100 protein-coding genes, 2 tRNA genes, 1 pseudogene and 1 CRISPR repeat array (1 of these 104 running past the window's edge) are annotated in these 115,343 nt (G+C 38.9%); of the genes and pseudogenes, 57 read left to right on the top strand and 46 right to left on the bottom strand.

What is annotated here, in order from left to right; all coding sequences use genetic code 11:
• From gyrA to IMO47_RS13320, 4 genes are all read left to right on the top strand, one after another.
• A protein-coding gene (gene gyrA / locus IMO47_RS13335) for a DNA gyrase subunit A (protein ID WP_196075874.1) crosses the window boundary here: on the top strand, positions 1 to 225 show its 3' end. 2,793 nt of this gene lie to the left of the window's left edge; the window shows 225 of its 3,018 coding nt (coding positions 2,794-3,018); its start codon lies off the left edge, out of view; its stop codon occupies positions 223 to 225.
• A gap of 83 nt (positions 226 to 308) precedes the next feature.
• Positions 309 to 794: a hypothetical protein gene (locus IMO47_RS13330; protein ID WP_196075875.1), complete on the top strand. Its 486-nt coding sequence runs from the start codon at positions 309 to 311 to the stop codon at positions 792 to 794.
• Between the two features lie 79 nt (positions 795 to 873).
• On the top strand, positions 874 to 2,178 hold the full coding sequence (locus tag IMO47_RS13325; protein ID WP_227552149.1) for a hypothetical protein: 1,305 nt from the start codon (positions 874 to 876) through the stop codon (positions 2,176 to 2,178).
• Between the two features lie 51 nt (positions 2,179 to 2,229).
• Positions 2,230 to 2,547 carry an NGG1p interacting factor NIF3 gene (locus tag IMO47_RS13320; protein ID WP_196075876.1) on the top strand — a complete coding sequence of 106 codons (318 nt, stop codon included), beginning with the start codon at positions 2,230 to 2,232 and terminating at the stop codon, positions 2,545 to 2,547.
• A gap of 48 nt (positions 2,548 to 2,595) precedes the next feature.
• On the opposite strand, the gene IMO47_RS13315 is transcribed toward IMO47_RS13320, so the two are convergent.
• A complete protein-coding gene (locus IMO47_RS13315) occupies positions 2,596 to 3,357 on the bottom strand; it encodes a nitroreductase family protein (protein ID WP_196075877.1) in 762 nt (253 codons plus the stop codon).
• Between the two features lie 98 nt (positions 3,358 to 3,455).
• A complete protein-coding gene (locus IMO47_RS13310; RefSeq protein WP_196075878.1) occupies positions 3,456 to 4,256 on the bottom strand; it encodes an enoyl-CoA hydratase in 801 nt (266 codons plus the stop codon).
• A 94-nt stretch (positions 4,257 to 4,350) separates the two neighbouring features.
• Here IMO47_RS13310 and IMO47_RS13305 point away from each other — a divergent pair.
• Both IMO47_RS13305 and IMO47_RS13300 read left to right on the top strand, forming a co-directional pair.
• A pseudogene (locus IMO47_RS13305) lies at positions 4,351 to 4,924 on the top strand (nicotinate-nicotinamide nucleotide adenylyltransferase).
• Positions 4,925 to 4,994: 70 nt separating this feature from the next.
• The gene (locus tag IMO47_RS13300) at positions 4,995 to 5,561 is read left to right on the top strand and encodes a YceI family protein (protein WP_196075880.1); all 567 of its coding nucleotides are present in this window, start codon (positions 4,995 to 4,997) and stop codon (positions 5,559 to 5,561) included.
• Positions 5,562 to 5,906: 345 nt separating this feature from the next.
• Here IMO47_RS13300 and IMO47_RS13295 read toward each other — a convergent pair whose 3' ends face one another.
• Positions 5,907 to 6,797 (bottom strand): LysR family transcriptional regulator ArgP, encoded by an 891-nt coding sequence (locus tag IMO47_RS13295; RefSeq protein ID WP_196075881.1) that lies wholly within the window; start codon positions 6,795 to 6,797, stop codon positions 5,907 to 5,909.
• Positions 6,798 to 6,974: 177 nt separating this feature from the next.
• On the opposite strand from IMO47_RS13295, the gene IMO47_RS13290 reads away from it, so the two are divergent.
• Entirely contained in the window at positions 6,975 to 7,574 is a 600-nt protein-coding gene (locus tag IMO47_RS13290) for a LysE/ArgO family amino acid transporter (protein WP_196075882.1), read from the top strand.
• 136 nt (positions 7,575 to 7,710) lie between these two features.
• Here the strand turns inward: IMO47_RS13290 and IMO47_RS13285 are convergent, their stop codons facing one another.
• The 6 genes from IMO47_RS13285 to dapD form a co-directional block, all read right to left on the bottom strand.
• Positions 7,711 to 8,172 carry a peroxiredoxin gene (locus IMO47_RS13285; protein ID WP_196075883.1) on the bottom strand — a complete coding sequence of 154 codons (462 nt, stop codon included), beginning with the start codon at positions 8,170 to 8,172 and terminating at the stop codon, positions 7,711 to 7,713.
• A complete protein-coding gene (locus tag IMO47_RS13280) occupies positions 8,169 to 8,876 on the bottom strand; it encodes a diphthine--ammonia ligase (RefSeq protein WP_196075884.1) in 708 nt (235 codons plus the stop codon). Before IMO47_RS13280 ends, IMO47_RS13285 begins: the two co-directional genes overlap by 4 nt.
• 61 nt (positions 8,877 to 8,937) lie before the next feature.
• Complete coding sequence (locus IMO47_RS13275; RefSeq protein ID WP_004829333.1) at positions 8,938 to 9,348, bottom strand: hypothetical protein; 411 nt, start codon at positions 9,346 to 9,348, stop codon at positions 8,938 to 8,940.
• Positions 9,349 to 9,361: 13 nt separating this feature from the next.
• On the bottom strand, positions 9,362 to 10,033 hold the full coding sequence (queC, locus tag IMO47_RS13270) for a 7-cyano-7-deazaguanine synthase QueC (protein ID WP_009584190.1): 672 nt from the start codon (positions 10,031 to 10,033) through the stop codon (positions 9,362 to 9,364).
• 35 nt (positions 10,034 to 10,068) lie between these two features.
• Positions 10,069 to 10,779: a 7-carboxy-7-deazaguanine synthase QueE gene (gene queE, locus IMO47_RS13265; RefSeq protein ID WP_196075885.1), complete on the bottom strand. Its 711-nt coding sequence runs from the start codon at positions 10,777 to 10,779 to the stop codon at positions 10,069 to 10,071.
• 132 nt (positions 10,780 to 10,911) lie between these two features.
• Positions 10,912 to 11,733, bottom strand: a complete 822-nt coding sequence (gene dapD / locus IMO47_RS13260) for a 2,3,4,5-tetrahydropyridine-2,6-dicarboxylate N-succinyltransferase (RefSeq protein ID WP_196075886.1) — start codon at positions 11,731 to 11,733, stop codon at positions 10,912 to 10,914.
• Between the two features lie 303 nt (positions 11,734 to 12,036).
• On the opposite strand from dapD, the gene carO reads away from it, so the two are divergent.
• Positions 12,037 to 12,786, top strand: a complete 750-nt coding sequence (carO, locus tag IMO47_RS13255) for an ornithine uptake porin CarO (RefSeq protein ID WP_196075887.1) — start codon at positions 12,037 to 12,039, stop codon at positions 12,784 to 12,786.
• A gap of 70 nt (positions 12,787 to 12,856) precedes the next feature.
• Here carO and IMO47_RS13250 read toward each other — a convergent pair whose 3' ends face one another.
• The 7 genes from IMO47_RS13250 to IMO47_RS13220 form a co-directional block, all read right to left on the bottom strand.
• Complete coding sequence (locus IMO47_RS13250) at positions 12,857 to 14,074, bottom strand: outer membrane protein transport protein (RefSeq protein WP_196075888.1); 1,218 nt, start codon at positions 14,072 to 14,074, stop codon at positions 12,857 to 12,859.
• A 197-nt stretch (positions 14,075 to 14,271) separates the two neighbouring features.
• Positions 14,272 to 15,201 (bottom strand): CysB family HTH-type transcriptional regulator, encoded by a 930-nt coding sequence (locus tag IMO47_RS13245; protein WP_196075889.1) that lies wholly within the window; start codon positions 15,199 to 15,201, stop codon positions 14,272 to 14,274.
• 55 nt (positions 15,202 to 15,256) lie between these two features.
• Positions 15,257 to 16,318, bottom strand: a complete 1,062-nt coding sequence (locus IMO47_RS13240) for a sulfate ABC transporter ATP-binding protein (RefSeq protein WP_196075890.1) — start codon at positions 16,316 to 16,318, stop codon at positions 15,257 to 15,259.
• Positions 16,319 to 16,328: 10 nt separating this feature from the next.
• Entirely contained in the window at positions 16,329 to 17,225 is an 897-nt protein-coding gene (gene cysW / locus IMO47_RS13235) for a sulfate ABC transporter permease subunit CysW (RefSeq protein ID WP_196075891.1), read from the bottom strand.
• A complete protein-coding gene (gene cysT / locus IMO47_RS13230) occupies positions 17,222 to 18,055 on the bottom strand; it encodes a sulfate ABC transporter permease subunit CysT (RefSeq protein ID WP_004829315.1) in 834 nt (277 codons plus the stop codon). Before cysT ends, cysW begins: the two co-directional genes overlap by 4 nt.
• Before the next feature lie 81 nt (positions 18,056 to 18,136).
• A complete protein-coding gene (locus IMO47_RS13225; protein WP_196075892.1) occupies positions 18,137 to 18,742 on the bottom strand; it encodes an alpha/beta hydrolase in 606 nt (201 codons plus the stop codon).
• A 40-nt stretch (positions 18,743 to 18,782) separates the two neighbouring features.
• Positions 18,783 to 19,793, bottom strand: coding sequence for a sulfate ABC transporter substrate-binding protein (locus IMO47_RS13220; protein WP_196075893.1), 1,011 nt, complete (start codon positions 19,791 to 19,793; stop codon positions 18,783 to 18,785).
• A 162-nt stretch (positions 19,794 to 19,955) separates the two neighbouring features.
• Between IMO47_RS13220 and pabC the strand changes: the two genes are divergently transcribed.
• The 8 genes from pabC to IMO47_RS13180 all read left to right on the top strand — a co-directional run bounded on the left by pabC (position 19,956) and on the right by IMO47_RS13180 (position 26,267).
• Positions 19,956 to 20,777: an aminodeoxychorismate lyase gene (gene pabC, locus IMO47_RS13215; RefSeq protein ID WP_196075894.1), complete on the top strand. Its 822-nt coding sequence runs from the start codon at positions 19,956 to 19,958 to the stop codon at positions 20,775 to 20,777.
• Positions 20,770 to 21,837 carry an endolytic transglycosylase MltG gene (mltG, locus tag IMO47_RS13210; RefSeq protein WP_196075895.1) on the top strand — a complete coding sequence of 356 codons (1,068 nt, stop codon included), beginning with the start codon at positions 20,770 to 20,772 and terminating at the stop codon, positions 21,835 to 21,837. Before pabC ends, mltG begins: the two co-directional genes overlap by 8 nt.
• 2 nt (positions 21,838 to 21,839) lie before the next feature.
• Entirely contained in the window at positions 21,840 to 22,445 is a 606-nt protein-coding gene (tmk, locus tag IMO47_RS13205) for a dTMP kinase (protein ID WP_196075896.1), read from the top strand.
• 77 nt (positions 22,446 to 22,522) lie between these two features.
• Positions 22,523 to 22,939 (top strand): PaaI family thioesterase, encoded by a 417-nt coding sequence (locus tag IMO47_RS13200; RefSeq protein WP_196075897.1) that lies wholly within the window; start codon positions 22,523 to 22,525, stop codon positions 22,937 to 22,939.
• A 176-nt stretch (positions 22,940 to 23,115) separates the two neighbouring features.
• Positions 23,116 to 24,105 (top strand): hypothetical protein, encoded by a 990-nt coding sequence (locus tag IMO47_RS13195; RefSeq protein ID WP_196075898.1) that lies wholly within the window; start codon positions 23,116 to 23,118, stop codon positions 24,103 to 24,105.
• 4 nt (positions 24,106 to 24,109) lie between these two features.
• Positions 24,110 to 24,991, top strand: a complete 882-nt coding sequence (locus tag IMO47_RS13190) for a histone deacetylase (protein ID WP_196075899.1) — start codon at positions 24,110 to 24,112, stop codon at positions 24,989 to 24,991.
• A 107-nt stretch (positions 24,992 to 25,098) separates the two neighbouring features.
• Positions 25,099 to 25,491: a hypothetical protein gene (locus IMO47_RS13185; protein ID WP_196075900.1), complete on the top strand. Its 393-nt coding sequence runs from the start codon at positions 25,099 to 25,101 to the stop codon at positions 25,489 to 25,491.
• Positions 25,491 to 26,267 carry an AraC family transcriptional regulator gene (locus tag IMO47_RS13180; protein ID WP_227552150.1) on the top strand — a complete coding sequence of 259 codons (777 nt, stop codon included), beginning with the start codon at positions 25,491 to 25,493 and terminating at the stop codon, positions 26,265 to 26,267. The genes IMO47_RS13185 and IMO47_RS13180 overlap by 1 nt, the downstream gene beginning before the upstream one ends.
• A gap of 82 nt (positions 26,268 to 26,349) precedes the next feature.
• Here the strand turns inward: IMO47_RS13180 and nadB are convergent, their stop codons facing one another.
• The gene (nadB, locus tag IMO47_RS13175) at positions 26,350 to 27,993 is read right to left on the bottom strand and encodes an L-aspartate oxidase (RefSeq protein ID WP_196075901.1); all 1,644 of its coding nucleotides are present in this window, start codon (positions 27,991 to 27,993) and stop codon (positions 26,350 to 26,352) included.
• A 225-nt stretch (positions 27,994 to 28,218) separates the two neighbouring features.
• Between nadB and IMO47_RS13170 the strand changes: the two genes are divergently transcribed.
• Together IMO47_RS13170 and IMO47_RS13165 are read left to right on the top strand one after the other, a co-directional pair.
• Complete coding sequence (locus tag IMO47_RS13170; protein ID WP_196076986.1) at positions 28,219 to 29,619, top strand: Do family serine endopeptidase; 1,401 nt, start codon at positions 28,219 to 28,221, stop codon at positions 29,617 to 29,619.
• Positions 29,620 to 29,713: 94 nt separating this feature from the next.
• Positions 29,714 to 30,166: a thioesterase family protein gene (locus IMO47_RS13165; RefSeq protein ID WP_196076985.1), complete on the top strand. Its 453-nt coding sequence runs from the start codon at positions 29,714 to 29,716 to the stop codon at positions 30,164 to 30,166.
• Between the two features lie 135 nt (positions 30,167 to 30,301).
• Here IMO47_RS13165 and IMO47_RS13160 read toward each other — a convergent pair whose 3' ends face one another.
• The 3 genes from IMO47_RS13160 to IMO47_RS13150 all read right to left on the bottom strand — a co-directional run bounded on the left by IMO47_RS13160 (position 30,302) and on the right by IMO47_RS13150 (position 33,806).
• Positions 30,302 to 31,051 carry a phosphatase PAP2 family protein gene (locus IMO47_RS13160; RefSeq protein ID WP_242052668.1) on the bottom strand — a complete coding sequence of 250 codons (750 nt, stop codon included), beginning with the start codon at positions 31,049 to 31,051 and terminating at the stop codon, positions 30,302 to 30,304.
• A 101-nt stretch (positions 31,052 to 31,152) separates the two neighbouring features.
• Positions 31,153 to 32,778, bottom strand: a complete 1,626-nt coding sequence (locus tag IMO47_RS13155; RefSeq protein WP_196076984.1) for a glycosyltransferase family 39 protein — start codon at positions 32,776 to 32,778, stop codon at positions 31,153 to 31,155.
• Positions 32,775 to 33,806 carry a glycosyltransferase family 2 protein gene (locus IMO47_RS13150; RefSeq protein WP_196076983.1) on the bottom strand — a complete coding sequence of 344 codons (1,032 nt, stop codon included), beginning with the start codon at positions 33,804 to 33,806 and terminating at the stop codon, positions 32,775 to 32,777. The genes IMO47_RS13155 and IMO47_RS13150 overlap by 4 nt, the downstream gene beginning before the upstream one ends.
• A 106-nt stretch (positions 33,807 to 33,912) precedes the next feature.
• On the opposite strand from IMO47_RS13150, the gene IMO47_RS13145 reads away from it, so the two are divergent.
• The 10 genes from IMO47_RS13145 (at position 33,913) to IMO47_RS13100 (ending at position 42,573) form a co-directional block, all read left to right on the top strand.
• A complete protein-coding gene (locus IMO47_RS13145; protein ID WP_242052666.1) occupies positions 33,913 to 34,926 on the top strand; it encodes a lysylphosphatidylglycerol synthase domain-containing protein in 1,014 nt (337 codons plus the stop codon).
• Positions 34,927 to 35,097: 171 nt separating this feature from the next.
• Positions 35,098 to 36,915 carry a translation elongation factor 4 gene (lepA, locus tag IMO47_RS13140; RefSeq protein WP_196076982.1) on the top strand — a complete coding sequence of 606 codons (1,818 nt, stop codon included), beginning with the start codon at positions 35,098 to 35,100 and terminating at the stop codon, positions 36,913 to 36,915.
• Between the two features lie 21 nt (positions 36,916 to 36,936).
• Entirely contained in the window at positions 36,937 to 37,791 is an 855-nt protein-coding gene (lepB, locus tag IMO47_RS13135) for a signal peptidase I (RefSeq protein ID WP_196076981.1), read from the top strand.
• A gap of 317 nt (positions 37,792 to 38,108) precedes the next feature.
• The gene (locus IMO47_RS13130) at positions 38,109 to 38,483 is read left to right on the top strand and encodes a DUF4845 domain-containing protein (RefSeq protein WP_004829270.1); all 375 of its coding nucleotides are present in this window, start codon (positions 38,109 to 38,111) and stop codon (positions 38,481 to 38,483) included.
• Positions 38,455 to 39,147, top strand: a complete 693-nt coding sequence (gene rnc / locus IMO47_RS13125; protein ID WP_196076980.1) for a ribonuclease III — start codon at positions 38,455 to 38,457, stop codon at positions 39,145 to 39,147. Before IMO47_RS13130 ends, rnc begins: the two co-directional genes overlap by 29 nt.
• A gap of 5 nt (positions 39,148 to 39,152) precedes the next feature.
• Entirely contained in the window at positions 39,153 to 40,181 is a 1,029-nt protein-coding gene (gene era, locus IMO47_RS13120) for a GTPase Era (protein ID WP_196076979.1), read from the top strand.
• Positions 40,182 to 40,201: 20 nt separating this feature from the next.
• On the top strand, positions 40,202 to 40,393 hold the full coding sequence (locus IMO47_RS13115) for an NF038104 family lipoprotein (RefSeq protein WP_196076978.1): 192 nt from the start codon (positions 40,202 to 40,204) through the stop codon (positions 40,391 to 40,393).
• An 11-nt stretch (positions 40,394 to 40,404) separates the two neighbouring features.
• Positions 40,405 to 41,124 (top strand): DNA repair protein RecO, encoded by a 720-nt coding sequence (gene recO / locus IMO47_RS13110; RefSeq protein WP_196076977.1) that lies wholly within the window; start codon positions 40,405 to 40,407, stop codon positions 41,122 to 41,124.
• Positions 41,125 to 41,155: 31 nt separating this feature from the next.
• Complete coding sequence (gene pdxJ, locus IMO47_RS13105) at positions 41,156 to 41,881, top strand: pyridoxine 5'-phosphate synthase (protein WP_196076976.1); 726 nt, start codon at positions 41,156 to 41,158, stop codon at positions 41,879 to 41,881.
• Between the two features lie 35 nt (positions 41,882 to 41,916).
• Positions 41,917 to 42,573 carry a tRNA-(ms[2]io[6]A)-hydroxylase gene (locus IMO47_RS13100; RefSeq protein WP_196076975.1) on the top strand — a complete coding sequence of 219 codons (657 nt, stop codon included), beginning with the start codon at positions 41,917 to 41,919 and terminating at the stop codon, positions 42,571 to 42,573.
• Between the two features lie 403 nt (positions 42,574 to 42,976).
• Positions 42,977 to 44,084: a CRISPR direct-repeat array (repeat unit 28 nt; unit sequence GTTCACTACCGCATAGGTAGCTTAGAAA).
• A gap of 106 nt (positions 44,085 to 44,190) precedes the next feature.
• On the opposite strand, the gene IMO47_RS13095 is transcribed toward IMO47_RS13100, so the two are convergent.
• Positions 44,191 to 44,266: transfer RNA gene (locus tag IMO47_RS13095), tRNA-Asn, on the bottom strand.
• Positions 44,267 to 44,511: 245 nt separating this feature from the next.
• Here IMO47_RS13095 and IMO47_RS13090 point away from each other — a divergent pair.
• Positions 44,512 to 44,994, top strand: coding sequence for a hypothetical protein (locus tag IMO47_RS13090; RefSeq protein ID WP_196076711.1), 483 nt, complete (start codon positions 44,512 to 44,514; stop codon positions 44,992 to 44,994).
• A gap of 33 nt (positions 44,995 to 45,027) precedes the next feature.
• Here IMO47_RS13090 and IMO47_RS13085 read toward each other — a convergent pair whose 3' ends face one another.
• The 4 genes from IMO47_RS13085 to IMO47_RS13070 form a co-directional block, all read right to left on the bottom strand.
• Positions 45,028 to 46,458, bottom strand: coding sequence for a deoxyribodipyrimidine photo-lyase (locus tag IMO47_RS13085; RefSeq protein ID WP_196076710.1), 1,431 nt, complete (start codon positions 46,456 to 46,458; stop codon positions 45,028 to 45,030).
• A gap of 109 nt (positions 46,459 to 46,567) precedes the next feature.
• Positions 46,568 to 47,050, bottom strand: a complete 483-nt coding sequence (locus IMO47_RS13080) for a peptidylprolyl isomerase (RefSeq protein ID WP_004829245.1) — start codon at positions 47,048 to 47,050, stop codon at positions 46,568 to 46,570.
• 143 nt (positions 47,051 to 47,193) lie between these two features.
• Positions 47,194 to 48,480: an NAD(P)/FAD-dependent oxidoreductase gene (locus IMO47_RS13075; protein WP_196076709.1), complete on the bottom strand. Its 1,287-nt coding sequence runs from the start codon at positions 48,478 to 48,480 to the stop codon at positions 47,194 to 47,196.
• Positions 48,481 to 48,947: 467 nt separating this feature from the next.
• On the bottom strand, positions 48,948 to 50,216 hold the full coding sequence (locus IMO47_RS13070) for a D-alanyl-D-alanine carboxypeptidase PBP6B (protein WP_196076708.1): 1,269 nt from the start codon (positions 50,214 to 50,216) through the stop codon (positions 48,948 to 48,950).
• Positions 50,217 to 50,394: 178 nt separating this feature from the next.
• Between IMO47_RS13070 and IMO47_RS13065 the strand changes: the two genes are divergently transcribed.
• Entirely contained in the window at positions 50,395 to 52,098 is a 1,704-nt protein-coding gene (locus IMO47_RS13065; RefSeq protein WP_196076707.1) for a M61 family metallopeptidase, read from the top strand.
• Positions 52,099 to 52,177: 79 nt separating this feature from the next.
• Here the strand turns inward: IMO47_RS13065 and uraH are convergent, their stop codons facing one another.
• Positions 52,178 to 52,576, bottom strand: coding sequence for a hydroxyisourate hydrolase (gene uraH / locus IMO47_RS13060; RefSeq protein ID WP_196076712.1), 399 nt, complete (start codon positions 52,574 to 52,576; stop codon positions 52,178 to 52,180).
• 444 nt (positions 52,577 to 53,020) lie between these two features.
• Here uraH and IMO47_RS13055 point away from each other — a divergent pair, with 444 nt between their 5' ends.
• Positions 53,021 to 53,524 carry a hypothetical protein gene (locus tag IMO47_RS13055; protein WP_196076706.1) on the top strand — a complete coding sequence of 168 codons (504 nt, stop codon included), beginning with the start codon at positions 53,021 to 53,023 and terminating at the stop codon, positions 53,522 to 53,524.
• Positions 53,525 to 53,754: 230 nt separating this feature from the next.
• Entirely contained in the window at positions 53,755 to 54,174 is a 420-nt protein-coding gene (locus IMO47_RS13050; RefSeq protein WP_196076705.1) for a hypothetical protein, read from the top strand.
• Between the two features lie 66 nt (positions 54,175 to 54,240).
• Here IMO47_RS13050 and lipA read toward each other — a convergent pair whose 3' ends face one another.
• A complete protein-coding gene (gene lipA, locus IMO47_RS13045; RefSeq protein ID WP_196076704.1) occupies positions 54,241 to 55,254 on the bottom strand; it encodes a lipoyl synthase in 1,014 nt (337 codons plus the stop codon).
• A 200-nt stretch (positions 55,255 to 55,454) separates the two neighbouring features.
• Here lipA and sthA point away from each other — a divergent pair, with 200 nt between their 5' ends.
• Positions 55,455 to 56,870: a Si-specific NAD(P)(+) transhydrogenase gene (gene sthA / locus IMO47_RS13040; protein WP_196076703.1), complete on the top strand. Its 1,416-nt coding sequence runs from the start codon at positions 55,455 to 55,457 to the stop codon at positions 56,868 to 56,870.
• A 102-nt stretch (positions 56,871 to 56,972) separates the two neighbouring features.
• Here the strand turns inward: sthA and mgtA are convergent, their stop codons facing one another.
• Positions 56,973 to 59,729, bottom strand: a complete 2,757-nt coding sequence (gene mgtA, locus IMO47_RS13035; RefSeq protein WP_196076702.1) for a magnesium-translocating P-type ATPase — start codon at positions 59,727 to 59,729, stop codon at positions 56,973 to 56,975.
• Positions 59,730 to 59,823: 94 nt separating this feature from the next.
• Positions 59,824 to 60,519: a hypothetical protein gene (locus IMO47_RS13030; protein WP_196076701.1), complete on the bottom strand. Its 696-nt coding sequence runs from the start codon at positions 60,517 to 60,519 to the stop codon at positions 59,824 to 59,826.
• Positions 60,520 to 61,072: 553 nt separating this feature from the next.
• Between IMO47_RS13030 and IMO47_RS13025 the strand changes: the two genes are divergently transcribed.
• Both IMO47_RS13025 and epmA read left to right on the top strand, forming a co-directional pair.
• A complete protein-coding gene (locus IMO47_RS13025; protein ID WP_196076562.1) occupies positions 61,073 to 62,140 on the top strand; it encodes a 4-phosphoerythronate dehydrogenase in 1,068 nt (355 codons plus the stop codon).
• Positions 62,137 to 63,111, top strand: a complete 975-nt coding sequence (gene epmA, locus IMO47_RS13020; RefSeq protein WP_196076563.1) for an EF-P lysine aminoacylase EpmA — start codon at positions 62,137 to 62,139, stop codon at positions 63,109 to 63,111. The genes IMO47_RS13025 and epmA overlap by 4 nt, the downstream gene beginning before the upstream one ends.
• A gap of 147 nt (positions 63,112 to 63,258) precedes the next feature.
• Here the strand turns inward: epmA and IMO47_RS13015 are convergent, their stop codons facing one another.
• The 6 genes from IMO47_RS13015 to ahcY form a co-directional block, all read right to left on the bottom strand.
• Positions 63,259 to 64,500 (bottom strand): multifunctional CCA addition/repair protein, encoded by a 1,242-nt coding sequence (locus IMO47_RS13015; RefSeq protein ID WP_196076564.1) that lies wholly within the window; start codon positions 64,498 to 64,500, stop codon positions 63,259 to 63,261.
• A 108-nt stretch (positions 64,501 to 64,608) separates the two neighbouring features.
• Entirely contained in the window at positions 64,609 to 66,879 is a 2,271-nt protein-coding gene (locus IMO47_RS13010) for an NADP-dependent malic enzyme (RefSeq protein WP_196076565.1), read from the bottom strand.
• Positions 66,880 to 67,016: 137 nt separating this feature from the next.
• Positions 67,017 to 69,875, bottom strand: coding sequence for an EAL domain-containing protein (locus IMO47_RS13005; RefSeq protein ID WP_196076566.1), 2,859 nt, complete (start codon positions 69,873 to 69,875; stop codon positions 67,017 to 67,019).
• Between the two features lie 136 nt (positions 69,876 to 70,011).
• Positions 70,012 to 70,731 carry a 16S rRNA (uracil(1498)-N(3))-methyltransferase gene (locus tag IMO47_RS13000; RefSeq protein WP_196076567.1) on the bottom strand — a complete coding sequence of 240 codons (720 nt, stop codon included), beginning with the start codon at positions 70,729 to 70,731 and terminating at the stop codon, positions 70,012 to 70,014.
• 38 nt (positions 70,732 to 70,769) lie between these two features.
• Positions 70,770 to 71,606 carry a methylenetetrahydrofolate reductase [NAD(P)H] gene (metF, locus tag IMO47_RS12995; RefSeq protein WP_196076568.1) on the bottom strand — a complete coding sequence of 279 codons (837 nt, stop codon included), beginning with the start codon at positions 71,604 to 71,606 and terminating at the stop codon, positions 70,770 to 70,772.
• A 123-nt stretch (positions 71,607 to 71,729) separates the two neighbouring features.
• Positions 71,730 to 73,112, bottom strand: coding sequence for an adenosylhomocysteinase (gene ahcY / locus IMO47_RS12990; protein ID WP_196076569.1), 1,383 nt, complete (start codon positions 73,110 to 73,112; stop codon positions 71,730 to 71,732).
• 287 nt (positions 73,113 to 73,399) lie between these two features.
• Between ahcY and IMO47_RS12985 the strand changes: the two genes are divergently transcribed.
• The 4 genes from IMO47_RS12985 to IMO47_RS12970 all read left to right on the top strand — a co-directional run bounded on the left by IMO47_RS12985 (position 73,400) and on the right by IMO47_RS12970 (position 76,938).
• Complete coding sequence (locus tag IMO47_RS12985) at positions 73,400 to 74,242, top strand: hypothetical protein (RefSeq protein WP_196076570.1); 843 nt, start codon at positions 73,400 to 73,402, stop codon at positions 74,240 to 74,242.
• 2 nt (positions 74,243 to 74,244) lie between these two features.
• Positions 74,245 to 74,805, top strand: coding sequence for a hypothetical protein (locus tag IMO47_RS12980; protein ID WP_196076571.1), 561 nt, complete (start codon positions 74,245 to 74,247; stop codon positions 74,803 to 74,805).
• A gap of 542 nt (positions 74,806 to 75,347) precedes the next feature.
• Complete coding sequence (locus IMO47_RS12975; protein ID WP_196077487.1) at positions 75,348 to 75,530, top strand: hypothetical protein; 183 nt, start codon at positions 75,348 to 75,350, stop codon at positions 75,528 to 75,530.
• The gene (locus IMO47_RS12970; RefSeq protein WP_196077488.1) at positions 75,520 to 76,938 is read left to right on the top strand and encodes an amidase; all 1,419 of its coding nucleotides are present in this window, start codon (positions 75,520 to 75,522) and stop codon (positions 76,936 to 76,938) included. Before IMO47_RS12975 ends, IMO47_RS12970 begins: the two co-directional genes overlap by 11 nt.
• Positions 76,939 to 77,254: 316 nt before the next feature.
• Here the strand turns inward: IMO47_RS12970 and IMO47_RS12965 are convergent, their stop codons facing one another.
• The 4 genes from IMO47_RS12965 to IMO47_RS12950 all read right to left on the bottom strand — a co-directional run bounded on the left by IMO47_RS12965 (position 77,255) and on the right by IMO47_RS12950 (position 80,289).
• Positions 77,255 to 77,779 (bottom strand): tetratricopeptide repeat protein, encoded by a 525-nt coding sequence (locus IMO47_RS12965; protein ID WP_196077489.1) that lies wholly within the window; start codon positions 77,777 to 77,779, stop codon positions 77,255 to 77,257.
• An 89-nt stretch (positions 77,780 to 77,868) separates the two neighbouring features.
• The gene (locus IMO47_RS12960) at positions 77,869 to 78,207 is read right to left on the bottom strand and encodes a DUF3325 domain-containing protein (protein WP_196077490.1); all 339 of its coding nucleotides are present in this window, start codon (positions 78,205 to 78,207) and stop codon (positions 77,869 to 77,871) included.
• Complete coding sequence (locus IMO47_RS12955) at positions 78,204 to 79,934, bottom strand: PepSY-associated TM helix domain-containing protein (protein WP_196077491.1); 1,731 nt, start codon at positions 79,932 to 79,934, stop codon at positions 78,204 to 78,206. Before IMO47_RS12955 ends, IMO47_RS12960 begins: the two co-directional genes overlap by 4 nt.
• Position 79,935: 1 nt before the next feature.
• Entirely contained in the window at positions 79,936 to 80,289 is a 354-nt protein-coding gene (locus IMO47_RS12950; protein WP_196077492.1) for a hypothetical protein, read from the bottom strand.
• A 293-nt stretch (positions 80,290 to 80,582) separates the two neighbouring features.
• Here IMO47_RS12950 and IMO47_RS12945 point away from each other — a divergent pair, with 293 nt between their 5' ends.
• Positions 80,583 to 80,837, top strand: a complete 255-nt coding sequence (locus IMO47_RS12945; RefSeq protein WP_196077493.1) for a hypothetical protein — start codon at positions 80,583 to 80,585, stop codon at positions 80,835 to 80,837.
• Between the two features lie 55 nt (positions 80,838 to 80,892).
• Here IMO47_RS12945 and IMO47_RS12940 read toward each other — a convergent pair whose 3' ends face one another.
• Together IMO47_RS12940 and IMO47_RS12935 are read right to left on the bottom strand one after the other, a co-directional pair.
• A complete protein-coding gene (locus IMO47_RS12940; RefSeq protein WP_196077494.1) occupies positions 80,893 to 81,282 on the bottom strand; it encodes a carboxymuconolactone decarboxylase family protein in 390 nt (129 codons plus the stop codon).
• Positions 81,283 to 81,433: 151 nt separating this feature from the next.
• Positions 81,434 to 83,890 carry an acyl-CoA dehydrogenase gene (locus IMO47_RS12935; RefSeq protein WP_196077495.1) on the bottom strand — a complete coding sequence of 819 codons (2,457 nt, stop codon included), beginning with the start codon at positions 83,888 to 83,890 and terminating at the stop codon, positions 81,434 to 81,436.
• Between the two features lie 579 nt (positions 83,891 to 84,469).
• Between IMO47_RS12935 and IMO47_RS12930 the strand changes: the two genes are divergently transcribed.
• A complete protein-coding gene (locus tag IMO47_RS12930; protein WP_196077496.1) occupies positions 84,470 to 86,701 on the top strand; it encodes an NADP-dependent isocitrate dehydrogenase in 2,232 nt (743 codons plus the stop codon).
• Positions 86,702 to 86,888: 187 nt separating this feature from the next.
• Here IMO47_RS12930 and IMO47_RS12925 read toward each other — a convergent pair whose 3' ends face one another.
• Positions 86,889 to 87,677, bottom strand: coding sequence for an rRNA large subunit pseudouridine synthase E (locus IMO47_RS12925; protein WP_196077497.1), 789 nt, complete (start codon positions 87,675 to 87,677; stop codon positions 86,889 to 86,891).
• Between the two features lie 581 nt (positions 87,678 to 88,258).
• On the opposite strand from IMO47_RS12925, the gene icd reads away from it, so the two are divergent.
• The 4 genes from icd to IMO47_RS12905 all read left to right on the top strand — a co-directional run bounded on the left by icd (position 88,259) and on the right by IMO47_RS12905 (position 91,358).
• On the top strand, positions 88,259 to 89,515 hold the full coding sequence (gene icd / locus IMO47_RS12920) for an NADP-dependent isocitrate dehydrogenase (RefSeq protein ID WP_196074386.1): 1,257 nt from the start codon (positions 88,259 to 88,261) through the stop codon (positions 89,513 to 89,515).
• A gap of 415 nt (positions 89,516 to 89,930) precedes the next feature.
• Positions 89,931 to 90,416, top strand: coding sequence for a DUF2867 domain-containing protein (locus IMO47_RS12915; RefSeq protein WP_196074387.1), 486 nt, complete (start codon positions 89,931 to 89,933; stop codon positions 90,414 to 90,416).
• Between the two features lie 172 nt (positions 90,417 to 90,588).
• Entirely contained in the window at positions 90,589 to 90,945 is a 357-nt protein-coding gene (locus tag IMO47_RS12910; protein WP_196074388.1) for a DUF4124 domain-containing protein, read from the top strand.
• 173 nt (positions 90,946 to 91,118) lie between these two features.
• Positions 91,119 to 91,358, top strand: coding sequence for a hypothetical protein (locus IMO47_RS12905; protein ID WP_196074389.1), 240 nt, complete (start codon positions 91,119 to 91,121; stop codon positions 91,356 to 91,358).
• A 67-nt stretch (positions 91,359 to 91,425) separates the two neighbouring features.
• On the opposite strand, the gene argG is transcribed toward IMO47_RS12905, so the two are convergent.
• Positions 91,426 to 92,769 (bottom strand): argininosuccinate synthase, encoded by a 1,344-nt coding sequence (gene argG, locus IMO47_RS12900; RefSeq protein WP_196074390.1) that lies wholly within the window; start codon positions 92,767 to 92,769, stop codon positions 91,426 to 91,428.
• 242 nt (positions 92,770 to 93,011) lie between these two features.
• Here argG and IMO47_RS12895 point away from each other — a divergent pair, with 242 nt between their 5' ends.
• A complete protein-coding gene (locus tag IMO47_RS12895; protein WP_196074391.1) occupies positions 93,012 to 93,365 on the top strand; it encodes a hypothetical protein in 354 nt (117 codons plus the stop codon).
• A gap of 66 nt (positions 93,366 to 93,431) precedes the next feature.
• Here the strand turns inward: IMO47_RS12895 and IMO47_RS12890 are convergent, their stop codons facing one another.
• On the bottom strand, positions 93,432 to 94,283 hold the full coding sequence (locus tag IMO47_RS12890; protein ID WP_196074392.1) for a LysR family transcriptional regulator: 852 nt from the start codon (positions 94,281 to 94,283) through the stop codon (positions 93,432 to 93,434).
• Between the two features lie 149 nt (positions 94,284 to 94,432).
• On the opposite strand from IMO47_RS12890, the gene IMO47_RS12885 reads away from it, so the two are divergent.
• The 5 genes from IMO47_RS12885 (at position 94,433) to dld (ending at position 101,784) form a co-directional block, all read left to right on the top strand.
• Positions 94,433 to 95,350 (top strand): DMT family transporter, encoded by a 918-nt coding sequence (locus IMO47_RS12885; RefSeq protein WP_196074393.1) that lies wholly within the window; start codon positions 94,433 to 94,435, stop codon positions 95,348 to 95,350.
• Positions 95,351 to 96,186: 836 nt separating this feature from the next.
• Entirely contained in the window at positions 96,187 to 97,857 is a 1,671-nt protein-coding gene (gene lldP / locus IMO47_RS12880; RefSeq protein WP_196076664.1) for an L-lactate permease, read from the top strand.
• Positions 97,858 to 97,898: 41 nt separating this feature from the next.
• Complete coding sequence (gene lldR / locus IMO47_RS12875; RefSeq protein ID WP_196076665.1) at positions 97,899 to 98,642, top strand: transcriptional regulator LldR; 744 nt, start codon at positions 97,899 to 97,901, stop codon at positions 98,640 to 98,642.
• A 2-nt stretch (positions 98,643 to 98,644) separates the two neighbouring features.
• Complete coding sequence (gene lldD, locus IMO47_RS12870) at positions 98,645 to 99,799, top strand: FMN-dependent L-lactate dehydrogenase LldD (RefSeq protein WP_196076666.1); 1,155 nt, start codon at positions 98,645 to 98,647, stop codon at positions 99,797 to 99,799.
• Positions 99,800 to 100,086: 287 nt separating this feature from the next.
• Complete coding sequence (dld, locus tag IMO47_RS12865) at positions 100,087 to 101,784, top strand: D-lactate dehydrogenase (RefSeq protein WP_196076667.1); 1,698 nt, start codon at positions 100,087 to 100,089, stop codon at positions 101,782 to 101,784.
• A gap of 109 nt (positions 101,785 to 101,893) precedes the next feature.
• Here dld and IMO47_RS12860 read toward each other — a convergent pair whose 3' ends face one another.
• Complete coding sequence (locus IMO47_RS12860) at positions 101,894 to 102,712, bottom strand: hypothetical protein (RefSeq protein ID WP_196076668.1); 819 nt, start codon at positions 102,710 to 102,712, stop codon at positions 101,894 to 101,896.
• A gap of 259 nt (positions 102,713 to 102,971) precedes the next feature.
• Here IMO47_RS12860 and IMO47_RS12855 point away from each other — a divergent pair, with 259 nt between their 5' ends.
• Positions 102,972 to 105,005: an NADPH-dependent 2,4-dienoyl-CoA reductase gene (locus IMO47_RS12855; protein ID WP_196076669.1), complete on the top strand. Its 2,034-nt coding sequence runs from the start codon at positions 102,972 to 102,974 to the stop codon at positions 105,003 to 105,005.
• A gap of 98 nt (positions 105,006 to 105,103) precedes the next feature.
• Positions 105,104 to 105,193 (top strand) — tRNA-Ser (locus IMO47_RS12850).
• 275 nt (positions 105,194 to 105,468) lie between these two features.
• Here the strand turns inward: IMO47_RS12850 and IMO47_RS12845 are convergent.
• Positions 105,469 to 107,709 carry a TonB-dependent receptor gene (locus IMO47_RS12845; protein WP_196077298.1) on the bottom strand — a complete coding sequence of 747 codons (2,241 nt, stop codon included), beginning with the start codon at positions 107,707 to 107,709 and terminating at the stop codon, positions 105,469 to 105,471.
• A gap of 941 nt (positions 107,710 to 108,650) precedes the next feature.
• On the opposite strand from IMO47_RS12845, the gene IMO47_RS12840 reads away from it, so the two are divergent.
• The 4 genes from IMO47_RS12840 to IMO47_RS12825 all read left to right on the top strand — a co-directional run.
• Positions 108,651 to 109,013 (top strand): hypothetical protein, encoded by a 363-nt coding sequence (locus IMO47_RS12840; protein ID WP_196075687.1) that lies wholly within the window; start codon positions 108,651 to 108,653, stop codon positions 109,011 to 109,013.
• Positions 109,014 to 109,080: 67 nt separating this feature from the next.
• Positions 109,081 to 109,752, top strand: coding sequence for a hypothetical protein (locus tag IMO47_RS12835; protein WP_196075688.1), 672 nt, complete (start codon positions 109,081 to 109,083; stop codon positions 109,750 to 109,752).
• 372 nt (positions 109,753 to 110,124) lie between these two features.
• On the top strand, positions 110,125 to 111,870 hold the full coding sequence (locus IMO47_RS12830) for a ShlB/FhaC/HecB family hemolysin secretion/activation protein (protein ID WP_196076744.1): 1,746 nt from the start codon (positions 110,125 to 110,127) through the stop codon (positions 111,868 to 111,870).
• Between the two features lie 69 nt (positions 111,871 to 111,939).
• Positions 111,940 to 115,343, top strand: a 3,404-nt coding sequence (locus tag IMO47_RS12825) for a filamentous hemagglutinin N-terminal domain-containing protein (RefSeq protein WP_196077892.1), incomplete at its 3' end; no start/stop codon positions are given.

Genomic DNA, 115,343 nt, shown 5'->3' with positions numbered 1-115,343 from the left:
CAAGGCGTACGTTTGATTCGTTTAGGTAATGAAGAAGTCTTGGTCGGTGTGGTTGCTGTCGAAGCTGTCGAAGCCGATGATGAAATTGTCGGGCAATTGGACGCGATCGAGGGTGACGCCGTTTTAGAGTCGGTGGATTTAATTGATTCTGAAAAATTAGTCGATGATGAAACCATCATGGATGAGGGTGAAACTGCATCTGATGAAGGCTCTTCTGAAGAATAATTATGTGTGTAAATAAAAGGGCGCTTAGGCGTCCTTTTTATCAGATAAAAATTAAGAAAAGTTATTGTTGAGTACATTGAATAATGAAAAATCTATATAAACTTCTTTTGATGAGCATTGTTGTGCTGTTGGGTGCGTGTGATCAAATTAAAAAACTTGGTGATGAAAAAAAGCAGGAATTTGTAGAGAAGCTTGAACAGCAAATGCAAGAAAAAACACGCGATTTAACCGAGCAAGAAGAACTGAATGCTGAGGCGCTTTATATTGCGATTCGGGACAAAGACTTGGCGATAATAGAAAAATTACTCGAACCTAAAGCTTATCAAGAGATGCAGAATGATGAAACAGCGCTTTTAGAGTTATCCAGTTATATTCCTTACTATGATCCTTTATTGAAAAAAGAGCGGATTTCATTTGGCAATCAGTATTATGTCGGAGAAGGGCATTTTGTTATAGCCACTTATCTCTATGATTATGGTAAATCTCAAAATCGCTATACGGTTACGTTTAGAGCAGATCAGACCCAACAGAATATTGCTGGTATCAATATACATAAGACTTTTTATTGATTCAGAATTAAATTCAAATGGTTAGTTTAATGATATTTTCAATCAAATTTATAGAAATTTAACAATAAAGGTCACAGGTTTGGAAAAGTTAGCGATGCGTTGTGTCGAAGGAACGGTAGAGACAACGTCATATGATAAAAATACTCAACAATTACGCTTGGTAATTGACCAAATTAATTATACATTCCCATTAAAAAGTGATTTCTATTTTAAGGTAGGTGATCATGTCAGAATTATTTTTCATGGAAAACATGATGAAATAGACGCAGTGCTTAAATTAGATAATGGGTTGCTGTATTTGAATCATGCAATCTATCAGGTTAATTCTAAAAAACTATCAAATCAGTTGTATAAAATATGGTTTTCTACGTTTTGGATCATCTTAATTTTTGTTTTGGAATTGGGGATTTATCAATTGGTGATGGACAGTACAATCTATTATTTTGATATTTTCCAATACGTTTTCGGTATTTGTTGCTTATCTATACTGCTGACTTGCTTTTATATTGTTCATCGTCTAATTAATCCTCCATATCAATATGCAGATCAAGTATTTAAATTGCTGCAATTACCTCGTTTAGAACAACAACAACTCCAATATTTCAGGATGACAAACTCATATTTTGAAGTTATTCCAGATCTTTATTTTATGGAATTTGTACTGAATATTTCTAAAAAGCATAATTTAATTCAATCCCAAGCATTGCTGGAAAGAATGTGCAATGAGCGAAACAGTGAAAATTTGACAGAATTTCAAGTGCTCAGGTTTAAATTACAAGCTCAAAAAGGCACGATTGGAAATATTCAATCCCAAAAAATTCCTCTGTCAGCAAAAGATACTGATCCATTTTTTGAGGTTAGGGCAACATTAAATGGCTTGCCGATTTATGGTTATTTTGATGAGTTTTATGTCAAGAATGGGCAAAATGTTGATGTGGTTTTAACAGAATTTCCAGATGAAAAAGGCTATTATATTTGGTATTTATATGACCAAAAGCGGTATTTATACTTAGATGAAGATCAACCTACAACCCTCAGTCAACATCATGGATGGACTGAATGTGTGATCATGATCATTGTGATGGCTGCAGTCTTATTTTTTATCTGGTTGTTTTTTGCTTTGATTGTTGACTTTGTCTTTTTTAGCTATCTATATTTTGCAATCATGCTGTTGGTCATCCTGTATCAAGTAGCCTTAGTTTTTTATAAACGCAAATTTGATACTGAGGCTAAAGTGGAGTTTTATATTTATAATCAGATCACAGCATTGATCAAGCCTCCCAAAAATATTTATCTATCGGACTTAATTTTATACAAAATTGATCGAGATGAAGCGTTCGAAACCAAGAGTAGAACCGGATATGACCTTACCCTTAAACCATAGTCTCATGGTCTATTAAAAACAAACAAATCAGTTTTGATATGGAGTGTGCCTATGCTTAAACTTATATATTATGTTCCAGAATCCCATTTGGAGATCACCAAGCAAGCAATTTTTGATGCGGGTGCAGGAGGGATCGGAGACTATGAACATTGCGCATGGCAAGTTTTAGGCATGGGACAATTTAAACCGGTAAAGGGTGCAACGCCATTTATAGGTGAGTTAGATCATTTAGAGCAACTGCCTGAATGGCGTGTAGAAACCATCGTTCCAGAACTAAAAGCAAGATCTGTGGCAAAAGCTTTGAAAGCCAGTCATCCTTATGAAGAACCTGCTTTTGAATTTATCCAAATGATTGATATTGAAATATAAGCAAAATGCATCCGCTCTTTGAAAAAGCGGATAATTAGACATTTAAAATCAAACTTTTCGAATGAATAAATCACGATCGAAACGGTATTGCGGGAAAAACACACCATCTTCAGCGCGTTCGCCCGCACTGATGACCATGATTGGAAATTCTTTATGACCTAAGTTGAGAATTTTACGGACTAAAGGCTCATCAAAGCCTTCCATCATACAACTATCAAAACCATAAGCGCGTAAAGCAAGTACCAGATTTTCACATGCCAAAGCTGTGGTTTTACTCGCCCAAAGTTGTGCATCCGCAGGGTTGAATGCTGTGACAGGAAGCTGTTTATCTAAAGTTCGTGCAACTTTAAAAGCCACTTTTTTAAAGTTGCCGAGTGCATTGAGATAACCTGTTTTATAGTTATAGGCGATAAACTTATAATATTGCTTTACTGCTCTTGGCGCTTCTGGGAACGGGAAATCGCTTAGATTTTTTTTCGCCATTTCATCAATACGGTCTATTCGAGCTACACAGACGATTAATTCAGCCGCAGTTTTAGCTGACAATTGATTCAGGCATGCTTTAACCAGCTGTTTCTTTTTTGATTCAGATTGAACCACATAGAAAGTCCAAGGCTGTAAGTTAGATGAATTTGGTGCAAGAAGTGCCAAATCTAAACATGCATCTAAAACTTCCGCGGGGATCTGCTTTTCAGTGAATTTACGAACCGAACGACGGCTTTCGATGACTTTACGAAAATTTTCAATATCGATATCTTGTGGAGCAGGTTCGTAATAACGTTTTTTGGGGGTTGAAGAATCTTGAGACATAATATTTTTACTTCGTGTTGAATGGCACAATTTTAGTGAATCAGAAATAAAAAAAACCACTGAATATTTGTAATGCAGTGGTTTTTGAACGAAATTAATTAGTTGAACTGTGAAAAGTTTGGCTTCCGCTTTTGCATAAATGCGGCAACAGCTTCCGCCATTTCTGGTGATTTTACACGTTGCATAAAGATGACAGCCTCATCATCTACACATTGAATAATTTCTTCAAGATTGTGTTTCATTAATGCTTTGGTCTGTTTGATTGAAGCTAATGGAAGTGCGGCAAGCGTTTGAGCTTGATGCAATGCATGACCATAAACATCGTCTTCAATACTGTTGATCAGCCCAGCATTTAAAGCTTTTTCACTGTTAAATTTTTGTGCAGTTAACAAGAGTTCAGCTGCCTTGTGGTAGCCTGCTTGCTGAATTAAAAGTTTGCTGGAAGCACCTTCAGGTGATAGCCCTAAGCTAACAAACGGAATCTGGAACAAAGCAGTATTGTCTGCATAAACCAAATCTGCATGTAAAAGAATCGTTACGCCGATCCCGATTGCAACACCGCGTACTGCACAAATTAAGGGTTTGGATAAGCGCGCAGCGGATTTAAGTAAAATAAAAGGGGGACCATCTCCTTCTTTACCTTCTAGGGGTTGTTGAATGAAAGCCATAAAGTCTTTCATGTCATTGCCTGCACTAAAGTCAGCATCGGCACCACGTAAAATGACCACACGTACATCGCTGTCTTGATCTGCTTCATCGAGTGCTTTGGCAATCCACAGATAGAGTTCGCCATACAGGGCATTTTTAGCTTCAGGTCGATTAATTGCTAAAGTCAGTACACCATTTTCTAAATTTGCGTTTAAATGTTGATGCGGTTGTTGAATACAACTGAGTGTCATCGTACTATCCTTGCTTTAAAATTTAATTGGATTTTATGCTCTCATTATGTCGCATATTTGAATTTATGTTGCAACTGATGAGTTCATAAAAAATTTGCTTTATGACTTATAAATTTGATTATCTGGTTTATATTGGACGTTTTCAGCCTTTTCATTTAGCGCACATGCAAACCATTAAAATTGCATTACAACAAAGTCACTTCGTGATTTTGGCGTTGGGATCGGCACAAAATGAGCGGAACACCAAAAATCCTTTTCTGGCTTCAGAGAGGGAACAGATGATTTTGTCAAATTTCTCGGCTGCAGATCAAAAGCGAATTAAATTTGTTCATGTGATTGATGTTTATAATGATACCAAGTGGGTTGAGTTGGTTAAGACATTGGTCAATGGCGTGGTCTTAGAGCATGATAAAATTGGTCTGATCGGGCATTTTAAAGATGATTCTTCTTACTATTTAAAGCTCTTTCCAGAATGGGAAATGGTCGAGTTGGACAGCTTGGTGGGCTCTATTTCCGCAACGCCGCTACGTGAGGCGTATTACCGTGGTGAAATTTATCAAGCTGAATTTCCACTAGGCACGGCAGAGTTTTTAGAAAAATTTCAAAAAACCGAAATTTACCAACAATTAAAATACAAATACCAAACCGAAGACAAATCTAATCTTTAATCTATTTTGATGCGCCTGCAATACACTGTAGAACAGAATCAAAATCGCAAAATAGGATTTGGAACGGTATATGAATTTTAAATCAGCAGCAATAAAGAGTATTGCTTTGTGTAGTGGTTCGATATTTGCACTATCCACATCTGCAACAACTTGGTCTTTGAGTGCAAATAGTCAGGTCGGTTTTCATATTGACTCATTGGGTGTCAATATTGTTAAAGGACAATTTCAAAAGTTTCAGTCGCAATTGGATTTTGATGTTGACCGCCCACAAGTTGCATCGACCCAATTTGTGATGGATGTTAACAGCCTAAGCATCAGTAAATCATCTTTAAAAAATATGATGATGGGACAAGATTTGTTCTATGCAGAAAAATATCCCACCGCGGGTTTTAAAAGTACTTCTTTTAAACCCCTAGCCAATCATCAGTATTTAATTTTAGGTCAGTTAACACTGCGCAATGTAACCAAACCAGTGACATTTAACGCGACGATCAAGCCTCATTCCAATGACCCAAAATTATTGGACTTTAACGCTTCAACGGTCATCAAACGAAGTGATTTTGGTATGAAAAAGGCACTTGGTGGAGTAGGAGAGAAAGTCAATATTCAGGTTGCAGGACAATGGAAAGCAAAATAAAAATGTAAAGCTGGACATGGAACTCATTGGGTATCTGTACGGGAAAATAAATATCAAATACATATTGATCGTGCCATCTGCCTGAAATATCCGAGGTTATGTCTTTTGTGTTTAAGTGTTTTGTTGATGCGACAATAACTAGATCAGCATTTGCTAAATGACGCAGTATAAGTTTTTGATTCACCGATATTTTAAACATTGTAATGAATTTTCTGTCCACAATAATATTTAGGACCAATATTCAAAAAGTAAAGAATTGAATATTAGCGAGGATAGAATTAAGGATAAAAGTTATTATTATTTTTATCGGAATCTATCTTGATGATTTCCAAGTTAAAATAAATATTAAACCAAAATAGATTGTGTATGGGAAATCAATGTGGAGGTTAACTGATCCAATTGCGTGGATTGCTGTTTCCAATGATGCCAATAGAGATGTAAATCTGTTCTGGCTTTAGGCAAAATTTCCACCAATTTTCCCGCGGATAATTCTTTATGTATCTGCATTTCAGGTACCATACCATAACCGAGATCAAGTAAAATGGCATCAACAAATGAATTGGTTGAGGGAATAAAATGGCAGGGATAACTGTTGGGCATTAAGCCAAAAAGCTGTTGTAACACCTCACCATGGACATGATCTTTATCATTAAAAATAACCGCCGGCGTGTGTCTGAGCACTTCTCGATGTAAACCTTGACTTAGATACTTTTGAACAAATGAGGGTGTGGCTACCATTTGGTAATTCATTTTGCCTAAATGAACGGCTTCACATCCTTTCATCGCTTGCGCCTCTGTAGAGATACAGGCATTGACCAATCCTGCTTCAAGTAAATGATGGGTTTGGGTTTGGTCATCAATTTTAAAATCAATCACAATTTTTTCTTTGATCAAGGTGTGTTGAATGAGGGGAAGAAGCCAGGTGGTGAGTGAATCGGCATTCGAGGCAATATTTAATTTAAAAAATTGTGATTGTGCAGATTGCCCTTGTAGACGCTGGATTAAATTCTGTTCCATCAGGCGGTGATGTTGCAGAAAGAGTAAAACATCTTGTCCTGCTTGAGTAACCTTACAGGGTCTTTCTCGAATAATCAGCATTTGTCCAAGTTGCTTTTCCAGGGTTTGCACACGAAGTGTGACTGCTGAAGCTGTAATATTAAGGCGTATTGCCGCGTGTTCAAAACTACCTGTCTCTGCAACAGCCAGAAAAGCTTCACTGTGTTTACTCTGCAGCATGATAATCCTGTAATACGTGGTTGTGGTCTTGCTTTGCTGAATCGGATTTAAATTATATCCATAAAATTAAAATAAGAAAAACTTAGTTAAATTGAAATTTATTTAGAAATACTCATTTTAATACTGAAGTTTGGATAATAGCACAATTCATTAAATACGTTAAAAGTGTAGTCCGAGATGTTGCAAAGTTATATGCAGGGGTTGGCTGTTGGGTTGAGTTTGATTATTGCGATTGGTGCTCAAAATGCATTTGTGCTGAAACAGGGATTAAAGAAACAGTATGTATTTTGGATCTGCGTGGTTTGCGCTGCATCTGATTCAATTTTAATTTTATTGGGCGTACTGGGTTTTGCAAAAATTATCCAAACCCATCCTGAGTTTGTGGACTGGGCAAAGTATTTTGGTGCGACATTTTTATTGGTCTATGGTGCACAGCATTTCATTCAGGCTTTCAAAGCATCCAGTGGTCTTGCGCCGAGTGAAAACAATGAGTCTAAGCTGTTTAAAATGATCATGATTTGTCTTGCCTTAACTTGGCTTAATCCGCATGTGTATTTAGATACTGTGGTATTGATTGGTTCAATCTCAACCAAGTTTGAATCGAGTGCAGTTTATTTTGCGGTAGGTGCTGTGACAGCATCATGGTTGTTCTTTTTTAGCTTGGGCTTTGGCGCGCGCTTTTTATTGCCGTTTTTTCAAAATCAACGGTCATGGCAAATTCTAGATTTTATGATTGGTCTGGTGATGTGGGGAATTGCTTTATCTCTGCTGCTCTAATCAATACTGCTTGGCTGATTAATGATAAGTTTTTGATTTAATGCTGTTAATTATAGTTTTGTGTTTAAGTTATATATTATAAACGCCCCCTACAAATTTAACTCATTCAATTTAAACGGATAGGGGGATGCTACTTTCAAGCTTTTTGTAATGCTTTTAAGTCTTCTAAAACTTGCTCAGCATGTCCAGCCGCTTTCACTTTGCGATATTCCTTGATCAATTTGCCTTGATGATAGATAAATGTTGAGCGTTCAATGCCCATTACTTTTTTACCATACATATTTTTTTCTTTGATCACATCAAAGTGTTTGCACAACACCTCGTCTTTGTCACTGATCAGATTAATGCTCAATGACTGCTTTTCAGTAAAGTTTTGGTGAGCCTTTACTGAATCCCGAGATACACCAATTATCGTGGTATTTAAAGCATCAAATTGATTTTTAATGCATGAAAAACCCACGGCTTGGGTAGTACATCCTGGTGTTGAATCTTTCGGATAAAAATACAGTACCAACCATTCAGTACTTAATTCAGTCAAATTGATTTCACCCGTGGTGGTTGGAAAATTTTGATTCGGGAGTTTGATCTGTTCAGTCATAGGGATCCTTCAAGATGGTTGTGTTTAAGTTGTAGTGTTAAAAAGGCATAATTTTCATGATAGAGAATATCACCTTTATCAAGCAAAAGTGGGGCTTTAAAAATAGGACCATCAATCAGTGTCGTATGAAATTCTCCTGCTTCACCACAAGGATCAATTCCACGTGCAATCAATTCTTTTACAAACTCAAAGTTTAGAATTTTACCCAGATCTTCAACCCGCATACCTAGATTTAAGTTGATCGTGACAATCATGCTGACAAAACCTAATTCAATAAATTCACTGACAATGTCAAGCCGCGGTTTCTGCCATAAAGGCATGACCAGACTTAATCCACTTCGGTCACATACAGACTGATTCCATTGTGCAGGTTGAATCAGATCAATGTCTCCAGTCACGAGTGTTTCAGCGCCTAATTGTTTTGCTTGACTCAGTAGACTTAAAAACTGTTGTTCATAGTCATTCCAAGTTGCTGATGCCTTTAATATCGGTAAACCAATCAACTCAGCCTGTGCATCGATGACCTCAAGTGACATTGCGTGTGAACGAGATTTAAGTCCTTGTTCTTCGAGCATGACAATGAGAACAAGGGCTTCTCCAGATTGCAATGCATGATATAAGGCGAGACTGCTATCTTTACCACCACTATATGATGCAACAAACTTTTGCTGTTGTATTACAGTTCTTTTCCATGAAGTATGCATCGAATATACCATGTACGTATAAAAAGAGCCTGCATAGGCAGGCTCTTAAACATAACTCGAATTATTTCTTCGCTTGTGCAGCTTTCATTGCTTCTTCAGTTAAGGTTTTTAATTTACCTGTTAACTGAGGACCAAAACAAGTTTGAAGGTCTTGGTTATTTTTTTGAACAAAAGCTAATGTCGCAGGGCTTTTCTTTTGGTTGATGGCACTTTGGATTTGCCATTTCTGATCGTTGGTTAATTTACCATCAGACTCAACAGCACACGTACAGTATTTGCTCACCTCAGCGGCAGTGAGCTTTCCACCTTTCGCGGTTTCTGTTTTACATACACCAATCAGTGCAGATTTAACATTGGCACTTTTATAGGCTTGTTGAATTGCATTTGACTCAGCAGCGAAAGCCGTCGATCCCATTAAAGCCGAAGCTGAAAATAAAGCAGAAAGAATAAGACTTGATTTTAAATTTTTCATAAACAGTACCTTGTTATTGCGGTATATAACGTGTCGGGTCTGCAACACCTGCATCTTTGAAGCCTTCTTTACGAAGTCGGCAGCTATCACATTTGCCACAAGCACGTCCTTGGTCATCTGCTTGGTAGCATGAAACCGTTTGACTATAGTCTACGCCATGTTCGATCCCTAAGCGTATTATATTCGCTTTGGATAAATGTAACAGAGGTGTTTCAAATTTAAGAGGTTTTCCTTCTACTCCAACTTTAGTAGCTAGTCGGGCCATATTGGCGAAAGCTTCGATAAATTCAGGACGACAGTCAGGATATCCTGAATAATCAACAGCATTGATACCGATCACAATGGCTTGGGCATCAAAAACTTCCGCTGCTGCGAGTGCGTAAGACAGGAAAATAGTGTTACGTGCTGGAACATAAGTTACAGGAATACCATCAGTTTCATGATCAGGCACATCAATGTTATGGTCTGTAAGTGCAGAACCACCTAAGTTACCCAAATCAATATTGATCACACGATGTTCTACACCAGCATTTTTCGTTAATGCGCGTGCCGCATCAAGTTCGGTGGTTGAGCGTTGACCATACATAAAACTTAATGCGATACAGTCGTAATTGGCTTGAGCCCATGCTAAGCAAGTTGTTGAGTCTAAGCCACCAGATAGCAAAACTATGGCACGAGGGCGCATATCCAATTCTCCAAATATTAATAAATAACGGTAGATTAACGACCAGTTTCATCATTCCAAAGCAATTTATGTAACTGCAATTGGAAACGAACAGGGAGATGGTCTTCTAAAATCCATTGGGCTAAATCACGTGCCAGTTGTGGTAAACGTGTAGCACCTTTTTCAACAGCAAAAGCAGGTGAGAACCATACCGTGCTGACTTTTTGATTTAAAGCATAGTGTTCTACTTGCTGTTTTGACCATTCATAGTCTTCACGATTACAAATCACAAATTTGATTTGGTCGTGTTGGGTCAAATGCTCAAAGTTACTGATTAAATTTCGAGTTACTTCACCTGAAGTTGGTGTTTTTAAATCTAAAACTTTTGAAACACGAGGGTCAACTTTGGAAACATCCAGTGCACCACTGGTTTCTAAAGAAACCTCACAGCCCAAATCAGCAAGACGTTGCATTAATGGCAGTGCATTGGGTTGAGCAAGTGGCTCTCCACCTGTAACACAAACATAGGGGGTTTTATAATCTAAAGCTGTTTGAATAATTTGATCAAGTGATTGGCGTTCACCACCTTCAAAAGAATAAGTGGTATCACAATAGGTGCAACGCAGTGGGCAGCCTGTTAATCGAATGAAAACAGTAGGTAAACCTAAGGTGTTTGCCTCACCCTGTAATGAATAGAAAATCTCCGTGATACGCAATCCCGCAGATGGATCAGAAACAGGAATAGTTGAAGAACGAAGAGAACTCATGAGATTTACCACAGATTACAAAATGAAAAATCTCTACGATCATTGTTGGTCGTAGAGATGGGAGTGTTGATGACCCCGCTTGATGACTTTAAATATATAGTAAATTTAAAGTCAACCAAGAATGAATGAAGCTTAGTCTTCGCGAAGTAATTCGTTCAAGCTGGTTTTAGCACGAGTTTTCGCATCTACTTTTTTAACAATAATTGCTGCATATAAGCTATATGTACCACATTTAGATGGTAGGCTGCCTGAAACAACCACTGACCCTGCTGGTACACGTCCATAATGGATTTCACCAGTTTCACGATCATAGATCTTGGTGGATTGACCGATGAAAACCCCCATTGAAATTACAGAGCCTTCTTCAACAATCACACCTTCAACAATTTCAGAACGTGCGCCGATAAAGCAATTGTCTTCAATGATTGTTGGGTTGGCTTGAAGTGGCTCAAGTACACCACCAATACCCACACCACCTGAAAGGTGGACGTTTTTACCAATTTGAGCGCATGAACCTACTGTTGCCCAAGTATCAACCATTGTACCTTCATCTACATAGGCACCGATATTGACGTATGATGGCATCAATACAACATTTTTAGCTTGGAAAGAACCTTTACGTGCCACAGCAGGAGGCACCACACGTACACCAGCTGCTTTAAATTGTTCTTCTGTCCAACCTTTGAATTTAGTCTCTACTTTATCATAAAAACGAAGGTCACAAGACTCGATCGGTTTGTTATCATTTAATTTAAAAGACAATAAAACAGCTTTTTTCAACCATTGGTGAACCACCCATTCACCGTCAATTTTTTCAGCTACGCGAAGTGTACCATTATCCAAACCTGCAATAGCTTCTTCTACAGCTTGACGTACTTCAGCAGGGCAATCTACTGCTGTAAAGTTGGCACGGTTTTCGAACGCTTGTTCAATGATCGTTGAAAGCTGAGACATAATCATCCTTCCCAAAAAAATTTTAAAGATTCTACACCAAATTAGACTTGGTTTAGAGATAAAATCGGCTCTAATCGAAAAAACTCATCCCATAATTTAAAATAATATAACTGAAATCCGTGATTATTAAGATTTCGTTAAATTTTTATCTTTTTAAAACAACAATTAATATTCATTTGTATCAAAAAATAACAAAAAGCAATCAATTTGCCTATTAATTGTGTAGATCAAATCACATATTATTTTTTCGAACCAAACACATTAATGATTAAAGAACAAACTCTATTTTTTGAGGAGACATAAATGAAAGTGTTAAAACTATTAGCGGTAACAGCTGCATTATCTGCTTCTGGTCTAGCAATGGCTGATGGGTCTGTTGTTGATCAAGGTTATGCTTTTGAAGCTAATCAATTAATTCCGACAGGTGCTCGTCTTGAGGTAGGTACAACTGGTTACGGTGGTGCTTTACTCTGGACTGCTAACCCATATGTTGGTTTAGCATTGGGTTATAATGGTGGTGATATTTCTTGGTCAAACGATTTGTCTATTGATGGCACTAAATATGACATGGATTTAGACAATAACCTGACATATTTAAATGCTGAAATTCGTCCTTGGGGTGCAAGTCAGAATGCATTGGCTCAGGGGCTTTATGTAGCTGCTGGTGTAGGCTATGTAGACAGTAAATATGATTTAAAGAAATCATTACATAACTCAAATGATACTTTGAAAATTGATGGTAAAAACTATTATGCGCCAACAGGTAATGGTAGTATCAATGGTAAAGTAGATTATGATAATCAAATTGCACCATACATCGGTTTTGGTTGGGCTCCAAAAATTACCAAGAATATAGGTGTATTTGGCGAAGTTGGCGCTTATTATACAGGTAATCCATCAGCTAACCTAAAAGCTGTTGGTTTACAAGAAGTGGGTAGTTTAGATCCTACTTCTGGTGCAGATGCAGCAAATCGTTTAGAAAATAAAATTCGTAATGATGACAAATATCAATGGCTTCCAGTTGGTAAAGTCGGTGTGAGTTATCACTGGTAATTCATTACGAATAGGTACATAAAAAACGAGCTTCGGCTCGTTTTTTATTGATTGAGGCAATCAAAATAATTTAAAAACGATATCCCATTCGAATTCCGTGTGCAAATGCAACATTTCGACCCACTTCAGCTAAAGTTGAATTTTGAGTAATTGGATTGTTTGCATCCAGATCTGCTACTTTTGCTTTCTGAAATCGAAAATACTTTATGCCATAGGAAATAAAACTGTTTTTATTAAAGTTGTACATACCGCCTAAGCCTAATGCATAAAAGCCATCGGAGGGATTGAGTGTTCCGGCGGGATTATCATTGCCCGAATCCCAAGACAAATCAGTTGTGGTCAGCCATTGATCTGAAAACATATGGGCAATACCGAGTTTTGCAGACCATTGATTTTTTTTATAATCAATCAAATTGAACGGTTTGATGAATTCAGGATATTGTTGTACTGCATAATCAACCACAGCAGAAAATTGTCTGGGTTGAATTTCAAAGTCTTTCCAATTGACCCAACGAAGCTGACTATAAAGAATATTGTTTGCTGTTAATCCAGACTGAATTTCTAGATTTAGGGATTGTGGTGTGGAAATTTGAGTTTTTTCAAAAGGCACCACAGCTAAACTTTGACCTGAGATGTATTCTGCAACTGTTGCTTGATGATTGATTTTAGAACGATAGGTCAGTGAGCTTTTTAAGGCATATTCTGGAATTTGATAACTTAAGCCTGTTAGCCATCCATAACCCGCACTTTGTTCAAATTTTGCTTGATAACCACTCATGGCAGAATAGTTTGTACCAAAAACATTTAATTTACCTTCAAATTGCTGATAAACCGCTCCTGTGTAGATGTTCCAGTGTGAAGTAGGCTGGTAACCCAAGAGCATGGTCAGATTTTGACTGTCAAAATTAAACTGTCCAGACTCTAGAAGTGCTTTTCCATGATCACTCTGCGGACGGTATTGATAGGCAATGTCAACGCCATAAGGTTGGTCGTAGATAAAACCAAATGACCACTGTGCTGCGATTTGTAGTTTTGCTGCTGCATTGACAAAATGATAAGTATTAATCAAATTGCCTGTAGAAAAATCATGAATGCCTTGTTGTTTCAATTCCTCTCGTTGAGGTAATTGTCCGGATACATCGGCATAAAGTTCAGCGTAAGACAGTTCGATATAATGCTTGGGCTCAAGAAAAGTACGGATGGATTGATCAGATTTCTCCATAGCTGCGGCATGACTAAATAGAGGAAGCACGCCTCCAATAGCTAAACTCCAGATCCGATGATTCATCCTTGTCCCCAAAATGACAATATTAAAGTATGATTTAGGTTAAATTTTATACTAAAAAACTGTGCTTTTGAAAAATATTAAATAAAATCAATAATTTTAGTTTTTCTTAAATGTTTTTGCTGTGTATTTGAATGGTTGAATTAAAATAAAGACAGAGAACACTTTTGTACTCTGTCTTATCTTTTGATCGATGAAACTTAATCTTCAGGGTAGGCAATTTTCTTTAATGCTTTAATATCGGCTTCTGGCGAACAGAGTGAAATAAACTCATAACCATAACCCCGCAGTAAATGGCCTTTACGTACCGCAATCCAGGTGGTGTTTAAGCCAAAAATGTCCGTATCAATCTGTTTTAACCGATGATCACGTTCTGTATCGTATGCCACATCATTGACAATACCAACCCCCATTCCAAGCTCAACATAGGTTTTGATTACATCGGCATCGAGTGCTGACATGACGATATCGACATCAATATTGGCATCTTCAAAGGCTTTATCGATTTTAGAACGACCCGTGAAACCACCGTGATAGGTGATAATAGGGTATTCAGCCAATTTTTCTAAAGTGATGTCTTTGGGATTGAGTTTGGTTAGAGGGTGGTCTTGTGGAGTAATAATGCTGTGTTTCCAATTATAGAATGGCACGCTTCCCAAATTATCTTCTGTTGTCAGTGATTCAGTTGCAATACCAATATCTGCAAGACCCAGGAGCAGCATTTCAGAAATTTCAACAGGGCTGGCTTGTTGCAAAATCAAATGTACTTTAGGAAAAGCTTTTTTAAACAAATTTACGATTGGAGGTAACACATAACGAGCTTGGGTATGTGTTGTTGCAATGGTTAATGTGCCCTCATCGACTTTATTGAAGTCATCCGCAAGACGTTTAATGTTGTCGGCATCAATCAACATACGTTCAACAATACTGAGCAAGGCTTGCCCGGGTTCGGTTAAGCCCAATAAACGTTTGCCTTTACGAACAAACAATTGTACACCTAATTCATCTTCTAAATCTTTGATGTGTTTACTGACACCTGATTGCGATGTGTAAAGTGCTGCTGAAGCTTCAGTTAAATTGTAGTTTTGACGAACCGTTTCTCGGATAATTCGTAATTGTTGAAAGTTCATGATGTTCTATACCTCAGATGTGGATGAGTAGGGTGAATACTCATCCTGTCGACGATTACGCGACTTGATTTTCAAATAGGTGAAGTGTAGAAGCACTTACCCAAACTGTTTGATTTGGTCTGTATTGATGTAATTTTGCTTCTTCTGGATTTAAAGCAATTTCAATCAGTTGTCCCTGACGATCCTGTAATTCCGCCATGACTTTACCTGCAATCCATAATTCACGTAAGAAGGTCGCTTGAATTGCATTTTCAGTCGGCTGTGCGTGAATTCTCAATTCGTTTGGTCGAGCAAAAGCAATCACTTTACCGTCAGCAGTCTTCTGTGCTGAAGGCAGTTGGATTCGATCATCACCGATTTGAATGATACCTTGATGATTTTCACCTTCAAAACGATTTGCCTGACCTAAAAAGTCAAACACAAATGGGGTTGCAGGCTTTTCATAGACTTCACGTGGTGAGCCAATCTGTTCGATATCACCTTTGTTCATCACCACGATTTGATCCGCCACTTCCAATGCTTCTTCTTGGTCATGGGTAACAAAAATAGAGGTGATATGCAATTCATCATGCAAGGTTCTGAGCCAACGACGCAATTCTTTACGAACCTTGGCATCGAGTGCACCGAAGGGTTCATCGAGTAATAATACGCGAGGTTCAACGGCTAAAGCACGTGCCAAAGCAATACGTTGACGTTGACCACCAGACAGTTGCGCAGGATAGCGGTCTGCCAAGAAACCTAACTGAACCAAATCCAGCAAACGTGTGACACGTTTTTTAATTTCGTTTTCATTTGGACGCGTAGATTTAGGGCGAACGCGTAAACCAAAGGCGATATTGTCATATACCGTCATATGGCGAAATAAAGCGTAGTGCTGAAATACAAAGCCCACTTGACGTTCACGTACGTGAATATTGGTTGCGTCCGTACCCTCAAGAATCACTTGACCGCGATCTGCTGATTCTAGACCGGCGATAATACGAAGCAGTGTGGTTTTACCGCAGCCTGAAGGTCCAAGTAAGGCAACCAGTTGACCTTCTGGAAAATCCAGTGAGATGTTTTTAAGTGCATGGAATGCACCAAAGTTTTTTTCAATATTTTTAACTTGAATACTCATGTGCAATTCCTTAAGAAACAGTAGATTCTTTACTTTCACGATCTTGTTTTTCTTGGCGATATTCAACCCATGTTTTTAAAATTAAGGTAATAATTGCCAAAAATGCCAACAAGGTCGAAACCGCAAAAGCAGCACTAATCGAATTTGGTTCGTTATATAAAATTTCAATATGTAGCGGCAATGTATTGGTTTCGCCACGAATATGACCTGACACAACGGAAACTGCACCGAACTCGCCCATCGCACGGGCATTACATAAAATCACGCCGTAGATCAGACCCCATTTGATATTGGGAATGGTAATTTTCCAAAAAGTCTGCCAGCCAGAAGCACCCAAAACAATGGCCGCCTCTTCTTCCTCTGTTCCTTGCGCCTCCATTAACGGAATCAACTCACGTGCAACAAAAGGAACTGTAATAAATACTGTGGCAATGATGATTGCAGGTGTGGCGTACAGGATTTTGATATCATGTTCAATTAGCCATGATCCCATCCAGCCTTGCGAACCGAAGATCAGAACCAGCATCAAACCTGCAATGACAGGCGATACAGAAAATGGCGTATCGATAATCGTGGTGAGTATAGACTTTCCACGGAAATTAAACTTTGCTACACACCATGCTGCCGTGACACCAAAAATAACATTCAGTGGAACGGCAATTGCTGCTGTCAGCAAAGTGAGTTTCACGGCAGACAATGTATAGGGATCGATCAATGAGGCGAAATAAACCTGAACGCCTTGTTTAAATGCCTCAACAAAAATCAGCACTAATGGAAGAACTAAACAGCCCAGAAAGAAAATCAATCCAATGATGAGTAAGGTATAACGTACCCATGTTGGTTCACGGGTTGCATCACGAGATTGCAGTTTTTCAGCCAAAGCATTGCTGTTGGTATTTAAGCTCATCGTGCAGTTCTCCCTGTACGGCGACTTGCCCATGCCTGAACCAAATTAATCAGGAACAAAATAAAGAATGAAATAATGAGCATTACAACTGCAATGGTCGTTGCCCCTGCATAGTCATATTCCTCTAAGCGGGTAATGATCATTAAAGGTGCGATTTCAGTTTCGTAAGGTATGTTGCCTGCGATAAAAATAACCGAACCATATTCACCCACACCACGTGCAAACGCTAGGGCGAAACCAGTTAACAATGCGGGGAACAGAATCGGTAAAATGATTTTAGTCACGATCTGAAAACGATTTGCCCCAAGTGCTGAAGCGGCTTCTTCCAGTTCTGTTTCAAGATCACTCAACACAGGTTGTACTGTACGCACAACGAAAGGAATACCGATAAAAATCAGGGCTAGGGTAATACCCAAAGATGTATAGGCGATTTTAATCCCTAATGGTTCAAGCAATTGCCCAATCCAACCTGTCGAAGCGTATAAAGAGGTCAGGGCAATACCTGCAACGGCTGTAGGTAAAGCAAAAGGTAAGTCGACAAGCGCATCGACTATACGTTTGCCAGGAAACGAATAACGGACTAAGCACCAAGCCAATAAAAAACCAAAAATCACATTGATCAAGGCTGCAATGAGGGCGGTGGTAAAACTGAGCTGTAATGATTTTAAAATACGTTCAGAGCTCAAGATTTCCCATAAACCATCCCAACCTACGCCTAATGATTTTATGAATACGGCAGAAAGTGGTATCAGTACGATTAAAGATAGATACGCTAGGGTGAAGCCTAGTGAAAGACCAAAACCTGGCAGCACTCGGGATCGCTGCGACATGATGACTCCTCAAAAGAGAGAAAGCTTATTGAAATCAATAAGCAAATTTAAAACGGTTTTTGCAAGCTTAAAAGGCAATGGTTAAATTGCAAATTTAAAAAACAACTTGGTATCATCAGTATTACTCATAAAGATTTTTTGTTGCTCAATGATTAAGTGGTCATAAATTTCTGGAAAATGTCCAAAACCTGAAGCAACATTGATATGACCCACTTGACCTAAATTTCTGGGTTTGATTTTCCAAGCGCGTGCCAATTTTTGTGCATCTTCAAAGTCTAACCAAGGATCATTTTCAGAAATAATCATTTCAGTCGGAACAGCAATATTTAATGTTTGAAAGTAATTTTCATAATCACCCATACTGTTTCGAGCAAAACCAGCTTCACCAAAACGTGCAGGATTTGCTGGTGCAACTAAAATCATTTTTCTTACTTTTGCAGTAATTTCGGGATGTTGTGCCAAAGCTGCAACACTCGTCAAGCATCCGAAGCTATGTGCGACAATTTGAACAGGCTGAGGCGCATTCAATACAGTTCTGACAAATTCATTTACCCAGTCTTTCAATATGGGCAAATTCCAATCCTGTTGCTGCACACGAGAGCATGACATGAGTTCACGTTGTAATTTGGACTGCCAGTGATCGTAATCGCTTCCACCAACGCCGGGAACAATAATGGTGTGAATCATGTCGGTGCTCCTGTTTTTAGCTTAAGTTGATTGAGAACAGTTATTTACTGCTCGCATTGGCTTTGACAATTTGATCAAAGACGCCATTGTTGTCAAAGTGTTGTTTTTGAACTTTAGTCCAACCACCAAACTCTTTGTCAATGGTTACCAATTTCAGTGGTTTGAATGTGCTGGCATATTTTTGTAATGTTGCCGCATTACGTGGACGATAGAAGTTTTTAGCCGCAATTTCCTGACCGGCAGGTGAATACAAATAATTCAAATAGGCTTTTGCTAAATTTAAATTACCGTCTTTTTCAGCATTCTTTTCTACAATTGCCACTGGTGGTTCTGCCAAAATTGACAATGACGGGGTAATGATTTCAAACTTGCCTGGTTGCTCACGAGTAGACAGATAAGCTTCGTTTTCCCAAGCCAGTAACACATCACCAATGCCACGTTCAGCAAATGTTGTAGTAGCACCACGCGCACCAGAGTCGAGGACTTTCGTTTGTTTATAGATTTGACGAACAAAATCTTGTGCTTTCGCATCTGAACCATATTTATGCTTTGCCCAAGCCCAAGCTGCCAAATAGTTCCAACGTGCACCACCCGAGGTTTTTGGATTTGGTGTAACAATTTCTACACCCGGTTTTACCAAATCGCCCCAGTCTTTAATGCCTTTTGGATTGCCTTTGCGTACAAGGAATACGATGGTAGACGTGTAAGGTGTTGAGTTCTGCGGAAACTTCTTTTGCCAGTCTTTAGGCAATAAATTAGTACTTTGTGCAATCGCATCGATATCTGCTGCCAGCGCAAGTGTGACCACATCAGCCTGTAAACCGTCAATGACTGCACGGGCTTGTTTACCTGAACCACCATGAGATTGCTTGAACTGAATGTCTTGACCAGTTTTAGACTTCCAGAATGCTGAAAATTGTTTGTTGAAGTTATCGTACAATTCTCGGGTCGGATCATAAGATACGTTTAAAAAATCTTTTGCTGCTACGCTGAAAGAAGTGGTTGAAATCAGTGCTGCTGCCACAGCAAATTTAAGTTTAGAGAACTGCATTTTTTGCCCCATTTATTTCTGAAGTTCGGTAAGATGGAGTAAGCATAATGCGAGTCTTTATTCATAAAAAATAATAAAAAACGAATTTTATATGAATAAAAGAGAAATAGAAGCTATGTATGTTTCAAAATGTAATTGAGTAAAGCCACGGGAAATTGCGTAATGATCTGTTTTAAAAATGCTCAACAAATTGATTCTATTCCACTTTTGGATCGAGCATTTCATTATGGTGATGGTTGCTTTACCACAGCCAGATTTCATCAAGGGAATTTTGAACTAGAGTCTTTACATCGTGCACGATTAAAATTGGCGACAGAACGACTTTATCTAAATTTTGATTTTGAGCTGTTGGATCAAAGTTTGGCGCTATTAAAGCAACAATTCAGTAGCTTAAATGGAACGCTCAAGCTTGTCTTGAGTCGTGGTGAGGGTGACCGTGGTTATGCCATGCCTGATCATCCTGCAGATTTCTATCTGATGTTTTATCCAAAAGAGACCAGTCAATTTCAACCTGAATTTATCCAAAGTGGCGTTTTAAATCAGGCGCTGGGTTTATTGATGCCAAATTTAGTGGGTTTGAAAACATTGAATCGTTTAGAACAGGTAATGCTAAAAAAAGAAGCGCAACAGCATGGCTGGGTAGAAGCATTGGTGACTGATGTACAGGGTTCAATTGTCGAAGGGATCAGCAGTAATTGCTTTTTTCAAATAAACAATACATGGATTACTCCTGAACTTCGCTATAATGGCGTACATGGGGTGATGCGTGCTGAAATATTGTCACGAATGCAACATTATGGTGTTTCCTGTGAACAACGTTTTATTGATATGGATCAAATTAAGCATATTCAGAGTTTATTTTTCTGTAATGCATTAAGTCCAATGAAAGCGGCGACAACATTGGATCATCTGAATTTGGACACTCAACCTTGTGTTGATTTATTTAACACTTTAAATTTAAGTCAGTTTAATTCTCATGCCTAAAGCGAAATCCAAGCCCAAATCTAAAAAGAAGACTCAAGCCAAAGACAGTACTCACATCTATAAAGGCATTGCTATTTTTGTAATGGTTTTCCTGATCATTACTGCGATTGTTTTAAAAATGAGTCTTTTTAAAAGCTACCCAGTTTCTGGTGCGAAACAGAAGCTTTCCATTACCAATGGGGAAACCTATACGGGTTTCATTGATGATTTGGCCAAACAAGATAAAGTCAGTTTTCCAATTATTTTAAAGCTGTATCGTAAGATTTTCATTCACGACACTATGAAAGCTGGTGTCTATGAAGTCAGTAAAGGCATGAGTGTACGCCAAGTTTTAGAAATGGTGTCCAATATTGAAAATGCTCAAATGAGCCGGCTTTTAGTAATTGAAGGTACAACGACGAAGCAGTTGATCCAATCTTTAAATAAAGATCCACTGATTGAAAAAACAGTCATTCAGCTTCCTCGTGCTGAAATGCTAAAAGTATTGGGTATTCCTTATGCACATCCTGAAGGATTGTTTGCACCAGATACATATTTCTTTGATAAAGGGGCAACAGATAAACAGATTTTGACAGATTTATATCAACGTCAAATGAAAATTTTGGATGATGCCTGGGAAAAGCGCGCACCAAATTTACCTTATAAAACAAAATATGAAGCCTTGATTATGGCGTCGATTATAGAGAAAGAAACCAGTGTCGACAGTGAGTTAAGACAGGTTTCAGGAGTATTTTGTCGCCGTTTAAAATTGGGCATGCGTCTACAAACGGATCCAACTGTGATTTACGGCATGGGTGATAAATATACGGGCAAGATTTCAAAACAAGATTTGCGTACACCAACCGCATATAATACCTATACGATAAATGGTTTACCGCCTACACCGATTGCTTTACCGAGTAAAAAAGCGATTGAAGCGACAATGCATCCTGATGATTCTGAAAATATCTATTTTGTTGCAACTGGAAATGGCGGACATAAATTTAGCTCGAATTTAAATGATCACAACCGTGCGGTACAACAATATATTGAAGTTATGCGCGCTAAAGTTAAGGAATGAGTATGTTTATAAGTTTTGAAGGAACTGAAGGGGTTGGAAAAACCACACTCATCCAAAAAATGTTTGAACATTTTCAAAAGCAGGATCAACAAGTTGTTCTAACGCGTGAACCTGGTGGTACACCTTTAGCTGAACAAATACGTGCATTACTGTTGTCTGTGAATCATGAAGAGCAGATGAGTCATGATACCGAGTTATTGCTGATGTATGCAGCACGTGCACAACATTTGGCAGGTGTGATTTTACCTGCATTAGATGCCGGTAAGGTTGTGCTTTGTGATCGTTTCGTTGATTCGAGCTTTGCTTATCAGTGCGCCGGTCGTGGTCTAAGTCGTGAAAAACTACAAATATTAAATACTAACTTTGTCTCCAGAATGCCCGATATTACCTTTTGGTTGGATGCACCGATTGAACTGGGGATGGATCGAGCACGGGCACGTGGTGCTTTAGACCGTTTTGAACAAGAAAAAGAGGTATTTTTTGAGTCTGTACGTAGTGGTTTTTCTGAAATTCATTTGCGTGATGCGCAAAGAATGAAACGTTTAGATGCTACTCAAACAGCAGAACAAGTCTTTGCAGAGGCCTTGCGCTATCTAAAAGAACTGTAATAGATTGATTTATTCTGATGTTTTCAGTCTTAAAAGCCTTTATATTGTTTCAGGTCAAGGATATAAAGACGTGAATGATGAAAAGCACTAAAACTGAAATCGTTAATTTTTTACAGCAATTTTTTTCACCAAGCTTGGAACGCTGCGAAATTGAAGAAGTGACTGAAAAAGGCGCCTCTCTGGTTTGGCATGTCAGTGATCAGGACATTCGGCCAGGTGGAACTGTGTCTGGACCAACCATGATGGCACTGGCAGATTTTGCCTTATATGTTGCGATTTTGGGAGAAATCGGTTTAGTTGGTTTGACGGTGACCACAAACATGAACATCAATTTTTTGCGCAAGCCTACCGGTGGTGTAGATATTCGCGGGATCTGTAAATTGATGAAGGTGGGGAAAGCTCTAGTCGTCGGTGAAGTATGGATTTACTCGCTGGGTTCAGATGATCCTGTTGCACATGTCACAGGAACCTATTCAATTCCTCCACAAAAATAAGCAACGTGTATAAAAAGCTCAAATACTTCATTAAATTAGATGAAATATATCATTTAATCTAGCTGTACTTTACTGTTGAATGCTATATTGAGTTATCTAGGGGATAATGCTAATTTATTCATAATAAATAGATTATTTTTAAAAATTAAATCATTTTATAAAATGGAATAGAGAATATGTCATCAGATCATGAAGTCGTTCGTTTGTTTAAGGAAAACGTTTTTCCCTTATCAAATAAATTGACAGAGATGTTAAATGAACACTATTCGCATCAGACGGAACGTCGAGGCTGTGGATATACACAAGCGACTCGAGTATTGGCTGAGTATATCAACTTTCCTCGTGACAGTGTTGAAGCGACAGATTTGAAAATATTCCAAGACTATGATTTTAAAAAGTTAAAGAAAATTATTGATCAGAAAAAAATTTATGGTTTTGATATTGAGGACTGGCATAATCTGGATCAAAACCGCTCAATTGAAAACTTTTTGGCTGAATCGCAACAACAAAAAAATGATGATTTTAGGGTCCTCGTTGAGCAAGAAGTCGCTACCCAAGCAAGTTTAAGAAAATTATCACAGCAAGCAGGACTGGAGGAAAGTCAAGTCATTTGCTGTATGTTGGAAGATGTGATTTTACCTAAAACAGCAAATGAAACAGGCTATGTTGAAATCGAGACATTAGCCGGGAAACCTAAAGTAGGCTCTTGCCCAATGGCTGAAAATTTTTTCCTGAAAATTGCGCACCGTTCAATGCTGAGACAAGGTTCAATCAATATTTTTGTCGATGAGCAAAACCGCCCGTTATTGATTGAAAAAATGAATATGGGAGATGATCATTCCTGTATCAACTTACAACCCCTGATCATGAATGGTATTCGCATTCCAGTTGGTTCTTTATTTTCGGTAGAATATGATATTGAACAAATTGACAATAAAGTGCCTAATCAAGAATTCAAAGGTTATATCATTCCATATAAAGAAATTCAGGGTTTCTGGTTTTTACGATTGACTACTTTAGCCATCTCACCTGAGAATCGAAAAAGAGCCTTTACCACCCATTTTGAACAACAAGTGAATAATGGATTGTTTAGTCCTGGTACAACCTTAATTAAACAACTGAATGACGTTGCACTGTCACAATTGAGAATCGCCAGTCTCGGATAACTTTATGTTAAATGTTTGTTTTTCATCGCGCTATTTTGCTCAAACACATACCAATAGCATGGAAAAACTTGTTGCAGTTGCCGAGCAATTACAACAATTTAATCATTTTAAATTTCATGAACCCCTACCCATAGATCCGGAAATTCTAAAGGCCTTGCATTCTCCCAAATATGTTGATGCATTTTTAACCGGACAACCTGCTAAACTTGCAACATTTGCTGGTTTTAAACCTTGGAATGAACAGTTACGTGATGCAGTTTTGTCCATCAATGGTGGACAAATACTGGCGACGGAGCTGGCTTTTCAACATGGTATTGCAGCCAACATTGCACAAGGTTTTCATCATGCCAATTATGACTATGGAGGTTCATACTGTACCTTTAATGGTTTGGCACTGATTGCACAGTATTTTTCCAATAAACGGATTTTTATTCTGGATTGTGATCAACATGGTGGTGATGGAACTGCCGAATTTACCCGAAGATTAGACAATTTATATAATTTTAGTATTTATGGATTGGCATTTGGCTATCCAACGTATGAACGTGCCGAAAGCCGTCATGTGCATACGAAACATGGAAGTTTTGCGCAATATACCCTGGCAATACACGAGGCTTTTCAACGTGCCAATGAGTGGAAAGCCGATATTATTATTTATCAGGCAGGCATGGATTGCCATCAAGCAGATCCTTACGGTTCAGCGTGGTTGACTACAGAATTAATTCAAAAGCGCGATGAAATGGTATTTAACCTTGCTAAGCGAGAGGGGATTCCACTGATGTTTGTACTTGCAGGCGGTTATCAGAATCTTGAGGATCTGGTCAATTTGCATGCTCAGACTTTTCATACAGCCCATCAAATTTATTATAAAAACCCTAAAGACTGAATTTGTCATAATTTGGCTGGATTTCCCTGTTTTTTGGCTCAATTGGGGAATGTGTATTAAAGCAAGCACAATAAAATGATAATTATTCTTATTTGTGGAGCCATCCCATGTTTATCCAAAATTTAGAAAATTTTCCAATCATACCGATCAGTTTCCAACCAGCTGATGCCGTTTCAGTCACAGAAACCATAGCCATATATGAATCATTACTCAGCCGTAAAGAAATATTTGTGTTTCTGAGTGAGGGCGCTTTTCCTGAACAACAGACAGATCATGAAGCACGTAAACAGGTTGCTGCTTGGGTGAAGTCAAAACGTGAGATTTTGGCACAATACGTGAAAGCTTTTATTCATATTGAGCCAGATGCAAATATTCGCTTAGAAACACAAAAGTTTGCCAATAATTTTATTAAGTTCTCCGGTTATCCGATGTTTGTTGTCGATAACCAACAGCAAGCGAATAAAATAATTGATGCTGTGCTAAGGAGACCAATGGGTTAATGATGCATACTGAAACGCCCCATTCACCATTCAATCACAATCTTCTGCCTTTATTTGTGTTGAAAATAGATCAGCAAGTTCCAGACTGGGAACTTGCTTCACACCAACATGAACAAAGTCAGTTATTGGTAACAACCAGCGGGTTGATTACTGTTGAAACGCCATTCGGGATTTGGGTGGTTCCGGCACAACATGCATTATGGATTCCATTAAAGACCTTACATAAAGTCAGTAGTTACGGTATTTCAACAGGTTATGTGGTATTTATTCATACTGTATGGCATCATTTTCCAACACAGACGTGTACGATGTTACACGTGACCAGTTTAATGAATGCAATGTTAGAGCGTGTTGAAACATTTTCTGATATGCCCTTGTTGGAAAACAATCGACGCTTGATGGACTGTTTACAGGATGAAATACAGTCTACCACCCATTCAATATTTTATTTACCTATGCCGAAAGATTCACGTATGTTACAAATCGCGTATGATTTATTAAAACAACCGGATCAAAAGCTGAATTTAGCTGAATGGGCAAGCCGCTGCTATATGAGTGAACGCAGTTTGACTCGGATTTTTCATCACAATACGGGAATGAGTCTTAATCAATGGCGGCGCAAATTACATGTGGTTTTAGCACTGCAATGGTTGACTGAAGGGGACTCAGTTCATCAAGTCGCAATGAAATTGGGCTATGACAGTGATAGTTCTTTTATCGTCATGTTTAAGAAAATCATGCATCTGTCACCCAAAAGTTATTTGCGGCAATCATGAGAAAAAATCAATAACACTTAAGTCAGCTACGATGCAAAAAATGAATAATAGCCAGAATACTCTGGCTATTTTATTGTTCTCTTTAAACTTCAGCATTGACCAAAGGGGTTTCGACCGTAAAGTCTGGTGGAGTCAAAACGGTTTTTCTCAATTCTTCAGAAAGCTCCGGATAGTCCAATGTGTAATGTAAACCACGTGATTCTTTACGTTGCATAGCACAACGCACGATCATCTCTGAAACCATGACCAAATTACGCAATTCAATCAAGTTCTTACTGACGTGGTAGTCTTGATAGTATTCGGTGATTTCTTTTTTAAGCATTTCAATACGATGTAAGGCACGTTGTAAACGCTTGGTGGTACGAACAATACCAACATAATTCCACATGGTTTGGCGCAGCTCGTCCCAGTTCTGCAAGATGACGACATCCTCATCTGGGTTGGTGGACTGCGAAGCATCCCATTCTGGAACATCAGGGCTTTCAAAAGATTGGTCAAGTTTGGCTTCAATATCTTTTGCCGCACTCATGCCATATACGAAACATTCCAAAAGAGAATTACTCGCCATACGGTTTGCACCGTGTAAACCTGTATAGGATGTTTCACCGATCGCATACAAACCTGCAATGTCCGTCTGGCTGTTTTCGTCTACAACCACACCACCACAAGTATAATGTGCGGCTGGAACGACTGGAATCATATCCTGGGTAATATCGATTCCCAACTCGAGCAGTCGTGCGTAAAGCGTAGGGAAGTGTTCTTTGACGAAGTCTTTAGGTTTGTGGGTAATATCCAACCAGACATGGCGAATACCCAGACGTTTGATTTCATAGTCGATTGCTCTAGCCACAATATCGCGTGGTGCAAGTTCAGCACGTTCATCAAAGCGCAACATGAAACGCTCTCCATCAGGGAGACGTAAATATGCACCTTCGCCCCGCATCGCTTCCGTGATTAAGAAAGAGCGTGCCTGAGGATGATATAAACAGGTTGGATGAAATTGGTTGAATTCCATATTTGCGACACGGCACCCGGCACGATATGCCATGGCAATACCATCACCAGTCGCAATATCAGGGTTTGAAGTGTACAAATAAGCTTTCATTGCACCACCACAAGCAAGTGCGGTGAATGGCGCTAAAAATGTATGTACTTTTTCATTGCTTTCATCCAATGCATAAAGACCCACCGCTCGGTTCGGCTGCTGTTTATGTCCAAGCTTATGGGTCGTGATCAAATCAATCGCAATGTAATTCTCAAAAATAACAATATTTTTCTTTTCGCGTGCTCTTTCAACCAACGTGGTTGAAATCGCTTTTCCTGTGGCATCTGCTGAATGGATGATACGTCTTTGAGAATGTCCACCTTCACGGGTCAAGTGAAGTTGCTCATCTTCATCTAAGGTAAACTGAACACCATGGTTCAAAAGGAAATCGACTGAAGGTCGCCCCCCTTCAACAGTATGTTTCACTGCATCAAGCTCACACAAATGTGCACCTGCAATCATAGTGTCATCAATATGCTGTTCAATAGAATCTGTTTCATCGAGCACAGCAGCAACGCCACCTTGAGCATAATAGGTGCTTGCATCTGTCAATGTAGATTTTGCTAAAACAGCAATATTTAAATGTTCAGGTAAGGATAAGGCTAAACTTAAGCCTGCACCGCCACTACCCACAATAATCACGTCGAATTGATGAGTTGTGTTTAAATTAGGCATGTCCATCAGCTAATTTGAAAAATGTTTGCTAATAACACTCTTTTTTTTAACAAATTACAATAGTTAGATGCGTCAGATTTTAGTATAAATAAGCGATTCCCAGTCTCTTAATATGATTTTAAGTAAAGTATTGTTTTATAAAAAAATGTAAACATATTATTACGCAAAGACATCAAATAATATGTTACAAATATTTTTTAAGCACAATCATCAGATGTAGGTTCGTGATAAATGAGTAATGGTCTAATGCAAAAAGGTATGTATGCAGCAGTATTCACTGTCGCTGCGGCTACATCACAAGTTCAAGCTTCAACACCTGTCGATTTTTCTAATTTGGTGGAACAGGTGAGTCCGGCAGTTGTCAGTGTAAACGTGGTTAAAAAATTATCTCAGGAAGAATTGCTACAGCAGCAGGTGCCTGAAATTTTAAAACGTTTCTTTGGTAATCAGATCATTATTCCACAACAGCGGGCACCGCAAGAAAAAACAGCTTATGGCAGTGCATTTTTTATCAGTAAAGATGGTTATCTACTCACCAACCATCACGTGGTAGAAGATGCTTCTAAAGTGACCATCATGCTCAATGACCGTCGTGAAATCGATGCTAAAGTCGTGGGCAGTGATGAACGTACAGATGTGGCTTTACTTAAAGTCGAAGGAAATAATTTTCCATCATTGTCAGTTGGAAATGTAGATCAGCTTAAAGTGGGGCAGCCAGTACTTGCGATTGGTTCCCCCTTTGGTTTTGACTATTCTGCATCAGCAGGAATTGTCAGTGCTAAATCAAGAAATATGATGGGTGAAACCTCTGTACCTTTTATTCAGACCGACGTTGCGTTGAATCCGGGTAATTCAGGCGGTCCGTTATTCAATCAACAAGGTCAAGTGGTTGGGGTAAATTCACGTATCTTCAGTGGTACGGGTGGGTATATGGGGCTGTCATTCTCAATCCCAATCGATGTGGCAATGGATGTTGTTGATCAACTGAAAAAGAATGGTAAGGTGACACGTTCTTATCTCGGTGTGATGTTGCAAGATATCGATCGAAATCTTGCTGAAGCTTATAAATTGGATAAACCGGAAGGTTCATTGATTACTCAGGTGGCGCCAAATTCACCTGCTGAAAAAGCGGGCTTTAGAGCAGGGGATGTGATTCTAAAATATAATGGTTCGCCTATTTCAAGAACATCTGAACTATTAAATTATCTCAACCGCACTCAACCCAATCAATCCGTGAAACTTGAAGTGTTGCGTGATGATAAGCCGCGTGTGATTACGGCGACATTAACTGTTGCACCTGATGATACCCCTGCAAAAGTTGATAATACTACGGCATCAGCCAAGCCCCACAAAGGTCCAGTTATTGGTGTTGCGATCCGTGCCTTGACTGAACAGGAAAAGAATCGCTTAAATGTGAAAGGTGGTGTGTTAATTCAAGATGTAACACGGGGTGGTTTGGCTGCGCAGTCAAGAATTATGCCGGGCGATGTGATTACTCAAGTGAACAATAAGAAAATCAATACACCGAACGACTTTGTGGATGCTGTAGCTGAGTTGCAGAAAAATACCGTCGCACGTGTGGCAATTGTGCGTGAAGGGCAACATGCAATGATTGGGTTACGTATTCAATAAATCCAATTGATGTAAATCAGCCACTCTAGGAGTGGCTTTTTTATGTCAAAATGCAGCAATTTTTTTAAATATGATCAAGAGTAGGAAAGTTCATATGAGCTCAGTATTTGATTTGGTTATTCACGTTAAACCCGAACATATCGATGTTTTAGGTCATGTGAATAATGTGGTCTATGTACAATGGATGCAGGATGTGGCATCGGCACATATTGAAACTTTAGGTGTGGGCTTAAAGCAATATTTAGAAATGAAGCATGCTATGGTGGCTGTGGAACATCATGTGCAGTATCGGAAAGCAGCGATGTTGGATGATGAAATCATTTTACGAACATGGCTCTATGATATTAATGCATTGTATTCTTTTCGCCAGTATGCATTTTTCAATGCCAAAGATCAGACTTTGCTATTTACCGGCAATACCAAATGGGCGTGCATAGAAATTGCCACAGGTCGCCCAAAGCGTATGTCACCAACATTTATACAGGCCTATCAACCGATCGATAAAGATCTGGATCCTTATGATTTAAGTTCCATCGCAACAGTGTGACTCAGGTTTTCATGCTTCGGTTTGAGTTTTGCAATAAAAATAGCGTGGGTTTATTTAGGTAAATACTATAGATTGAATATCGCTTGGTAAATTAAAGAAAAGTTTAAAATTTCGGTGCGGGTGATATTCTTCAATTTAAGATTTATTTTTTTCAAAAGCTAGAGGCTTTAGCTGAATTGCGGTTGAACGCAATCGCGGACGATAGCTTTGATCAAAGACCAATTTAACCCGAAAATTGAGCTCGATTAGTGCAAGAGCAATGTAAGCCAAAGCACAGACAGATAGTAATTTTGCTAATCCTGCAGCCAGTGGATAGCCACCATCAAAGCGCCATAGAAAACCCGCACTGATTGCCGCTAAAGCATATAAAATATTGGCACTGAAACGAGTTCGCCCCATCCGTTTGGTTTTTGAGGAAAGCTTGAGGATGAGTGTGGCACTATACCATCCCCAAAGTGCTCCAATCACAATATCGAATGGCCAGTGGACACCTACCACCACACGACTCCAGGCAATCAAGGTTGCCAATGAAATTATCAAGTAGGTAAATGTTCGGTGATATACAAAATCATTGAGCTGAAGATATTTGCTCAATACACCCGCCAGTACAAATGCTGTTGCAGCATGACCAGAAGGAAAGCTATGATATTTTAATGCCTTGCCTATTACTTCAACATTGTCTATCCCGAGATAAGTTATTGGACGAACAATTTCAATGAGTTGTTTGGTGGCGTGTACACCAAAGCCAGTAATGACTACGGCGAGTAAGCCTAGCCAGAGCAAGTGAGCAGTGTGACGGCAAAAAAATATCAACAGGACATAAGCGGTCAGACCATCTCCCATAAAGGTTATATTTTGCCAGAACCAATCTGAGTGTGGCGGCATTCCATTGATCATCAGGAAAAGGGGCGTGTTGATTGCGTAATAGTGATGAATAAGTTCCCAAGCTAAAATGCAAAATATTGGAATATAAAAGAATGGAATCATCATGAACTTCCTTTCATTTTCGGGAGTTTGACTAAAACAATGCCTCCCTTGTTGAATAGAACTTCTGCATTAGGAAATGCCTGAAGATTTTCTAGACCTGTAAAAACCACCTCACCAGGTTTAGGCTCTCGTATAGGAACAACTTTTTGTAAGTAGATGCTGAAACTCGGCATATCATGACGCCACATCACGATAGGTTCGGTGATCTTCTGAGCAAATATTCCAGCTTGTTTGACAGGTTGCTGCTGAATAGATGCATAGGCAGGGATAACCACATGAATGATGGTTAAACTGAAAATAATGCTGACTAAAATTTGACGTAACCAAAGTACAGGATGAATACGAAATAAAATAATCAGTATGAGGAGAAGCGAGAACAAAATAGAAAGGCGATATTGCACGTCTAAAAATGGTAATCCATCTTGCAGCATAGCCACGACTTCAATTTTCTTTTCGTGAGCAATAATGTACTGACCAATTTCGGGAAGAAAAAGCAGCAATAACATGAATAAAGTGATCGGTAGCGCAACCAAGACGCGAGATCGCAGTTGATCTCGATATTTTGCCATCAGGATAAAAATTGGTGTTACACCATATAATAGATAATGCGGAAGCTGGGTTTTGGAAAAGCTGAAGAATGTCAGCACAAATAAAAACCAGCTCCAACAAAAAATATCCAGTGAATCAAAATGCCTGGCAAGAGAAGAAGGAAAAAATCGCCGCAGATGCGTCAATAACTGAAGGAAGAAACCTGTAACAGGCATAAAAACCAATAGGCTTATAGGCAGATAGTAAAGTAAATTTCCACCATGATTTTCCATCGTTTTAGAAAATCGAGAAAGATTATGTTTGAGAAAAAAACCGTCAATAAATGCTTGTCCTTGTGCAAGATATTCAGCCATGTACCAAGGTAAGAAGACTGTAAGACAAATAAACCATCCAAGTGGATTGATCAGCAAGTGCTGCCAAGATTTAAATTTTTTGCTCAACAGGGTATAGATTGTGATGCTGGCGAAAGGGATTAAAATAGCGATCGGACCTTTGGTCAACACACCTAACCCTACCCATATATATGCACGTAAAGCATATTTTGATGAACTCTTAGATTGTGCACAGTGTTGGTTAAAATGACGATAAGCATCAAATAAAGCTAGACAAATCCATAAATTGAGCAAAGCATCAGCTGTGGCTGCACGTGCGATAATTGAAATAATCAGTGAACTCGCAAGCAGGATGCATGCGGTGGCTGCTTTGGACCTATCTAAAAAATGCCGGCAAAACTCATAGATTGCCCAGCACCACAGCGTTGCACATAATGCAGACGGAAGGCGTAACGAGAACTCGTTTAATCCAAATAAAGAGACAGAAGCGGCTTGCAGCCAGTAGATCAAAATGGGCTTATCAAAACGCAGTTCCCCACCCATATAGGTGGTGACATAATCGCCTCGAATTAACATTTCCATGGTTGCAGAACTGAAAGCACCTTCATCAAGATCAAATAATGGCGAGCCTCCCAATCCAATTAAAAAATTGAAAGCGAGCAATACAATTAACCAACGCGATTGAAATAGTTTTTGTGCTGATTGAAAAATTGAGGAGATCAATGTGGATGCTGGAAATATCATTGCCCTCTCCGATGATGGTAAACACGACGGATCAGATAACTTTTATGATTTTTAGTGTCCAGATAGGTTCGAGTAATCAGTTCAGCGATAATACCTGTCATTAAAAACTGTAGTGACATCAACACACACATCACGCCAATCAGCAGCATGGGACGTGTACCGATGGAGTGACCCAGAATATATTTATCAATTGCCAGATAAATCAGCATGACTGTGCCGATACACCCAAGGAACAGTCCGATTGAGCCAAATAAATGACCGGGGCGCATGAGATAACGCTGAAAGAACATCACTGAAATTAAATCCAATATCACGCGAATCGTTCGAGAAATACCATATTTGGATTGTCCAAATTGTCTGGCATGGTGAATTACGGGAACTTCTCCAATACGTGATACAGGAACGACACTGGCTACCCAGAGCGGTATGAATCGGTGCATTTCGCCCACCAAGCGGATTTGTTTGATGATTTCGGCACGGTATATTTTCAGGCTACAGCCGTAATCATGTAAGCGTAGACCTGATATTCGACCGATCAGTCGGTTGGCGAGTAAGGAAGGAATTTTTCTTAACACTAATGCATCTTGTCGGTTTTTACGCCAACCCACCAAGAGATCAAGATCTTGATCAATCAGTTGCTGCAACATGGCTGGAATATCATGTGGATCGTTCTGTAAGTCACCATCCATCGTCACAATATACTGTCCATAAGACTCGTCAATTCCTGCCTGCATGGCTGCCGTTTGCCCATAGTTACGGCTTAATTGAATTAATCTTGCATTCAAGGGGCTTTGACCCAGTTTCTGCTGAATGGTCTTCACAGTTGCATCAGAACTGCCATCATCAACCATAATTAATTCCCAGGGTTGGTGTTGCGTGCCTAAAGCCTGTTGAATGGTATCTATTAATGCAATAACTGTTTCCTCTTCATTGTAAAGAGGAATAATCAGAGAGAAAAAAATGTGTGAGTAAGAGGGGCTAAGTAGATCAAGCTCTTCTTCAGGTTGTAATAAAAATGCGTTATGCATAGTTGATGTAATTGTTATTGATCCGTGTTTGATCATATATTGTTAAATTTAACTGAAAGATTACGATTTCATGATTTTTTAATGACAATAATTAAAGGTAGCACCTGTGTCTGAACAGATAGATCGCAATTCAAACCATCAGCTTGGCAGTCGACGCAAATACATACCACAAGTGTTACTGAGCATCGCCATCATTTTGTATGTTGTTGCGATTGAATGGTGGTTTGGTTGGTTGCAGATCTTTAAGGCTTGGAAACATGTTCCTATCCTATATTTGATTGTGTCATTGATCCTGATGCAGATGACTTATCTGATTCGAGGTTGGCGAATCCATGATTTCTTTTTGCCCATTACTCGTGGGCAGGGGATGACCTGTTGCCGAATCATGCTGATTCATAATCTACTCAATAACTTATTACCTTTTCGTTCTGGAGAAATCAGCTTTCCTTTACTGATGCGACGCTATTTTACGTTGAGCCTCAGTTATGCGACAGCAGGTTTATTGCTGCTGAGAATACTTGATTTACAGGTGTTGCTTGGGCTGGGTTTTCTCATCCTTTTATTATTGGAGCACTCCAATAATTTAGGCTTATGGGGCTTGATGCTTTTATGGTTAATCTCGCCATTAATATTATTATTTTTTACGCCGTGGCTAAAACGTTTTTCAGAACAGCTCAGTACACAGGGGCGATTGAAAAACTTACTTGAACACGTTTTATTGGCCATGCCATTGCATTTTAAAAGCTTACTGCGAAGTTGGTTATTTACACTGATTTGTTGGCTAAGTAAAATCATGGTTTTTGCAGTCGTTTTAGACTGGTTTATTTCATTACACTGGTGGGAGACGGCAGCTGTAAGTATTGGAGGGGAATTGAGCTCAGTATTACCTATTCATGCCCCAGCTGGTCTAGGGACCTATGAAGCTGCAATATTGGCAACTGGAAAACTGTTGAATCTCTCGGAAACCAAAGCATTGTTCTTTGCGGCTGTGCAATTGCATTTGCTCATACTCATCAGCACGCTATTTGGCGGTTTAATCGCATTATGCCTGCCTGCACAAGTTCAGTTTTCGGATAAAAGTGAGACAAATAAAAACAGGGAAAAAGAGAAAATAGATTGAAAGTGTAGCTTGCATACAATGTCAAGCAGAGATAGTTTTTCTCAAAGCCTTACTATATTTTTAACCTTGATCTGCTTATACTGTGCAGCAATTGGGAAATTTCATTTTTTGCACGCCAGAGGTACTTTTGATATTGAGTACATGATGGTGTACATATTTTTAGAGTAGTTTATGGCAGTAGCTAAGAAGTCTGTTAATATCAATAACATACGCAATTTTTCTATTATCGCTCACATCGACCATGGAAAGTCGACTCTTGCTGACCGATTTATCCAAATGTGTGGTGGATTGCAAGATCGTGAAATGCAGGCTCAAGTTTTAGACTCTATGGAGCTTGAGCGTGAGCGTGGAATCACCATTAAAGCGGCTTCGGTAACATTGTATTACACGCACCCGAATGGTCAAGAATACCAGTTAAACTTTATTGATACTCCGGGACACGTCGACTTCTCTTATGAAGTTTCTCGATCGTTGGCTGCCTGTGAGGGCGCACTATTGGTTGTGGATGCTGCACAGGGTGTGGAAGCACAATCTGTTGCAAACTGTTATACCGCCATTGAACAAGGCTTGGAAGTACTGCCAATTCTCAACAAAATTGATTTGCCTCAAGCTGAACCTGAACGTGTAATCCATGAAATTGAAGAAATTATTGGAATCGAAGCAACCCATGCACCTACCTGTTCAGCAAAAACAGGTTTAGGAGTAGAGTCAGTTCTTGAAACTTTGGTCGATGTCATTCCTGCGCCCCAAGGTGATCGTGATGCACCGCTCCAAGCACTGATTATTGACTCGTGGTTCGATAACTACTTAGGCGTGGTTTCGTTGGTTCGTATCAAACAAGGTCGTGTGCGTAAAGGCGATAAGATGTTGATGAAATCAACAGGTCAGTCACATATCATTACCTCGGTAGGTATTTTCAATCCAAAACATACTGAAACAGGCATTTTAGAAGCAGGTGAAGTCGGTTTTGTGATTGCTGGGATCAAAGATATTTTTGGTGCGCCAGTGGGGGATACGATTACACTTGCAGCAACACCAGAAGTTGAAACGTTACCGGGCTTTAAAAAGGTAAAACCACAGGTCTATGCAGGTTTGTTTCCCATTGATGCCAGTGATTTTGAACCGTTCCGTGAAGCCTTGCACAAACTGCAAATCAATGACTCTGCTTTATTCTTTGAACCTGAAAGTTCAGATGCACTTGGTTTTGGTTTCCGTTGTGGCTTCTTGGGTATGCTGCACATGGAGATCGTACAAGAGCGTTTAGAACGTGAGTATGATTTGGACCTCATCAGCTCAGCACCAACAGTGATCTATGAAGCATTGATGAAAAATGGTCAAACGGTTTATATCGACAGTCCATCTAAAATGCCGGACGGTTCAACCGTAGAAGATTTACGTGAGCCAATTGCAGAATGTCATATCCTTGTTCCGCAAGAATACCTAGGCAATGTGATGACGCTGTGTATTGAGCGTCGTGGCGTGCAAAAAGATATGAAGTTCTTGGGTAACCAAGTGTCGATTAGCTTTGAAATTCCAATGGCAGAAGTGGTGATGGATTTCTTTGATAAATTGAAATCATGTTCACGTGGTTTTGCTTCTTTGGATTATAACTTTGTCCGTTTTGAAAGTTCATCTCTGGTTAAGGTTGATGTATTAATTAATGGTGATAAGGTTGATGCCTTAGCAATGATTTGCCATCGTAATGATGCCCGTCACCGCGGTATTGCTTTGGTTGAAAAAATGAAGGACTTGATTCCACGCCAAATGTTTGATGTTGCGATTCAAGCTGCGATTGGTGCACAAATCATTGCACGTTCAACTGTAAAAGCTATGCGTAAAAACGTATTGGCTAAATGTTATGGTGGTGACGTTTCTCGTAAGAAGAAATTGTTATCTAAGCAAAAAGAAGGTAAGAAACGTATGAAACAAGTGGGTAGTGTTGAAATTCCACAAGAAGCGTTCCTTGCTGTGTTAAAAGTAGAAAGATAAAAACTAGAGGTCTGATTGCTCATGGATTTTGATTTTAATTTAATTCTCGTTCCTGTAACGCTGGTTTTTTTTGCGCTGTGGTTACTTGATAAGTTTGTGTTGAAACAGCGTGCAACCAAAGGAAAGGGGAATGAAAATGTCGTTATTTCATGGGCATATGATTTCTGGCCTGTTCTTGCTGTAGTTCTTGTTTTACGCTCTTTCTTCTTTGAGCCATTCAATATTCCTTCTGACTCTATGGTCCCGACCTTAGAAACAGGAGATTATATCTTGGTGAATAAGTTCCAGTATGGAGTGCGTTTACCGATTACCAACACCAAGATTCTGGATATTGGTGAACCGCAACGTGGTGATGTTGCTGTATTCCGTTATCCTGAAAATCCAAAAATTAGCTATATCAAGCGTATTATTGGATTACCCGGTGATCATATTGAATTTAATCAAGGTCAGTTGACCATTAATGGTAAAAATGTTGAGCAAGTTCCAACTCAGTTTAGTCGTGAAAAGGATATTTTAGATACACCAAAATCGATTTACTACTATGAAACAATGGGTACCCATAAACATTTGGTTCGTTTATTGGAAGGGCAAAATCCTCTGATTGCTGCATTTAATTATGCGCAAAACAAACAGGATTTACCTTATGTAGCGACTGCAAATGACCGTTTCGTAAAGTCAAATGGACAGAGCTGGGAAGTTACCGTACCTAAGGGTCAATATTTTGCGATGGGTGATAACCGTGATCAAAGTGCTGACAGTCGTTTCTGGGGCTTTGTACCTGAAGAGAATTTAACAGGTCATGCAATTTATGTTTGGATGCATAAAGAGCCGGGTCTAAAAATTCCATCATTTAGCCGTAATGGTGCAATTCAATAAACGCAATCCCTGCAAATGCTAAAAATAAAGAAAGGTCAATGTTTATTGACCTTTCTTTTTGATCTGCTAAAACTATGAAGTTATATTGATTTATAAGAAAAATAAAACAGAACAAATGATTTGAACTAGCAACTTGACGCAGTTTAAAGGATAATAGTGTCGATAAATTTTTTATCACAGTATTGTTTTCCAGTGTATAAGAAGTTTATAAACAATTGAAAATGATGAGTTTGCCTAAATCATAACTCTTGATCAAAGCAATAACTCTTTTTTGATTGGGATTAGGGATTATTTATTCTCACCTGTTGGATAAGAAAATGCGTAAAAATCAACAAGGCGCTTCATATATTGGAATTTTATTGGGGATAATTGCTTTAGCTTTTATGTTGAAAATCATAGTAGCTGTATGGCCATTATACTGGGATGATCGTGTGATTAACGGTCAAATTGTAGAGCAAATCAAAAATAGCTCTGCTGAAATCACACCATTGAAATTTGCAACAGAAGTTGACAAAAGGTTAGAAATGAACAATATCCGAGACACTAAATTCGAAGATATTGCGACTGTTTCAACTAAAGATGGTTTACAAGTGACTAAAAAATATGAAGTACGGAAAAATTTCATGCTGAATATTGATTTAGTCCTCACTTTCGAGAAGAGTTTTGATCAAAGGTCAGTTGAAAGTAAGTGATCTTCGCTTACAAAGTAGAATCGGTTACCAGTTTAAACAACACGAGTTACTACAACTCGCGCTGACTCACCGTTCGGTGAGTCACAAACACAACTATGAGCGTCTAGAGTTTCTGGGTGACTCATTGTTGGGGATGATCATCGCAAATTACTTATACAATGCCTATCCTCATGAAAATGAAGGGCGTTTAACCCGTATGCGTGCAACTTTAGTACGTCAGGAAGCATTGGGTAAAATTGCCAATGATTTAAAATTAAGCCAAAGTTTAATTTTAAGTACCGGTGAATTGAAATCAGGCGGTCATCATCGTGAGTCAATATTAGCGGATACGGTTGAAGCGATTATTGGCGCAATTTATACAGAAAGTCAGGATTTACCTTTGTTGGAATCCATTGTTCTCAAATGGTATGCCCCTTATCTGGATCATATTGAGCCGACAGATCAGTTAAAAGATCCAAAATCGCGCTTACAGGAGTATCTACAAGCCCGTAAAAAACATCTCCCTGTTTATGAGGTGGTTGATATTCAAGGTGATGCACCAAATCAACATTTTAAAGTAGAATGTACTATAGATGGCTTACCTAAAATGATGGGTGAGGGATCGAGTCGCCGTTTTGCAGAACAGGCAGTCGCGGCGGATTTTTTAAAGCTATTGGAGCAGTAAACTGCATGAATACACATTCCGATCACAATGATGCTGATCACGAGTCGTCTGAAAACGGTAATGATTTAATTAATCAGTTTTTTAGTTCACAAGGCACTGAAATTCCATCTGATTATCGCAGTGGTTTTGTTGCAATCGTTGGACGTCCAAATGTGGGTAAATCTACTTTGATGAACCATTTGTTGGGTCAAAAGTTATCGATTACTTCACGTAAACCACAAACCACCCGCCATAAAATCATTGGCATTGATAGTCGTGAAAAATCCCAGGCAGTTTTTGTGGATACCCCGGGTATGCATAAAAAAGAAGTGCGTGCCATCAATAAGATGATGAATAAAGCGGCACATTCGGCTTTGCGTGATGTCAATCTGGTTTTATTTGTGCTTGATGCGCAGAAATGGACGCAGAATGATGAGTTGGTTTTAGAGAAGCTTAAAAACGCAGAAATGCCAGTGGTTCTCATCATCAACAAGATTGATACTTTAGAAAACAAGCGTATGGTGTTGCCGTTGATTCAAGAACGTGCAAAGTTAATGAATTTTGCTGAAATTGTTCCAGTGTCCGCATTACGTGGTGCCAACTTGGATCATTTACGTGACGCGATTGAAAAATATCTTCCTTTCCAACCACCATTGTACTCTTTGGACCAGTTGACTGACCGTTCTGAACGTTTCCTTGCGAGTGAAATTATTCGTGAGAAAATTATGCGTCAGCTAGGTGAGGAACTTCCTTATGATTTAACAGTTCAAATTGAATCATTTAAGACAGAAGAAGCAACGATCAATGAAAAGACGGGTCGTCCTAAAGCTGCATGTACATATATTGATGCCACAATTTTTGTTGATCGCCCTGGACAGAAAGCCATCGTAATTGGTGAAAAAGGTGCTAAGCTGAAGAAAATCGGTATGGATGCTCGTGTCGACATGGAAAAAATGTTCGAGCAGAAAATCATGTTAACGCTTTGGGTCAAAGTCAAAGGCGGTTGGTCTGATGATGAACGTGCTTTGAAAAGCCTAGGCTATAGCGATATTTAAGTCATTTTTTGGGAACTGTCATGATCCGAGTTATTTCCATTCTTGTATGCGTCATAATGCTACAAGGTTGCATTACTAAAATTGTGACGGTTCCTGTCAAAGTTGCTTATAAAACTACAAAAGGCGTAGTCAAAGGGACTGCGGCTGTTGTTGGGGCTGTAATCCCGGATGGGGATGACGATGAAGACAAGAAAAAAGAAAAGGATGAATAAGATAAAGCAAGATGCGCAATGAAATCTTGCATGGTTATTTGATCCATCATCGAAAATACCGCGAACGCAGTCATATTGTACACTTGTTTACGCAAGAGCACGGTCGTGTCGATGGTATTCTTCGACAAACCCCGCCTCCCCAATACCAACCCATTACCCTGCAAGCTTCGGGGAAATCTGAACTCAAGAACTTTTCTAAACTGGAAATTTTAAATCAGCCGATTTTCTTCTATGGAGATGCCTTTTTTTCAGGTTTCTATCTCAATGAAATTATTCTGAGGCTTTGTCCACTTGAAGAAATGATGCCTGAAACTTTTCAGCAATATCATATAACCTTGCAACATTTACAGAACTTAGCGGAACATCCGCAAGCGGATTTATTTCTTCGACAAATTTTACGCCAGTTTGAACATGCACTTTTAGAGGAATTAGGCTTTCCACTAGACTATGAACATGATTCAAATCAGCAGATGATCACTACTGCACAACGCTATCAGTTTCAACTGTCTGAAGGCTTTATGCCAGTCGCGCATAGCGCCTCATCCACTTTGCTCGGACAACAAATTTTGAGTATGGCAAGTTATGAAAAGGGTAGGGATTTTAGTCCAGAACAGTTACAATTATTGACCAAGCTTTACCGACAAATGATCACATCACTTTTAGGTGATCGACCATTGAAGAGTCGTCAGCTTTGGATTCAAAATGCTCAATCTAAATCTTTGAGCCGTTAATTTCATTTTATTGGTTAATTAGGAAAATGTTATGGCTGCATTGCTAGGTGTAAACATTGATCATGTTGCAACACTAAGACAAGCGCGTGGAACAACTTATCCTGATCCTGTGAAAGCAGCATTGATCTGTGAGCAAGCAGGGGCGGAAGGCATTACTTTACACTTGCGTGAAGATCGTCGTCATATTCAGGATGATGATGTGCGCCGTATGCGACCAGTACTGAAAACCAGAATGAATTTAGAAATTGCGGTAACTGATGAAATGGTTGCATTTGCAACTGAGATTAAACCGCATCATGTTTGTTTTGTGCCGGAAAAACGCCAGGAAGTAACCACTGAAGGTGGCTTGGATGTTGTTGGGCATTTTGCAGATGTCAAGGCAGCTACACAGGCACTCACAGCGATTGGTTGCGATGTTTCTTTATTTATCGATCCTGACTTTGCACAGATTGATGCAGCGATTGCCTGTGGTGCGCCAACGATTGAGTTACATACAGGTGCATATGCAGATGCTACCACGGGTGCAGAACAACAGGCAGAACTTGAGCGTATTGTGAAAGGCGTAGAATATGCTGCGGCTCAGGGTTTGGTGGTCAATGCAGGTCATGGTTTGAACTTGGAAAATGTTGCTGCGATTGCTGCTATTCCTCAGATCCATGAATTGAATATTGGGCATTCTATTATTGCTGAAAGTGTATTTGTAGGTTTGACGCAAGCTGTAAAAGACATGAAAGCCGCTATTCAAGCTGCAGTTTAATTTACTTTTTTGATTTACTTTATTGAATATTGATCATGTCGAATATGAATTATGATGAACTCATGCAGCCAGTGATTGCCTTTTTGGGTTGTGAAACCCCAAAAGCTTGGTTGGATGAAGCATTGAACAATCTCCCCTTGTTGATGCAAGATCATGCAAATTGTGAAAAGAAAGCAGCAGGAACAGCAATGAACCTGATGTTTCGCTATAGCTTCTTTACTGATTTGCAAGTCAAACTGGCACAGCTCGTACGTGAAGAAATGTTGCACTACGAGCAGGTTTTAGAATTTATGCAAAAGCGTGGTCAAGCATGGCAGGGGCTAAGTGCAGGTCGTTATGCTGGTGGTTTGCGTAAGGAAATTCGAACCTATGAACCTGAAGCATTGATTGATGTTTTAGTCATTGGTGCTTTTGTAGAGGCACGCTCATGCGAGCGTTTTTATGCGTTGGCACCGTTGGTGGATGACGAGCTTGGACGTTATTACCGTTATTTGTTGAAATCGGAGTCACGACACTACGAAGACTATTTGGCGTTGGCATTGGATGTCGCTCAAACTGCAAAATTGAAAGATCCTGAAGAAGATATTCAACAGCGTATTGAGTTGATACGTGAAGTTGAAAAAGCGTTGATTTTAACTCCCGACAAAACTTTTCGTTTTCATAGCGGAGTACCCCTTAAGGGAAGTACTTAAGTCAAGTTTCGCAGAAAAGACCAAAGCACTGCTTTGGTCTTTTCTATTTAAGATTTAAAAATCTATAAAAACAGTAGTTTAATATTTTTCTATAGGCACTCAATCTGCTTCAGGGTCGTATTGTCCTTGTATTTGCTCAAGACTAAACAGTTCATCCAATTGATAAAGAGAATAGAATTTGTATTGTATACTTCTATGACTTTTGCTGACGAGGCAAAAGGGAAAATTGGAAGTTATACTTTTAAAGTACAGCAACTGCTTCAAAATTTTAACCCAATATTTTTTAACTCTTTAATAGTTTAATAAAATCAATATGTTATATTTATACTTATAAACTTGGGTCATTTGATAATTCTCTGGCTTAACTTATTGTAATCATTTTATTTTTTGATTTAAAATTAGTGTTCACTACCGCATAGGTAGCTTAGAAATGATTCATCTAACTTTGTAAGTCTTTGAACCTGTTCACTACCGCATAGGTAGCTTAGAAAGCTGCACCAACATTGAGTTAATGCAATACGATGTTCACTACCGCATAGGTAGCTTAGAAACAATTCATTCAGAATGAGCGTGAAACCACTCGGTTCACTACCGCATAGGTAGCTTAGAAAATTAATGATTTTACGAGCATTAACATAGTCTGGTTCACTACCGCATAGGTAGCTTAGAAAAACGAAAGTACGCAATTTGTTCGCAATGTATTGTTCACTACCGCATAGGTAGCTTAGAAACTGAACCAGTCATGAATCAACATGATTTCATGGTTCACTACCGCATAGGTAGCTTAGAAATTATTCAAACATTAGCTATTCATCAATCAATGGTTCACTACCGCATAGGTAGCTTAGAAATGTAGATCATTGATTGATAATACTTTTGATTTGTTCACTACCGCATAGGTAGCTTAGAAAGTAAGGTCTAATTATAGCTCTGCACAGTTTAAGTTCACTACCGCATAGGTAGCTTAGAAATGAAAGCAAACCGCCTGCTTGATTCGCTGCATGTTCACTACCGTATAGGTAGCTTAGAAATTGTTTGCGAATATTGAAATATTGCTCACCATGTTCACTACCGCATAGGTAGCTTAGAAATTGATCGTCTATCTCTTGTTCTGGTTGGTCTTGTTCACTACCGCATAGGTAGCTTAGAAAATCGATTCGATCTGTTGGCGTGAGTACGGGCGGTTCACTACCGCATAGGTAGCTTAGAAAGTGCATTCGCTGCGCCTACGATACCGCTTGCAGTTCACTACCGCATAGGTAGCTTAGAAATGATTCCCACTTTTGATAAGTCTTTAAACCAAGTTCACTACCGTATAGGTAGCTTAGAAATGATTCCCACTTTTGATAAGTCTTTAAACCAAGTTCACTACCGTATAGGTAGCTTAGAAAACCATCAGAACCAAATGCTAGAGCAGGAAATGGCTCACTACCGTATAGGTAGCTTAGAAAATGTGGTGCCCAAGCTCAATATTGCTATATTGGTTCACTACCGTATAGGTAGCTTAGTAAAGTTGTATCGTTTCTCGGATGATTTAAATAATTATAGTGATATAACCTATTATTTTTTTTGAAAAATAAAAAAAGCCCACATCAAATAATGTAGGCTTTTAGAATTTGGCTCTCCAACCTGGGCTCGAACCAGGGACCTGCGGATTAACAGTCCGTCGCTCTACCGACTGAGCTATTGGAGAATCTGCATGCGATTATAAGGATATATCACGAGTGGTCAAGCCTTTGATGTCATCTTTTCTTCATTTTTGACTTGTATGCTTTTTATTTGAACAAACACGATCAAAATTAAAAAATGGATTTGAGTGGTTGCAAAGCGAGAGCTGACTTGTTAGATTAAAAACATAAAGAGCGTTTAAGTTTGACTTAAACCGTGTGGATTTAACCAACTTGCCAGCACTAAAATGGCTAAATAGGAGACAGCGCAATGACGACGCTTACTATTTCTCAAATTTTTGAAAAATTTTCTTTTTATCAAGAAAACTATCTTTCTATTCTTCAAAATCCTGAACAATATCATATTGAAGTTGAGCAAGCATATTTAGATGTTTGGCCTTTTTCTGAAAAAAAACTGTACTTGGGTGATTTGTTACAACTTTGGTTTAGCGAAAAATGGCTGATTAATTCAACATGCCGGTTGTTGCTTGATTCATCGAGACTAGATTCATCAAACTCAACCATTCAATCGACTCAAAAGCAGATTCAAAGAACACAGGATTTATACCTGTTTCAATTAAGTGGCAGTACATTATCAGGCTCAAATCATGCACAGGTCTGGTCTGTTTCAGAGCAAAAAGTGCTGTATGTTTCTTTAAACAGCATTTTTAAATACTACTGCTATTTTGAATCAATTGAACGTCCAAAAAACTATTCAGATCATCAGTTTAAAACTTTTGGACAAGTGATCTAGTCACTGTTTTGTGAAGCTTTTAAGTTGAGTATTTTAAATTTGCTTAAAAGCTTCAATTGCCCGGATACGACTTTGTTTTAAATCAATAATAGGTTGAGGATAATTCAACTGAATATTCGGATTTTTGGCATAAGGTTCATGAATAGTTTTTGCATCTAAACCTGCCAGTTCAGGGACCCATTTTCGGATATATTCACCTTCAGCATCAAACTTCTGTGATTGACTGACTGGATTGAAGATTCGAAAATATGGGACTGAATCAGTACCTGTAGAGGCGCACCATTGCCAACCGCCATTATTCGCAGCCAAGTCGCCGTCAACCAAATGTTGCATAAACCATCGCTCACCTAAACGCCAATCGATCAAAAGATTTTTACTCAAGAACATGGCGACAATCATTCGCACACGGTTATGCATCCAACCTGTCTGTAACAACTGGCGCATTCCAGCATCAACAATCGGGATACCTGTTTGACCCATTTGCCATGCAGCCAGTTCCTCAGGTGCATCACGCCACGCTAACTTTTGTGTTGTTTGTTTAAAGGGTAAATGCTTTGAGACACGTGGGAAGTCAAAGAGGATATGTTGATAAAATTCTCGCCAAAGTAACTCGTCCATCCAGATTTGTTGACCAATATGATCTATAGAAAACTGTCCCTGTTGTTTCCTAAATAAAGCATTGATACATTGGCGAATGGAGATAATACCGATATTTAAATATGCGGAGAGCTGACTGGTAGCTTCAAGATTTGGAAAATCTCGATCTCGTTGATAATGTTCAATATGGTTGTCTAAAAAATCATCTAAAAGATGCCATGCGTGTGCTTCGCCGACTTGCCATTGTGCTTCGGCATTTCTCTCAGCGAACTCAAATCCAAGTGCTTTATATGATGGAGGCGGATTTATATGATCTTTATAAATATCCAGATCCAAAGATTGAATTTCAGGTGCAGGATAACATTGAGTCACTGAAATACTTAATTGTTCATAACAATATTTCTTAAATGCGCCAAAGACCTGATAGGGTTGATTTGACTTATTACGGACCGAGCCTACAGGAAATAATGTACGGTCATGATATAAAATTAAATCATGCCCACTTTTATTCAAACGCTTTTGAACTTCAAAGTCTCTATTTAATTCATTGACACCACATTCAATATTGGCATGAATATTTTCAATATTTAATTTTTGACACAGTTGAGTCAGTTCTGTAGCGATATCTTTCCACAACGGAATGGTTTGAATAATCAGGGGAATATTTAATGTAGTTAATGTGTGTTGTAATGCTTCGATTTGACGTAAATAAAAGTCGATTTTAATTGGTGCATCATCATGCTTTTGCCATTGTTCAGGAGAAAGGATAACCAACGCAATCACTGTGCCAGACTGACGGGCATGCCAAAGGGCAGTATGGTCATGAATACGTAAATCTTGTCTAAACCAAATGAGCTGTTTCTGCATAAAATTTTCACAAATCGTTTTGTTGCCACATGATCCAAATCACTTTAACCCGACACCCATAAAAAAGGCAAAGTAAAAACTTTGCCTTTTCAGATCAGATAATCAGATCTTAGTGGTGATGACCACCTGCGCCATGTACATGACCATGTTCTAATTCTTCTGGAGAAGCGTCACGTACTTCTACGATTTCAACTTCAAAAGTAAGATCTTGACCAGCCAATGGGAAGTTGGCATCAACGATTACGTTTTCACCTTCAACTGCTTTAACTGTAACGATTTGAACACCATCATCAGTTTGTGCTTGGAACTGCATACCAGCTTCAATGTTTTCTACACCTTGAAACATTTGAGCAGGAACTTCTTGAACGAGGTCAGGATTGTATTCACCATAACCTTCAGCAGCAGGAATAGTCACTGTAAATTTGTCGCCTACAGTTTTACCTTCTAAAGCTTTTTCTAAACCAGGAATGATGTTACCTGCGCCATGTAAATATGCAAGTGGTTCACCTTGTGATTTATCAAGAGTTTCACCCTCAGCGTTAGTCAACGTATAGTGGAAAGAAACCACGTTGTTATTTGCAATAGCAGTCATGTTATTGATCCATTCGGTAATCGATAATTTTAAGGCTACATCATAAAGTGAAAAGCAGTTTTTGTAGACTAAATTTACTAAAAAAATGCATTTTCAGCTGTATTTTGACCATTTTTTCATAGATTGGGGCTAAAAACTAAATTTCAATGCAATTTAATTTTGGGTGCAATTTTTCGTGTAACAAAATCTTTAGCTGTTAATAGCCCTGCATGTGCATAACCGTAAATGGTGGCCTGATGGATACGGTATAAAGAGACATACATTGATTTTGCAACAAAACCCTGTACATTGACTTGCCCCAACAATTCACCGACGGCCTTATTTTCACTGAGTGATACCAATGAACCCTTGTCTGCGAATTGGAACATCGGCTGTTGGCGTCCTTTGATACGGGCATACATGGCATCCACAAGAAACGTGGCTTGCTGACTCGCTACCTGCGCACGCGGTCCAAGCGGGGCTTCTCGTGCATCTAAGATACAGTGTGCGCAATCTCCAAAAGCAAAGATGTTCGGATCTGCTTGAGTTTGTAATGTTGCATATACTTTCAGACGTCCCATGCGGTCTTTTTCAAAACCTTCCAGATTTGCAATCACTTCAGGGGTTTTGATACCCGCAGCCCAGACTTTTAATTGTGCTTCTACAGATGTACCGTCATTAAAATAGACTCGTTCAGCATCAACTTTTTCGACACGCTTTCCTGTTAATACATCAATTTTCATACGTTTTAGCTGCTGAGTTGCATGTTCAGCCATTTTTTCAGATAGAGCCGGCAAGATACGGTCGGCACCTTCAACCAAAGTGATTTTGACATGATTTGGATTGATTTTATTCAAGCCGTATTTATAAAAATTTTGTTTGGCTTGAACCAGCTCTGCGGAAAGCTCCACACCTGTTGCACCAGCACCAATGACAGCAATATGCAGTTCACGATCAATATTTTTATTTTGTGCGTCTAAGTACAAGTGGAGCAAGTCTTGTTGGAAAATTTCCGCTTGCTGACGACTATCCAAATAGTGACAGAATTCTTTAACGCCCGGTGTATTAAAATCATTGGACACAGAACCCACAGCAAGAATCAAAGTGTCATAACTGAGTACTATTTTTTCTTGATTGGATTCGTACTTACTGGTTTGCGTTTTACTTAGCACTATGGTTTTATGCTCACGGTCGAGTTGTTCAAATCGACCAAGGACAAATTCATAATGATGTTTAGCGGCATGCGCATAGTAATTGGTTTCTTCATCGCTTGGATTCATGGTTCCTGCAGCGATTTCGTGGAGGAGTGGTTTCCAAATATGGGTGAGTTTTTGATCAACCAGGGTGATCTTGGCTTTCTTGTTTTTACCAAGTGTATCACCCAGTTGAGTCACCAGTTCTAAACCACCAGCACCACCACCAACAACCACGATATGATGTAGATCAGACATAAAAAACCTAAATTGTTGTTATGAAAAGTAGAATGGCTTAAATATGCCATCCTATTTAATTGTTTAGTTTTTTTTTGTATTACAGGTTACATAATTACAATAAATCTAAGTAAATTGGTTGGTTTTAATGAGGGGCTGTTGACATTGCATCAGTGGCTTGTGTTGTAGGTTAAAATTGAGCAGGCATGAGGAGTATACTCCGCAAGGAAACCAAGAGAATAGCGAGGCTATTTTCAAGTTTCATAATATAGACTGAGATAATTTTAACCACAACCTTCAGCAAAAACAAAGCACTGCTTTGTTTGCAGTGCAAGGCTTAGTAGGGACTAGCGTGTTTTTTGTCGCTGCGTTGTTACCTTGCGAAACAATGTTTCTCATCATTTAGAATGACTAAATTTCATATTTCGTGCCTGGTATCGCCTCAAAAAAATACCTAGTCGCAAACGTAGACGAATCGTCAACAGATCCTAAATTCCAAAAATTGACTTAATCCATTCCATTAAACGTTCGAACCAAGAGGCTTGTTCTATATGAACCTCATCTTCAATATCAAAGCTTTGGATGAGTTGATTGTCTTGATATACATTGACTTTAGCCAAATGCATGATTTTTTCCAAAGGTGCAGTCAATGAAGTTTCATTAAGTTCGACATTCAAATGTGTTTGAGTCGTCGTCAATGGTTCAATTGCAGTTAAAATGCCATGAGCATCTGTTTTCATGACACGACTATTCACTACATCAAAGCTGTTCAGGTCAATTGGATTGATATCGTTATAAAGTGAGGTGGTCACTAACTGAGGTTTTCTGGCTTCAACTTTAAACATTTTCAGTGTGGATTTGACCACAGGAAGTTCAGCGATCAATTGCTTGTCTTTGATTGCCACTTCATCTCGTGTATAGGCATAGCCCAAATTTAAAAGTTTATGAGCAATTTCAGCACGTTTAATTGCACTTTTTGCACCCATCACCACAACAATTAAACGACGATCAGGAGACTCAGCAATTGCAGAAGGGCGGTGTGCTGTTAAAGCCAAATTATAACCCGCAGCTTTGGTAAAACCTGTTTTTAAACCATCTACACTTGGATCTGTTTTTAAAACGAGATTGGTTGCATGATGGAAGTGTTGGTTATAGCTAAAACTCGGCATCACTGAATAATGCATATATTCAGGGGTTTGTGATGTTACAGCTTGACCCAAGATCGCCATGTCATGCGCAGAAGAAAAATGATCTGGCATGGTGATTCCCGGAGGGTTGGCAAAATGAGTATCTTTCATTCCCAAAGCCTGTGCTTCTTGGTTCATACGCGCAACAAATGCGGGTACACTGCCAGAAATACGCTCTGCCAAAGTCACTGCTGCATCATTGGCAGACATGACGATCAAACCGGCTAGTAATTGATCAATCGAGATCTGCTCTCCTTGTTTCAGGTACATCTGAGATTCATCCCACTGTACGACTTGAACCACAGGTGTTGCGGTAATAATCTCTTCTTTTTTAAGATGACCTGCTTTTAGTTCTTTTAAGGCAATATATGCCACCATCATCTTGGTCATGGATGCAGGTGCACGCTGAACATGACTATTATATTCCGCAATGGTTTGACCTGATTGCGTATCTAATATTGTCCAAGCTTCAGCTTCAACAGATTGCGGATTAATATTTAAAAGTGCGGCATTAACAAAGGTGGAACAAACCAAGCCTGTTATTGCAATAAAAGAAGCAAGAATTTTCAACAGATTTACCTTTAAGCCAATCCAATGGCAAGAGTCGACAAACTGTGCGAATGCTATGCCTTTTTTGCATTCTACGCTAGTAAGAATTGCAGACAATTTCGACTAAAATCGCCCGACTTTGTAAAAAAATGCTAATCTAATTGGTAATTTCTCACTGTCTATTTTCGAATATATATTTATGTTGCATTATCAGATTGAATTTGACGATTATCGTCAACACCTCATCCATGTCACATTGCGTTTTCTGGCGAATCCAACTCAAGTATTGTCTCTCCCGACATGGATTCCGGGGAGTTATTTAATTCGTGAATTTTCAAAACACATCGAATCGGTAAAAGCTTATGATGAAGCTGGTCGTCAACTTAAAATAAATAAATTTGAAAAAAATAAATGGCGCTTATATAACACGGATCATGAACTCATTACAGTTGAGTATGATGTCTATGCTTATGATCTTTCCGTACGAGGTGCATATGTGGATCAAAGCCGTTTATATGTCAATCCAGCCTGCGTATGTTTGGGACTTCAAGATCAAGAAGATTCAGCGATCGAAGTTGAAGTTTTTTTACCTGATGAATTAAAGCACTTTCAGCTTGCGACTGGTTTGGCATCGAAAAGTTTGGTGAAAGGTCGTTTTACTTTAAAAGCCGATCATTATGCTCAATTGATTGATGCGCCATTTGAATTGGCGGAACAAACACGGTTTAGTTTTGATGCGAATGGAATTCCACATGAGTTTGTGATTTCTGGTCAGCATACAATGAATGCTGAACGTATGAAGCAAGATCTTGAAAAAATCTGTAGTACAGAAATTAGCATGTTTGGTTCAGCGCCTTTTGAAAACTATACCTTCATGACAATGGCAACAGGCAATAGTTATGGCGGCTTAGAACACCCGAACAGTACAAGCCTGATTACACCACGTAATGACTTGCCCAAGCTGAATGAACCTGATGAACCATCGGCAGATTATCAACGATTCTTGGGGCTCTGCAGTCATGAGTACTTCCATTCATGGTTAGTTAAATTTATTCGACCGGAAAACTTTGCCAATTATGATTTGAATCAAGAAGCTTATACCTCTTTATTGTGGATTTTCGAAGGTTTCACTTCATATTATGATGATTTGATTTTGTACCGTAGTGGTGTGATTTCTCAAGCGTCTTATTTGAGTTTGTTGAAAGGTCAAATTGATCGTTATTTGCAAAATCCGGGACGTTTTATCCAATCTGTCTCTGAATCAAGTTTCGATGCTTGGATAAAATTCTATCGTCAAGATGAAAACTCAAATAATTCAGGAACCAGTTACTATAACAAGGGCTGTTTAGTGGCACTGAGTTTGGATTTGGGTTTACGTTTGCGTGGTTCCAGTTTAGATGCGTTGATGCGCCGTTTGTATGAAAATACTCAAAAAGGGATTCAGGTCAATGAGCGTACAATCGTTGAATTATGTAATGAACTGACAGGCAGCAATTGGATTGAACAGATTAATCATTTGATCAATACCACAGATGAATTACCACTGGATCAATTGTTCCCTGAATTTGGTTTGGGTTATCGTTTAAAAAATGAAAAGGCACTGCCATTTGGATTGAAAGTAGCGGACAAACCTGAAGGGGTACTTATTCAACAGGCATGGCGTGAAGGAACGGGTGCAATTGCAGGGCTTTCAGCCAATGATGTGATTGTTGCGATTGATGGCTTAAAAGCCTCGGAAAAACTTTTATCACAATATTCCAAACAACCAGATCGCTTTACTGTCTATGCATTCCGCCGTGATGAATTTATGCAGTTCGAGCTTCAAGGTGGAGAAATTGACTTAACGACAGTTGAATTGACTGTCCTTGATCAAGACAAAGTAGAAAAATGGCTAAGCCTTTAATATCGTATGAACTGAAAACCGATGTTTGATACATCGGTTTTTTTATGGCGGAATTTTAAATCACCTCGATTCTTCAAGACTAATTGCCACGATAAGTAGAATAGCCATATGGGCTGATGAGCAAAGGAATATGATAATGCTCAAGCGTACCGTCTATCACAAAAACCACAGGCACTTCAGGAAAAAAGCTTCGCTGGTTTTTTTGCTTAAACCATTCGCCTGTTTCAAAAGTGACTTTATAGACACCTTTGTCCAGTGCTTTATTTTCAGGATATAAGGCTAAAATTCGTCCGTTACTGTCTGTGGTGCCCTCATTGATTTTTATCCATTTATCTTTTTGTTGAGCTTCAAGAATGACTTTAACATTACTTGAAGGTAGACCACTTTCAAGATTTAAAACATGTACGCTTAATGGATTTTGAGCAAAACACAGCCCAGAGAAAAAAGTCGCAAGCATTGATAAGGTAAGTTTTTTCATCATCATGTTTAGCTTAGATTAAAACCTCTATGTTAAAGTCAACTTACAATTGTGCCGCTAAAAAAATGTAAGATTATATTAACTGTTCAAATTCATTTTATTTATTTTTTATAAATAATTTATTTTAAGTTTTTCATTTTTTTAAACTGTTCTTTTATTCATTTGATCTGCTGATTCAAGGCAAAGTACGATCTTTTTACAATAATAAGCGAATTTTGTCCTATGTCTAATCATTACTTGGCATCATTTAGATTTGTAAAAAGAATGAGCAATTCGCTTTTTTGAATTTTAGATGATATCTTTAAAACTTATTGTTTAGTTTTATAAAAATAATATGTTAATTAAATTTTACAGTAAATTTTTAAATTTATATTGCGGCAACGAGTTGGACAATAAAAAGTTGTTTGCAATATTTGATCAAATCAGAAAATAAGGAAACACAAAATGGAGCAATTTCAAATGTATATTTTACGTATTGTGCTGTGTTACAGCCTTTTATTCACAGTATCAGTTACACGAGCAGATAATACAGGAAAACTACAGTTTTTATATACCGCTTATTTGGATATCCCCGCCTTGTTTCCGAAAACACTTGCTTCATGTAAGAAATTTGATGCATCGACAGAGCCAGAATTACAGCGCTTGTATGATCTGTGGTATCAACAGCACGGGCGATACCAGAAGGAATTGCAACAGCTGATATTCAAATATTTTAGTAAACAAATGGGGGTAGCAAAAACAAGGAAGGTTATTGCTGAGATTAAAAAAGAAGTTAAAGGTGAGCTGGTAAGCTTATCATTCCCACAAAATCATACGTGGACTGACAATTGGTTTTGCACTAAATTGCTCCCTGAAGATCTGACTGGAAAGGGTCTAATGTTGAATTACGCAGATTACGTTGAGGAACTTAAGCAAAATCTGGCGCAATTCAAACAGCAACCAGAATAAATAATTTTATTGATTTCAAATTTTAACTGAGTGGGTTTTGATTACCATTCATTCTTATTGGCAATTATTCAGTGAGAATTCCAATAAAGTAAGTTAAGTGCTTTTTGCTTACTTTTAATTAATAAATGACAACATTTTTGTCCTTCACCCTCAAAACGACATATTTTAAGATCGGTAAATAATAAATTTAATTTTTAAATTTAAAATGAATAATTCAAAGGGTTATATCCATGAAGAAAATTTTCCTGAATACCAGCATAATTTCATGTGGTTTAATGGCTGCGCAACTTGGATTTGCAGCGAATTGTACTGGCGCAATCAATAACAATGCAGTGTCGAGTTTAACTGTACCCGCAGGTGCAACCTGTACCATAAACAGTAGTTCTGTCGATGGCAATGTGAATGTACAAAAGGGTGCGAGCTTAATCCTCAATAATTCTTCAGTCAGTGGCAGCGTCCAAGCCAACACAGCCAAAGTGTTGAAGCTTGTCAACTCTTCAGTAGAGGGGGATGTGGCTGCATCTCAAGTTTCAACGACATTGAGCTTAAATAAGTCGATGGTTTCGGGAAATTTACATTGTTCAACATTGACAAAATTACAAAGCAATATGAGCAGTATCGAAGGTAAAACGATTGGAAAATGCCGATAAAAACTACTGAGAACAAGAAAAAGCACGCTATAGAGCGTGCTTTTTTCTTAGCGGCTTGAGTTCGTTTTAAGCTTCGATCGCTTGGACTGCGATTTTCTTCGCAGGATCTGCTTTACGGCGAACTTGTGGTACAGGCTCTCCATAATATTGACGATCGGCAAAATAACTTGAACGAACCATCGGTGCAGCCCAAATATTTCTGAAACCTAGTTTTTGACCATGCGCAGTATAACGTTCAAATTCTTCAGGTGTTACAAAACGATCGATAGGAGCATGTTCTTTTGAAGGCTGTAAGTATTGTCCAATAGTGACATAGTCAACACCGTGGGCATGCAGATCGTCTAACAATGCAATGACTTCTTCTTCAGTTTCACCAATACCGACCATCAAGCCGCATTTGGTTGGAACATCTGGGCAATATTCCTTAAACATTTTCAAAAGGTTTAAAGAGTGCTGATAATCTGAACCTGGACGCATTGCTTTATAAAGACGTGGCACTGTTTCAATGTTGTGGTTAAATACGTCAGGCGGACATTCCGTCATGATACGCAATGCAATGTCCATACGACCACGAAAGTCAGGCACTAGTATTTCAAGTAATGTTTTTGGACTGAGTGCACGCGCTTCTTTGATACAGTCTACAAAATGCTGTGCGCCACCATCCAATAGATCATCACGGTCTACTGAAGTGATCACTGCATATTTCAAACCTAAATTTGCAATCGTTTCCGCCATGTGGCGTGGTTCATCTGGATCTAGTGCATTTGGTCGACCATGTGCAACATCACAGAAAGGGCAACGACGGGTACAGATATCACCCATAATCATAAAGGTTGCAGTACCGCCACCAAAACACTCAGGAAGGTTGGGACATGCCGCCTCTTCACAGACCGTATGTAACTTTTGCGTACGCAAAGTGGTTTTTATACGTTGAACTTCATCAGGTGCAGCCATTTTCACACGAATCCAATCCGGCTTTCGTGGTGCTTCAACCGTGGGAATAACTTTTACAGGTATACGAGCAACTTTTTCCGCGCCACGTAATTTGACACCCTGTTCTGGTTTACGGTTCTCTGACATATTCAACTTTTCCACTGTTTTCTACGGGGGAGATAAACCATTATAACGGAAATGCAAAACGATGGGGTAAAAACACTATTCATATACTAAATGTCGTTATCACAGAATATATGCATGGGAAATACAGAAAATTGTTTCGGTTTAGTTCATAATATCGCATGAGAAAAGATATAGACTGAATTTAGTATAAGGAGCTTTGAATGCCACGTAAGAAAGAAGTCGTTAGTGGGAATTTTGTGAAATACGATGCAGTCGTACTTGGCTCTGGTCCTGCTGGTGAAGGCGCGGCAATGAAGCTTGCTAAATCGGGTAAGCGTGTTGCAATTGTTGATATTCGCGAGCAACTCGGGGGTAACTGTACGCATGTGGGTACAATTCCAAGTAAAGCTTTGCGTCAAACAGTTTCAAGTATTATCCGTTACCAACGTGATCCAATGTTTAAGAAAGTGGGGGATTGGAAGCAATTCACCATGAAACAAGTATTGCGAAATGCACATAAAGTAATTCAACAGCAAGTCGATACACACTCACGCTTTTACGACCGCAACAACATTGATGTATTTCATGGTCGTGCATATATTCAAGATAAAAATACTGTGATTATTTTCAGTGAAGATGGGGTAAAAGAAACCTTGGGTTTTAAACAGCTGGTTGTTGCGACGGGTAGCCGTCCTTACCATCCACAGGGTTTAGATTTCAACCATCCTCGAGTATTTGATTCAGACAAAATTTTGGATCTTGATTTCACCATTCATAAGATTATCATTTATGGTGCAGGTGTAATTGGCTGTGAATATGCGTCTATTTTCATTGGTTTGGACCACAAAGTTGATTTGATCAATACGCAACATCAATTATTGAGTTATCTCGATGATGAAATTGCCGATGCATTGTCATATCACTTGCGTGAACAAGGTGTATTGATCCGTCACAATGAGCAAATTGATCATTTGGAAACTTTTGATGATCATGTCGTACTGTATTTACAAAGTGGCAAGAAGATTAAAGCTGATGCGATTCTTTGGTGTAATGGTCGTTCAGGAAATACCGATGGTCTAGGACTTGAGAATGTAGGTCTTACACCAAACAGCCGTGGTCAACTTGCAGTCAATGATCAATATCAAACCGAAGTTGAAAATGTTTATGCTGCGGGTGATGTCGTGGGTTGGCCATCACTTGCTTCTGCCGCATATGACCAAGGTCGCTGTGCAGGTTCAAACATGGCTGGTGAAAAAGATGTGAAGCCTGTAAAAGATATTCCAACAGGTATTTATACAATTCCAGAAATTTCTTTCTTTGGTAAAACTGAAAGTCAGTTGACTGAAGAAAAAATTCCGTATGAAGTCGGTCAAGCGTCATTCCGTCACCTGGCTCGTGCACAAATTACAGGTGACACGGTAGGTGAGCTTAAAATTTTATTCCATCGTGATACCTTGGAACTGTTAGGCGTACACTGTTTTGGTAATAACGCTGCCGAAATTATCCATATTGGGCAAGCCGTGATGCAAAGCGGTAACAATACCATTAAGTATTTTGTTGAAACCACCTTTAACTATCCGACAATGGCGGAAGCTTATCGTGTTGCAACATTGAATGGTATGAATCGACTGTTTTAATCAAAAATGTTGATGCCAAATCTATTTAGAGCATCAACATTGCATAATAAAAAAGCCTTTCCCATCAACAGGGGAAAGGCTTTTTTTCAACCCATGTAAATTTTATTGCCAACCATATCGACGAATGTATATTGTTTTAATCCACTGTGTTAAACACATATAGGCAATTAAAATAAATGGGAGATAGAAGAAATAGCTCAGTGGCAATGCTTCCAGTTTTAAATAACTTGCCAATGGTCCCATTGGCAAGAATATGCCTATACACATAATGATTGCGGTCATGACCAATAAAGGTGTTGCGGCACGGCTTTGAATAAATGGAACTTTGGCTGTACGGATCATATGCACGATCAGTGTTTGAGTGAGTAGCCCCACCACGAACCAGCCTGATTGGAATAAAGTTTGCTGTGCTGGCGTGTTTGCTGAAAAAACAAACCACATCAGGGCAAAGGTTAAAATATCAAAAATCGAGCTGATTGGTCCAAACACGATCATGAAACGACCCACTTCACTAGGCTGCCAACGTTGGGGTTGAGCAATCAGTTCATCATCTACATGGTCAAATGGAATAGCGATCTGGGAAATATCGTAAAGTAGATTTTGAATCAGTAGGTGAATCGGCAGCATCGGTAAGAACGGGATAAAGGCACTGGCAACCAACACAGAAAAAACATTGCCAAAATTGGAGCTGGCGGTCATTTTGATGTACTTCAGCATATTGGCAAAAGTTCTACGACCTTCAATCACGCCTTTTTCCAAGACCATTAAGCTTTTTTCAAGTAGGATCAAATCTGCAGATTCTTTGGCAATATCCACTGCGGTATCCACAGAAATTCCAATATCGGCTGCACGAATCGCTGCCGCATCATTAATCCCGTCACCCAAAAAGCCGACCACATGCCCATTGGCTTTAAGCTGCTCTACAATACGCTCTTTATGAACAGGACTGAGTTTGGCGAATATATCATAGTGCTCGACAGCTTCTTTCAGTTGTTTGTCCGACAGGGTTTCAATAATGCCGCCAAGTAAAATGCGTTCACATTGAATACCAATTTCACGACACACTTTTTGCGTGACAAATTCATTATCACCAGTCAATACTTTTACTGCGACACCATGCGCATGTAAGCTTTTTACTGCTGCCATGGCTGATTCTTTCGGTGGATCTAAAAAGGCAACATAGCCAATTAAAATCAGATCACTTTCATCGGCTACAGAAAAATTTTCTTGTGTAGTGGGAAATTCACGATAAGCCACAGCCACTACACGCAAACCATCTTGGTTATAACTTTGGGTAAGTGTTTCAATTGCAGTCTGTTTTTGTGTGGTTAACGCTTCTACTTTGCCATCAATTTCAACATAACGACAAACTTTGAGCATTTCCTCAACAGCACCTTTGGTAATCATGCGGACTTTGTCTTGTGGTGTTTTCACCACGACAGACATGCGACGGCGATCAAAATCAAAAGGTACTTCATCTAATTTTTTAAAACGTAACTTTTGTGTTTTGATCTCTGGGTCAACAGCTTCTAATACAGCAACATCAAGCAGATTTTTCAATCCGGTTTGATAGTAACTGTTTAAAAATGCCTGCATTAAAACATAGTGCGAGGTTTGACCGAGTATATCGACATGTTGTGATAGAAAGATTTTGTCCTGAGTTAATGTTCCTGTCTTATCCGTACACAATACATCCATTGCACCAAAGTTCTGAATGGCATCCAGACGTTTAACAATGACTTTCTTTTTAGATAAAAACACTGCACCTTTTGCTAAAGTTGAGGTAACAATCATCGGCAACATTTCAGGTGTTAAGCCGACTGCAACGGATAATGCGAACAAGAAAGCCTCTGTCCAATCACCTTTGGTAAACCCATTGATAAACAGTACAACAGGTGCCATGACCAACATAAAGCGGATCAATAACCAACTGACTTTATTTACACCCATTTGAAAAGAGGTTGTGCCTCGATCTGTCGCTGTTACTCGATGAGCCAAAGCCCCAAAATATGTGTGTATTCCTGTGCTTACAACCATGGCATGTGCTGAACCTGAAACTACATTGGTTCCCATAAATACAATATTTTCGAGTTCCAAAGCATTGCTTTGCTGAAGGTTTGTTTGCACAGGAAATTTTTCTACAGGCATAGATTCACCTGTCATTGCCGCTTGAGAAACAAAGAGATCTTTGGCAGTGAGAATTCGGCAATCGGCAGGAATCATGTCTCCTGCAGAGAGCAAAATAATATCACCCGGAACCAAATATTGAATTGGCATTTCAAATTGAGAGTTTTTTTGATTTTTAACATCAATGCCATAGCGTTGTTGCATCAGCACCAGATCATCATAACTGAGTTGATCTCTTAAAACGGTTGCGGTATTGCTCACCATTGCTTTTAAGGCATCTGCTGCTTGGTTTGATTTGGATTCTTGCCAGTAGCGAAGCAGGGTGGAAAGAATCACCATCACACTGATAATACATGTGCCTGTCAAATCATCAGTAAGAAATGCCACCAGTGCTAAAAGACTCAATAGAATATTGAAAGGATTACGGTAGCAATACCAAAGGTGCTGCCACCACATCAGCGGCTTTTCATGAGAAATCTCATTCAAACCTATGATCTTTTGTTGGGCACTTGCTTGTTGCTCGGTTAAACCTGCTTCTGAACTGTTAAATTTGTTGAGCAGTTGTGCTGAGTCCAATTTGGCTGCCTTGACCAATCGGGTAGATAAAGTTTTGCTGATTTCTTGTGCATAACTGGATTGATGCAATTCTTTAAAAGATTGACTGCGTCCAAAGAAACGCATGAGATGAAATCTTTTGAGAAAAGTGGTAAATAGTTTGTGCCAGAGTTTCATGTTGAAGTCCTCTTTTTTTAGGCGTGCAAAGGCTCTGACCTTATGATCGAAATAAAGCCGATTTGAAAAATAATTTATAAAATAGAGCGGGGAATTAAGGTGTGTAACTTAATCCGAGTCCAAACCATCTCTGTCGGAAGGCATTGAAACGATCACCGAAAGTCGCTTCGAATGTTAAGATGTTTGGGATCAGGCTATAGTGGGCAGCGGTCTGAAAAAAAGGCGAATCACGATCTTGATTATAGGTTTCTGCGCTTAAAGCCCAGCGATCGTTTAGCGAATAATGTGTAGCAATTCCCCAACGAATGAAATGTGAATGATCATGCGCATATTGGTAACCCAAGTTAGTATCTACTGCTATGCGCGGAGATAAATTAAAACTCATGGGTAGATTGAAAAACCAATCTAAATCTGAAGAATGCTGAGACTGTTCATCTTGTGATAGCATCAGGCTACTTGCAACGCCCCAGAAATGATCCATGGGTTTTAATACGGTTTTTGCTTGAGCTGAAAAACCATGTACATTATCAATATCTTTCGACGCATGATATCCCACTGAAAGTTCTAGATTTTCAGAAAAGTTACATGCTGGTGCAACTTGATATGACCATGTACCTGCTGTGCTATGTGAATAAGCACTTTCCAATTGGCAGCGGTGAGCTGCTGTAATAGATGCATCATCCGTATTTAAAAGCGGATCGGCTTTGCTTTTTTGAGCAAGCACAACGAATCCACAGAGTAAAAATACACTGATTGCACAATACCATTGAATGGAAGCATGTAAAAACATCGGCTTCTCCCCATTTTTAGGTGAGAAACTAAACGGGTTGTAGTCAACACATTAAATTTTTGCTGATATGTAAAAATTTTATAGAGGGGGATTGAATTATAATTTTTCAAAGCTATCTCGTTGCAAGATAGCCGACCTAATAGGCTATATTGCTCAGTATTCGCTTTGGTTTAAAAGATAATTAAACCCGAACCTCGAACAACTTCCCATTTAGGATCTCCATTGAATAAACTCAACGGCATTATAGTGCAAGTGTTTGGATTAACAAGTCATATTTGATGAATTTTTTATTATAAATTTAAATTTAACAATCAATACTTTGTAAATAAATGACTTAGCTTATTTTTTATTTTACGGATATGGTGCTTAGGAGGATTGGATTTTAAATTTTTACTCATTTTTTTATGTTTAAGAGTTAAAAGTCTGAATTATCCCAAAGTGCTTAACAGTTTTTCTTGAGCTGCCTACTTTTTAGAAATTTGATCTATGAACAACATAGTTTTAATAGGTTCAAAGGTTTATCATAGCTTCAGTTCAATATGTGGATAATGTTATGAAAATTGTTGCAGATGAAAATCTAGCATTTACTGAATATTTCTTTTCAGAATTCGGAGAAATTCATCAGGCAGCAGGGCGCACTCTTAACCACGACAATGTTAAAGATGCGGATGCTTTATTGATTCGATCGGTCACAAAAGTCAATGAGCAGTTGATTGCACAGACTGCATTAAAATTTGTAGGCAGTGCGACGATCGGCACAGATCATTTAGATATTCAAGCTTTAGAAAAACATCAAATTACTTGGTCGAATGCAGCAGGCTGTAACGCACAAGCTGTTGCTGAATATGTCATCACCGCTTTGTTGCATCTTCATCCAGAATTTTTGGATGCAGGAAAACACTTTACTTTAGGAATTGTGGGTTTAGGTAATGTGGGGACGCGTTTAGCTTACATGGCGCAATTATTGGGCTGGAATGTGATCGGCTATGATCCTTTTATGCAGCATGACAGCATTAGACATGTTGAACTTGAAGAATTACTGAAGAATTCCAATGCTGTGACCCTGCATGTACCCATAACCCACACAGGGCAATATCCAACACATCATTTGATCAACGCTGAAAGATTGGCGATGATGTCTCCTGAAACAATTCTCATCAATTCTGCGCGTGGTGCCGTGGTTGAAGAGGCGGCATTGATTGCAGATATTTTAACGACCCGACGTAAAGTTGTGTTAGATGTATTTGAACATGAGCCTGAAATTTCACAACGCTTACTTGATTTAATTACTCTCGTGACACCACATATTGCAGGATATAGTTTAGAAGGTAAGGCTAGAGGAACGCAGATGGTCTATGAGGCGTTCTGTAAACGCTTCGAATACTTAAATCATAAAAAGTTTGAATCACAATTGCCTGCCTGTGAACAATACTTCTATGGCAATAGTATTAAACAGACCCTAAAAAACTATTTGACTGAAATCTATAATATTCAACGTGATGATGACAATTTGCGTGACTGCCTAAAAGATGGAAAAGTGGATCAAAAAGCATTTGATTTTCTCCGTAAAAGCTATCCCCTACGCCGTGAATGGTCTGCTCATGGAGGTCCAAAAGCATGACGATTAACTTTAAACCGACTTGTGATATTCATGCATTGAAAGCACGTGCAAACATGTATCGGCAAATTCGTCATTTTTTTGAGCAACGGAATGTTTTGGAAGTTGAAACACCCATCTTGTCGCAAGCGGGTGTCACAGATGTTCATTTGGCTTCAATACAGGTACAACGCCATCTACAGGGGAAAATGCAAACACATTATTTACAGACCTCTCCTGAATTTGCGATGAAGCGTTTATTGGCAAGTGGCAGTGGCTCAATTTATCAAATTTGCAAAGTGTTTCGTGATGATGAGCATGGTCGTAAACACAACAGTGAATTTACCATGCTGGAGTGGTATCGCCCGCACTTTAGTTTAAAAGACTTGATGTTTGAAGTGACAGACCTGTTAAATGTTGTTTTGGCTGAACGTTTTGCTGATGTCCGTCCGACAGTCTTGAGTTATAAACACGCATTTATTGATCGTTTAGATTTAAATCCACTTAAGGCAACTTTATCAGAACTCAAAGATGCAGCCCATCGAGTCGGGTTAAATCTGGATTTGGGTGATGACCGTTTGGCATATATGGATTTGTTATTTTCACATCTGGTTGAACCGAGTTTAGGCTTTGATACACCCGTATTTTTAACTGATTTCCCACCAGAATTGGCATCATTGGCAAAGACTAGAATTGATGAAGATGGTGAGTTGGTTGCTGCACGTTTTGAGCTGTATATCGAAGGACTTGAGCTTGCCAATGCCTATGATGAATTGATTGATGCAGAGATTTTACGAAGCCGTTTTCAAGCAGATAATGCTGAGCGTGAAAAACTCGGTTTACATGTGATGCCTGTCGATGAGTATTTACTGGCGGCTTTGCCGAATATGTCGGAGTGTGCAGGGATAGCGTTGGGGATTGACCGCCTATTGATGGTGGTGATGAACCAAATAAAACTGGAAAAGGTGATTACATTTCCTGCGGATGTATCTTAAAAGTATTTTTTCACCTATTGTTCATGTTGTTCGGGCAATAGGTGAATATATTGAATGGTCATATTCATTTTACAGGCAACAATATTAATTGTTTCAGGTTTTAGAGTCGTCCATGAATAAAAAACCTCTCACGCTGAGAGGTTTTTTTTAAACTGTATGATGATGATGACCTGATTGATGTTTTAAGTTTGCAATCGCATCGATACGCTTTTGAATCAGCATCTCACCAATATCCGCGCCTTGAACCTCTGGTGGTAAGTCTGAGGCTTTGATGCCCCGTACAGTTTTCATGGCATCCAAAAGGTAATTGGCTTGCGGGTATTCACGATCTTCTAAACCCAAGCGACCTTTTGCATCACATTCACAGGCTTGCACAAATGCCTCAACACGCTCAGGACGGCGCAATACATCTAAACGTTGTAGTAAACGCCATAATGTACCTGCTTTTAAAGTAAAGGCTTGATGGCATTTTAAATGCTCTTTACATACAGCAAGCGCCAGTTGTTTGGTTTGGGTCGGTACACGTAAACGATTACATACTGCTGTAACAGGTTGAATACCACGTTCTTCGTGCATGATATGACGCGGAAGCTCATCTTTAGGCGTGAGGGCTTTCCCTAAGTCGTGAACCAGTACAGCAAAGCGCACATCTAAAGCGTATTGGGCTTTGCAAGCTTGTCGCAGAGACATGAGGGTATGAATGCCACAGTCAATTTCTGGATGGTATTCAGGTCGTTGCGGTACGCCAAAAAGTGCATCAATTTCCGGAAATAGAACTTTTAAAGCACCACACTCACGTAATACTTCAAAATAAACATCGGCATGATCTTCCATTAAAGCGCGTGAGGTTTCTTTCCAGACCCGTTCTGGTGTTAAGGCTTGCAACTCACCAGATTCAGCCAGTTGGCGCATGAGTGCAATGGTTTCATCGGCTATACGGAAACCGTATTGCGCATATCGGGCAGCAAAACGTGCAACACGGAGCACACGCAAAGGGTCCTCTGCAAAAGCACTGGAAACATGACGTAAAATTTTATGCTCTAAATCATCCTGCCCGTGATAGGGATCATAGACTTGACCGGCATCGTCCATTGCCATGGCATTGATGGTCAGATCGCGACGAATCAAATCTTCTTCTAAAGTGACGGCAGGATCGGTAAAAAATTCAAAGCCATGATATCCATGTCCCGACTTACGTTCAGTACGTGCGAGTGCATATTCTTCTTTTGTTTCTGGGTGTAAAAACACAGGGAAATCTTTTCCCACAGGTTGGTAACCTTGGGCAAGAAGTTGTTCTGGTGTTGCACCAACCACAACATAATCTTTTTCGTGATAGGGATGTCCGAGTAAATGATCTCTAACGGCACCGCCTACTAAATAAACTTGCATGAAAAAACCTCTATTCTTGATGCCATCATGCAACAGAATAGAGGTTTTCTCAAGTACAGAACTTGAGTTGCTTGACTAAAGTTCCTTGGGATTCACGACACAGCTCAATTAGCCTTGTGCTTGTTGAATTTCAGCAACAGTTAAAGCAGTCATATTCACCAAACGACGTGTTGTTGCAGTCGGCGTCAAGATATGTACTGGTTTGGCAGCGCCAAGCAAAATAGGACCGATCGTCACATTGTTGCCTGAGGTTGATTTTAACAAGTTGAATGAAATGTTTGCCGCATCAAGATTTGGCATAATCAACAAGTTTGCAGAACCTTTGAAGCGTGAATTTGGGAATGCAAAATGACGAATATTTTCATCCAGTGCTGCATCTGCATGCATTTCGCCTTCTACTTCCAACTCAGGTGCAATCTCTGTCAAGATTTCAAAGACTTTACGCATTTTCTGTGCACTTGGATCATTTTGATCTGAACCAAAACTAGAGTGCGACAATAATGCAACACGTGGTGTTACACCAAAGCGGCGAACTTCTTCTGCAGCTAGAATCGTCATTTCAGCGAGCTGTTCAGCAGTTGGGTTGGTATTTACATAAGTATCAGCAATGAAAATATTGCGATCTTCAAGCATTAAAGCATTCAAGGTAAAGAATGTGCTACGACCATCTTTCAGACCAATCACATTTTTAACGAAATCTAAGTGAATGTCGTAACTTGCATAGGTACCACACAACATGCCATCTGCTAAACCATGACGAACCAACATTGCAGCGATGAGTGTAGAGCGACGGCGTGACTCACGTTGAGCATACTCAGGCGTAACGCCTTTGCGCTGCATCAAGTTGTAATAATCATCTGCAAACTTATCGTAATCAGGATTTTTCTCTTGATCAACAATCGTGATGTTTACACCGTGTTCTAGACGTAAGCCCAATTTCTTGATGTTGGCTTCGATCACAGAAGTACGACCCACGAGAATAGGTTGTGCTAAACCTTCATCTACAGCAATCTGCACTGCACGCAATACACGAAGATCTTCACCTTCAGCATAAGCAATACGTTTAGGTGCAGTTTTTGCTTGCGCAAAAATAGGTTTCATCATCAATGCTGAGTTATATACAAACTCAGATAAACGTTGACGATAAGCAGAGAAGTCAGCAATTGGACGGCTCGCCACACCTGAGTCCATCGCAGCTTGAGCGACAGCAGGTGCAATTTCCAAAATCAGACGTTGATCAAGCGGTCGTGGAATTAAATAATCACGACCAAATGATGCAGACTTTTCACCATAAGATGCCGCGTCTGCTTCAACATGTGCCATACGTGCAATTGCATGTACGCAAGCAATCTTCATTTCTTCATTAATCGTTGTTGCACCAACATCAAGCGCACCACGGAAAATATACGGGAAGCACAGCGCATTGTTCACTTGGTTTGGATAGTCCGAACGACCTGTTGCCATAATCACATCTGGACGTACTTCATGCGCATGTTCAGGCAGAATTTCTGGATCCGGGTTGGCTAGGGCAAAGATAATTGGATCAGCGGCCATCACCTTAACCATTTCTTTGGTCAAGATCCCCGCTGCTGAAAGACCCAAGAACATATCCGCATCTGCAATCACATCTGCGATTTGAGAGCCTTCAATATCCTGGACATAACGCTTTTTAGACTCATCTAGGCCTTCACGTTTTGTGGTTAATAGACCACGCGAATCGGCTACAATGATGTTTTCTTTTTTCGCACCAATTGCGCAAAGTAAATCTAAACAAGAAAGTGCGGCAGCGCCTGCGCCAGAAGCGACAATTTTGATCTCATCAATTTTCTTGCCGTTTAATTGCAAGGCATTGAGAAGCGCAGAGCCAACGATGATCGAAGTACCGTGTTGGTCATCATGAAACACAGGAATTTTCATGCGTTCACGAAGCTTTTGTTCAATATAGAAACATTCAGGCGCTTTAATATCTTCGAGGTTGATCCCGCCAAACGTAGGTTCTAGTGCTGCTACGATGTCAACAATTTTATCCGGATCATTTTCAGCAATTTCGATGTCGAAAACGTCGACACCCGCAAATTTTTTAAAGAGTACGCCTTTACCTTCCATGACTGGCTTAGATGCCAATGGACCAATATTACCCAGTCCTAAAACGGCTGTACCATTACTGACCACTGCGACCAAATTACCACGCGCAGTATAAAGCGCTGCTTTAGAAGGGTCTTTTTCAATTTCTAAACAAGGTGCTGCGACGCCAGGAGAGTAGGCAAGGGCTAGGTCATGTTGATTGACCAATTGCTTGCTTGGCGTAACGCTGATTTTTCCTGGTGTTGGAAATTCGTGATAGTAAAGGGCTTGCTGTTTTAAAGATTGATCATCCATCTGAATCTCGATTATTACATGTTCCAGCGAGGCTGGTGGTTTGACTAAATTTGATCGAATATAACATTTGTTGAACAATACCGACAGTCAAAAAGTAGTTATTTCCAACAAACTTATAGATTTGAAGTCTAAAAGAATTAACAAATCGTAATAAGCTTGTGCTGTTCTAAATATTTTGTACTGTCTGCTGAAGAAAGTGCTTTTGAAAAATAGAATCCTTGTAAAATATAGCATCCGTGTTTTTCTAAAAATAAAGCTTGTTCTTTGGTTTCAACACCCTCGGCGACCAGCGTAATACCTATGGCATTTCCCATGGCAATAATTGCATTGACAATCGCTTCATCTTTTTCTTGACCAATTTTTGAAATAAATGCTTTGTCAATTTTTAAAATATCAAAGGGATAACTGGTGAGATAAGCAAGCGAAGAATAGCCTGTACCGAAATCATCTAAAGAAATTGAAATATGACGGTCTTTGAGTTGTTTTAAAAGCAAATTGACTTGGTCAGACTTTTCAAATAAAGAAGATTCGGTGAGTTCAAGTTCAAGCATATCACCGGAAATATTGTATTTTTTAAGCGCATAGTCAATGTCTTCAATCAACTGACCACGATAGATTTGTTGAGCAACAATATTGATGGATACTCGAAAATGGTCAAAGCCTAGAGATTGCCAATACTGAATCTGTTTACAGGTTTCATGCAGCACGATCAATCCGATATCGGAAATTAGACTGGTTTCTTCTGCGAGTGGAATGAAAATGTCCGGCAAAATATAGCCCAGTGTAGGATGCTGCCAGCGCACTAAAGCTTCAAAACCATAGATACGTTGAGTTTTGACACAGATTTTAGGCTGGTAGTGGACGGTTAACTCTTTATGTTTAATTGCTTTTCTGAGTTCACTTTCTAAATTTATACCTTGATTAAGTAAAGGTGTTTTCTTATCGGAATAGAAATAGACTGTATTGCCGCCTAAACGTTTGGCTTCTCGTAAAGCAGATTCGGCATGACCATTTAAACTATCCAATTGCAAACCATGTTCAGGATACAGCGCAATCCCAATTGAAAGCGTGATGGTTTGTTCCTGTGCATTGATATCAAATGGCTGTTTAAATGCATCTAAGATGTTTTGTGCGTGCTGATGAATATTGATATTGCTGTTTAAATTGTATATCACAGCAAAATCATCATTGTTTAAGTAGGCAATAAGGGATGCGCTGCTACAGCATAATCTTAAACGATGCGCCACTCGTTTGAGTAATTCATCACCTTCTTTATGGCTCATGAACTCATTGAACAGTTTAAAACGGTCAATGTTAATCCGTAAAACCGCAAAGTTTTTAAATGTACTTGAATAATGGGTTAAATAATGATGCAAGCGTTGTTTGAAATAAAAGCGGTTGGGCAGATCGGTGAGAATATCGTAATGTTCCAGATAGGAGAGTCTTTGTTCCTGTTTTTTACGATCCGTCAAGTCAGTAATAATACCCACATAGTTTGAAATTTTATTTTTTTCATCATAAATAGCATTGATGTGTACCCAAAGAACCAGCTTTTTCCCAGACGTAAAATCAATTTGCAATTCTGATTCAAATTCGCCATGTTGGACTAAGCTTTGGGTAATCACCGTATACATTTTTTCAGTACGTGCATTGTTGTTGATGGTGATATCAAAGAGATGGCGGCCGATCAAATCATTTTCTTTATAAGCCAGAAGTTGTTCGAAATAGGGATTTACTTCTAAATAGCACAAATTATTGTCTAAAATAAATACACCTTCAGCCACTTGCTCTAAAACATTCGCGGCCAGTTTCAGTTTTTCTTGGTCTGTTTTTTCTTTTTGAATATTTCGTTGAATACCCACCATTCTTAATGGTTTATTGTTAAAGTTTTTTGAAACGACCTTACCAATATCCTGAATCCAGCACCATTGATTGTCACGCTTTACACGATAGATTGCTTCAAAACGTTCAGTCTTTCCTTTGAGGTGCTGTTTGAGCAAGGTCTTATAATTTTCAATATCTTCAGGATGAATGAAATCATCGACATTGTTTTGTTTAAGATTTAATTGTCTGAATTCAGCATCGCTTTTTGAATCGGCTATTTCGAATGTACGCTTCTCTATGTTCCAGACCCATGAATGGATGCCTGCTGTTTCATGTGCAAAGGTAAGATTGGCTTGATGATTTTCAAGGCGATCATTCATCTGCTTAAAATCATAGGTTCGTTCTTTTACTTTCTGTTCTAATAAATGATTATGCAGTTGCAACTCATTTTTCATGGTTTGAGTTTTGGAAATTTCATTTTTGAGTTGAAGCTGTAATCCTTTTGATTCTTCAAGTTGTTGTTGCGATTGTCTAATCAAAATTCGATTCTTTAGGTTTAGAATTTCTGAATTTAAGTAAATCTTATGTGAGATATAGGCACTAAAAAATAACAAGGCAAACCACACAATAAATACTGTGCTATATACTTCATTGGTATTTTGTGGAAACAGTAAGGGAATGCTGAAAACTGGAATCGAAGAGGGAACAAACAAGGCTGTAAAATAACTAAATCTCTGATTCAGAAAGTTCATTGCCATTACATAAGAAAAGCTCAGCAAAAAACTGGATAAAAGAAAAGAGTAAAATGGATTGAGTGTATCGGGTAATCTGGTCAATTCTAAATTGACAATATAGATGCCAATACCAAATAGAGTACCTAGAATTAAACTGAAAAATTGAAAAAAAACATGTATATGCTTAAAAGATTGTTTGTTCTTTTGATAAAGCATACAGGTTAAAAAAATACAGATAAACAGTATAAAGACAACAGTGACAGCAAACCAAGATGTCAATAAATCGGTATGTGTCTTAAACAAATAAAGATAAATAAAGGCATCACATATGCACGTAAAAAATACCCAAATAAAAAATATTCGGATATTTTTAACAGTCTTTCTGATGTTCGATGAATTCACATCATATGAAAGAAGCTCTTCCTGAACATCATTCATTCGCTGTTGCACCTCTGCTATTTTTAGAATGCGTAGGTTTAAGGGAGCAACTATTGAAAATTTGTTAATTAATAGTCTCTTTGCTATTAAAATACTGTGAAATCACCAAATTTGCAATTGCTTTGTGTGAACTGAGTCACTTTAATGGGAAATAATAATTCAAAATAGACAAGGCAACCACGGGGGCTGTCTCGGTTCTCAGTACTCGTTCACCAATACACCAATTTTTAAAACCGAATTGGTTGGCTGTTATGATTTCAGCTTCACTCAGCCCACCTTCAGGACCAATCAACAGGGCAAGATTGAGTGAGGCATTTGCAAGAACGTCGCTTTGCTCTTTTTCAGGAGCGAGAACAAATCGAGTCTCGGGTAACTGACTTTCCAGCCAGCTCTGTAAGCTGAGGGGAGCAAGAACTCTAGGAACAATATTCATCCCACACTGTTCGCAGGCAGCAATCGCAATACCTTGCCAATGATCAAGTTTTTTCTGGTCGCGATCATATTTTAAACGCATTTCACAACGTTCAGAAGTCAGTAACTGAATTTCGGTCACACCAAGCTCAACTGCTTTCTGAATGGCATAATCCATACGATCGCCTTTACTCATGACTTGCCCAAGCAATGTTGTAAAAGCCGGAGTACGATTATCTGGATGAAATGATTCTATCCAAACAGATGCAGACTTTTTAGTCACCTCTGTTAGGCGCACTTCATATTCACCCCCTTGTCCGTTGAACAAGATGGCATGTTCACCAACTTGTGCGCGCAATACCTTGACCCAATGATGAAATACGGTTTCAGTCAGTTCAACTGTCGTATTGACAGCCAAATCCGTTTCAATATAAAAGCGAGGCATTCAGTTTCACTCACAAGTCGGGAAATCAATTTTTTGGTTTAAGCTAAGCCAAGATCAAGAACAAGTTGGCGGTTTGGTTCAGTGTGGTTCATTGTATAAAAGTGCAGACTAGGGGCACCGCCTGCGATGAGGCGTTCACACAGCTTAATCACAACCTCATGACCAAAAGCTTTAATACTGGCAGAGTCGTCACCATAAGTAGCCAGTTGTTTACGAATCCAGCGTGGGATTTCAGCACCTGTACCGTCAGCAAAACGAATCAAATTACTGGCATTGGTAATTGGCATGATGCCTGGTGCGACTGGAATATCAATCCCTGCTTTCTGGATGCGGTCCACAAAATAGAAATAGGCATCGGGATTAAAGAAAAATTGAGTAATCGCTGCATTTGCCCCTGCATTTACTTTTTCAACAAAGTGTTGAATATCTGCATCATAGCTTTCTGCTTGAGGATGCATCTCGGGGTATGCTGCGACTTCAATTTTAAAGTGGTCGCCTGTATGTTCACGAATAAAACGAACCAAATCCATCGCATAAGGGAGTTCACCTAGCCCGACTTGACCTGAAGGTAAATCACCGCGTAATGCAACGATACGATCAATCCCTTGTGCTTTATAAATATCTAATAATTCAGCAATGCGCGCCTTATCATCTCCAATACATGAAAGATGTGGGGCAACAGGAGTACCTTTACCGTTGAAGTCAGAAATTGCGGCTAAGGTTCGTTCGCGGGTTGAACCACCAGCACCATAAGTAATCGAAAAAAACTCTGGATTGAATTGTTGCAGTTCTTGATGAACGACTTTAAGTTTTTCCGCACCTGCATCGGTTTTGGTTGGGAAAAACTCAAACGAGATGGGAATACGTTTGCTCATGATTAAATCCTTTTTTATAAATGCTTTTTAATGTGTTTTCACTTTTACCCCATCCTCTCGCAGAGGAGAGGATGTCTACTTTCAATACATAAACTTTAAAAGTAAGGGGGAGCGGATGAAAACTTAGTATTTATAAGCTTCAGATTTAAACGGACCTTCAACTTGCACACCTAAGTAGTCTGCTTGTTCTTGAGTCAATTGTGTCAATACACCACCGAAACCTGCAACCATTGCAGCAGCAACTTCCTCATCAAGTTTTTTAGGAATTAATTCGACACGGATTTTTGCAGCTTTTTGATCTTCTGGAAGGTCAGCAAACTTTTCAGCAAATAAGTGCATTTGACCTAATACTTGGTTGGCGAATGAACCGTCCATCACACGTGATGGGTGACCTGTAGCATTGCCTAAGTTGACCAAACGACCTTCAGAAAGAAGAATTAAATAATCATTTTCATTTTCTGTGCGATAGACCTGATGTACTTGAGGTTTAACTTCAACCCATTTGTAGCCACGTAAATAGTTGGTATCAATTTCGGTATCGAAGTGACCGATGTTACACACAACAGAACCCGCTTTTAATGTGTCAAGCATCGCTGAGTCACATACGTGATAGTTACCTGTTGTGGTTACAATCAGATCCGTATTTTGAAGAAGATCTAAGTTAATATCTTCTTTCTTGCCTGTTTGAATGCCGTTTTTATATGGAGAAACAACTTCATAGCCATCCATACACGCCTGCATTGCACAGATCGGATCAATCTCGGTAACACGAACGATCATGCCTTCCTGACGAAGTGATTGAGCTGAACCTTTACCTACATCACCATAACCAATGACAAGTGCACGACGTCCAGATAACAGCATATCTGTACCACGTTTAATCGCATCATTCAGCGAGTGACGGCAGCCATATTTGTTGTCATTCTTCGACTTGGTAATAGAGTCATTGACATTGATTGCTGGAACTTTTAATGTTCCGTCACGGAACATTTCATGCAGGCGCTGTACACCTGTTGTTGTTTCTTCAGTGATACCATGAATTTTAGCGATGAGTTCAGGATATTTTTCATGAACAACAGCAGTTAAGTCACCGCCATCATCTAAAATCATGTTGGCATCCCAAGGTTTGCCATTTACATTAATCTGCTGTTCAAGACACCACATGTATTCTTCTTCAGTTTCACCTTTCCAAGCAAATACTGGAATGCCAGAAGCTGCAATAGCCGCTGCAGCATGATCTTGGGTAGAGAAAATGTTGCATGATGTCCAACGCACTTCTGCGCCAAGTTCAACCAATGTTTCAATTAAAACAGCGGTTTGGATGGTCATATGGATACAACCAAGAATTTTTGCACCAGCAAGTGGTTTTGCTGCTGAATAACGCTTACGTAAACCCATCAATGCTGGCATTTCTGCTTCAGCCAGTTTGATTTCTTTACGACCGTAATCGGCAAGTGAAATATCAGCAACTTTATAATCTGTAAATGAAGCATTAACCGCGTTCATCACGATCTCCTTTATAAATAACAAATATTGATCATTCAGTTCGCGGATGCCGTTGTTGATCAGTACGCATGTCTGACCGAATCGTCGAGCCTAGCGATTTCACATTTATGTGCCTGTGAAAAAGTCGCAGCATCCCTCGACTGGCGACTATTGTACCTAGATTTTATTAGAGTTCAAATGTAGTTGGTTAATATTCAACTAAAAGATAGAATTAGTTTTTGGGCAAAATCTGTATGAAAAATAGTTCAGCATCAATAAAGCGATCAAGATCATAATCAAGGCAAATAATGCATTCACATCAAATCAAACAATATTTAGGCGCTCTATTTGTAGCTGTATTTGTGATTTTTGGCATATTTTTCTATTTTATTGCGGATGAGAATATTCACATTTTTCTCTATGTATTTTTCCTCTATATTATTTTCTATGTATTTCTAGGACGACAATATTCATTTTCCCAACATGGTTATCTGCATGGTTTGGTATTGATCTGTGGTTATTTGATTTTGCAGTGTATTTATACCGCTTCGCCACGTATACAATTTGAAGAATTTAAGCTCTGGCATCCGACATGGGAAAAAGCACAACATGTCAAGCTCATTGATCATTCAGCTGAACGGTATCGAATCGGGCGCAGTACCAGTTTTGCCTATATGAATGTGATCTATGAGTATGATTATCGACACCAGATCTATACGGTTGAACAACCGGATATTGCTCGACAGTATTATCTGTGGTTCACGGATCAATCTGATACTTTGATGCAATATTCGCAGCAGAAGTTTGAAATGTCAGTGCAAAATCATGAATTTGAAGTTTGGATCAATCCGGCACAACCCCATGATGCTTTTTTATTTTATTCTCAGCATTGGTTTGATTTACGAGGATCTTGGCTCGCTAAAATAATTTTTATTGTTCAATATATTTTTGTTTTTGCAGTGACTATTGCAGGTTCGATGTATGCAGTAGGACAATTAAAAAGGCATCTGTCTGGTTTTAGTCAAGCGCTCAATCGTCGACCCGCTTGGCTGAGATATCTGTTAATCAGTGTGATATTTACTGTAGGTGTGATGACTTTGCTTTTTCTTTGGATTGGTTTTATGGTTTTAAAAAGTCAGTATTGGGACTGAAAATGATAGATATCGTTAAAATCATTGATTTACATACCTTTGCACTTAAGCAATCAATTGAACAAGCCTCAATTGAACAACGCAAGAGTCTGGTCAAAGCGATTTTCAGTTTTTATGAGAAATTACCTCTATTTTATTTTTATATTGAAAAAAACTATAAAATTACGATCAATAAATCCCAGTTGTTTGACGATATCGATCACGAGCTTTTGATTGACTATCAACAGAAGATTCAGCGCAGCAATGCGGTCATAGATGAATATACTGATGATTATGAAACACTTGATGAAATAGAGGTGATTTGCTTAGATGCTTTTGCAATGATGGTTGCAAAACAATCTAAATCTCAAGCATTGGTGGCATTGTTCAGTGCAGTGATTGAAGTGTTGGACTACTATCAAAACTTTTCAGATCAGCCAGAATATTGGAATGCCATACTGGAAAAAGAAGTTCTGTTCCAAGAACAGATCATCCATGATATTTCGAGCCATATTATTTTTGATAGCGCGATTTACACGAGTCAATATCAAAACATTGAATTTAAGTGTTTAGATGAAATTTAATACTGCGATAAAGAGAAATAAAATTAATAATTAAAGCCAGTAGATATAAGGAGAGGATGAGCGAAATCAGATGTTTTTTTCAGATGATTATGAATATCTAACATACTGAATATTCGGATCGCTAATCTAAATAGAGTTTTAAGCTACACGTATATTTTTTTTAAATTTTAAGAATATATTTTTAATAATTATACCTTTGTGATTTTTAGGCAGTTAATTTTTGTCATAAAAAATTAACAGGAGTTAATGCAGGTTTAAATTTAAGCGTATTGCTTGTAAGTGAAACTGTATTGTTTATAAGAGATTATTTTTATTATTGTTTTTATGCTGTTAAGTGATGCATTTCTTAAAAATGGTTTTCTGTGTCAATTCAACCTAGGTCTAATATTATAATTTTTATATCCAATTAAATTGGAGCTGATTGCCTGTTAAATAATCTTTATGGATGTAATTAAAGAATTATTATTTTGTTGAAACCCAAGTTTTCTGGTAATCGGATAGTTAATCTGAAAATATAATTTTCAAAAAGGACGGTGATAATAATGGATATTAGTGCAACAAAAATATTGGAACAACTTGATATACCGGTTAATCCAAAAACTCAAGCAGAATTAGAACAAAGATGGAAAGGAATCAAAGCGCTAAAAAAAACGGTACGGACCCAAATTAAAAACGACGATGATATCTGCATCATCAATACAGCAGGAGGCGATCATGTTAAATAAAGAGGTATTGAGCCTTTCTGTTATTGAATTGGCTAAAGGTATTGAAGATCGTCGTATCAGTTCAGTAGATTTAACGCAACTCGTATTACAGCATGCTCAAGATTACAATACGGAAATCAATGCATATATTTCTTTTCGTGCAGATAAAGCTTTGGCAGAGGCTGCTCAAGCAGACGCAGAAATTGCACAAGGAAAATATAAGGGTATATTCCATGGTATCCCAATGGGTATCAAGGACAATATTTATATTGGTGGTGAAGTGACTACCATGGCTTCTAAAATTCATGCCCAATTTATTTCTAATGATGATGCAACTGTGATTTCCAAACTCAAGGACGCTGGTGCAATCATTATCGGTAAGTTAAATATGCACGAGTATGCATGGGGCATTACAAATAACAGTCCACACTTTGGTGCATGCCGAAATCCATGGAATCTTGATAAGATTCCTGGAGGATCAAGTGGTGGTTCTGGTGCAGCGGTTGCTTCTGGAATGTCTACCATTACATTGGGAACAGATACGGCAGGTTCAATTCGTATCCCATCTTCAGCATGTGGTTTAGTTGGATTAAAGCCCACTCATGGTTTAGTCGCAAAATATGGTTGTTTTCCATTAGCATGGACCTTAGACCATATTGGACCAATGGCAAAAACTGTCGCTGACGCTGCGGCTATGTTAAAAGTAATAGCAGGATTTGATGAACGTGATCCGACCTCTAAACGTGTTGAAATTCCAGATTATCTTGCCTTGCTCAATAGTGATGTCAAAGGCAAAGTAATTGGTATCAATGAAGACTATTTCTTTCATCAAGTTGATGCGCCGATTGAAAAATTAGTTCGTGAACAAATTGCTCAGCTTGAGCAACGTGGTGCGATCATTAAGCAGGTTGCAATCCCGGCACTGCAAAATGCTGAATATGTAGAGTTGGTGACGAGCCTGTCCGAAGCTTCTACAATTCACCATGATGATTTACAGCAGCGCCCAAATGATTTTGGCGATGACATTCGTCTATTATTTGAATTGGGTGAGTTGCCAACGGCAGTTGAATATTTACAAGCCCAACAATTGAGAAGGGAGCTAAAACAACAATTTGCTCAAGTCTTCAAAGAAGTTGATGTTTTGATTGCACCGACATTACCTATTTTACCACCGGATATAGACAGTTCAGTTGCAAAACTTAATGGTGAAAATGTTGATTTATTGAATCATATTATTCGCTTTACCGGTCCGAGTAATTTAACAGGTTTACCCGCTTTAAGCATTCCCTGCGGCTTGGTTGATGGACAACCGGTTGGATTACAAATCATAGGTCCAGCTTTTCAGGAACAAAAAGTATTCAATATAGCCTTGGCTATTGAAGAGCAGATGAAATTTAATTATCAACAGCCTGTTTTGGACCGTATTTAAACTTTTCAAGGCGAAATGCCAAGACGAGATGATAGAAGTATGAATCAAGGTTTGTATTTCTATTATTGAAAACGAAAAATGAGTGCATTAAGTTAAATTGTGTTCACTGAGGCAAAATCAATTCAGATTTGTAAATCAATGATCGAACAATACAAGAGTGAACTGGTTTCATTTTTTGAAAAGGGATGAAATCCAAAATCAGTCCGAAATATTTGAAAAATGCTTTATGCCTCAACGTGATTAGATGTTTTTGTGTATTTGAGTACCCAGAGAATTTCAGCATCAAGTCCATTCAGTTTAGACTTGATGCACTGTTTTATTTTTCAGTATCTTCAGCAAGCTTGGCTTTTTCTGCCCAAAAGTCTGCTTTTTCATCATCAATTTCAACACCTAAACCGTGTTCATAGACACAGACTAAATCACGCATGGCTTGAATTTCGCCTAATTTCGCTGCTTGCTCTAGCAGTTCAACAGATTTAAGCAGGTCTTTTTCAACCACATCACCACGACGATAAAAATTCGATAATTCTAACAGTGCAGCAGGGTGTTGATGCTTGACTGCTTGTTCTAACCAGCGATGTGCGTGTTCGAAGTAGGTTTTGGACTCCTCAGGATCTTCTTCCAAAATCTCTTTTGCATAATAAGCATAGCCTTCACCCAACCAGTACATGGCTTCGACATGACCTAATTGTGCTGCTTTCAGTGCCCATTCTTCAGCGAGTTGATTGTTATCTTCATCCTCACTTTGCATATAAATTTCAGCAAGTTCAAATTGTGCAGCAGGATTTCCCATCGCAGCACGATTTAACAATTCTGAAGGGATTGAAAGTGGGTTAGACATAAAAATACCAGTATAAGCACAAAAAGGTTTAAACAAAAAAGCCAATCTAAGGATTGGCTTGATAGTATAACTGATTTTGATTAAACAATTTAGACGAGGAGGGCGATGCCTGCAATACAACTTACAATAAAGCAGATGATTGCCGCAGTTTTTATTTGAGCGCTGCAATAGCTCAATAGCGATCCTACAAATAATGCTGAAAAGGTGAGTATGCCTACCCATAGGCTCAGCATACTACTTGGCTTTCCTGACATTAAACAGATAATTAAGGAAATGGACAATAAGCCCCAACCTGACAGTGTCGCAAACAGCGTAGGATTTTCTGCCAATTCATGACCATATATTTGTTTTTGATGCTTTGACATGGAGCTGGCGAGTCCAATCATCGCCAAACTGGAGATAGACCAGATCAACAAGAAGAAAATCATACCGTGAGCTCCTTGGTTGCTGCTGCATTTTTAGCTTTTTTGACAGGAAGCCCTTTGTGTTTTTTCACTTTATAAAATGAAAAGAAAAACAAAATTGCGATCGCCCATGTCATGAAATCAAAAGAGGCAATCATCCATTGACCATTGGCAATACTGTTCCACAGTGCTTGACCGCCTGTCATAAAATTGATGAACGGTAACAGGGCATAGGCAACAGTTGCCAACATTAAAAGTTCTAGCCAAGCCTGACGGTGTGGTCGGATGACTGCATAAATTAAGCTTGCGAGCCATGCCATAAAGAATGCGCGAATTTCCCAGTTCAGGCGTGTTTCTACTTCAAATGGGATGAAACGATTGGCATAGAAATAAGCAGCACAAGCAATCGGTAATCCAATTACAGCAGCAATATTCATCACTTCCACAAAGCGATAGCCAAAAGATTTATAACCTTGTTTTTGCTGTTGCGGTGCCCGTTTTACACACCACAAGATCAAGCCCGTAGCAACCATTAAAGTGCCAAGAACACCTGAAAAGAACAATAACCAACGGAAAGTTAAATCTAGTCCGCGTGCTTCATGTAAGACAGTTACAACATTGTATATGCCCATGGGAACAGAGGTATTTCTGGCTTGTAGATCATCAGAGATATCTTTACCCGTAACGCCATCAAACTTTAAAACAGGATATACACCACGCTGTATCACGCTTTTTGCATAGACTGCACGAAGTTCAATGCTTGCATTGGAAGTATTGGGTGCAATGATTTGAATAGATGCTATTGGATTATCTTTCCACTGTGTTTGTGCTTTTGCAATCATCGGAGCTAAATCAGTGAGTGGGGCAGGATGCCCAGTTTCCGGTTGATGTTGAGCATCTCTTTCGCCACGTGAACCTTGTGCATTTCCTCCAGTTGGTTGAACTTGCCCATTTTGAGCTTTGTTTGCGACGTCAATACGATTTTCTACACCTCGGTTGCGTGCATTATTCTGTTGAACACCGCCACGCATTTCCTGAAAAAATTCTTGTCGATCGTCATAGACTTGGTTGATTCCCCAAGGCATGAACATAAACATCAGAAGTAACAGACCACTCAATGTGATCATGATATGAAAAGGAAGTGCAAAAACAGCTGTGGCATTATGTGCATCCAACCAAGATCGTTGCCCTTTACCCGAACGGAAGGTAAAGAAATCTTTAAAGATTTTTTTATGTGTAATGATACCGCTGATGATTGCAACAAACATCAGCATTGTGGCTAAACCCACCAACCAACGCGCCCAGATACGATCAATACCATAGAGTTCGAAGTGGAAGCGATAGATAAAACCACCACCGCGTGTGTCTCGTGCTTCAATCACCTGCCCTGTAGCGCTGTCAATGGTGATACGTTGACCGCCTCGACGCGCTTGGAGGTCTTCACCTTGTTTACGGATGTTTAATTCAGTGGTGGTTTGTCTAGAGTTTGGCAGTTGAATGGTCCAACTGCCTGCATCAGGATAATTGTGCTGTAAATAATTTAAGGCAACTTGGGTCTGTTGTAACTGCGATGGATTAGGAACAGATTGGTGAGTCTCGGGTTTCATCCATACAGAGATTTCTGACTGGAAAAAGCTCAATGTTCCTGTTAAAAAAATCGCATAGAGCAACCAACCAAGAATCAAACTTGCCCATGTATGTAGCCATGACATGGATTGGCGTGGACCTTCAACCTTTGCATCGACACGCATGTTAGTTCCCCATCATTTTAAAAATGACCAATAAAATGATGCATGGAACAACGATCCCTAAGCTCGCTTTCAAGGTTTTGTTGACCATAAATACCCAAATAAATGCAGCGCAATGAATACAGAAAGCAAGTAGTGTTGCCGCCATAGCCGCAGAAGCTCGGTAATCTGCAAAATACTTTCCGATTACCATGGCGGAAAGGGATGCGAGTAAATAGCCTCCTAAAATCGCCAAAGCAAAACGATAAAAAATCATGACACGATAATTGAAAAGGGAGGGTGTGGATTTAGCTCGTGCAGAGACAGTCGGAGTTGAAACTGACGCACTAATCGCATCGAGTTCAGTCTGGCTATTCATAGGCAATCAAATTGTTAAAGGTTAAAAATGAGGTAAATAATAACAATTATCATTTACTTTTTAAACATAAAAGTTAAATTTCATTCAAATAAGGCATTGGATTTATTTTGAGTTTTATGAACTGGCGGTATGGAAACCAGTCGGATGGTATGAGAAGACATGTAAACTTGTGAATCTGGCAAGCTTCGCCTTTGTTTGATTTTAGAGAAACCTGATCTAACACAAACCAAACAGCGTATTTTTGGTTTTATTTATATCTTGTATCAATCCCAATAAAAAATATGGAAATAAAAATGTTCATTCATGCAGATGATGCAAAAAAGTTGGCATCGCATTCAAATCTAAATATCGAATTGTACAAGATTCGTCTTGCCCAAATGATTGAAGAGAATGCCAGACAGGGCAATACCGCAGTATTTACAGTTTTACCTAAGCACTTAGCCTTAGAAGATATTCGAGCACTCTCTTCGGAATTGACGCAATTGGGCTATCACATTCGTTTTGAAGTCGATGAATTTTTTTATACTTTCAATGTGTTTTGGAACTGATGATTCAATCGCAGATAGGACTTGAATATCTGCGATTGAACAAAAGGGCGTGCAGTCAAGAATGCTGACTTTGATATTCACTGATGACTTCAAGCGCAGCCCGGAAAGCTTCTTGTGTAGTCGGTGCACCACAATAGGGTAAGCTATGTAAAAGTACTTCCTGTATTTCTTCGATGCTGGCGCCATTGTTTAAAGCGCCACGAATATGCCCTTTGAGTTCAGTTGGGCTTTTTTGCGCAACTAAAAATGCAATGGTGACCAAAGAACGATATTTACGCGGCAATACACCTTCACGTTGCCAGGTTGAACCCCATGCATGCTCATTAATCCATTCCTGCAATGGTTCAGTAAATGGCACTGTATTGTCTTGAGCACGTTTGACAAAACTTTCCCCCATGACTTCTTTGCGTACTTTTAAGCCATTCTCATAATCTTGTTTAGACATCATTGTTTCCCTGAACTGTTCTATTTTTAACACTGTACTGACAATAGTTTAATGAGCCTATTGGTAAAGGTCTAACAAAAAGCAGTGAAAAATGATTCACTGCTTTTTAGGAAAGTTTATAGCATTGAAAATGGTAAACTCTCAAATACTTCTATGCTTGACGAAGATGTGGATTGTCTAATTCCAGTACTTGCTCCAGTTTTTCATCAAAAATATCAGTGAGCATACTGTCGTAGCGCAATGCATTGTACTGTGCTAATTTTTCTGCAAGATCTTGCTGAATTGCCCCACGTCTAACGGCATCTGCCAAACGTTCCTCAAATGTAAGACCTTGATATTCACCTTTAGATTCAGCTTTTTTAAAGCGATTCCAATCATTTTCTACTGTCGCCAGTAAATTAAAGGTGGCTTCCATACGACCGAAAGCATCCTCTGGATCGACTGAATAATAGACCTGGGTTTTTAAATAATCACGGAATGGATTATTCTGCATGATCAGTTCAGCTGCTTCAGTTTTTTGACGGTCACTTGGCTTTTTGATCGGTCTACCGAATGGAAAGCATACAAACTTTACCAGACCCGAGGCGACTGGGATCGGGAAATTATCAAATAAGCCGAAAAATGCTTCTTGAGCCTGATAAAGCGTTTCATCTAAAGCCAGTTTGGCATGCAATTGTTCCGCTTCAGTCCGTTGACCATGCTCATAAAATTTAAGAATCGCCGTTGCGATAAACATATTTGCATGAATATCGGCTAATCGTCCTGAAAGCATTTCTTTACGTTTAATGTCTCCAGCTAGAAGCCCTAAGCACATATCCGCGGTCAGTGCAAAGTCTGCACTCAAGCGATTGATGATTTTATAATAAGCTTGAGTAAAGTCATCTGAGGAATCTGGTCGATGATGGCTTGAACCAAACCAACCATAGGTAAAGGCCCGTGCAGCCCGATTCAAGGTATAACCTAAATGCTGGTAGAGCATGGTATTAAAGGTTTCCAGTGCACTGCTTTTATCCTCAGCCTGTAAAAGCTGGAGTTCTTCAAATAAATACGGATGACAGCGCATTGAGCCTTGACCAAAGATCATCAGGGAGCGACTTAAAATATTTGCACCTTCGACCGTAATCGAAATTGGAATGGCTTGGTACATGTTGGCAAGGAAGTTACGCGGACCTTGTTGAATACCTCGACCGCCAGTAATGTCCATACCATGGTTGACCAGTTTGCGCATGGTCTCCGTTGCGTAGTATTTTGCCATTGCTGTCATCACAGCAGGCTTACCGCCTTGATTGAGCCCGCAGGTGACTAAATAACGGAAAGCTTCGAGTTTATAAGTTCCACTGACGATTTCACTACTGACTTCTTGAACGCCTTCAAATTGACCTACAGAAAGTTTGAATTGTTGACGAATTTTTGCAAATGCACCTACAGATAAATAGGTCATTTCACTGGCTGCTGTGGAGAGGGCAGGCAATGAAATCCCACGCCCTACGGCAAGACACTCCATCAACATACGCCAGCCTTTCCCCGCATTTTCAGCGCCGCCAATAATCCAGTCGATGGGTATAAAGACATCTCGTCCTTCAACAGTACCATTCATAAATGGTGAGCCACCCGGATGGTGTCGGGGTCCAACCTTGACCCCTTCATGAGAGGCAGGGATCAGTGCACAGGTGATACCATATTCAGTTTTATCTTTATTTCCCAGCAGACCATCAGGGTCATAAAGTTTAAAAGCCAAACCGACCACAGTGGCCACTGGCGCTAAGGTAATCCAACGCTTGGAGAAATTCATCTTTAAACCCAGCGTCTGTTGTCCTTCAAACTCGCCATAACATACAACACCAGTGTCTGGAATTGCGCCAGCATCAGAACCTGCTTCTGGGCTGGTCAGACCAAAGCATGGAATTTCTTCACCTTTGGCTAAGCCGGGAAGATAACGATTTTTTTGTTCATCAGTTCCATAATTGAGTAATAGTTCGCCAGGACCCAATGAATTCGGCACCATACATGTCACTGCAGCAGTCAATGAGCGAGATGCAATCTTGCTCATGATTCGACTTTGGGCAAATGAAGTAAATTCTCGCCCCCCATATTCTTTAGGAATGATCAGCCCAAAAAAGCCTTTTTCTTTGATGAATTGCCAAGTTTGTTCATTTAAGTCTTTATTCTGATGGATTTCCCACTCATTCAATAATTGACACAGTTGTTCAACTTCATTGTCCAAAAATGACTGTTCTTCATTTGAAAGCGTTGGATAAGGGTAATCATTGAATTTTTCCCAATCAGGTGCCCCCATAAACAATTCTTTTTCCCACCAGCTGGTGCCTGCATCAAGCGCTTCACGTTCTGTGGTACTCATACTTGGCATCGCATTGGCAAGCTTATTGTAGGCAGGCTTTGTCAAGAATTGCATACGTAGAGGATCTATGATTAACACCAGGCTGATAAGAATAAGTGGAAGACCAATAATCAGTGACCACGGACTGATCAATGCCACCAAGATTGAAACCACTATTGTGCTGACAGCCCCCATGTTTCGATTCAGCGCAAAAAAGAAAATAGCCCAAAGTGTGATAATTTGAATAAGTATCGCAATGAGTAACAGCATAAACATATTACCTCTAGAGTTTTAATATTAGTTTTGAGAAATACGAAGACTTGGTGAGATTAGATTTATTCTTTCATTAAAAACACGGTGAAAAAATAAACATATTATTTATTAATAACGATTTTTTAGATCAAAGATTAAGGTAAAAGTATTGTTGTTTTGTGACTATAAGTTAACCAAAATGGAAAGAAGCTGCATGAAAATTAAATTTATTTGGTATTTATTCAGTGAATACTTTAGCTTGAAAATCATGTCAGTGCTGTTCGTCTATTTTTCAAAGCTCGCATTCTTATTGTACACTTACCTTAAATAATCGATCCGTTCTAGCTACAAAATTATGTTTATTTCCAAAATATTGATGATTTTCAGTAAAAATGCTTAATTTTTGTGCGATTATTGGCTTTAATGTACTATTTGTGATGTACCATTTTTTTTCGAAATGTCGTTATCACAGATCTTACGTTGACTCTCATACCATGAAGGCTGATACTCTCAGGGTTAATTTTAAGCAAATCGGTTCGTAGGAGTCGAGTCATAAGCTCGGTTCTCAAAAACACAATCAACAGCAAGGGGCTATATATGGCTGGTGGAAAGTCAACAATCATTTACACACTGACTGACGAGGCGCCACTATTGGCGACTTATTCGCTACTGCCGATCATTGAGACCTTTACTAAGCCAGCTGGCGTAGAGATTGTCAAAACTGATATCTCTGTAGCTGCACGTGTCCTCGCTGAATTCGCGGACTATTTAAGCGATGAACAGAAGGTATCTGACAACCTTGCACAGTTAGGTCGTCTTACTCAAGATCCAGACACTAATATTATCAAACTCCCGAACATCAGTGCTTCTGTTGCCCAGTTAACAGCTTGCATTAAGGAACTTCAGTCTAAGGGTTATGCAATCCCTGATTACCCTGAAAATCCAACAACTGAAGAAGAAAAAGTAATCAAGACTCGTTATAGCAAATGTCTTGGTTCTGCAGTAAACCCAGTACTGCGTGAAGGTAACTCAGACCGTCGTGCGCCTGCTGCAGTTAAAAACTATGCCAAAAAACATCCACACTCTATGGGTGAATGGAAACAGTGGTCACAAACCCATGTGTCTCACATGGATGAAGGTGATTTCTATCACGGTGAAAAGTCAATGACACTTGACCGTGCACGCAATGTGAAAATGGAATTGATTACAACAACTGGTGAAACAATTGTTCTTAAGCCAAAAGTTGCACTTCAAGAAGGTGAAGTGATTGATTCGATGTTCATGAGCAAGAAAGCACTGTGTGATTTCTACGAAAAAGAACTTGAAGATTGTCGTGAAGCGGGCATTTTGTTCTCTTTACACGTCAAAGCAACCATGATGAAAGTTTCACATCCGATCGTATTCGGTCACTGCGTGAAAATTTATTACAAAGATGCTTTTGAAAAACACGGCAAACTGTTTGATGAACTCGGCATCAACGTCAATAACGGTATGGCTGGTTTATACGAAAAAATCGCAACTCTGCCAACTTCATTGCGTGAAGAAATCATTGAAGATCTTCATGCCTGCCAAGAACACCGTCCTGCATTAGCAATGGTTGATTCTGCAAAAGGCATTACTAACTTCCATTCACCAAACGATGTCATTGTTGATGCTTCTATGCCTGCGATGATCCGTGGTGGGGGGAAAATGTGGGGTGCTGATGGCAAACCTTACGACTGTAAAGCTGTAATGCCTGAATCTACATTTGCACGTATTTATCAAGAAATGATTAATTTCTGCAAATGGAATGGTAATTTTGACCCACGTACCATGGGTACTGTGCCAAACGTTGGTTTGATGGCGCAAAAAGCTGAAGAATATGGTTCTCATGACAAAACTTTTGAAGTTTCTGCAGCTGGTGTTGCCAACATCACTGACTTGGAAACAGGTGAAGTATTGATGTCACAAAACGTTGAGGAAGGCGATATCTGGCGTATGTGTCAGGTGAAAGACGCACCGATTCGTGACTGGGTAAAACTTGCTGTAACACGTGCGCGTAACTCGGGTATGCCGGCAATTTTCTGGCTTGACCCATACCGTCCTCATGAAAATGAATTGATCAAGAAAGTACAGAAATACTTGAAAGAGCATGACACGACTGGTCTTGATATTCAAATCATGTCTCAGGTACGTGCGATGCGTTACACACTTGAGCGTGTTGCGCGTGGTCTGGATACAATTTCTGTAACAGGTAACATCTTACGAGACTATCTCACAGACTTGTTCCCAATTATGGAATTGGGTACTTCTGCGAAAATGTTGTCTATCGTTCCGTTAATGGCGGGCGGTGGTATGTATGAAACCGGTGCGGGTGGTTCAGCGCCTAAGCATGTACAACAACTTGTAGAAGAAAACCATTTACGTTGGGATTCTCTAGGCGAGTTCTTGGCATTGGCTGTTTCTTTAGAAGAAATGGGCATTAAAGAAGATAACGCACGTGCAAAATTGCTTGCGAAAACTTTAGACCAAGCAACAGGTAAGTTACTCGACAATGACAAATCACCTTCACGCCGTACAGGTGAGTTGGATAACCGTGGTAGCCATTTCTATCTTGCGAAGTTCTGGGCTGAAGCCTTGACTGAACAGGATGAAGATGCAGAGTTAAAAGCAAAATTTGCACCTCTTGCACAAGCATTAGCGGACAATGAAGAAAAAATCATTGCTGAACTTGCGGCTGTTCAAGGTAAACCTGCTGACATTGGTGGTTATTATGCTGTAGATACTGCTAAAGTAGAAGCAGTCATGCGTCCAAGCGCGACATTGAATGCTGTACTTGAAAAAATCTAAGCCATTTGGTTTATCGCCAATCGCGTGAAAGATGATTGAAAATCGGTGTCTAGGCACCGATTTTTTTATGATCCAGGTGTGTCATTGTGCTGAATCCAATAGGAATCAAGACCTTGTGCAGCTGATGATTTAATAAATATAGTCAATAAAAAAGCCCACCAAAGTGAGCTTTAATCATCATCAAAGTCTAACGCCCATTACGTCCACGACCTCGTGGAGCTTTGGTGTTTGGACGCGTAGTTCCATTGGTCTTGCGACGTGGTTTTTCACTGTCATCCATCTGCCAAATACGTTTGGTTCCTGATTTTTTTGTAGAACCATCTTTGTTTTTGCGTACCATCGGTTTACCGCCTGTACCTCCTGGTTTTTTAACATAAGAGCGTGAACGATAAGGCTCTTCAGCAGGTACATTTTGAAAATCAGGATAAAGCAAAGGTTCGATTTCTTTGGTTTCACCGGGTTCTAAACCCATTTGAACTAAATCAATTGTGCCAATCTTGGTGCGAATTAAACGTAAAGTTGGAAAACCGACAGCTGAAGTCATACGGCGAACTTGACGATTACGACCTTCACAGATCGAGATTTCCACCCATGAAGTTGGAATATTGGCGCGGAAGCGTACAGGAGGATCACGATCCCATAGCCATTCAGGCTGTTCTACTTTAGCAGCTTGAGCGGGCAAGGTCATACCGTCTTTTAACTCAACACCTTTACGTAACTGTTCAAGTGCTTCTTCTGTGATATTACCATCCACTTGAACCAGATAGGTTTTAAACTTTTTATTGCTCGGATTGGTAATATACTGATTCAGACCACCATGATCAGTTAAAAAAACTAAACCTTCTGAGTCCATATCAAGACGACCGGCTATACGTAAGCTTGGATCGTCAACAAAGTCAGATATGGTCATATGTGCTTCGTCTTTACGAAATTGGGAGAGGACGTCATAGGGTTTGTTTAGAATGACAATTTTCACTTTAAGCCACTAATAGATATAAATAAAATTTTGGGGAGTTTAATTTGAGACCCAATAAATACCCATTTGATTAAAAATAGGGGGGTTAGGTTGCAAAAAGCCCAGTTGATTGTGGACTACTATAACAGATTCAGCTTTGTATTCTTCAATTTTATTTGTCATTCAGCAGGAGGAGTAAAAGAGCGCCTGACTTTGATTTTAGATTTTTGAATATTTACAGGGGGCGCTGGTTTTCTTTAAAAAATACTGACTACAGTCATTTATTGGTTTTTTAATGCATCAAGATTCAAATCGGGGGAGCGTTCTATAAACTTTATTGATTTATTTTAAGAATCAAAAAATTATTGATTTTGTAGAACTAAAAGAAAGCTATGATTTTTATAAAAAATACATTCTATAAAAGCATTAAATCATGAAACAATGCGTTTTATTAAGTTGAGAAATGTTGTTATTCCTCGTATAAATCTCAAAAAATGATCGAATTCGATTACACTGATCTTGCTAAAAAAGTGGTCGCAAATATTGCTCATAGCGCAATTTTTTTGGATTTACTCACTATAAGAAAATGGAGATCCTGAACAATGGGTTATCAGAAGATCGTAGTACCTGCGGATGGTAGCAAAATTACTGTAAATGCAGACTTGTCACTCAATGTACCAAACCATCCGATTATTCCTTTCATTGAGGGAGATGGTATTGGTGTCGACATTACACCTGCGATGAAAGCGGTGGTCGATGCCGCAATTCAAAAAGCTTATAGTGGCAAGCGTTCGATCGAATGGATGGAAGTTTATTGTGGTGAAAAAGCGAATAAAATTTATGGCACTTACATGCCTGAAGAGACTTTCGAAGCTTTAAGGGAATTTGTTGTATCAATTAAAGGCCCACTCACAACGCCTGTCGGTGGCGGTATTCGTTCTCTAAATGTGGCTTTACGTCAAGAATTAGATCTATATGTGTGTGTACGACCAGTGCGTTGGTTTAAGGGCGTCCCGTCACCCGTTCAACATCCTGAACAAACAGATATGGTGATTTTCCGAGAAAACTCAGAAGATATCTATGCGGGTATCGAATGGAAAGCAGACTCTCCTGAAGCTAAAAAAGTAATTAAATTTCTGAAGGAAGAAATGGGGGTCACTAAAATCCGTTTTGAGGACAATTGTGGTATCGGAATTAAGCCTGTTTCAAAAGAAGGGACTCAGCGACTAGTCCGTAAGGCGATTCAGTTTGCAATCGATAATGATAAGCCAAGTGTTACTTTAGTGCATAAAGGCAATATTATGAAATACACTGAAGGTGCTTTTAAGGAGTGGGGCTACGAGCTCGCATTGGATCGCTTTGGTGGTGAGCTGATTGATGGTGGTCCTTGGGTTAAAATTAAAAACCCTAAAACAGGCAAAGACATCATTATTAAAGATGTGATTGCTGATGCTTTTTTACAGCAAATTCTAATGCGCCCTGCTGAATATTCGGTGATCGCCACCTTGAATTTAAATGGTGATTACATATCTGATGCACTTGCCGCAGAAGTAGGCGGTATAGGTATTGCGCCGGGTGCAAATATTGGTGGTGCAATTTCTGTATATGAAGCAACACACGGTACAGCGCCCAAATATGCTGGACAAGATAAGGTAAATCCTGGATCCATTATTCTTTCAGCAGAAATGATGCTGCGTGATATGGGCTGGATCGAAGCTGCCGATTTAATTATCAAAGGTGTTTCAGGTGCGATCTCTGCAAAAACAGTTACTTATGATTTTGAGCGTTTAATGCCAGGCGCTACTTTGTTGCGTTGTTCAGAATTCGGACAGGCGATTATTGAAAATATGGATAATTAATCTAAAGACAAGATCATCAGAGGTCTGCCAAGTGCAGACCTTTTATTATTGATTGATGTTCTCTGTTAAAGTGTGACAAACACTTTAACAGAGCTAGGAGCAACCTAAACATTTCTACTTTGATGATTGTTGAATGGATTTAAAGGTTGGACAAGTATTCCGCGATTATTTGAGTGATTTTCAACTTTAGATTGTTTTGAATGATATGCGAGAGATAGGATACATATCACTTTGATAAGAATGAAATAATGTCTATTCGTCTTTCGACAGCTGTAGACCTACAAATAATTGATCCTTGGTCTATGACTTAACTCCGCTTTAGGCTGCTTGCGATTGTACTTAGTATGAATTGCTGTAGACTAGATTTAGATTTTATTCATACGTTAACTTATTATATTTAAAAAGGTTGAGTTCCATGAATACAGAAATAGATCCATACGTATTGGTTGCACCTGTTCATCAGCTTAATTTTATTCATCAAGATCAACAATGCATTGATAAAAATATCACAGCATCACAAGCTTATCGCTTGATGACCAGCACACCACCAAAATGGTTAAAGATTGCGTTTAAAATCCGAGACTTTTTAAGTCAACATTTAGGCGGTGTACAGCCGATTCAAGGTTTTAATCCTTTCGTTCAGGCGCCGCTTGAGCAGGGTGGTAAAGCAGATTTTTTCGAGGTGATTAAGGTATCAGATCAGGAGCTTTTTTTACAATCAACGGATAAGCACTTAAGTGTCTTGGTGGTATTGCAGATTCTTCCATACAATGAGCAAAAAAATCAGCTTAAAATCTCGACCAGTGTGGTGACCTATAATCTTTTTGGTAAAATTTATATGCTTCCTGTGGGTATGGTGCATGGTGCGATTGTTCGTAATCTGTTGAGAAATTTGAAATAGCATAAAATTTACAACACTCTAAATATGACAAAATGCTGTAAAAACTTGGCAAAAAAAGTCATATTTCCCCCTTTATTGTGATAAGAAAAACAGAAATTAAAAAAACTCCTGTGTAAATAGCAATTTAGATTATTTATTGATATTTTGTTAAAACTTGAAGGGAGTGTATGTTGTGAAAAAAATCGTGCTGGTCGTTTTAGCTTTAGGATTTTCTCATCACGTTTTGGCTAAAGAAGTACACAAGTGTGTGGTGAAGGGTTCAGTGACTTATCAGTCTCGACCATGTGCAGGTACAGTAATCCCCAATCAACAACAGCAGCTTCAGCAAAAATTGACTCAACGCACGGCTACTCAAAACCCACAACAACAAGTAAAGTCCCAACCAGAGACACACAGGTATTCTCAACAGCAGCATCTTCAACGCCATTCAAGTAATGGCACGAGCAATGAAATCCCCGATACAGTGGAAGGAAAGAAGAAGAGTCTAGCAATCGCGCAAGCTGCTTATCAGTCTGCTAAGGATCGCTGATTTACAATATGATCTCTGATGCACTGGCTTAAAAGAGAGGTTAAAGCAGCATTCTGAGTAAGCCCTTTGACAAAGTGAATGGTCATTTTTCAAATTTAGATTTTTGCTATATTGAGTAAGTTTGTTCTGTTATATTATTCTGTTTACTTAAATGTACTGAAAGATTTAAATGTATGTCACAGACTCGTTCGAAGAAATTTCCTAAAGTTTATCTGCTCGCTGCATTGGGACTATTATTTCCAGTTTTTTTAGTGGGAATGGCATTTTTAGCTGCAAAAAGTGATGCAGAAACTCAGCGAGAGTATGATCGCATTCGTCAAGAACATGCAGAAAGGATTGAATTGCAAAAACAACAGCAAAAATCGCAACAAAATAGCATTCAATCGACTCAGGATTCTACAACTGTATCTTAATCAGATCATATCAAAAAGCATTGACCAATAAAAACCGCCATGTGGCGGTTTTTATTTTTAAACTCAATTATTTGTTTTTATCTTTCAACTGAGGAACGGCAGAGCCGGTACCCACAGCCAATAAACCTGTTTTGGTATAAATACCGAGCTTAGCGCGTGTATCGGTAATATCAAGATTACGCATGGTCAATTGACCAATACGATCAGCAGGGCTAAACATTGAATCACCTTTTTCCATGGTCAAACGCTCAGCTTCATAAGTGAGGTTTTCAGATTCAGTGTTCATGATGGTGTAGTCATTACCACGGCGTAACTCTAGAGTAACTGTGCCTGTAATGGCTTTTGCTACCCAACGCTGCGCTGTTTCACGAAGCATTAATGCTTGAGAATCGAACCAACGGCCTTGGTACAGTAAACGACCTAAACGTAAGCCGTTAATACGATATTGTTCGATGGTGTCTTCATTGTGAATACCTGTAACAAGGCGTTCATAGGCAATATGAAGAAGTGCCATCCCCGGAGCTTCATAAATACCACGGGATTTCGCTTCAATGATACGGTTTTCGATTTGGTCAGACATACCTAAACCATGACGCCCACCAATACGGTTTGCTTCAAGAATAAGCTCTACTGGATCTTCAATACGTTTGCCATTTAATGCAACAGGGAAGCCTTCTTCGAAAGTTACAGAAACTTCTTCAGCTTCAATTTTGACATCATCTTTCCAGAACGCAACGCCCATAATTGGATCAACGATTTTGATACCGGCATTAAGATATTCAAGATCTTTAGCTTCGTGTGTCGCACCCAACATGTTTGAATCAGTTGAATATGCTTTTTCTTTCGACATTTTGTAATCAAAACCATTGTCGATCAAGAATTGTGACATTTCGGCACGACCACCCAACTCATCGATAAACTGTTGGTCTAACCAAGGCTTATAGATTTTAAGTGCAGGGTTGGTCAACAAACCATAACGGTAGAAACGTTCAATATCGTTCCCTTTGTAAGTTGAGCCATCACCCCAGATGTTTACGTCATCCTCTTTCATCGCCGTAACAAGCATTGTACCTGTTACTGCACGACCCAATGGTGTGGTATTGAAGTAAGGAACACCGCCCGTACTGATATGAAATGCACCACACTGAATCGCAGCAATACCTTCTAATGCAAGCTGTAAGCGGCAGTCCACTAAGCGTGCCTTAACAGCACCATAGTTTTCAGCTTTACGCGGAATTGCATCGTAGTCATCTTCATCAGGCTGCCCTAAGTTTGCTGTATAAGCATAAGGTTCTGCACCTTTTTGCTTCATCCACAATAAAGCTGCTGAAGTATCTAGACCACCAGAAAAAGCGATACCCACTTTTTTGCCTACTGGTACATTCTGCAAGATCGTTGCATTATCAGTCATTGCTCGTCCTAACTATTTCGAAAGAGGCACCACATACACGGGTGACCATTGAGAATTTTATAAACGCGGTATTGTAGCACTTTTTCGGTCAATGTTTTATGGGATTTAAATGTTAACATTGAAAAAAAATAACAATTTATAGCGTGTAAGTCATTTACTTAAATTACGGTGAGTACTGTTGGCTAAATTGTTGAGATCACTCAAATGAAGCAAGTGCAATTTTAAATAAATGGCTATAATGAATGACTAATTTAAAAAAACATACTCATATGCAGCTAAATAAAACACTTTACTATACACATAATACTTTTTTTGGCTTTTATGCGGTTTTGCTTCTTTTGTTCATTTTTTTCGCACTCACATCTGGATTTAGAACTGCTGGATTTTTAGATGTGCTCTTTGTATTGAGTATATTGGTTGCTTTGGCCTATATGCATTATAAAGCTGCGATCGAAGTAGAAAGGGGGAGCGAAATAGGTAAATTGATATCTACGATAGTGGGTTGCTTATTGTTAATTGGATTCCCTGTTGGTACCTGTATTGGGCTTTTGATTCTGTTGAATGTACGAAAAACCAAATGGCAATCTGGGAATTGATTTTTTGATCCAACACAAGTCAGACTGGGTTTTTGAAGCTAAAATCATGCTGACTGGTGTATTTTATTAAAGCTGATCATTCAATCCAATAAATTGCTTTTCAATCGGAGTAAATACATGTTCACTTCGTGCGATTAAATAAAATCCAATATCTCGATATTGTTCCGGTGTTTCCCGATAGTACTCAATATTAAATTTTTTGATCAGTGATTTTGCGATCATTGAGATCCCCATACCCAATTGAGTGAAATTGACCAATGCTTCATGATCATAAATATGGGTGAGTTCACCTTTGCTTAAATTGTAGTCTGTATAAATATGATCTAATGTGGTGGCATAACAGCATTCTTCTGAAGCCAACAGAATATTTTGATGGTTGAGACAATCTTCAAGGTTTTCATGGTTAATGACGCTTTTGCCGATAATCACCAATTGATCTTCAGCTTTCTGTATATACTGTATATTTTTCTGTTTTGGATGCCCAAGTACATAACCAATATCTAAATTGCCCGATATAATTTCATCTTCGATATAACCTGTTGCACCGGTTTTCATGGTGATTGAAAGCTCGGGATACGTTTCATAAAGTTGACTGAATGACGGGTAAAAACGCATACCTCCCAAGCTGGTATTGGTTCCAAAACGAAGATATTTTTCTTGTTGATAGATTTTATTTTCTGTCTCCTCCCAAGTGAAGATCATTTTTTTGTATTGTTGATAGAGATTCATTCCAGATTCAGTCAGTTCAACGCCTTTGGGTTTGCGAATGAATAACTGACGTTTGTAATGGTTTTCAATTTTTTTAATTTTTGCGGTCATATTTGACTGTAAATAGTTAAGTTTATTGGCGGCGGCAGAAATGCTTTTCATTTCAGCAACCGTAACAAATGATTTAATATCCCCAATGTCGATATTCATTGTAATTCCTTAAGCTATTGCAATTTTGATGGCACATCAAAATTTCAGATACATTAAAAAAAATGATGGATATATTAAAACATAGCATTATTCATGATGTCATTTGTTTTTTAAACTGTACTGACTTTCCATCTGCATGAGTACAGCAAATGAATCTTAGAGTAATGGCTGCAATCGTTTTGTTGTGTCTCGTTTGGGGATCATTATGGGGACTGGTCAAACACAGTTTGCAGGTTTTCCCTCCATTTCTATTTATTTCTACACGCTTGATTTTAGCCGCACTCACCTTGATGTTGGTTCAACGTTTATTGCGTAAATCCATTCTTCCTCAAAGAGGAGAATGGAAAAAGCTGATGGTTTCAAGCATGATGATTTGTATTGGTTTTTATGCAACTCAGACTTTCGCGATGCAATTTGTAGATTCTGGACTGTCAGCAGTTTTGGTCTTTACTATGCCGATTTTTATTGGTGTGCTGGCACATTATGTGCTCAAAGAACGTTTAAATACACAAAAAATGTTTGGATTGGTTTTGGGTACATTGGGCTTGATTGCAATTCTTTGGCCGCAATTACATGATTTGCATTTCAATCTCTCTTTGATTGGACAAGCCTTTTTAATCTTGTCTGGTTTTTTCTGGGCATTGACCACAGTTTATATCAAACAGAATTTTGCAACCTATGACAAAATGAAACTGACGATTTGGCAGTTATTGATGGGTGGATTTGTAATCTTCATTGGGGCAATGATTTTTGAACCGATTGATTTGCATGTATGGATGAATCCACTGAATGATTCTATGCTGTTTTACATTGCAGTGGTCGGAACAGGATTTGCTTTTGCTCTCTGGAACTGGATTGTGAGTCAGGTGGATACTTTTGTAGCTTCAATCTCAATTATGTGTATTCCGATTTTAAGCTTGTTTTTTGGGTATATGCTTTGGCATGAACCGATCACACTCAATATTTTGATAGGTGCAGCTTTTATTTGTTCGGGCATTATTTTGAGTTCTTTAAACATTCAAATGAAAAAGAAAGCCAATTCGAGATTGAGCTGTGAGCATCATTAAGGCGAATAAGATATTTTTTAACCTGAGTTCGACTTAATTCTATCTATAACTTATTGAAAAAAATAATCTTGACGAGCTTGCTAGATCTTTATCCATTTTTTGGATCAGCCTGCGGCTCGTCATACTCTTGTATCTGTTTCGGCATGAGCAAAGAAGTGCGCAAGTACAATCCACCTGCGTAGCGATATTGCTGTTCACCGTAAAACCTGCGCACAATCAGCAATATATAAAAATAAGTCAAAAAAATATTGGAAAAAGGAGTCCTGCCTCAGGCAGTTTTGGATGATGTTGATGAGCATTATATTTTATCAAGCATTTTTATCGAACTCAGTTGAGTTTACTGCAATATTGAAATCATGCTTGTCTACAAAATCAGTAAATTTTTACTGATTTTTATTGTTTATCGGATTGATAGGCTGCATCGAAATGTTTAATTTTTAAAATGATCAGACCAATCAGAAAAGCATGTGATAAATACCGCAATAAAAACACGTTTTAATTTTGGTTAAAATTTGATTTTTAAACGCCTTTATAGACTAAAGTCGTATAAAATAAAGCTGTTTTTGAAAAAAACATTTAAAAACAGTTATTTTTAAAATTTTAAAGTCTGAATTATTGATAAAAAATGCATTGATTGCCATATAAATATCCTTAAAATTGGTCATACCATTTTTTAAGTGATCGAGTAACTATTGATCTTTAAATCAGCAAAAATTACTATAAAGTCGAAATATACGTTATTTTTTTGTTTTTAATTTAATATTGGTCATACCAATTATTGAGAAATAAATGTGTGACTCTATCAAATTTCACGTTCAGGCAAGCATTTCAAGGAGATGACAATGCTTCAACATTGGCAACAGATTTATGATCCAATGGGTAATATCTGGGTATCCAGTGCCATTGCACTCATTCCAATTATATTTTTCTTTTTGGCCCTTGCCGTATTCCGCATGAAAGGAAGTGTTGCGGGGACAATTACGGTCATATTGGCATTATTGGTTTCCTTATTTGCTTATCAAATGCCGACTATGATGGCATTGGCATCTATGGTTTATGGCTTTTTCTATGGCTTGTGGCCAATTGCATGGATTATCATTGGTGCAGTATTTCTGTACAAAATTTCGGTCAAAACAGGGCAGTTCGATATTATCCGTTCTTCGATATTATCGATTACAGAAGATCAGCGTTTACAAATGCTGTTCGTCGGTTTTGCTTTTGGTACCTTCTTAGAAGGTGCAGCGGGTTTTGGCGCACCCGTTGCAATCACCGCAGCATTATTGGTCGGGCTTGGGTTTAAACCGCTTTATGCTGCTGGTCTGTGTTTGATTGTGAATACTGCACCTGTTGCATTTGGCGCAATGGGAATTCCAATTATTGTTGCAGGGCAAGTCTCAGGTGTTGAAACACATGAAATTAGCCAAATGGTTGGACGTCAGTTGCCATTTATGGTGCCAATTGTATTGTTCTGGATTATGGCCATCATGGACGGATGGCGTGGGGTAAAAGAAACTTGGCCTGCGGTGATTGTTGGTGGTGGTGCTTTTGCGATTGCTCAATATTTAACATCGAACTTTGTTGGGCCCGAGTTACCAGATATTACAGCATCTATTGCTTCTTTGGTTTCATTAACGATCTTACTGAAGTATTGGCAGCCTAAGCATATCTTCCGCTTTGCCAATGAAGATGCCAGCATGAATGAAAATCTTGCTGAACAAAAACAGCAAAAGTATACCCTTGCTCAAATTGCAAAAGCTTGGTCACCATTTGCTATTCTCACCGTCATGGTGACAATCTGGAGTGTTAAACCATTTAAGGATTTATTCGCTAAAGATGGTGCATTACATGATTTGGTAATTTCAATCAAAGTTCCTTTCTTGCATCAGATGGTGCAAAAAATGCCGCCAGTGGTGTCTGAAATCAAGGACTATGATGCGATCTATAAGTTTGATTGGTTTTCAGCGACGGGTACAGCCATTATTTTTGCTGCAATCATTACCATCATTTTCTTAAAAATGAAGCCAAAAGAAGCGGTAGTGACTTTTGGTGAAACAATTAATGAATTAAAGATCCCGATTTATTCAATTGGTATGGTGCTGGCATTTGCCTTTATTGCCAACTACTCAGGAATGTCTGCGACCTTGGCTCTGGCACTGGCGCACACAGGGCAGGCATTTACTTTCTTCTCACCTTTCTTGGGCTGGTTGGGTGTGTTCCTGACAGGTTCAGATACTTCAGCCAATGCATTATTTGGTGCTTTACAGGCAACTACTGCACAGCAAATCGGTGTGCCAGAAGTCTTACTGGTTGCTGCCAATACCAGTGGTGGTGTGACCGGAAAAATGATTTCTCCACAATCGATTGCGATTGCCTGCGCAGCAGTTGGGCTGGTGGGTAAAGAATCTGATCTGTTCCGTTTTACAGTGAAACACAGTATAACGTTTACTGTAATGATCGGTATTATTATTACCCTACAAGCTTATGTGTTCCCATGGATGATTCCATGAGACTCAGCAACAGTGAACCAATGCAATATTAAGGAAAGTAGATGAAAGTCTCCGACAAAGTGGTACAAAGCCTACGCATGTTAATCGCAGAAAAAAACATGCAGGTCGGAGAACGTTTGCCTGCTGAACGAAAGTTGTGTGAACAACTCGGTGTCTCTCGTTCCTCTTTACGAGAAGCGATTTCTCAACTGACCAGTACCGGCATGCTGGTCAGCAAAGTCGGTGCGGGAACTTATTTGCAGCAAACCCCTGTGAATTGGTCACACAACCAGATTGTGACGCCTTTAAGTAATTTAATCGATCAAGATCCGGCCTATCGTTTTGATGTGCAGGAAGCGCGAACCATTCTTGAAGGCGGTTCAGCTTGGTATGCGGCTCAACGTGCAACTGCTGAGGATCTGGCTTTGATTCGTGAATATTATGATCAGATTTCATACTTTCAAGCACTTGGGGATGATGAACAAGCTTCGCTGGCTGATGCTAAATTTCATTTGGCGATTGCAGAGGCATCGCATAATTTAGTCTTGATTCAGATGATGCGAGGCGTGTTTGATTTGTTGCAATTTAACGTGTTGCTGGGCAGACGTAAGGTCTATTCAGAGACACACCGCTTTGATCAATTGCATGATCAGCATTTTAGGGTGATGGATGCAATTGAACGTCATGATCCAGATGCTGCAAGAGATGCAGTATGTGGACATATAGAATTTGTAGTGCAGCAAGTACGGATGATTGATGAAGAAGAAGCTCGTCGTCAACGTGCAAGCCGATTAAACAGGATATGAACATGATTATTTCTTCTGCAAATGACTATCGTGAAGCAGCGAGACGTCGTTTACCTCCATTTTTATTTCATTACATTGATGGCGGTGCATATGCTGAATATACACTGAAGCGAAATGTAGAAGATTTATCAAAAATCGCGTTGAGACAGCGTGTTTTAAATGACATGTCTCAATTAAGCTTAGAAACAAAATTGTTTGATGAAACTTTATCCATGCCCGTTGCGTTATCTCCTGTAGGTTTAACGGGTATGTATGCACGCCGTGGTGAAGTACAGGCCGCAGTCGCTGCAGATAAAAAGGGCATTCCATTTACTTTATCTACAGTTTCGGTCTGTCCCATTGAAGAAGTTGCTCCGGCAATTGATCGTCCAATGTGGTTTCAGCTTTATGTCTTACGTGACCGTGGCTTTATGAAAAATGCCTTGGAACGAGCTAAAGCAGCAGGCTGTTCAACATTGGTATTTACTGTAGATATGCCTGTACCGGGTGCACGTTATCGTGATGCACATTCAGGGATGAGCGGTCCAAATGCAGCAATGCGCCGTTACATGCAGTCCTGCTTCCATCCACATTGGGCTTGGAATGTCGGCTTGATGGGGCGTCCTCATGATTTGGGCAATATTTCCAAATATTTGGGTAAACCCACTGGACTGGAAGACTATATCGGTTGGCTGGGCAATAATTTTGATCCGTCTATTTCGTGGAAAGATCTGGAATGGATCCGTGAATTCTGGGATGGTCCAATGGTGATCAAAGGAATCCTTGACCCAGAAGATGCCAAAGATGCAGTGCGTTTCGGTGCAGATGGCATTGTGGTTTCCAATCATGGGGGGCGTCAGCTTGATGGTGTGTTGTCATCAGCGCGCGCGCTTCCTCCAATTGCGGATGCTGTAAAAGGCGATATTAAAATTTTGGCTGATTCTGGTATTCGTAACGGTTTGGATGTTGTACGAATGCTTGCTCTTGGTGCAGATACCTGTATGTTGGGACGTGCATTTGTTTATGCACTGGGGGCTGCCGGCGGTGCAGGCGTATCAAACCTACTTGATTTAATCGATAAAGAAATGCGTGTTGCAATGACATTAACCGGTGCGAAAACCATTGCCGATATTACTGCTGATTGTCTAGTCAAGTTAGATAAAGCACTGGATGAATAATAGATTGTTGATACTCAACAGGTATTCGTCTGCGTATGCAATTTGATACGTCTAAATATCAACTGTCGAAGTAAGTGCCATGCGCTTGCAACAGTTGATATTTTATGAAAATGAAATGAAAAATATTGACCAATATTTATGGATGGCAAGAATTTGATCAATCTGCTTTTTGAGAGATGAAGCAGATAAAACGTTAATTCCTAAATCACCATTATATTGAAAAGATGCCGCCGAGATGAATGCTGAACTGATCTATTGAGTAGGCATTTATAGAAAGGATAGCGAAAATGCAATCGAATTTTGATTCACAGCAAACCATTCAGCAATTGACTCAAATAGTGGGTCAGCAACATGTATTCACCGAAGATCATGATACACGTCTTTATCGTCAAGGGCGTCGTTATGGCTCAGGTAAGGTGTTGGCTGTCGTTGTTCCTGGGACTTTATTCGAACAATGGCAAGTTTTACAAGCTGCTGTGAATGCCGATTGTATTGTCATTATGCAAGCTGCCAATACCGGCTTGACTGGGGGGTCTACACCATTTGGCGATGATTATGATCGTCCTGTGATTTTGATGAGTACCCGTCGCTTGACTGGAATTCAGGTGATTAATCACGGTCAGCAAGTCATTTGTTTGCCAGGCGCAACCTTGGATCGTCTGGAGAAAGAATTGGCCCAGTTTAATCGTGAACCGCATTCTGTGATTGGCTCATCCTGTATTGGTGCATCAGTTCTAGGTGGAATCTGCAATAACTCTGGTGGTGCACTGGTACGTCGTGGACCTGCCTATACGGAATTGGCACTTTATGCACGGGTCAATGAGGCTGGCGAGTTGGAATTGGTTAATCATTTAGGAGTTGATTTGGGTGAAACGCCTGAAGAAATTCTGACCAAGCTTCAAAGTAAAGGTTATCAAATTGATGACATTGTCAATAATTCTGGCTGTTGTGCCTCTGATCATCGTTATGCGCATGATGTAAAACAGATTGATGAAGATACCCCTGCACGTTTCAATGCTGATCCATCCCGGTTGTTTGAAGCGTCGGGTTCGGCAGGTAAAGTCTGCGTATTCGCAGTCCGTTTGGATACTTTTGAAAAAATTCCAAGTCAGGTTTTTTATGTGGGAACAAATTCACATGATGATCTCACTGAAATTCGTCGCTTTTTACTGAAGGATTTACCGAGACTGCCGATTGCCGGTGAATATATCCATCGTGTTGCCTATGATATTGGCGCTGAATACGGCAAAGACACTTTTATGTTCATTGAGAAATTGGGAACGGCAAATGTGCCTGCCGCATTTGCGATGAAAGATAAAGTCGATGGCTATCTGGAGAAAATTGGTTTACGCAACTTGTCCGATAAAGTTTTGCAGATGGTGACCAAACTGTTACCTAATCATTTACCTAAGCGAATGAATGCGTTTCGTGATTTATACGAACATCATTTAATGATCCGTATCGAAAATCAAGACGTTGAGCAAGTTGAAGCTTTTTTAAAGAGTTATTTTCAACAGCATTCTTCAGGTGATTTTTTTCGCTGTACTGAGGAAGAGGGGCGAAAGGCATTTTTACACCGCTTTGCCGTTGCAGGTGCAGCAATTCGCTATCGGGATACACATCGTTCAGAGGTGGAAGATATTGTCGCTTTAGACATTGCACTGCGTCGAAATGACCGTGAATGGGTCGAAACTTTACCTCAGGCAATGAATGATTTAATTATCCACAAGTTATATTACGGACATTTCCTCTGTCATGTGTTCCATCAAGATTATATTGTCAAAAAAGGTGTTGATCCCTTAGCGATGGAACACCAAATGTGGCATTTGTTGGATGATCGAGGAGCTGAATATCCCGCAGAACATAATGTTGGACATCTCTATGTGGCTAAACCAAGTTTAAAAAATCATTATCAAAAACTTGATCCGACCAATAGTTTTAATGTGGGAATCGGACAAACCAGTAAATTAAAATATTGGAAATAACAGCAAAGATGAGATTTTAAAAATAACTATCCAGAAATGATTTTGAGAAAACCATGATCAATTGCTCGTTATATTGATCATGGCTTTTTATCAAACATATCTCTGTTTTTTACTTTGCTTCACCTATTTTTGAAGAAATGAATCCCAGTACAAAAGCACTGATGATAAATATAAGTATGCTGTACAAAATTGAAGCGGTAGTGAACCAAACACCCAGTGTCAATAAAGCGACAATTCCTGTGCAAATCCAAATTGCCATCCCCGATGAATCGGCTGCTGTTGTTGACTGGCTGTGCGTAGGAGGTGCTGAGGGTTGCTCTTCATGATCTGATTCTGGCATTGTATTCAGAACATCCGCACCATAAAAGAAATAGGCATAATCATTGAAACGAGTAAGGTCGTGACGTTGTGTTTCCCGAAATGAAATATAGCCGGGATCATCGGTTTGTATATTTTCTATTTGGGTTAAGGGTTGGGTCAGGAAATTTGCATCATTTAAATCTAGAGCTAACCCACTGGTTCTTAATAAAATATGCTGAGGATAATACTGTAATATGAAAGATTTAAAATCTTCGAAATGATGGACATTTTCATCACCAAACAAGTCTCTAAATAAAGCTCTCCGTTGTTCTAGATTAATCAAGGCCTGTTGTTGGTCAGTGACCAAATAGGCATAGCTGCTTTCGGAAAAATCCTGTTGATACTCTTCCAGATCGCCTTGATTTCTTTCATCGTCATGATCTAATTCATCGATATATTTTGCCCAGTGCAGATGATCTTGTCTAAACAGCATCAGCCATAAAATAGGAATGAACGCATTGGCTTCCAGTTCAAAAGAAGCTGTTTGAAAAAAATCTGCCCATTGGTTTTCTTGACCAATCGGCATATGACTAAACGCGGTACTGGTTAAAAATACAGGATGACTCATTGTTAAAATGCCTTTTCTTATTTGCTTTTATTCCAAAGTAATATTGCAAAATAACGAAAATCCATGCTTAACAATGTTATAAAACTGTATTTTAAATTTTCGATGCAGTGAAATAAGCGAAAAATTGATCGGTACAAACGCATAGATAAAATTGACACTATCTACCACGAAATTCTCAAAATAAGCCATCCAAAAAATTTAAAAAAACGATAAAGTAGTATGCAACAAGTTGCAAAGCCAAATTAAAAAAGGATTCACCATGACCACTAGCTATGCACATATTTTAAAACCGCTTCATTTGGGATTTACCACGATTAAAAACCGTGTCGTGATGGGCTCAATGCACACTGGATTGGAAGATCGTTTCTATCATTATCCAAAACTTGCTGCATACTTTGGTGAGCGAGCTAAAGGTGGGGTGGGACTGATTATTACCGGGGGAATTTCTCCTAACCGTCAAGGCTGGTTGTTGCCTGCTGGCGGAACGATGAACACTTTGGGGGATATTGCGCCCCACCGTTTAGTTACTCATGCTGTACATAAGCATGGTGCAAAAATTCTTATGCAAATTTTGCATTCTGGTCGTTATGGCTATCAACCTTTTGTTGTTTCAGCGAGTCCAATCAAGTCTCCGATTTCAATGTTCAAACCACGCCAAATGAGTGACAGGTTGATCCTCGAAACGATTCAGGATTATGCTGAAACTGCAGGTCTTGCCAAAAAAGCAGGTTATGATGGTGTGGAAATTATGGGTTCAGAAGGCTACTTACTGAATCAGTTCTTGAGTCGCCATGTCAATCAGCGGACAGATCGCTGGGGTGGACCAATTGAAAACCGTATGCGTTTTGCGGTGGAAATTGTCAAAGCTATTCGTGCCAAAGTGGGTGAAAAATTTATTATTTGCTTTCGTTTGTCGATGCTGGATTTAGTCCATGATGGTAATACCATGGACGAAGTTATCACTGTTGCACAAGCCTTGGAAAAAGCAGGAATTACCTTATTAAATACAGGGATTGGCTGGCATGAGGCACGTATTCCGACCATTGTAACCTCAGTTCCTCGAGCTGCCTTTGTTGACTATACCGCTGAGGTAAAAAAACATGTTTCGGTTCCAGTTATTGCTTCAAACCGCATCAATATGCCGGATACTGCTGAAGAAATTTTAGCGGCGGGTAAAGCTGATATGGTACAGATGGCACGCCCGTTGTTGGCAGATGCCTTTTGGGTCAGTAAAACAGCGACCAACCGTGTAGATGAAATTAATACCTGTATTGCCTGTAACCAAGCATGTTTAGATCATAGCTTTCAAAATAAACGTGCAAGTTGCTTGGTGAATCCACGTGCTGCACATGAGACGGAGTTGGTTTATCTCAAAACCAAGAAACCGAAAAAAATTGCGGTTGTCGGTGGTGGGGTCGCCGGTATGTCAGCTGCGACTATTGCAGCGAGCCGTGGACATCAGGTCACTTTGTTTGAAGCCTCCAGCGAAGTCGGTGGTCAGTTTAATCTTGCTAAAGTTGTACCGGGTAAAGAAGAGTTTCATGAGACCATTCGTTATTTTAAAGTCCAGATTGAAAAGACGGGTGTTGACTTACGCTTAAATACCAAAGTTAATCGTGAGCAGTTGGAACGTGAAGGTTTTGATGATGTTGTGATTGCTACAGGTGTTGTTCCTCGTGGGCTGAAGATCGAGGGCAGTGATGCTCCACACGTTTTGTCCTATGCGGAAGTCTTACGCGGTGCACCGGTGGGACACCGGGTTGCGGTGATTGGAGCAGGAGGTATCGGTTTCGATGTCTCTGAATTTTTGTTAAAACCGGAACATCAGCCTCAACCACAACCATTGGCAGATTGGCAACGCGAATGGGGGATTGATCCAAATCCAAACTATATGACTGAGGGTGGCTTTGTTCCTGCCGAGGTTGAACCACCGATTCGTCAAATTTATTTGATGCAGCGTAAAACTACACCTTTGGGAGTCGGTCTGGGTAAAACCTCAGGTTGGGTACATCGTGCACAATTAAAAAAACACGCGGTAAAAATGTTGCGCGGTGTGCAATATAAAGCAGTAACCAATGAGGGCTTGTGGATTGAAAGCAATGGTCATGATCAATTGTTGCGTGTAGATACTATTGTGGTGTGTGCCGGACAAGAATCTGTCAAGGATCTAATGCCGAAAGAGGGCGAGTCGACTTTAGCCAATTATCATATTATTGGTGGCGCTAAATTGGCTGGTGAACTTGATGCAAAGCGTGCAATCCGTGAAGGTGCTGAAATAGCAGCCAAACTTTAATCAAAATCACTGATTTTGATGAAACAATATGCATTTGAATACTTTAAGCTTATTTTTTTCTTGTCATACTTGGAAAAGCTTAGTATTCTTGCGCACATGGAAGCGTGGCAGAGCGGTTTAATGCACCGGTCTTGAAAACCGACGAGGGTGTGAGTCCTCCGTGAGTTCGAATCTCACCGCTTCCGCCAAATATCTAAAAAGCTCTTGTGATTACAGGAGCTTTTTTTTGTCTGAATCTTTTATGATGCTTTGATTAAGTTTATTTTCTATATTTAAAAGTCTTTATACAGTTTCTATTTGAGATTAATATTTTTATAGGTTCTGATAGATTTTTCAATGTCCTTGATTCAATTTAGTGTCGATAAAATTTGAAAAATAGAGGCTATTCCAATTCAGTTCTTAAGCAGAATTTAGAACAGCCTCTTTTTAATGCACTGAAACTTATTCAAATGTCATAGTTTTATTACCATTTATGGCTATATGATGCTTTTAGCGTAAGCCCATTTGCCAATAAATGGCTGGTATTATCACTACTACGCATTAACTGACTATATAGAGGATAATACTTACGGTTAAATATATTCTCTAAACCGATCGTTACAGTATCTTTTTGATTGAGTGCAAAACTCGAGATTAAGTCAGCGGTAGTATAGGATTTAACGTCATAACGACCAAAACTATTTGCGTTATTTAAGCGGTAATCTTTTGAGCCGAAGTAAGTCGCTTGCAAGCGGTTTGTCCAAGTTTCAGTTGGATTATAAGAAATATAGGCCAATAGTTTTAATGGCGGAATACGGAATCCTGTCATATCCTGTTCATTTTGAGTGCCTTGGGGCTGTTCACGACCTTTCATGACGCTGATGCTGCCACCCGTTCCCCAAACATTTGCATCATCGATATAATCTAAAGTCGCCTCAATACCTGTCACTTTCTCTTTTGTTCTAGCAAGCACTAAACCATTGTTGAACGATTGCACGCCTCCAAGATCCGACGTTGAATGAAATACTGCCAAACTTGATGAAAAATTATTAAAGTTTCCTTTCCATCCAAGTTCATAGTTATCTACTTTTACGGGTTCTAAAAATGATGAACCAAGGTTAAATCCATTACCTGCATTACGGATAATCACACCGACATCAGGTAACTGAAATCCTTGATTGAAAGAAGCATATATTGAATGTTGATCTGTCGGTGAAAAGTTTAGATTGGCATTGTATAACCAAGCATCAGCTTTTACTTTACCGCCTGGAACCGTATAAGGTTGAGTCTTACCTAATTGTGATAATGGCACAAAACTATCAATTTGCGCATAGCTATCTTCATAGCGTGTCCCTGCTTCTGCTGACCAATAATCGTTAAAGCGGTGTTTCAGTTGTAAAAAACCGCCTATGCTTTGGGTGGTTAACTCTGGCAAATAAATGAGTTTTCCAATTTTTACAAAGGTTAAGCCACCAGATTGATCATAAATTTGAGGATCAAAAATATCTAAAGGCATTTCACTTTTTTCTCGGCTGAAGTCTCCGCCCCAAACAAGTGATGTATCACCTAAAAAATCAAGTGGGGTGGTAACGGTGAGACGGTTCCCTAGCACATTATTTTCTTGATAAATCTGATCGACCTGCTTGCCACGATTTGCATTTGAACGGGCATCGAATGGTGAAAAACGTGTAAAGAAGTCACGATAATAAATTTGTGCATCAACTTTTTGACCAAACAGGTCTTTATGGTTATAAGTTAAATTATAGATTTGGTTCTCATTTTTATTTTGATTTTTTAGTTTTAGCCCGGTAATTGCTTTGGCGGGCACAGTGCCAGCTGGAAATTTTTTGGTGCTTGGATCAGATGCATAATCCGAATCTTGTTCAGCGTTGTAATAATTTGCTGCAAGTTGTATATATTGATTATCATCAATGTGATAACCAATTTTTCCTCCTATGCTATAGGTATTGGCATCAAATAAATCTCCTTGAGCAGGTTCAGGGGCAACACGATTGCCACTTGCATCGTAGGGACTACCAATACGCTGATAACCAAAGTCGAATGCATAATCAAATTGATTAAAACTACCTGTGAAATATTGGTGAATATCGCCACCTAAAGCATCAGAACGCAAATTTGTTAAAGATGTTTGTAGTCCAATAACTGTTTTTGCGGTAGGTTCACCGCCCGCGGCTTTGGTTGTGATCGAGATAATACCACCGGCAGCACCACTACCATAAATTGCATTACTGCCTCGAATGACTTCAATGTTGGCAATACTTTCAGGGTCTATTGCCGATAGTCCTCTTGCCGTATCCCGTGTAAGGTTCATGGGAACACCATCTACCAAGATGAGGGCATTACGACCACGTAAAGTTTGACCATAATCTGTCATGGTGCGACTTGAGTCTGATAAACCAGGTACTGCCTTAGATAAAACAGTTGCAATATTTCCAGATGAACCATTTCTTAAGCTTTCAATTTGTTTTTCATCGAGTTTGGTGACCTGCTTGGCAGATGTGGAGAGTTCATCTGCACGTGAAGCATTTATCGTAATTGTAGGGAGTACGCCAGGTTTCTTTTCAGTTTCTATGGATTCGGAAGTTGAAGCTGCAAATACTGAGTTTGAAAGAAAGATGACCCCACTGAATGAAAGAAGAGGAATGATACTTCTGATTTCAGACTTTCTTTTAAAAAGTGTATGATTTTTTGTCTTATTTCCCATTTTTCTCGCCTAGAGATTGCTTATAAATTTGAGGAATTATAAGTGAGAATCATTGTTGTTAACAATATTATTATTCAAAAGAAACTGATTAAAGTCAGGTTATTTAATCTATAAGGTTGCAACCTTTTTTATGATTCTTAAGACTGTAATGTCCACAAATTTTTGGTCGAGGGGGAAGCCTATCCTAAATCAAGATAGTAAAAATCCTTTAAATTGACGATTTATGCTCTGGGTATTTCAAAAACTCGCAACTGTCTTTGTTTAATCATTAAAAACATGAAAGAGATGTTTTACCTTATCTTTGATAACGCTTAAGTTGAGAATCAAAAAAGCTTATAATTTGAGGTAAAATTCATACATATACTTTTTAAATCTTATATTTTTGTCTATAAATATTCATGGAAATAAGAATTCTTTTTAAATTACTAGCCCTTGGTAATATTTTAGTAGAAATCGAATCGAATAATTTATCTCTTATTGCCCTTTTTGTATTTGGTGTAATTAATATTTATAGTAAAACTATTTCATAAATAAAAAAAGCCCATGTTTTTTGCTTATGTTTCCTCCTGATAATATATATAATTGAGAAATTAATAAAAAAAGAATAGGGGTTGAGTATGTATTTGGTATATTGAAAATTTTAAAAATGCTTGCATAGTATTATCGAAATCAAGGAAAACGACTTGGCTTGAGTTTTAATTTGATTGGTGAAATTTATAATTTTGAGCTGGATGAAAAACGATTTATAAATAAGTCTACGGTATGAATTAATCATTATTACGCAAGTAATTTTTCATTACATTAAATCATTAATACATTTGATTTTTTTGCAACTTAATATTGTTTGGATTTATAGAGAAATATGCTATACATAATTAAATATTGTATTTACAGTATTTGTTCTTCTTAAGAAATCATAAATTTATTACATGGATTTTAAAATGAAAAAATCAATTACAAGTATATTTTCACTTTGTTTAATCAGTGGCTTATTAGTCGCCTGTGGAGGAGGTGGAAGTGGAGATAATGTCAGTTCTTCGGGTAATTCTGGTAATTCAGGGGCAGGAACACAAGCAATCACTGAGAGTTGTTCAACATCAGATAGCGGTAAAACTTATTTAATTACAACAAATGGATGTTTAGTAAAAACTTCATCTGATACAAAAACAGCTGTTTGTACATCTACAACGAGTTTTAAATCTCTAACTGGTACAGGCTTTACTAAACAGTATGTTATTGATAAAGGCAATATTTTTTCTGGTTCTAATATTTCAATTAATAACGTAAGCTATAAGTGCGTTTAATAATATGTATCTAAAAGAAATTCTCATCGGCTTGTGCTGTTTTGGTACAGGCTATGGAATCGCTTTGATGAATACTGATGACGGATTCAATAATCCGTCTCATTCATACAACGAAATTGATTCCAAAATACTAAGTGAAAATATAAATAAACCGATTCCAAAAAGCCATGATGATCAATTTAATGCGTTGATTTCACAATCAAATGGACATGTTTTATCTCAAGCAACAATCGAAAAAATTAAAATGATACTCAATCAAATGCCAGAGCAAGAAGTTGAAAATTATCTGATTAAGGCATTTCCTTTGAATGACTTTAGTTCTATTCAAAATAAAAAAAAGTTTTCAGGAAGACTATTAGAAGAACTATCAAGTGAAGCTATTGCTTCTAAAGAGGATATGCAAGGTAAACTTGTTTTATCTAGAAATCTAAGTAACAACTTACAGTCTGAGAACATGTCACAAATTTATAAGAATCAACAAATCGTTGCTCATTACGATACCTTGGGGAAATTATCGAAAAGTGATCAAGTCTTTGTGAAATGGGTGAATAAAGATAATGGTGAGGTATTACTGTTTACGCCTCAGCCTGTAAATCCTCAAAGTGATCAGAACTGGGTAAGTTATGCTCCACCAGATGGTTGGAAGCCTGGTGAATATGCAATTCAGTATTTTCAAGTTGATGATAAGTTAACCCCTATTGCTCAAGCTGATTATACGATTGGACAAGTGTTGGATTAGTTTACACCATCATTGTTTTTATAATTTTAGTGAGAATGGAGTTCAAAGAATTAACTTTAAAAAAACTGTAGCTCTTAAATGTAAGATGGTCGTTAAACTAAAAAATAGGGCTAATTTTAATTCCTCTTTTTTTAATTTTCAAAATCAAGAGTGCGATATTTGTTTAAGCTATTACTTTTTTTGAGAGAAGTATCAATGTTTACAAGCTTGTATTTTTTTAAGGTATTGGTATTTTTATGACTATAAAGTATTGATTATTGTATAATTCAAAACATTGTTTAGAATTTTTAAAGACTATACTGCTTGTCCTATTTACAAAGTGTAAACATTTAAACATAATAAAACGTGAATCACATCATAATTATTATTGACATGCAGAACTTTACTTTTAATAAGATTTCTTTCACTGTTTTTCTAACGCTTTTGGGTACAGTAACAAATGCAGCAGATCCACAAATACGTCCAGAGTCGACAGCAGATGTTGTACAACGTCAACAACAACGTGACGAAGCATTACAAAAACAATTACAGCCCGAAGTTGTAGTACAAACGGGTTTAGAACAGCAATTAAAAACAAAACCACAACTTCAATTTCTAAAATCACACAGTGAAGATGTGTGTTTTGACATCAAAAAGTTTGTATTGATTGGTGATGATGCTCGTAAATTTACTTTTGCGATGCGTCCTGTGACCCAAGGTCAACATAATTTAATTGGACGCTGTATTGGAGTACAGGGATTAAACCAAGCCTTAGATCTAATCCAAAACAGCATCATTAGTCATGGCTATGTCACTACACGCATGCTTTTGCCTCAACAGAACATCGCTTCTGGTGAAATTAAACTCCAAGTCATCGCAGGCAAGATTGACCAAGTACAATTTACTCAAGGGACGTCTAAACGCGCGCACAAATTTAATGCTTTGCCTGTTCGAACTGGGGATATTTTAAATATTCGAAATATTGAGCAAGGTTTAGAAAACTTTAAACGCGTACCGACTGTTGAAGCGGATTTTAAGATTAAACCTTCAGAGCAACGTAATGAACCTGGGTACAGTGATCTTGAACTCGCTTGGCAACAATCCAAGCCTTACCGCATTCATTTGGGGGTTGATGATGCAGGTTCAGATTCAACAGGAAAATATCAAGGCACAGCAACTTTGTCTTTAGACCACCTGTTTACAGCAAATGACTTATTTTATGGCAGTTATAACCATGATCTTGGTGGTGGTGATTCGGGTAAACGTGGCACAGATGGTTATTATTTAAGTTACAGCATTCCGTTTCGATACTGGATGCTCAGTACCAGCTATAGCCAATCTGATTATAATCAGACGGTTGCAGGCGCCAGTGAAAGTTATAGCTATAGCGGGAAAAGTAAGCTGATTGGCGCAGATTTATCGCGAGTCCTTTATCGTGATGCAAGACGCAAAACTACGGCCAGTGTCGGTGGATGGTATAGGGAATCGCAAAACTTCATCAATGATGTGGAAATAGAAGTTCAGCGCAGAAAAACGGCTGGCTGGAAAGCCAGTCTGGACCATACCGAATATTTAGCCCATGCGACCTTAAATGGAAATTTAACCTATAAGCGTGGTACAGGTGCATTTAATGCAATGCGTGCGCCAGAAGAGGAGTTTGGTGAAGCTTATACCCATGTTGGGATTTTACAAGCCAATGCCAGTCTTCAAGTTCCATTTAAAGTGGGCAATCAATCACTACAATATCTTGCCGAATGGCGAACCCAACATAGTCAAAAACCATTGACACCTCAAGACCGTTTTTCGATAGGGAACCGTTATACCGTAAGAGGTTTTGATGGTGAGCAGACTTTATTGGCAGACAATGGCTTTTTGGTCCGCAATGAAATCAGTGGCTCGATATTTAGGCTACCCATGCAATGGTACACCGGCATTGATTATGGTGAGGTCGGTGGAAAAACAGCGTATGAACCTAATCCATTGTTGGGAACCAGCTTAATGGGTGCTGCCTTTGGATTGCGTGGTCAAATTTTAAAATCCGTCAGTTATGACGTTTTTGTTGGCACACCATTAAAAAAACCAGACCACTATAGAACAGACAATGTGACAACAGGTTTTAGCCTGAACTGGATGTATTGATCCAACACACCAAAACCCATATCCATCAATTGATATTAAAAAAACATTAAAATATTTAGGTAAGACATTATGAATAAGAATCGTTATCGCGTTATTTATAGCCAAGCACGCGGCATGTTTATTGCAGTTGCTGAGATTGTAAAAAGCCGAACTAAAGCAGCAGGGCAAACACATGCTGAGAGTGAGGTTGAAATACAGGATTTTGCAACATCCTCGATCACCTATAAAAAGCTAAATCCAGTCAATTTTGCAGTGGTGAGTTTATTAGGCGCAGCAATATATACCTTGCCGATGGCGACGATCGCTGAAAGCCATATTGTTGCAGATAAATCCGCCCCCAATTCACAACAAGCGACCATACTCAATACCAGTAATGGCTTAACACAAGTCAATATTCAAACCCCAAGTGCAGGCGGTGTATCACGCAATACTTATACCCAATTTGATGTTGGGCAAGAAGGTGCGATTCTGAATAATGCACGAAACAATACCCAAACCCAATTGGGTGGTTGGGTGCAAGGTAACCCTTGGTTGGCCAAAGGCGAAGCCAAAGTTATTTTGAATGAAGTGAACAGTAGTAATCCAAGTCAACTCAAAGGCTATTTGGAAGTTGCAGGTAAACAAGCTCAAGTGGTGATTGCCAATCCGTCAGGTTTGGTCTGTGATGGCTGTGGTGTGATTAATGCAGACCGTTTTACTTTAACGACGGGTCAAGCAGTGATGCATCAAGGTTATCTTGATTCGTTTCGAGTGCGTGAAGGTCAAGTCACCATTGAAGGTAAAGGTTTAAATGGAAGTTTAACGCCTTATACGGATATCTATACACGTGCTTTAAATGTCAATGCAGGCTTATATGCCAATGAGCTCAAAACAGTATTGGGTCAAAACGACATCAGTATTCAAGACCCAGCTGTACCACAAATTGCCAAAGCAGCAAACGGAACGAATACAACATCTCAGCCAAATTTTGCCCTTGATGTGGGGCAATTGGGTGGCATGTATGCTGGAAAAATCTATTTGGTGGGAAATGAAAATGGTTTAGGTGTGCGTAATGCAGGCTCAATCAATGCAACGACAGGACAACTAAGTTTAAATGCCAATGGTGATCTGACCAATACGGGCAATATGATTGCCAATAAAGATCAAATTATTGTTCAAGCACAAGATGTTAAGAATAGTGGCAATATCAGTAGTGCAACTTCACAAGTCAGACTAAAAAGTAAAAATCTAAATAATCTTGGTTTAATCAGTAGTGCTGATGAATTATCTATAGATCAGCAGGAAGTTTTAACGAATACTGGAACATTAAATGCTGCACGTATTGTACTTGATGCTAAAAACTTAAAAAATAGTGGTTCAATTGAACAAACAGGAACACAATCACTTGAGCTCGTTAGTGCGTCAATCAGTAATACTGCGGGTAGAATTGGTCTTGTAAAGAAATCAGAAACACCAGGGGGGGCTGGAAATAATAACAATGGAAATACTGAAGACACTGGTTCAACTCAAATCAAACCAAATAACTCTGCAAAAGATGGTGGCAGTGTTGAAAGTGCAAATGACGGGTCAATTGCTAAAATTCCGAAAAACTATGACACAGGTTATATTCACGTTACAGAGCAGTTAAATAATGACAATGGTGGGATTGTTGCATATGGTGTAGCAGATCTTACTACCAATAATATTTTAGAAAATCGAGATGGAAAGATTAATCTTGGACACATTAAAGTTCAGGGTGAAAATTTTAATAATGATCAAGGTCAATTAACCGTGCAACAGGCGGATATATTTGCTAGCACTTTTAATAACCAATCGGGACAAATCACAGTCAATCAGAACCTGAATATTCAGTCTAAAATTGCCAATAATGATAAAGGGATTATTCAAACAGTTGAGCGACTTGATCTGCAAACAGCCGCTCAGCTCAGTAATCGTGAAGGAAAAATCGCAAGTGGGCAACGGTTAAATATTCAAGCAGGGGAAGTCCATAATCAATCAGGTTTGTTGTATTCTGAACGAGCAAACATTGTTTTAGATGTTGAGAAAAAACTAGATAACACTTCAGGTATTATTCAAGCTAGAGATCAATTGAATTTAAATAGTCAAAAGCTAAATAATAGCCTTGGTCAAATTCTAGCTGAAGACATTGAGCAAAAGCATAGCTCAGTCGAAAACACAGAAGGATCTATAGTTGCTAAACAAAATTTAAAAAGTGTTGTAGAGCAATTTGATAATTATAAAGGTGAGATTCAAGCCCAAAACATTCAATTCACACATACTCAATTAAATAATAGTGGAAATATTTATGCCGATCAAAATTTGAAAATTACAGGTCAGCTTTTACAAAATGCAGGAACTTTAAGCGCTGGACAAAATATTAAAATTAACAGTAAAAGCGTGCAACATGAAAATTCTGGTTTGATCGTAGCAGGTTTAGATCGGCAAGGTAAACTTGGAACATTGGGTGATCTAAATATCATCGCTGATCAGGTCGCATTGCATGGAAAGAGCTTCACAGGTCAAACGCTTAACGTACAAAGCCAAAATGAGCTTGATGCGAGTCAAGGACAACTTCAGTCTAAAAATATTGAGCTAAATAGTCAGATGGGGAATATCTCAACTCATTCAGCTCAGGTGATTGCAGAACAATTATCACTGAATAGTCATGATATTATTAATAATCAGCAAGGTACTTTAAGTGCAAAAGATATTAAATTAAATGCCAATAGTCTAGATAATAGCGAAGGCCATATATTGCATACTGGCACTGATCAGTTGGATTTGAATTTTAGTCATATTTTAAATAACCAGTCTGGAGAGATTCGTAGTAATGCAGCACAGATCAATCTCAATACAACAGTATTAAATAATACGGCAGGTCAACTCATTCATGCTGGGTTAGGTCAGGTTAATATTGATGTTGATCAATTGCAGGGTAATCAAGGAAAAATACTCAGTAATGGACAATTACAATTAAATGCAAGAGCACTTGATTTAAGTCAGGGGGTCACTTCAGCTGAACAAATTATACTGAAGGCTAATCAATTTAATCATCAGCAAGGACAACTTATACAGCGTGGGAAACTAAATCCTTTGAGTTTGGTAATTCAGCAAGAACTGAATAATCAGATGGGCTTTATTCAGAGTTACACAGGATTAAATGTTGATGCAGGCATATTAAAGAACCAAGGAGGAACCTTGAGTTCAGCTCAAGGTGAAGATTTATATCTCAAGGTTTTGGGGCAACTTGACAATAGTCATTCTGGTAAAATTTATGCAGGAAATAATGCAAGCATACAAGCCAGCGTTGTTGATAATTATGCTCAGGGGCAAATTAATGTTCAAAACAAACTTGAGTTACATAGTCTACAACGGATCAATAATCAAGCAGGCCAGATCGTTGCCAATGATGCGGTGACGATTCAAAGTCAGGGATTGAACAATGATCAAGGACAAATCGCCAGTATCAAAGC

This window comes from Acinetobacter sp. Res13-Abat-PEC15-P4-01, from assembly GCF_015676285.1.
In the GTDB taxonomy this organism is placed as follows: Bacteria; Pseudomonadota; Gammaproteobacteria; order Pseudomonadales; family Moraxellaceae; genus Acinetobacter; species Acinetobacter nematophilus.
This window is presented reverse-complemented; position numbering and strand designations above follow the sequence as displayed.

What these genes read in the sequence shown, in the direction of transcription:
- IMO47_RS13185 (WP_196075900.1), top strand. Translation starts at nt 25,099, where the DNA reads ATGTTTATCCAAAATTTAGAAAATTTTCCAATCATACCGATCAGTTTC.
- lldP (WP_196076664.1), top strand. Translation starts at nt 96,187, where the DNA reads ATGACAATGCTTCAACATTGGCAACAGATTTATGATCCAATGGGTAAT.
- uraH (WP_196076712.1), bottom strand. Translation starts at nt 52,576, where the DNA reads ATGAAAAAACTTACCTTATCAATGCTTGCGACTTTTTTCTCTGGGCTG.
- IMO47_RS13055 (WP_196076706.1), top strand. Translation starts at nt 53,021, where the DNA reads ATGGAGCAATTTCAAATGTATATTTTACGTATTGTGCTGTGTTACAGC.
- carO (WP_196075887.1), top strand. Translation starts at nt 12,037, where the DNA reads ATGAAAGTGTTAAAACTATTAGCGGTAACAGCTGCATTATCTGCTTCT.
- IMO47_RS13280 (WP_196075884.1), bottom strand. Translation starts at nt 8,876, where the DNA reads ATGCATACTTCATGGAAAAGAACTGTAATACAACAGCAAAAGTTTGTT.
- era (WP_196076979.1), top strand. Translation starts at nt 39,153, where the DNA reads ATGAATACACATTCCGATCACAATGATGCTGATCACGAGTCGTCTGAA.
- IMO47_RS12905 (WP_196074389.1), top strand. Translation starts at nt 91,119, where the DNA reads ATGTCACAGACTCGTTCGAAGAAATTTCCTAAAGTTTATCTGCTCGCT.
- dld (WP_196076667.1), top strand. Translation starts at nt 100,087, where the DNA reads ATGCAATCGAATTTTGATTCACAGCAAACCATTCAGCAATTGACTCAA.
- IMO47_RS13240 (WP_196075890.1), bottom strand. Translation starts at nt 16,318, where the DNA reads ATGAGTATTCAAGTTAAAAATATTGAAAAAAACTTTGGTGCATTCCAT.
- IMO47_RS13275 (WP_004829333.1), bottom strand. Translation starts at nt 9,348, where the DNA reads ATGAAAAATTTAAAATCAAGTCTTATTCTTTCTGCTTTATTTTCAGCT.
- IMO47_RS13150 (WP_196076983.1), bottom strand. Translation starts at nt 33,806, where the DNA reads ATGCATAACGCATTTTTATTACAACCTGAAGAAGAGCTTGATCTACTT.
- IMO47_RS13300 (WP_196075880.1), top strand. Translation starts at nt 4,995, where the DNA reads ATGAATTTTAAATCAGCAGCAATAAAGAGTATTGCTTTGTGTAGTGGT.
- IMO47_RS13320 (WP_196075876.1), top strand. Translation starts at nt 2,230, where the DNA reads ATGCTTAAACTTATATATTATGTTCCAGAATCCCATTTGGAGATCACC.
- IMO47_RS13050 (WP_196076705.1), top strand. Translation starts at nt 53,755, where the DNA reads ATGAAGAAAATTTTCCTGAATACCAGCATAATTTCATGTGGTTTAATG.
- recO (WP_196076977.1), top strand. Translation starts at nt 40,405, where the DNA reads ATGCGCAATGAAATCTTGCATGGTTATTTGATCCATCATCGAAAATAC.
- cysW (WP_196075891.1), bottom strand. Translation starts at nt 17,225, where the DNA reads ATGAGCTTAAATACCAACAGCAATGCTTTGGCTGAAAAACTGCAATCT.
- lepA (WP_196076982.1), top strand. Translation starts at nt 35,098, where the DNA reads ATGGCAGTAGCTAAGAAGTCTGTTAATATCAATAACATACGCAATTTT.
- IMO47_RS12885 (WP_196074393.1), top strand. Translation starts at nt 94,433, where the DNA reads ATGAATCTTAGAGTAATGGCTGCAATCGTTTTGTTGTGTCTCGTTTGG.
- IMO47_RS13085 (WP_196076710.1), bottom strand. Translation starts at nt 46,458, where the DNA reads ATGCAGAAACAGCTCATTTGGTTTAGACAAGATTTACGTATTCATGAC.
- IMO47_RS13030 (WP_196076701.1), bottom strand. Translation starts at nt 60,519, where the DNA reads ATGTTTTTACATGCTTCCATTCAATGGTATTGTGCAATCAGTGTATTT.
- nadB (WP_196075901.1), bottom strand. Translation starts at nt 27,993, where the DNA reads ATGGACATGCCTAATTTAAACACAACTCATCAATTCGACGTGATTATT.
- argG (WP_196074390.1), bottom strand. Translation starts at nt 92,769, where the DNA reads ATGACTGATAATGCAACGATCTTGCAGAATGTACCAGTAGGCAAAAAA.
- IMO47_RS13165 (WP_196076985.1), top strand. Translation starts at nt 29,714, where the DNA reads ATGAGCTCAGTATTTGATTTGGTTATTCACGTTAAACCCGAACATATC.
- ahcY (WP_196076569.1), bottom strand. Translation starts at nt 73,112, where the DNA reads ATGAACGCGGTTAATGCTTCATTTACAGATTATAAAGTTGCTGATATT.
- pdxJ (WP_196076976.1), top strand. Translation starts at nt 41,156, where the DNA reads ATGGCTGCATTGCTAGGTGTAAACATTGATCATGTTGCAACACTAAGA.
- IMO47_RS13315 (WP_196075877.1), bottom strand. Translation starts at nt 3,357, where the DNA reads ATGTCTCAAGATTCTTCAACCCCCAAAAAACGTTATTACGAACCTGCT.
- pabC (WP_196075894.1), top strand. Translation starts at nt 19,956, where the DNA reads ATGATCTGTTTTAAAAATGCTCAACAAATTGATTCTATTCCACTTTTG.
- IMO47_RS12915 (WP_196074387.1), top strand. Translation starts at nt 89,931, where the DNA reads ATGAATACAGAAATAGATCCATACGTATTGGTTGCACCTGTTCATCAG.
- IMO47_RS12985 (WP_196076570.1), top strand. Translation starts at nt 73,400, where the DNA reads ATGCATTCACATCAAATCAAACAATATTTAGGCGCTCTATTTGTAGCT.
- IMO47_RS13330 (WP_196075875.1), top strand. Translation starts at nt 309, where the DNA reads ATGAAAAATCTATATAAACTTCTTTTGATGAGCATTGTTGTGCTGTTG.
- IMO47_RS12840 (WP_196075687.1), top strand. Translation starts at nt 108,651, where the DNA reads ATGAAAAAATCAATTACAAGTATATTTTCACTTTGTTTAATCAGTGGC.
- IMO47_RS12855 (WP_196076669.1), top strand. Translation starts at nt 102,972, where the DNA reads ATGACCACTAGCTATGCACATATTTTAAAACCGCTTCATTTGGGATTT.
- IMO47_RS13080 (WP_004829245.1), bottom strand. Translation starts at nt 47,050, where the DNA reads ATGACTGCTATTGCAAATAACAACGTGGTTTCTTTCCACTATACGTTG.
- IMO47_RS13090 (WP_196076711.1), top strand. Translation starts at nt 44,512, where the DNA reads ATGACGACGCTTACTATTTCTCAAATTTTTGAAAAATTTTCTTTTTAT.
- IMO47_RS12845 (WP_196077298.1), bottom strand. Translation starts at nt 107,709, where the DNA reads ATGGGAAATAAGACAAAAAATCATACACTTTTTAAAAGAAAGTCTGAA.
- tmk (WP_196075896.1), top strand. Translation starts at nt 21,840, where the DNA reads ATGTTTATAAGTTTTGAAGGAACTGAAGGGGTTGGAAAAACCACACTC.
- IMO47_RS12955 (WP_196077491.1), bottom strand. Translation starts at nt 79,934, where the DNA reads ATGCGTGTCGATGCAAAGGTTGAAGGTCCACGCCAATCCATGTCATGG.
- IMO47_RS13180 (WP_227552150.1), top strand. Translation starts at nt 25,491, where the DNA reads ATGATGCATACTGAAACGCCCCATTCACCATTCAATCACAATCTTCTG.
- IMO47_RS13310 (WP_196075878.1), bottom strand. Translation starts at nt 4,256, where the DNA reads ATGACACTCAGTTGTATTCAACAACCGCATCAACATTTAAACGCAAAT.
- lldD (WP_196076666.1), top strand. Translation starts at nt 98,645, where the DNA reads ATGATTATTTCTTCTGCAAATGACTATCGTGAAGCAGCGAGACGTCGT.
- cysT (WP_004829315.1), bottom strand. Translation starts at nt 18,055, where the DNA reads ATGTCGCAGCGATCCCGAGTGCTGCCAGGTTTTGGTCTTTCACTAGGC.
- sthA (WP_196076703.1), top strand. Translation starts at nt 55,455, where the DNA reads ATGCCACGTAAGAAAGAAGTCGTTAGTGGGAATTTTGTGAAATACGAT.
- mltG (WP_196075895.1), top strand. Translation starts at nt 20,770, where the DNA reads ATGCCTAAAGCGAAATCCAAGCCCAAATCTAAAAAGAAGACTCAAGCC.
- IMO47_RS12830 (WP_196076744.1), top strand. Translation starts at nt 110,125, where the DNA reads ATGCAGAACTTTACTTTTAATAAGATTTCTTTCACTGTTTTTCTAACG.
- IMO47_RS12945 (WP_196077493.1), top strand. Translation starts at nt 80,583, where the DNA reads ATGTTCATTCATGCAGATGATGCAAAAAAGTTGGCATCGCATTCAAAT.
- IMO47_RS12950 (WP_196077492.1), bottom strand. Translation starts at nt 80,289, where the DNA reads ATGAATAGCCAGACTGAACTCGATGCGATTAGTGCGTCAGTTTCAACT.
- IMO47_RS13295 (WP_196075881.1), bottom strand. Translation starts at nt 6,797, where the DNA reads ATGCTGCAGAGTAAACACAGTGAAGCTTTTCTGGCTGTTGCAGAGACA.
- IMO47_RS12935 (WP_196077495.1), bottom strand. Translation starts at nt 83,890, where the DNA reads ATGCTGTTACTCATTGCGATACTTATTCAAATTATCACACTTTGGGCT.
- IMO47_RS13000 (WP_196076567.1), bottom strand. Translation starts at nt 70,731, where the DNA reads ATGCCTCGCTTTTATATTGAAACGGATTTGGCTGTCAATACGACAGTT.
- lipA (WP_196076704.1), bottom strand. Translation starts at nt 55,254, where the DNA reads ATGTCAGAGAACCGTAAACCAGAACAGGGTGTCAAATTACGTGGCGCG.
- IMO47_RS13195 (WP_196075898.1), top strand. Translation starts at nt 23,116, where the DNA reads ATGTCATCAGATCATGAAGTCGTTCGTTTGTTTAAGGAAAACGTTTTT.
- IMO47_RS12835 (WP_196075688.1), top strand. Translation starts at nt 109,081, where the DNA reads ATGAATACTGATGACGGATTCAATAATCCGTCTCATTCATACAACGAA.
- IMO47_RS13160 (WP_242052668.1), bottom strand. Translation starts at nt 31,051, where the DNA reads ATGCCGCCACACTCAGATTGGTTCTGGCAAAATATAACCTTTATGGGA.
- IMO47_RS13170 (WP_196076986.1), top strand. Translation starts at nt 28,219, where the DNA reads ATGAGTAATGGTCTAATGCAAAAAGGTATGTATGCAGCAGTATTCACT.
- IMO47_RS13220 (WP_196075893.1), bottom strand. Translation starts at nt 19,793, where the DNA reads ATGCAGTTCTCTAAACTTAAATTTGCTGTGGCAGCAGCACTGATTTCA.
- queE (WP_196075885.1), bottom strand. Translation starts at nt 10,779, where the DNA reads ATGAGTTCTCTTCGTTCTTCAACTATTCCTGTTTCTGATCCATCTGCG.
- dapD (WP_196075886.1), bottom strand. Translation starts at nt 11,733, where the DNA reads ATGTCTCAGCTTTCAACGATCATTGAACAAGCGTTCGAAAACCGTGCC.
- IMO47_RS13225 (WP_196075892.1), bottom strand. Translation starts at nt 18,742, where the DNA reads ATGATTCACACCATTATTGTTCCCGGCGTTGGTGGAAGCGATTACGAT.
- mgtA (WP_196076702.1), bottom strand. Translation starts at nt 59,729, where the DNA reads ATGAAACTCTGGCACAAACTATTTACCACTTTTCTCAAAAGATTTCAT.
- IMO47_RS13065 (WP_196076707.1), top strand. Translation starts at nt 50,395, where the DNA reads ATGTTGCATTATCAGATTGAATTTGACGATTATCGTCAACACCTCATC.
- IMO47_RS13200 (WP_196075897.1), top strand. Translation starts at nt 22,523, where the DNA reads ATGAAAAGCACTAAAACTGAAATCGTTAATTTTTTACAGCAATTTTTT.
- icd (WP_196074386.1), top strand. Translation starts at nt 88,259, where the DNA reads ATGGGTTATCAGAAGATCGTAGTACCTGCGGATGGTAGCAAAATTACT.
- IMO47_RS13025 (WP_196076562.1), top strand. Translation starts at nt 61,073, where the DNA reads ATGAAAATTGTTGCAGATGAAAATCTAGCATTTACTGAATATTTCTTT.
- IMO47_RS13005 (WP_196076566.1), bottom strand. Translation starts at nt 69,875, where the DNA reads ATGAATGATGTTCAGGAAGAGCTTCTTTCATATGATGTGAATTCATCG.
- IMO47_RS13010 (WP_196076565.1), bottom strand. Translation starts at nt 66,879, where the DNA reads ATGGATGATCAATCTTTAAAACAGCAAGCCCTTTACTATCACGAATTT.
- IMO47_RS12890 (WP_196074392.1), bottom strand. Translation starts at nt 94,283, where the DNA reads ATGAATATCGACATTGGGGATATTAAATCATTTGTTACGGTTGCTGAA.
- IMO47_RS12980 (WP_196076571.1), top strand. Translation starts at nt 74,245, where the DNA reads ATGATAGATATCGTTAAAATCATTGATTTACATACCTTTGCACTTAAG.
- IMO47_RS12895 (WP_196074391.1), top strand. Translation starts at nt 93,012, where the DNA reads ATGACTAATTTAAAAAAACATACTCATATGCAGCTAAATAAAACACTT.
- epmA (WP_196076563.1), top strand. Translation starts at nt 62,137, where the DNA reads ATGACGATTAACTTTAAACCGACTTGTGATATTCATGCATTGAAAGCA.
- IMO47_RS12975 (WP_196077487.1), top strand. Translation starts at nt 75,348, where the DNA reads ATGGATATTAGTGCAACAAAAATATTGGAACAACTTGATATACCGGTT.
- IMO47_RS13115 (WP_196076978.1), top strand. Translation starts at nt 40,202, where the DNA reads ATGATCCGAGTTATTTCCATTCTTGTATGCGTCATAATGCTACAAGGT.
- IMO47_RS13130 (WP_004829270.1), top strand. Translation starts at nt 38,109, where the DNA reads ATGCGTAAAAATCAACAAGGCGCTTCATATATTGGAATTTTATTGGGG.
- IMO47_RS13015 (WP_196076564.1), bottom strand. Translation starts at nt 64,500, where the DNA reads ATGCAAGTTTATTTAGTAGGCGGTGCCGTTAGAGATCATTTACTCGGA.
- IMO47_RS12940 (WP_196077494.1), bottom strand. Translation starts at nt 81,282, where the DNA reads ATGTCTAAACAAGATTATGAGAATGGCTTAAAAGTACGCAAAGAAGTC.
- IMO47_RS12965 (WP_196077489.1), bottom strand. Translation starts at nt 77,779, where the DNA reads ATGTCTAACCCACTTTCAATCCCTTCAGAATTGTTAAATCGTGCTGCG.
- lepB (WP_196076981.1), top strand. Translation starts at nt 36,937, where the DNA reads ATGGATTTTGATTTTAATTTAATTCTCGTTCCTGTAACGCTGGTTTTT.
- IMO47_RS12860 (WP_196076668.1), bottom strand. Translation starts at nt 102,712, where the DNA reads ATGAGTCATCCTGTATTTTTAACCAGTACCGCGTTTAGTCATATGCCG.
- IMO47_RS13155 (WP_196076984.1), bottom strand. Translation starts at nt 32,778, where the DNA reads ATGATATTTCCAGCATCCACATTGATCTCCTCAATTTTTCAATCAGCA.
- metF (WP_196076568.1), bottom strand. Translation starts at nt 71,606, where the DNA reads ATGAGCAAACGTATTCCCATCTCGTTTGAGTTTTTCCCAACCAAAACC.
- IMO47_RS12930 (WP_196077496.1), top strand. Translation starts at nt 84,470, where the DNA reads ATGGCTGGTGGAAAGTCAACAATCATTTACACACTGACTGACGAGGCG.
- IMO47_RS13245 (WP_196075889.1), bottom strand. Translation starts at nt 15,201, where the DNA reads ATGAACTTTCAACAATTACGAATTATCCGAGAAACGGTTCGTCAAAAC.
- IMO47_RS13290 (WP_196075882.1), top strand. Translation starts at nt 6,975, where the DNA reads ATGTTGCAAAGTTATATGCAGGGGTTGGCTGTTGGGTTGAGTTTGATT.
- IMO47_RS13075 (WP_196076709.1), bottom strand. Translation starts at nt 48,480, where the DNA reads ATGTCTGATCTACATCATATCGTGGTTGTTGGTGGTGGTGCTGGTGGT.
- IMO47_RS12970 (WP_196077488.1), top strand. Translation starts at nt 75,520, where the DNA reads ATGTTAAATAAAGAGGTATTGAGCCTTTCTGTTATTGAATTGGCTAAA.
- IMO47_RS13190 (WP_196075899.1), top strand. Translation starts at nt 24,110, where the DNA reads ATGTTAAATGTTTGTTTTTCATCGCGCTATTTTGCTCAAACACATACC.
- IMO47_RS13250 (WP_196075888.1), bottom strand. Translation starts at nt 14,074, where the DNA reads ATGAATCATCGGATCTGGAGTTTAGCTATTGGAGGCGTGCTTCCTCTA.
- IMO47_RS12960 (WP_196077490.1), bottom strand. Translation starts at nt 78,207, where the DNA reads ATGATTTTCTTCTTGTTGATCTGGTCTATCTCCAGTTTGGCGATGATT.
- IMO47_RS13100 (WP_196076975.1), top strand. Translation starts at nt 41,917, where the DNA reads ATGTCGAATATGAATTATGATGAACTCATGCAGCCAGTGATTGCCTTT.
- queC (WP_009584190.1), bottom strand. Translation starts at nt 10,033, where the DNA reads ATGCGCCCTCGTGCCATAGTTTTGCTATCTGGTGGCTTAGACTCAACA.
- IMO47_RS13285 (WP_196075883.1), bottom strand. Translation starts at nt 8,172, where the DNA reads ATGACTGAACAGATCAAACTCCCGAATCAAAATTTTCCAACCACCACG.
- lldR (WP_196076665.1), top strand. Translation starts at nt 97,899, where the DNA reads ATGAAAGTCTCCGACAAAGTGGTACAAAGCCTACGCATGTTAATCGCA.